Genomic DNA, 115,343 nt, shown 5'->3' on the forward strand with positions numbered 1-115,343 from the left:
AGGAACATCACCGCGAAAAAGAGCAGGAAATCGGCCAGGGGCACACGCCAGGGCTCCGGCAGGCCGGTGAGCGTGGGTGCGACCCACTGGGCACCATACTGCCAGGCCAGATATACCCCGCCCACCCAACCCATGAGCGAAAAGAATTCCCGCAACATACCGCGCAGAATTCCCCAGAGCAGGGACAGGGAAAGGATGACGAGGACGCCCACGTTCACCCAGGTTGGCATGCCGCTGTCCCTCCCGGAGCTTCCCCCGAGAGCAGTTCCTCGGGCAGTTGGGCGAGTACCTGGAAGGAGCCGAAGCACAGCACCAGGTCGCCCGCGCCAAGGCCGGCGCAAGCGGCTTCAAGGCTCGCGGAGCAGTCCCCACCCTCCACCGCGGTCCAGGTTAGCCCACGCGTATCCAGCGCCGCCAGCAGGTCCGGCCAGGGCCGAGTCCGCGCCGATTCGGGCAAGGCCACGGGAAACCAGTGCTGCACCAGTCCCGCCAGCGGGGCGAGGCAGGCATCCAGATCCTTGTCCGCCAGGAGATTGAAGAGGGCGTAGACACGCGCCCCGGGATGGCGCCGGAGCACGCTCGCCAGTTGCCGGACTGCCTGCGGATTGTGTGCCACGTCCAGAAGCAGGGTCGGTCCATCGCTTCCCCAGGGACGTAGACGCTGACAGCGGCCTGGCAATCTTGGTGGACAACGCCAGTCGGCACCGGGCTCCACAGCCGCGGCGGGCAGACGCTCGCGCAGCAGCCGGGTTGCGGCCGTCGCCAGCGCCAGATTGTCCCACTGTTCCCGCCCGCCCCAGAGCGGCTCGGGTAGGTGCCAGCACTCCCCGCCCATGTGCAGGACGCCCGCGACGGGATCCACCACAAGCTCCCGACCCAAAAGATAGATGGGTGCACCCGAAGCCCTGGCCGCCGTCAATACGCTGGTACAGGGATCGTCGGCGTCGCCGTAGAGCAACGGTACGCCACGGCGCAGTATCCCTGCCTTTTCCCGACCGATGGCTTCACGACTGTCGCCCAGCCACTGCTGATGATCCATGTCCACCGTGGTGATGATGCTAAGGTCTGGGTGGACGGCGTTGACGGCATCCAGCCGTCCGCCCATCCCCACTTCCAGGATGAGCAGCTCCGGCGCGGCGGCCCGCACCAACAATAGGGCCGCCAGGGTAGCCAGTTCGAAATAGGTGAGGGGAATGTGGCCAGCGTCTTGGGCCACCTCCTCCAAGGCAGCAAGCCACTGCCCTTCGGTCAATACCGTGCCATCGATGCGCAGGCGCTCGACAAAACGCCATAGGTGCGGGCTGGTGTAGGCGGCAACGCGATAACCCGCCTGCCGGTACAGGCTCTCGAGGTAGGCAACCGTGGAGCCTTTGCCATTGGTGCCAGCCACCGTGATCACCGGCCACGGCTGCCGCGGCGCGATCTCGAGCTCGGCCATGGCTGCCCGCATGCGTGCAAGACCCAGCTCTATATGCCCCGGCGCTCCCGCAAGGGCCATGACCCGGGCATTGACACGATCCGCGGGCACGGCGCCGGGCGCTTGAACCAAGCGCGCCCGAGCCGCTTCAGACTGCACGCTCGCCATGGCCAAGAATGGCGATGATCTCGGCGATACGGTCGCGCAGTTCACGCCGATCGACGATCTGATCGATGGCACCGTGTTCCAGTAAATATTCCGAACGCTGAAAACCCTCGGGCAGCTTCTCGCGAATGGTCTGCTCGATGACCCGAGGACCGGCAAAACCGATGAGCGCCCGTGGTTCCGCGATGAGGATGTCGCCCAGGGTGGCGAGGCTCGCCGAGACCCCACCCATGGTCGGGTCCGTGAGCACCGAGATGTAAGGGATGCCCATCTTTGCCAAGCGCTCGACGGCCGCCGCCGTCTTGGCCATCTGCATCAGCGAGAGCAGACCTTCCTGCATGCGGGCACCGCCGCTGGCGCTGAAACAGATGAAGGGACAACGTTCCACCATGGCCGCCTCGGCGGCTTTCACGAAACGCGCCCCCACCACGGAACCCATGCTGCCCCCCATGAACTCGAACGCAAAGGCCGCCACCACCACGGGCTGGCCCTTGAGGAAGCCGCGCATGGCCACCAGGGCGTCCTTCTCGCCGCTCTTTTCCTGGGCCTCCTGCAAGCGCTCCTTGTATTTCTTTTGATCCCGAAAACGTAAGGGATCCACCGGGGTCAGTTCTGCGCCCAGTTCGAGCTGCGGCTCGGGGTCCAGAAAAAAGCGCAGACGCTGCCGTGCCGTGAGGCGCTGATGGTGGCCGCAGTGCGGACAGACGAACAGATTGGCCTCGAGCTCCGTCCGATACAGCACCGCCTGACAGGTGGGGCACTTGGACCAGAGTCCCTCGGGTACGGCACTGCGCCGCCCCTCTTTGGCCAGGGGCTGCTCTGGGCCCTTCTTGATCTTGGGTGGCAGTACGCGGTCGAACCAGCTCACGCCGACACCCGCGCGTGCTCTGCCAAGGCCGCCGCTATGGGAGCCAGAAAGGCCTGGGCCACCTGCGCGGCAGTGTCCGCCGCATCGGCGAGCCGCTCTACGAGAGCCGAGCCAATCACCACGGCATCGGCACCACCCTGGGCCAACACCCTGGCGGTGGCAGCATCGCGAATACCAAAGCCGATGGCTACGGGCAGGCTCAGGGCAGCGCGCAACTGCTGCACCCGCTCCAGCACCCCGTGCCAATCCCGCTGCGTTGCCCCGGTGATCCCGCGCAGGGAGACGTAATAGACGAAACCACTGCCGAGCTCGCGCACCGCCGCCACACGTTCGGCACCGCTGGTGGGGGCCAGCAGGAAGATGGGATCGATGCCAACCGAGCGCAGCACGGCGCTCTCCCGCCGTCCCTCTTCGGGCGTCAGGTCGACGATGATGGTACCATCCACACCCACCGCGGCTGCCTCCCGGGCAAAATCCTCGATCCCCATGGCCTCGATGGGGTTGAGATAGCCCATGAGCACGATGGGGGTATGCTGGTTCCCCTCACGAAATTCCGCGACCCAGGCCAGGACCTGGCGCAGATGGACACCGCGGGACAGCGCCCGCTCGTTGGCGCGCTGAATAGTGGGGCCATCGGCCATGGGGTCCGAGAAGGGCACGCCGAGCTCGAGGATATCGGCCCCAGCGGCCACCAGAGCGTGGAGGATGGGCACGGTGGCTGCCGGGTCCGGATCGCCCGCCGTGACAAAGGGGATGAGCGCGGTGCGCCCGCGCAGCTTGGAAAAACAGTTCGTCAGCCGACTCATAGCGCGATGCCCTCCCGTGCCGCCACGGTGTGGATGTCCTTGTCGCCTCGGCCCGAGAGATTGACGACGATACTCTGATCCCGACGCATCTGTGGCGCAAGCTTGAAGGCGTAGGCCAGGGCGTGGGCCGTTTCCAGCGCCGGGATGATCCCTTCGCGCCGACTGAGGGTGTGGAAGGCGGCCAGCGCCTCCTCGTCCGTGGCTACCACATATTCGGCGCGGCCGCTGTCTTTGAGATAGGCGTGTTCCGGGCCGACCCCAGGGTAGTCGAGCCCCGCCGAGATGGAGTGGGTAGGCAGTATCTGACCATTGCCGTCCTCCATGAGGTAAGTCCGGTTGCCGTGCAGTACGCCCGGTCGACCGGAATTGAGAGGGGCAGCGTGCTTGCCGCTGGCAAGGCCGAGACCACCCGCCTCCACACCGATGAGGCGCACCTCGGGATCGTCGATGAACGCGGCAAAAAGCCCAATGGCGTTGCTGCCACCACCGACACAGGCGATACAGGCCGACGGCAGACTGCCGGTCTGCTCCAGACACTGGGCGCGGGCTTCATCACCGATGACCCGATGAAAATCCCGCACCATGGCCGGATATGGGTGCGGCCCCGCCACGGTACCGATGACGTAGAAAGTATCCTCCACTCGGGTCACCCACTCGCGCAGGGCCTCGTTGAGGGCATCCTTGAGGGTGCGCGTGCCGCTATCCACCGCCACCACCTGCGCCCCCAGCAAACGCATGCGATAGACGTTGCTGGACTGACGCTGGATATCGTCGGCACCCATGAAGACCGTGCATTCCATACCATAGCGAGTGGCCACCGTCGCCGTCGCCACCCCATGCTGCCCTGCACCGGTTTCGGCAATGAGACGCCCCTTGCCCATGCGCCGCGCCAAGAGCGCCTGCCCGACGGCATTGTTGATCTTGTGGGCGCCGGTGTGGTTGAGATCCTCGCGTTTGAGGTAGATCTGCGCTCCCCCCAACTCACGGGAGATCCTCGCGGCATGGTAAAGGGGATTGGGGCGACCGACGAACTGCCGCAGTTCGCTGTGCAGTTCCCCGCGAAACTCCGGATCCTGCTGCGCGGCAGCGTAGGCCGCCTGCAATTCGTCCAGAGCCGGTACCAGGGTCTCGGCGACAAAGCGACCGCCGTAGGGGCCATAGTGTCCATGCTCGTCCGGCTGGTGATAGTTGGCCATTCAGGTCTCCTGTAGAGCCGCGCGGGCGCAGTGAATGAAATTCCTTATTTTGCCACGATCCTTCTGCCCCGGCGATACTTCCACGCCGCTACTGACGTCCACGGCATAGGGGCGCGCCAGACGCACCGCTTGGGCAACGTTATCCACCCGCAGACCGCCCGCAAGGATCAGGGCCACACCCAGATCCGCGGGCAGCGGCCACCACGCAAAGGCCTCGCCGGAGCCACCATAGACCCGCTCGTTTTCCTTATCCAATAGCAGCGCCTGGGCCCCGGGAAAGCGCCGACGCCAGGGGTGCAGGTCCGTGGGACCCGATAGCCGTAAGGCCTTGATGTAGGGCCTTCCGAATCCGCTGCAGAACTCGTCCGTCTCGTCGCCATGAAACTGAAGCAGGTCCAGCAGACATTGCTCCGTAACCGCACGCACCCAGTGCGCCTCGGGGTTGACGAACAGACCGACACGGGTGACGAAGGGCGGTAGGGCCGCGAGAATGGCCTGCGCCGTCGCGATCTCCACGTAGCGCGGGCTCGGCGGATAAAAAACCAGACCGATGGCATCCGCGCCCGCCTCGGCGGCGGCAAGGGCGTCTTCGACTCGGGTGATCCCACAGATCTTGATACGCAGCATGGCCCTAATCTAACACGATGGCGGGAAGAGGGTATGCAATTGGTGGAAATCCAGGGTAGGCAAGGCAAAGGCAGGCGGATAGAGGGCGGCGACGAAATAGAGCCCTTCGGCCGGAGCGGTTACCCCCGCCAGCGCGCGCTTGCGCGACGCCAGCACCTCCGCCGCCCAGTGGGGCGGTCGGTCACCCCAGCCAATGCCCAGCAGCACGCCGACGAGGTTGCGCACCATGTGGTGGAGAAAGGCATTGGCCTCGGCATCCACGAAAACCCAGTCGCCCTGACGGCTCACCCGCAACTGGCGTAATTCCCTGATGGGGTGTTTGGCCTGACAGGCAGCGGCGCGAAAGGCCGAAAAATCGTGTCTGCCCAAGAGCAGGCTGGCGGCTTCCTGCATGGGCTCCACCGCCAGAGGCCGCGGCACCCAGGCCGCGCGCCCGGCATACAGTGCCGAGCGTTCGCTGCGATTGAGAATGCAATACCGATAACGCCGCCCAACGGCAGCAAAGCGCGCGTGAAAATCCCGGGGGACGGGCCGCGCCCAGAGCACACTGATACTGGAGGGAAGATAGCGGTTGACCCCCCGCGTCCAGGCGAGGGCCGGACGGGTCACCGGAGCATCGAAATGCACCACCTGACCGAGGGCATGGACCCCCGCATCGGTCCGGCCGGCAACGGTGGTGGGAACCGCGCACTGGGCAATCTCGCGGAGCGCACGCTCGAGGCTTTCCTGAACGCTCGCTGGTCCATCCTGACGCTGCCAGCCGCTGAAGTCGCTACCCCGATACTCCAGGCCGAGGGCCCAGCGTGCCCCCGGCGAAGCCTGTCCCGCTAGCGTATCGACACCCTTCTAGAGGCTTTCCAGCAGGCTGTGCGCCTCGCTGCGCTGCTGGGGATTGCCCTCCCGGGAGACCTCCTCCAGCAGCTCTCGTGCCGAATCGGCATCGTCCATTTCCAGATAGGCCTTGGCCAGGTCGAGCTTGGTCCCGACGGCATCCCAGTCGCCTGCGGCCTCCGCGGCGGCATCCTGGGACGGCGCCGACGGATGCGGTTCATCCCTTGCAGCGTCGGGGTGATGAGCAAAGTCGGATTCCAGCGGCGTAGTCCCGGAGCGGGTTGGGGACTCGGTCCTTGACTCCGCCTCCAGGGCGCGGAACTGTTCATCGACCGAGTCCAGGAGCCGCTGCTTCTCCGCCGCCGGAATCTCGTGCTGAGGCATTGCGCTGTCCTTTTCCGCGTCCGCGCTGCCCAGCAAACTGTCCAGATTGAAATCCAACAAATGGTCGGTCTCGTTGGCGCCGACGTGGTGCTCTGCTTGCGGCTCATCCGTGGATGCCGCTGCCGACAGCGCCGACACATCGAAGGCGTGATGCGAGTCCGGCGCCGACTGCGCGGTCGTCGACGGCGTGGCCGCCGACTGGGGCGGGGTCGAAGCGACGGCGCTGGCATCCGCAAACAAGCTGTGCCCCGGGAAAAGCTGAGCGCCCTGGGCCGCAACCTGCTGCCAGGCACCATTCACGGGACCGAAGCGACCACGCATGCGCTCCGCCAGCTCCAGAAAGGCATCGCGACGATCCAGCTGGGCATAGAGATCCAGTAGCTTGACGTAAAGCTCCTTGCGCCGCGGATTCTCTTCCAGAGCCTCCTGCAATACCGTCACTGCCGAGTCGGACTTGCCGTAGGTCAGATAGAGATCCGCCTGCTCCAGGGGATCCACCTGCAGCGGATCGGATGGATCGGCACCAAGGGTGCCCGTCGACTGGCCACCGGCGACCGCAGCCGTCCCGGAAAAATCCGCTGCCTCGCCTGCGGCCGGGGCGCCGTCGGCGGCACTCGGCGAGAAATCCAAGCCGCCGGTCGCGGCAGCGGCCGCCACGGTCGGTTCCGCCGCAGCCTGCGGTTCTGCCACCGCCGCTTTGGGCGTAGGCGCCTGCGGGGCAGACGCCGGTGCCACCGTGCCCGGCGTCAAGAACGGCTCAGGCCGGGGCGGCGGCGCGAAGGCCGCGGGCGATTCTCCCGATGATGGCGGCGGTGGCGGCGGTGGCGGCGGTGTCGGCCTCGCGCCCGCGCCGTTGCCATTGCCGGCCAGCATGGTCAGCTTCTGCGATACTTCGCGCTGGCGTCGCGCCGCTTCCTGCTGCCTCTGATAGACCCAGAGGAACAGCAGGAGCAGCAGCAGGTTGCCCCCAAGGGACAGCCACAGCAAGGGATTGCTGCGCGGGTGTGCCTGCGCCGATGCCTGGGACAAACGGGCGAGTTCCGCAGCCTGCGAAGCCACCTGCGCCTGCGTCTGGGTCAGGCGCGTGTTGAGAGCCTGAAGCATGGTCTGCAGATGGGCATTGTCCGACCGCAGGGCGGCAACGCTACTCTGGGCAGCGGCAGTGCTGACCGTGCTAACCGCAGCCGCCGTACTCGCCGGAGCCGCTGCTGCGCTGCTGGCAGCCGCGGCCACGGAGCTGGGCGCACTGGAGAGTACCAGACGGGTCGCCGGTGCCCCCGCATTGGTGGTCGCGTTTGCCGGGACCGCTTGGTTTGCCGCGACGGGCGTGGACTTGGCGGAAACTCCGAGCCGTTGGCCACGTAACCAGGCCCGCGCCTGGGCCGGTGTCATGGCCTGAACCTGGGCCAGACTGGGCGTCTCAAGGTAGGTACCCGCATAGAGCAGATTGGGATTACCATTTTTGAACGCCCCGGGATTGGCCTTTACCAGGGCAGCCATGACCTGATCCAGGCTCACCCGGTTGCTGCGACTGAGCTTCCGGGCGATATCAAAGAGGGTCTGATGCTCCGGGACGGGGCCATAGCGCGAGGCGCTGGCCCAACCAGCAACCTCGGTACGTGGCGACCGCGCCGGCATGGGCGGGTAAGGCATGGCCTCAGCGGACGGACGCGGGCTGGGGGATGGCGTCGCCAGGCGAGTTGCCGGCACCCCATAGGTCGTGGCCGCCGCGGAGGAGGCCCGATATTCGCGAACGATCTGCCCACCGGACCAGTCCAGCTGTACCAGGAAGGGTAGACTGGCCTGCGTCAGGGGCAGGGGGCTCGAGATCAGGATGGCCGGCTGACCGCCCTCGCGGACGCTGAAGTGCCACTGGCTGAGGGTTGGGTCCACCGGTAAATGGATGAGGCTGAAGGCGGAGGCCGGCGCAAGTCCCGCCTGAGCGCTGGTCAGTTCCCGTGGGTGTTCGCTGCGAATGGGGATCTCGGCGCGGAAGGGTTCACCCGGGCCCGAAAGCACGATCAGTTCACCCAGACCCATAGCCTGTGCCAGGCCGGGAACCCCAACGCCCAGGGCCAGGAACACCTGCACCCACGCTTTTCTGTCCATACCTTCCCCTTTCTGGCGGATCTACCGCGGCCCCAGTCCACCGACGGACCGGGTTGTCTGTATCACACCACAAACCTATAGATAGTCGCGAATGAGCAACTCCGCAATCTGTATACTGTTCAGGGCAGCGCCTTTGCGGATGTTGTCGGCTACCACCCAAAAATTCAATCCACGCTCGTGGGAACAATCCTCGCGGATGCGTCCTACCCAGGTAGCGTCCTGGCCAGCGGCGTCCAGGGCCGTGGGCCAGCCGCCGGCGGTGCGCTCGTCCAGCACCCGGACCCCCGGCGCGCGCTGGAGCAGGCTACGCAGTTCCTCGGCACGCATCTTCTCCCGCGTTACCACGTTGACCGCCTCGGAGTGCCCATAAAACACCGGTACCCGCACGCAGGTGGCCGTCAGGGCAAGCTCCGGGCGTTCGAGTATCTTGCGCGATTCCCAGAGCATCTTCATTTCTTCCTTGGTGTAACCGTTATCCTGGAAGACGTCGATCTGGGGCAGGCAATTGAAGGCGATGCGCTTGGGGAAGACCGCTGGCGCAACTTCTTGCTGGGTAAAAACCGCCCGCGTCGTTTCACCCAGCTCGTGGATGGCGCGGCTGCCGGCACCGCTGACGGCCTGATAGGTGGCCACCACGACCCGCTCGATGCCCACGGCGTCGTCAATGGGTTTGAGGGCAAGCAACATCTGGATGGTGGAGCAGTTGGGGTTGGCGATGATGCCACGCTGCCGATAATCGGCAATGCGCTGGGGATTCACCTCGGGCACCACCAGGGGGATGTCGTCGTCGTAGCGAAAGCGTGAGGTGTTGTCGATGACCACCGCACCCGCCGCCACCGCCCGGGGCGCGAAGATCTCACTGGCGCGGGCACCGGCGGAAAAGAGCCCGATATCCACGCCCGTCCAGTCGAAGTACTCGGCGTCCTGGACGCGCACGGACTTACCCCGAAAGCGGAAGGCCTGCCCAGCGGAGCGTTCACTGGCGAGCAGGACCAGTTCCTCCACCGGAAAATCCCGTTCCTCCAAGATTTCCCGCATGACCTCACCCACGGCACCCGTGGCACCCAGGATGGCGACGCGATAACCTTCTTTTTTCATGATGTCGCCTGCTCCCGCAGAGCTGCGGCGACGGCTTCACCCATGGCCTGGGTCCCCACCACGGGCTCGCCCACGGCGGCGATGTCGGCCGTGCGCAGACCCTGATCCAATACCCGCAACACCGCCGCCTCGATACGCTCCGCTAGCGGCGCCTGATCCAGGGAGTGGCGCAGCATCATGGCGACGGAGAGTATGGTGGCCAGGGGATTGGCGCGGTCCTGCCCGGCAATGTCCGGTGCCGAACCGTGGATGGGTTCGTACATGCCCCGCCCCTGCCCCAGGGAGGCGGAGGCCAGCATGCCGATGGATCCCGTCAACTGGCTGGCCTCGTCCGAGAGGATGTCCCCGAACATGTTGCCCGTCAGGATCACGTCGAATTGCGCCGGCGCCCGCACCAGCTGCATGGCCGCGTTGTCCACATACAGGTGCTGCAGTTCCACGTCGGGATAATCGCGCCCCACCTCCGTCACCACTTCCCGCCATAGGCGAGTGGTTTCCAGCACGTTGGCCTTGTCCACGGAGCAGAGCCGGCGGCGGCGGTCGCGGGCGGCGCGGAAGGCCACCTCGGCAATGCGGCGAATCTCATCCTCGTCGTAGACCATGGTGTTCCAGGCCCGACGCTTGCCCTGCACCACCTCGGCTCCGCGCGGCTCGCCAAAATAGATGTCGCCGGTCAATTCACGCACCACCAGGATGTCTACGCCTTCGATGAGTTCCGGGCGCAGCGGGGAGGCCGCGCGCAACTGCGGAAAGATCTGCGCCGGACGCAGATTGGCAAAAAGCTCCAGTTCCTTGCGCAAACGCAACAAACCCTGCTCCGGACGCTTCGCTGGCGGCAGGCCGTCCCATTTCGGCCCCCCCACCGCTCCCAGCAGGACGGCATCGGCGCGGCGTGCCAGCTCCAGGGACTCCGGCGGCAAGGGATCGTCGTGGGCATCCAGGGCAGCGCCGCCCACCAGACCCTCCACCACCGTCAAAGGCAGCTCGGCCTGTTCCTGCACCGTCTCGAGGACGCGGCGGGCGGCGGCACAGATTTCCGGGCCGATCCCGTCACCCGGAAAAAAGACTACGGTCGTCATTGGCTTAGATCCTTTTTGGTGACTATCTGGATGATGAATGGATGCTCTCGGCCCGGTTCGGGATTCTCGGGTACGGCGTTCAAGGGATAGATACCCGGACCAAGGCCATGGGCATCGTCGCTCACCAGCGCCTGGGCCGCACTGCCCGCCGTGGCCGGGTCGCGCAGACGCAAACGTATGCCCACCACCCCCTCGCGATGGCGAGCTCCTTCCAGATACATGCGCCGCGTGATTTCCGAATGCAGCACCTTGAAGAAGGCCGTCAGGCACTGCTCCTCGACACTCCCGGCAGCGCCCTGCGCACGCGCCAGAAAGCGTCGCGCACTCTGACGCGGCAGGTCACGGAGAAAGTCCGGCGAGCGTGCCCAGGCCAGCAGCGCAGACATCAGTTCCGGATCGTCCGGAAGATCCGCAAAGGCGTGATAATGACGGGCGAAGAGGATCTCCGGCAACGGCAACCGATCCACCCGTTCCTGCGGTGGAACGCCAGCCTCCACCACCACCCCGCGCGGCGGTTCCTGCGGCCCAGCCGTCTTCTGCCAAAACCACTTCAAACCACTGCGCTCCGTGCCCCGGAAATTGCCATGGGCGAGAATGATACGCGACAATGCCCGTATGCCGAAAGAGTCCGTCCCCCTTCCCCTCAGCGCCCTCATCCTCGCCGGCGGCGCGGGTCGGCGCATGGGCGGACTGGACAAGGGCTGGCAGCGGCATCGCGGCCAGCCGCTCATCGCCCACGCCCTGGCCACGGTGCAGGACCGAGCCCAGGAAGTATTCATCAGCGCTAACCGCTCCCTGGACGCCTATGGCCGCCTGGGATATCCGGTGCTGGTGGATGCCGAGCCGGGCTTCGCCGGACCGCTGCAGGGCATCCGCGCGGGTTTTGCCGCCATGCAGACGGATTGGTTGGCCTGTATCCCCGTGGATTGTCCAGACCTACCCAGGGATCTCCTCGACCGCCTCTGGCGCAGTCGCGGTACCGAACCCCTGGTGGTAGCCGGTGACGCCCACGGCATCACCCCCGTAGTCGCACTCATGCACCGCTCCCTGAGCGATAGCCTGGCCACTTACCTCGAAACCGGCGACGCCAGTGTGCGCGGCTGGATGCGGAAAATTCCGCAGCGCCTGTTGCCCCTGGATGCCGCTGCACTGCGCAACATCAACCGACCCGAGGACCTGGAATGAAAGCTTTCGGTATCGTAGGATATAGCGGCAGCGGAAAAACGACCTTGCTCTGCGCCCTGATTCCGTGGTTTCGCGCCAACGGCTTGCGGGTGGCGGCCGTCAAGGCCACCCACCACGACATCGAGTGGGATCGGCCCGGCAAGGACAGTTACCGCCTGCGCGAGGCCGGAGCCGAGGCAGTCCTCTTGCAGGGCCCAAAACGCTCCTTCCTTACTCGACAAAGTTCCAGTGACTGGCGGGTAAGCCTGGATTGGCTCGGGTCGGGGCTGGATCTCGTGCTGGTGGAGGGCAAGAAAGACTGGCCCATCCCCAAGATCGAGGTGTACCGGCCAGAGCTGGGGCATCGGCTCTGGGCAGAGCAAGACCCTGGGGTTGTTGCCATCGCCAGCGACCAGCCGCTGACGGGCCCGCTGGCTCGCCTCGACCTGAACGACCCGCCAGCCATCGGCCGGTATATACTGGCCAGCAGTGGCTGGAAAATCTACGAGGAAACCTGATCATGGCAAGCTGTTGCGACGACAACGAACACGATCCCGCGGCCAAGTCCGTCGCCGAGGCCCTGGAGATCATCCTGGCTGCAGCGACCCCGCCCGACCGCCGTGAAGTCTTGGCCCTTGCCGACGCGGGCGATCGGGTGCTTGCCGAGGACCTCAGAGCCGTGCAACCCATCCCCGCCTGGCCCAATTCCGCCATGGACGGCTACGGCCTGCGCAGCGCCGACGGTGCGCAGCGCCGCCATTGCGTGGGCGCCGCCTTTGCCGGGCACCCCTTCCACGGCACCCTGGGACCCGGGGAGTGCATCCGCATCATGACCGGAGCACCGGTGCCGGAGAGCGTCGACTGCGTCGTCCCCCAGGAACAGTGCGAAACCCAGGGCGACTGGGTGGAGATTCACACAAGCCCCCGACCCGGTGCCAATATCCGAAGAACGGGCGAGGATCTCGCCGCCGGTGCCACCGCCCTGGCCCGGGGGACTCTCCTCCGTCCCGCCGCCCTCGGCCTTGCCGCCAGCCTGGGCAGGACGGAACTGTCCGTCTACCCTGCCCTGCGCGTGGCGTTCTTTTCCACGGGAGATGAACTCCAAGGACTTGGCGCGCCACTGGCGGCAGGACAGATCTACGACAGCAATCGCCACACCCTGCGCGCCCTTTTGCAGCGGCTCGGTTGCATACCCGTGGATCTTGGGCGCATCGCCGATGAACCGGCGGATATTCGCGCGGCCCTGATCGCCGCGGCAGACATGGCCGACGTCGTCCTGACGAGCGGCGGGGTGTCCGTGGGCGAGGCGGACTACATCAGCGCTCTACTGCAGGAGCTAGGCCAGGTCAGCTTCTGGAAAATGAACATGAAACCCGGGCGGCCCCTCGCCTTCGGTCGCATCGGCACCGCCCACTTCTTTGGCCTGCCTGGCAACCCCGTCTCCACCATCGTCACCTTCTACGAATTCGTTCGCCCCTTCCTACTCAAGCGTATGGGTCACAGCGGACCCTGGACCGTGCCCACCCTGCGCCTGCCCTGCGCCACCACCCTCAAAAAGAAACCGGGCCGTATGGACTTTCAGCGCGGACAACTGCAGGCCGGCCCGGATGGCTTGGAGGTGGCGCCGGTGGGTGCCCAATCCTCCCATATCTTGAGCGGCATGGCCCAGGCCCAGTGCCTCATGGTGCTCCCCGCCGAAGCCGGCGATATTCCCGCCGGCAGCCTGGTGGAGGTCCAGATCCTGGAAGGCCTCGTTTAGCTTGTTCAGTCCAGACCGTGGCGGGCCGCATAGGGCTCCGAGTGCGACCAATGGAAACGGAAGTTCTCGGCGTAGAGCCGATTGAGAGCCGGATTGCCGCGCAGGATCAACAGATTCTCGGCATTGGACTGCTCCGCTGCCTTGCTGAAATTGAAACTGCCGGTGATGACGGTGGCATCGTCGATGACCATGACCTTGTTGTGGGCGATGGCGTGCTGATCGTCGATGCGGGTCTCCACCCCCTGATTGGCCAGGAAATCGGCGGAGGAATATTTCTGGGTGCGCTGGCTCTTGTCCAGCAGTACCTGCACGGCCACGCCGCGTTTCTTGGCGTCGATCACGGCTTTGGCAATGGGCGCGCTGGTAAAACTGTAGGCCTGGATCCAGAGCCTGTGCTGCGCCTCACCCATGGCCTTGACGATGGCGTCCGTAGTCCCGGGCGGGGGTGAGAAGGCCACCTCGATGGTCCCCTCCGCCGGAATCGTCACCGGCGACTGGGGCATGCGGGCCGTTGCCTCCGACCACTCGCTGCCCGCCTGCTCCAGGGCCACCGCCAAGAGGCGCTGTCCCGTGGCCGTAGCCAGGAAAAAAATCCCACCCACCAGCAACGCGATGGCCCATGCCCACCGTTTTTTCGTCATACGCTCCACTCCCGCTCGACGGATACCATGCCGCAATCCTCAGGACCGCAGTTCAGTCACGACGCCCCGAACCCGTCGTCCGCCCCACCTGCGCCACGAGGGCATCGTGGAGTTGCTGGGGCAGCAGCAGACGCCGCTCACCCAAAAGCGGGACGATCTGGCGCGGAATAGCGGCCGGCGCCAGCGGCACGAATCCCCAGGCCCGCGCCAAGACCTCACAGATGACGGTCGTGCAGTAGAAACGCTGGCCAGACTCCTGCCAATCGCAATAATCGTCGGCAAAGGCAAGGCCACGCGCCGCCATATCCTCGCAAACCGACCGCAGCCGATTTTCTCCCGGGCGTGAGCAGGGCAGGATCACACGCCCCAGATCACGACTCCGATCACCGAGAAAGTCCGGCCAAAGCTCGCCACAGACGCCGCGCCTGGCATCGCAGTGGAAGACCCAGCCATCGCGAAACACCATACCCACATGGGTCCAACGTCCAGCCTTGGGGCGTTGCCGCAGCAGTCGGGCTTCGACGCCATAACTGGCCCGAAAGAGCACGTCCACCGCCACCACAGGACCACCCTCAGGAGGCCATGGGATTGACCTTCCAGCCTTCCTTGGTGTGGATGGTCACCAGGGTGGAGGGCACATCCACCTGCTTGCCGTCCTTGCCGATGAGGACGAAGGTCACCCGCGCGACTTCCTGATCATCCTGTTTTTCCTTCTGTACATTCAGGATCTTCACCCGCTCCAGCCCGCCGTGGGCCGCGACCTTGGCCGCCAGTCCACGGGAGAAGGCCTCGAGCTTCTGGTCCATGCTCTGGTAATCGGCAGCGCTATACTCCGACTTTGGGCCGAGGTAGAGCACCCGATTGAGGCCCTTGTAATCTTGGGCAATGAGGTCCTGCACATAGGCCTGAACAGAGGCGTCTGGGCTAGCGTTGGGGCTCACGGAACAGCCACCCAGAGCAAGGACGACGGCTGCCGCCGCGACGGTTTTCCCGGCAGATTTCACGTTGTTTCCTCCGTGGTGTGGGTCACCGCATCATAAGGGATGGGCCGTGGGGAACCAAGGGCAGGGCGCCCCCTCCACCCCGCCTGGATGTTCTACACTAAAAGGCACAAACCCGCTGTGGAGCACGACTGTGACGAACCCAGTTTTTCTCTTCGACCTCGACGGCACCCTCATCGACAGCGTGTACCAGCACGTCCTTGCCTGGAAATCGGCCCTGGATGCCGAAGGCATCGAGCTATCGGTGTGGCGGATCCACCGTAAGATCGGCATGAGCGGAGGCCTCTTTACCCACCAGCTCCTGCGCGAGACGGGCCTCGAGATCAGCGAGGAGCGCATCGCCCGCATGAATCGCAACCACGCCGCGGCGTTCACCCGCCTTGCCGAGTCCGTGCGCCCCCTGCCTGGGTCGCGGGAGCTCTTGCAGTGGCTGCGGGAAGCGGGTATCCCCTGGGCCATCGCCACCAGCGGGCGGATGGAAACGGCTTCCCTCAACCTGCGGGCGCTGGGCGTCGATCACGCGCGGGACGTGGTCGTCACCCGCGATCAGGTGCGCTATGCCAAGCCCGATCCCGATCTCTTCGTCACCGCCGCCGCCCGTTTGGGGGCTCCCATCGAGACGGCCATGGTGGTGGGCGACAGTATCTGGGACATGCTGGCGGCGGTGCGTTGCCGTGCCCTCGGAATCGGTGTGCAAAGCGGTGGCTACGGGGCCGACGAACTACGCCAGTCGGGCGCGATCCGCGTCTACGCCGACCCTGCCGACCTTCTGGCCCACATCGACGAAATCGGCGGACGACGCTAGGCTCCGGTCCTGAAACTATCCGTCCTGGGTTACACTGAGCGGAACCCGTCCGCGGAGTCCGTCATGTCCCAGCCCACGACCATCGTCCTTTTCCGCAACGATTTGCGCCTGGCCGATCACCCGGCCCTGTGGTACGCAGCCCAGAGGGGGCCCGTCCTGCCCGTCTACCTGCGCCATGCCGCAGACAGCTACGGCAGCGCCTGGCGCTGGTGGCACGGAGAAAGCCTGCTGAAGCTCCAAGCGGCTCTCGCCCAGCGCGGCCTGCCCCTCCTCCTGCGTAGCGGCACGGCCAAAGCGGTCCTACCCGAAATCGTCCGCGCAAGCGGCGCCGACGCCGTCTACTGGAACCGTCGCTACGACCGCGACGGCATCGCCGAAGACCAAGAACTCAAAAGCCTCTTCAAAGAACTGGGCGTCGAGGCACGTTCTTTCCCCGGCAATCTGCTCGTGGAGCCCTGGGAACACTTGCGCGAGGGCCAGCCCTATCGCGTCTTCACCCCCTTCTGGAAGGCCATGCTCGCCCGCCACCGCTTCCCCCAGCCCTTGGCCGAACCCGAGAGCTACCGCGCGCCGACTGCGATACCGGCCAGTGAGGACCTTGCCCGGTGGGGCTGGCATCCCCACCACCCCGATTGGTCCATCGGCCTCGCCCGGCACTGGGAGGTTGGAGAAGAGGCCGCCTGGCGGCGCCTACGCGACTTCGTGGATGAAGGCCTCGCCCACTACGCCGAAGGCCGCAATCTGCCGGGCAAACCCTTTGTCTCGCGCCTGTCGCCCTACCTGGCCCACGGCGAAATCAGCCCACGTCAGATCTGGTGGCACCTTAGCCGGCTTGCCGAGGAGCAAGGGGCGTGGCGGCGCAACGTCGACGCCTTTCTGCGGGAATTGGGCTGGCGCGAGTTCTCCTGGCACCTCCTCTACCATTTTCCGGATCTACCTCGGGAACCCCTCCGGCCCGAGTTTCAGCGCTTTCCCTGGCGGCAGGATCCGGCCGCCCTACGCGCCTGGACGCGCGCCCGCACCGGCTATCCCATCATCGACGCCGGCATGCGCGAACTCTGGGAGAGCGGCTGGATGCACAACCGTGTGCGCATGATCGTCGCGAGCTTCCTCGTCAAGGATCTGCGCATTCCCTGGCAAGAAGGGGAGGCTTGGTTCTGGGATACCCTGGTGGATGCGGATCTCGCCAACAACAGTGCGTCCTGGCAGTGGGTGGCGGGCTGTGGCGCCGATGCTGCCCCATATTTTCGGGTCTTCAATCCCGTCCTGCAGGCCCAGAAGTTCGATCCCCAAGGCGATTATGTCCGCCGCTGGCTACCGCAACTGCAGCGTCTACCCGCAGACCACATCCATGCGCCCTGGCAGGCGCCTGCGGTTGTCCTGGAACAGGCGGGCATTGCCCTGGGCAAGGAGTACCCCCGACCGCTGGTGGATCACCACGAGGCAAGGGAGGCCGCCCTCGCCGCTTGGGAGGCCATTCGTCGAGAAAACTGAGCGCGACCGCAGCGAAGACAGCGGCTTAGAGGAAGGGTCCGGCTTGGTGTTGCCTCAGCAGGTCCCACCGCTGAGACGCTGACCATCGGCCCCCTGGAGCAGGTGACTTTTGAGGATCGAGAAAAAGCGTCGGTACTTACGCATTTCCTTGTCCACCGCCAACACCCGGTCCAAGAGTTCGTCGGGGTGGGCAGCGTCCATGTGGCGAAGCAGATCCTGAAGCTGACCGTTCACCACTTCGTGCTTCTCTTCCAATGCGTCTAGCACCTCCTCTACCGTATTGCTGGCAATGACGGTATCGGGAGTGTCGCGGCTCGGTATCCATCTTTTTAACTGCATGATAATCACTCCAAGGACTGGATCCTGCCCCCAGCCGTTCGCAAGAGGCAGGATGCGCGGACTCAGTGCCCCGCGTACATCGCCTTTTTGGTGTAGCGACCGCGGAAGACCCAGATCTGATACCAGTTGTACATGATCATGACGGGCACGAAACCGGTCATGAAGAGCGTGAAGACCGCCAGCGAGTCTGCGGGATTGGCCGCTGCCTGAATGGTCCAGGTATTGGGCACGATGTAGGGGAACATGGTCGCCCACATCGCGAACCACATCAGTGCCACTACACCCTCACCCCAGAGCAAGGCCACGAAATCCCGCTGATTGGCATGCGCCATCATGGACTTGTAGGCAAAGCCGAGGATCACCACAAACCAGATCAGCCAGACCCACCAGTCCGGGCCGGTCCATTTGGCTGCCGCCCAGGGGAAGATGGCATAGGACCAGATCAGGGTCACGACGATGCCCGCCAAAGCCAGCAGGGAAAAGGCGTTGGTCCACTTCTTGGCGCGCTCGTGGATGACATCCCCGGGAACGAAGCGAGCGCAGAGGTAGAGCCCGCCCGCAAGGCTTGCGGCAATGACCGCACCGAAGCCCGTCCAGATGCTGAAGGGCGTCAAGAAGGTCAGCGCTGCACCCGAATAGTGCGGGACCAGGTCAAAGGCCAAGGCATGGGCACCCGCAACGTTTTCCGCAGCGATACCATGCTTCATGGGGAAACCTTGCAAGACCGCCCCCAAGGCCACACCGGCACCAAAGGGAGCCAGCAGACTACCTAGGGCAAACATCCAACCCCAGAAACGCTTGGAGCCGATGGCGTGGACATGAAACTCGAAGGCGACGGCGCGGGAAATGACGCCCCAGAGTGCAAACATCAAGGGGATCATGAGGTAGTTGAAGGCCGATCCATACACCAGAGGAAAGGCACCGAAAAGGACCCCGCCGGCTACCACGAGCCAGGTCTCGTTACCGTCCCAAAAGCCGGCCATGGAGGCCATGATGGCGCCCCGCTCTTCCTCATCTTTGGAGAAGAGCGCGAAAATCCCGGCGCCCAGATCGGCTCCATCGAGACCGATGTACAGCAGGAACATGAGGCACAAAATAAGCCACCACCAGGTGGACAAAGAACTCGAAATTCTGGCGATATCAAACATGCGTTTTTCTCCTGTCAGAGGGGGCGGCCTGCGCCGCCCCAATCTGGCACCGTTGCGTTACTGCTTAGAGGCTCTTATCCATCGTGGGCTTGGCAAACGTGGGCTTGGCAAAGCCGCCTCCCGCCCGACCGGTATCGGCCTCTCCCGCATCCGGATGGTGGAACAGGGTATCCGAGGGAGCGATATCGTCCACACCCTTGGCAATGACGCGGCTGAAGAAGTACCAGGCGCCACTCCACACGACGAGCTCAAAGACGATATAGCCCGCGAACCAGAAGATCTCCTGCCCCACGGACATGTGGCTCACGCCCTGATAGGTGCGCATGAGGTTGTAGACGACCCAGGGCTGCCGACCGATTTCACGCGTCCACCAACCGCACCAGATGGCAAGATAGGGCAGGAAGCCAGAGAACACTACGGAACGCAAGAACCAGGGATGCTTGCGCAGGGCCTGGGCGTTGAACTGCCCACGCAGGCGCAGCCAGTTGCCCCACAGGGCCACGAAGAACAGGAAGAAGCCAATGGCCACCATGGCCCGGAAGGCATAGAAGGGTACCCAGACATCGGGGCGATCCTTGGCCGGGAAGCTGTCCATGCCCGTCACCTTGCCGTTCCAGGTGTGGGTCTCCAGCAGGCTCAGGACGTGGGGAATGGTGATGGCGAAGCTGTTGCCATCGTTCTTGGCGTTGGGGAAAGCGATGAGGTGCCAGCCCGTATTGACCTTACCGTTGGGCAGGTAGGTATGGTAGTGCCCCTCCATGGCCGCCAAAGAGGTCGGCTGCGTCATGGCCACATCGCGCCCTAGGGTGTCACCGATGAAGATCTGGATGGGGGCGACAATGAGCAGCGCCAGGAGCGTGGGCTTCAGCAACTTGGTGAAGAGGTCGGCGTTGCGGTTTTTCAGGATGAACCAGGAAGAGACCGCGGCGAAGACGAACAGCGCCAGTTCCACCGTTGCCACCCACATGTGCGGAAAGCCCCAGGTGAAGTTCTCGTTGAGAATGGCGTTCCACCAGTTGGTCACCTGAAACAGGCCATTCTTCAGGACGACACCGTTGGGACTCTGCATCCAGGAGTTGGCCACCAGGATCCACATGGCCGACAGGGTCGAGGACAGGCCCACGTTGAAGGTCGCAAAGGCGTGCATGCCCTTGCTCACCTTGCCCCAGCCGAAGACCATGAGGCCGATGAAGCCCGCTTCGTACATGAAGGCGGTGATGGTCTCAAAGCCCAAGATGTTGCCGAAGAAGGGCCCCACGGCTTGGGAGAAGGGACCGTAGAGGATGCCGAAGGCCATCTCCATGGTCACACCGGTGGCCACACCGGCGCCGAAGTTGATGATGAAGATCTTTTCGAAAAAGCGGTTGAGCTTGTACCAGCGCTCGTCACCGGTCTTGAGCCAGGCTATCTCCAAAGCGAAGAGCAGCCAGGACATACCGATGGTCATCGGCGTCCAGAGGATATGCATGGACGTGATCCAAGCAAAGTCCAGACGACTGAGGAGCACTGGCATGGTGTTTTCCAGTAACATGAGTCACTCCTTGTTTGTCGTTTGCGGAATTACAGTACACATCAAGGTGCACAAGACTATAAGCAACTACTGTTCCACTGCGGAATCGCCCCTAAGCTGCTGATTCTTCCCTGCTCACCGATGAAGACGGGCAGAAATTCGGGTAAATGCACCACCCATGCGGGGAAATAACCCAATATCAGAATATCCTGTAATCTTTTTATCGATCGACAACTGGGTGCTCAGGCGTAGCTGGGCAGACGATGATGGGTCCCGGTATCCGGCGGCGCCGGTGGGCGTGGGAAAAGTCCAGGGATCGTGCAGACCAGGGACCATTGCAGACCACGCCTTTTATTTGTATAGTCGTGCGCTCGTGTCCGGTCCCCATCGTCTAGCGGCCTAGGACACCGCCCTTTCACGGCGGTAACGGGGGTTCGAACCCCCCTGGGGACGCCAAAAAAATCAAGGCTCTAGCTGAATTTCTAGGGCTTCTTTGTTTATTCTTGAAGTTCCGCGACACTGGCGCGACACTGCGCGGGGAGTAGGCCGCTTTTTGGAGTTCGCGCATGGTAACGATTTCCCCTCGCTACGATGACTAGGGCGTCCGCATTGGCTGGCAGGTCCGTATCCGCAAACGCGGCTATCCTCAACAGGTCAGGACGTTTCGCACCAAAGCCGAGGCCGAGGCCTGGGCGCGTGTCGTTGAAGCTGAGATGGTGCGCGGGTCGTGGCGAGATCGCAGCGAAGCCGAAGCTACCACGCTCGGGGACCTGATAGAGCGGTATTTGCGAGAAATCACGACCAGCAAGAAAGGGGCTGCACAAGAGTCATCCCATTGCCGCACCATTCTCCAGCACCCGATTTGCCAACGTAGCATTGCTACGCTTTACTCTAAGGAAGATCTGATCTAGCCGAAGAAGGCATTGCCGTTGATCCAGAATCTCAAAAAAAACGCCATGAGGCCCATTGCTGATCGAAATACCACTATTTTCTGGGAGATTCCCAGAATCTGGACGCACCACTCCCTATGCAGCCAGCAGGTATCTCCTCAGCATGTACAAATTGGCCAAGGCAAAGAGCGTGGTCAGTTGAGCACCGTTCTTGGCCAGACCCCGATATCTGGTTCGCTGATAACCGAATTGGCACTTCAGTACCCGGAAGGCGTGTTCTCCCCGGGCACGGATCCGGGCAATGGCGCGGTTGTAGCGTTTGAGTGCCGCCAATCCGGTTTTCTGCCCAGGATAGCGTCGCCGCGCTACCGCGTTCCGTATGCCTCGGGCCGCCAGCGTGTCATGCGCCTGGGGATAGTCGTAGCCCCGGTCAGCGAGGACCACCGACTCCTCTCCGGTAAGGAGCCCATCCAGCATCCGATGATCCGGTACCTTGGCCGCGGTGAAGTCCACGGCCTGCACGATGCCCTGGAGATCCGTTGCCACATGCGCCTTCATCCCGAAATACCATTGATTTCCTTTCTTGGTGGAGCTCATCTCCGGATCCCGCTTGCGGTCTCGGTTCTTGGTGGAGCTCGGGGCGTGAATCAAGGTGGCATCCACGGTCTTACCTTCCTGCAGCAAGAGCCCTTTCTCCCGCAACACCGCCTGCACCTCGGCAAAGATGGCCTGAGCAAGCGCATGGCGCTCCAGTAAGCGGCGGAACTTCAGGATCGTGGTCTCATCGGGAACGAAGTCCCGGCCCAGGTCGATACCGACGAATCGCCGGAGCAGAGGGACCTCGTACAGGGCCTCTTCCATCCCTGGATCGGAGTAGCCGAACCATTGCTGGAGAAAGTGGATCCGCAGCATCCGCTCCAAGGGCATAGGCTTGCGGCCACTGCCACCCTTGGGATAGTGCGGCTCGATCAAGGCCACAAGCCTGGCCCAGGGAACCACGGCATCCATCTCGGCCAGAAAGCGTTCTCGCTTGGTCTGCTTGCGGCGTCGCGACAGGCTGGGCCCTTCGGCAAAGGTCATCTGTCCGGTCATGGATGACATCTCCTAGCTACTCGGTCAACCCATTGTATCAGAGGGTCCCTAGGAGGTCGCTGAAAAAATATTGAAAAATCTCTTTTGATTGGGATATTCGGTCACAAAACCCCGGGAAACAGGCGCGGGCGCAGCTGTTTTGTTGTTTTTCTGAGCTTTTGGTAGCCCTTGGACGGATTCCGGACGCACGAATCCCATCAAGCCACTGCCAGTCGCGCCATCCGCACGAGGTTGTACGCGGTGGCCGCCAAGGAGAAGTGCAGACCGACCCGTTCCAAACCACGGAATCGGGTTTTCCGCATCCCTCCCACAGTCTTCATCCAGCCGAAGATGGATTCTATCCGCCGCCGGACGTGGATGCTCATGGCATAGCCCCGGTGGCGAGTAGTCCGGGCATCGATGGCCGAGCCTTTCCGCTTGCGGGCTACATGAGGGGTCACATTCCGGTCCCGGAGATCCTGAACAAAGCCGTGACGGTCATAGCCCTTGTCGGCACCGAGGGTGATGCGCTGGTTCCCGCCCAGATCATCCACCAATTGGGTAGCGGCATCCACTTCTGCCGTGCCATCGGCGGTGGTCACCTGTTCCCCGGCAATCAATCCATGCCGATTATCCATTAGCACATGACCCAGGTAGGCCAGACGGGACGCCTCTCCGGGAGCCTTCTTGTACAGCCGGGCATCGGGGTCCGTCACCGATGCGTGGGTCTCATTGCTGCGCTCCTGGCCCCGGAAGTCGGAGCCATCACCGCTACGATCTTCGGGATCCTTGGGCTGAAAGGATTTCTGCGAGGCCCAGGCCTCCAACAGCGTACCATCGACGGAGAAATGCTCTTCGGAGAGCAGATTCTGGCCGCGAGCCTGTTCCAGTACGGATCGGAAGAATTCCCGTACCGTCCCGTGATCCAGCAACCGATCGCGATTCTTAGTAAAGACCGTGGGCACCCAGACCTCGTCGTCCATTCCCAAACCGACAAACCAGCGGAACAGCAGGTTGTAGTTGAGTTGCTCCATCAGCTGCCGTTCCGAGCGGATGCTGTAGAAGACCTGCAGGAGCAGTGCGCGCAGGAGAAACTCCGGGGGAATGGAGGGGCGACCGTAGCTCGAGTACATCGTGCTGAAGTGGCTATCCATCTCCGCTAGGGACCGCTCCACGATAGCCCGGATCGCTCTCAGCGGATGGTCCTGGGGCACCCGTTGCTCCGGGGAAACGTAGCTGAATAACCCTTGAGTCTCTACCTTGGCTCCACGCATCTTTCCACCCCCCGCTGCACCATTTTGCCCAGTATACCACCGACTTTTTCAGCAGCTTCCTAGGCATTACACGCACTGTAAAAGAAAATGACCGTAAGTCGGTCCGGAGGGCCGGCTAGCTGTTTGGATGATTATCGAGATGGTGATCGTACAGGCTAGGCTGGTCGTCTGCCGACTAGGCATACGCCACCTTAGGCCCGTACGATCAAAGAAATGCGATGTGCTCTAGATAAAGATGAGGCCTGGATGCGATTCAAGCGGCTGTCGGGTTAGTCCTCCAGGCCCATGCGATACGCGTCATGCACCAACCTATGCAGCATGCCAGAAATAAATGAAACGAATTTCATGAATCCATATTCGTCATTGGCCTGTAGTATTGCAAGTGTCTATGCTCCATCCAGTCCTTCGTTAAGGGAGTGCTGCATCCATGCGATTGCTGTCCGCCGCCCCCGGTCGGGATCCTCGGGAAATCGTTCGTCACTTCACCCCCAATTGGTTTGCCGCCAACATGGGCACAGGTATCCTTGCGTTGATGCTGGCGGCCTTTCCCTATGGCCACTGGGGCCAGCTGGAGATCGCCCGCGGGCTCTGGATCGTCAACGTCTTTTTCTTCGCCCTGTTCGCTGCTCTGTTCGCGGGGCGGGCGCTGTTTTACCCCCGCAGTTTTGCCAAGCTTTTCGACCATCCGGTGCAGTCGCTCTTCATCGGCGCCATTCCCATGGGATTTGCAACCATCATCAACGGCTTGCTGGATTTTTGGCCGGCCACACCGCAGACCCTCGCCATTGCCCAGGGCCTGTGGTGGGTCGATGTCCTGCTGGCCTTGATCTCCGCCTTGCTCATTCCCTTTTTCATGTTTACGGCCCACGAGCACAGTATCGAGCGGATGACCGCCGCGTGGCTGCTTCCCATCGTTCCGCCGGAGGTGAGTGCGGCCAGCGGCGGCCTTTTGGCCCAGCACCTGTCTCCCGCCCTTGCGCGACCCGTGGTCTATGTGAGTTACGTGCTGTGGAGCATCTCCGTGCTCCTGGCCCTGGCGGTGCTGGCCATCCTCCTGCTTCGCCTGACCCTGCACAAGCTTCCCCACCGCGACATGGCCGTGTCCACCTGGCTACCCCTGGGTCCCCTGGGGACTGGCGCCTTCGCCATGCTTACCCTGGGCAAGGCCGATGTCCTGGCTTTTGCAGGGACTCCGCTGGCCTCCATGGCGAACTTCGGCCAGCTGGCGGGTATTCTGGTCGCCCTCGTGCTCTGGGGCTTTGGCCTGTGGTGGATGGTCATGGCCGTCGCCTTCACCCTGCGTTATCTGCGCGAGGGTCTGCCCTTCAACATGGGCTGGTGGGGCTTCACCTTTCCCTTGGGGGTGTTCGACGCTGCCACCTACGGCCTGGGCGAGGTGACGGATTTTGGCCCGCTGACCGTGCTCGGTGCCGTTTTCACGGTGCTGCTGGCGGGGTTCTGGATCGTCGTCACGCAGCGTAGCTTTGTGGGGATGTGGACCGGCGCGCTGTTCCGAGCCCCCGCCTCTCCGAGGAGACGGGAATGGTCCGTGACTGCTCCGAAGATGTCCACGGCACTACCATGGTGAAGACGATGTTATAACTTCCCAGCCTTACGCTGGTGAGCTTAAACAATACTTCTACAACAGACGTTCGAGGAGGTCGTAATGAAGCATCTATACGGGTTAACGATGGCGACGTTGATGTTGGCGGCGCCCTTGGTCTACGGAGGAACTCCCACTTCAGAGGCGGCTCGGGCCAATAGTATTCAGCAGTTTTTGCTGAATTCTACAGTAACCGGGGATATTCGGAACTACTATTTCAATCAAATATTTTCTGGTTCTTCGGTTCCCAACCGCTGGGCCTACTCGCTTGGCGGCATGCTCAAAGTTCAGACGGCATCCCTTTATGGCTTCAACGCGGGGGTAGCGTTTTATACCGCCAATGGCCTGGGCGCAAACGATCTCAACGGCTTGCATCTCGATGCATTGCTTATGGGCAATCGTAACAGTTTGAATGTACTCGGACAGGCTTATTTGCAGTATCGCAACCCGTGGTTGCGGGTAAAGGCTGGGGATATGCTCCTGCGTACCCCTTGGATGGGAACGGCAGACGCCTTTATGATTCCCAACACCTACCAGGCGGCTCTCGTACAGATCACACCGATTCGCGATCTACGGTTCACTGCTCTGCGAGAGTTCCGCTACAAGAACCGCATACAGGAAAACTATTATCGGCAGACCCTGTTGAATGAGAATCCACTCTATCCCCGTATGCCAGACCATCTCAACGGAACCCTGGCCTTTGGACTGTCTGGTCATTGGCATGGGCTGCACTCCAGTGCTTGGTTCTATCATTTCTATGATCTTGCCAACCTGTTTTATGGAACAGTGCACTATGGGGCTCCCACCCTTTCCTGGGATGTGAAACCCTTTGCCGATTTTCAGTACGCTCGGGAGTGGGCGGACGGTGCTCAATACGCGGGACCAGTGGATGCCACGATCTTTGGCGGGATGCTGGGACTACATAGTCCAATTGGCACCATCTTTGCGGCTTACAATGCGATCCCTGCCCGCTCGCCGTTCTCTGCCGGCGGTGCAGAGTTGTACAACGGTGGATTCGTCTCTCCATTTACCCAGCAGTACAGCGCTGATCCCCTGTATACCAGTATTATGGATTACGGTCTGGTGTCGGCATCCCAACCGGGGCATGCCTGGAAATTTGGCTTCTTGATCCATCCACTGCCGCAACTGCGTGTCAAGTACAGTTACAGCATGTATATCACTGCCCCTTATGCGCCCAATGTCGATGCCAACTACCTCGACGTGACCTACAGTCCGGGAGGATTCTGGAAGGGACTTTCCCTACGTAATCGTCTGGCGGTGGATCATAGTAATCCCTATGCAGACTATCACGGTACCTTCATCGACGATCGTTTGATGCTGCAATATGCTTTCTGACCATGAATCCGTAGCCCAGAAATTGCCTTGCTGATGATTGGATGGAGGGCGTGATTTGCACAGCTGCTGGTTCCTGTGGCCATCCACCACCGGATGACTGCGGTTACAGCAAAAATGGACCATGCGATCCGACGATCCATCCTTTCTCCATGTGTTGCTTCCTTCATCGCTCCCCCACCTGCGGTCGCTACCATCCGGGCCGGCTGCCGGCCTCTACTGCGGCTCGATTCACCCACACCCGCAACGTCCTGGGGGTGCAACCAATCTTCGGCGCAATCGACTGCAGGGCAGCCGCAAGGGAGGGATAGAGCTATGCTCGAATCTGGTGTACGGGAGGTCTACAACTAGCTTGAGGAGGGTGGCGCACTGTTGCTAGAAAAGGGTTTCTGGATCCGATTCGCAACGAATGAGGAGTGCGCCATGCAAGAGAGTACTGGTTTCGACGGAGGAATGGGAGAGTTGGGCCTGAACATCGAGGGCTTATTGCGGCGGTCCGCGCGCCAGCTGATCCAACAGGCCATCGAGGGCGAGGTGCAGGTGCTGCTGGAGGAGTATGCCGCGGTACGCATGGTCGATGGTCGCCGGGCCGTCGTGCGGAATGGATATCTGCCGGAGCGGGAGATCCTGACAGCGGTCGGCCCCGTGCCTGTACAGGTCCCCAAGGTGCGAGACCGCTCCGGTTCGGGCGTGGTCTTCCGTTCTTCCCTGGTACCGCCCTACGTGCGCAAGTCGCGGACCGTGGCCGCAGCGCTCCCCTGGTTGTACCTGCACGGGGTATCGTCGGGACGGATGCACGAGGCGCTGTCTGTTCTCCTGGGCGAGGAGGCCAAGGGGCTTTCTCCGGCCGTGCTGGGACGCTTGAAAGTCGAATGGGCGCAAGAGCATGCCCAATGGCAGCGCCGGTCTCTACAGGGAAAACGCTACGCCTATTGGTGGGCCGACGGGGTCTATACCCAGCTGCGGGCGGAGGACGATCCCCGGATGTGTCTCTTGGTCATTATTGGCGTGACGGCCGAGGGCAAGAAGGAGGTCGTGGCGGTCACCGACGGTTTACGGGAGTCCAAAGCCTCCTGGCTAGAGATCCTGCGGGACTTGCGCGACCGCGGGCTGCAGGAGGCGCCACTACTGGCCATAGGAGATGGGGCGATGGGTTTCTGGGCCGCCCTGGACGAGATTTACCCACAAACCCGTCATCAGCGCTGTTGGGTGCACAAGACGGCCAACATCCTCAACGAGCTACCGAAGCGCCTTCAGGGGAAAGCCAAGGCCGCCCTGCAGGCGATCTGGATGGCCGACACCCGTGAAGCTGCGGAGAAAGCCTGGCAAGCCTTCGTGCGGGACTACCAGGCCAAATATCCCAGAGCGGTCGCAAAGCTCGAGAAGGACCGGGACGTGCTGCTGACCTTCTTCGACTTCCCGGCAGAGCACTGGCGGCATATCCGCAGCAGCAACGCCATCGAATCGACCTTCGCCACCGTACGGCAACGCAGCAGCCGCACTAAAAACTGTGTCTCTCGAGCCACTTTCCTTGGCCTGAGCTACAAGCTCATCCAGCAGGCAGAGAGACACTGGCGCGGGATTCAGCATCCGGAAAGACTGCGCGAGCTCTTTGCCGGGGTGACATTTGTCGATGGGATGCCTGCCAACGAAACCCGGCTGGATCCTCAACAGGACGCCGCCTGAATCGTGTTAGCAAATGCTCATACACCAATCTTGACCATAGCTCGGAGGGATACTCCTCTTGATGCTCCTCCACCAATCGCACTGCGCGAGAACGTACTTCTTGCGAAAACTTTTGACTCGATTGCATGGTATCCATGGCTCCATTTTTTCACACTTCAGAGCCTCCACGAAAACCGGGGGGATTCACGTTCTATCGTTTGCGCCAGTGGCCTGGGATGGTGGGCTTCATCGCTCCGTGGAGCGCCGTGTTTTGCGATACCTGTAATCGCGTGCGGCTGACTGCCTCGGGACGCTTGCACTACTGTCTGGGGCAGGAGCGGGGTTTGGACCTGCGCGCCTTGCTGCGGTCCGGTGCCCAAGACGCGACCATCGCTCATGCGATTGCGGTGGGAATCGCCGCGGACAAACCGCAGCGGCACCACTTCCACGAAGACCTTCGACCCTCGCGCGCCGTGTACATGATGCAGCTTGGTGGCTGAAATCCATGGTGTTGGGCCTATTGAGGACGTGGTATCTCGCGTCCTCTTTTTTTAGCGGGGACGCTGCGTTGACGGCGATACGGAAAGGGTACAGCACATGAGCGTCGATTGGCCCTTGATCCTGGTGGTCATGGGGATCGCCAGCATCATCCTCATCGGTTTTGTGGTCTTCCTGCGGGTGGAGGCGCGCGGCCACCGCGGGCGGGAGAAGGCCCTGCTGATCTGGATCGCGGGGATTAGCGCTGGCCTATTTTGGGGGTTGATCGGGCTGTCCATTTGGGTGCTCGGTCATACCGCCTTGCGGTGATTGGAACGACAGGATAATACGAATGGAACACTTGGATCCCGAACTGCTGCTTACGTGGGCCAAGGTGGCGCGAGCCGGAAACCTCAAAGCCGTCAGTCAGCAACTCTTCATCTCCCAACCCGCGTTGTCGCACCAGATGCGCAAGCTGCAGGACTGGTTTGAGGAGCCCTTATATCAGCGCACGACCCATGGGATCGAGCCGACCGTCATTGGACGAAGACTGCAACGGATCGGTGAACAGATCGAAGCCCTGATCCAGGAGGCGCGCCTGCTGCGTCAGCATACCCACGATCTGATCCTGGGAAATCTCAAGATCCTCGCAAGCCAAACGAACGCCGAGTTCATTCTGCCTCGCCTCATCAGCGCGTTTCATGAGGCCTATCCTGCCGTGAACGTCGAGTTGACGACGGTCAATAGCCGCGAAGCATGGGCGAACCGGACCGAAGCCGATCTGGTGTTCTTAGAAAACTCGCAGAACGTCTTGAAGCCACCGGCCGAGTGGCAACAAGACCATCTGATCGAGACCGAGATCGTCCTGATCGCGCGACCGGATCATCCCCTCGCGCAGCAGGATGTGGTGGCATTGGACGTTCTGCGCGAAGAGACGATTGTTTGGAGAGAGGAGGGGTCGGGTATACGCGAACACGCCCTGAATGCTCTGCACCAGCGAGGGATCTTCCCCGAGGTGCGCTACGCATTCAGCGGCCTGTCCGCAGTTCGCGATGCCGTACGGTACGGTTTGGGGGTCGCCTTTGCGTCGGCATTGGTTTCGCCCCATCAACAGCACGACCTTGCGGTGATTCGCCTTTGTCCAGCTATCCCCCATACGCTGAGTATGGTCTACAGAGTGCAGGGGAGCGTGGCACTACAGGCCTTCGTACGTATAGCCCACGCACTGTTGATCAGCGATAACATTCCGGAGTAGCAGAAAATATTTTATTGTCTTTTTGCTTGCCACGGAAACACAGATATTCGCGCAACGAATCTGGGCTTTCAAAATGAGCATTTGCTGCTCTCATGGTGCCACCTTACACTGTACCCAGTTGGTTAAATACAGTGATCGTTGAGAGGAGGTGTACCATGAAAAGCCTAATCGTTATTGCTAGCCTGCTTGCTCTGAGTTCGATGGCTTACGGAGACGACACGACTAATCCCGTCGAGCCGTTTGATTTTTGCGCCCAGGAGTACGCGGCGGGTTATTCGTCCTGCAGCACTCAAGCGCAGAATGCAGAGAGTACAATCGAGACACGGAATGTCCGTCATGAAGAGCAAAAAACCGATGGTCAACCAGCCGCCACGCAAAGCAAGTAGGCGGTGAATTGCGGGGGTGTTGCTCACGTGCGTATTCCGCGCAAAACGGCCACCCAGTCCAGCTGAAACCTGCCACCCAGTCCACGGGAATCCGGCCACCCGGAGCGCAGCGACGCGGGGGGTGATTGATGTTTACTCCGACTCTTCCTCCTGCGTCAATTTCGGCTTGTGTTTACGTAGCGATTCTCCTTTCAAATGGATCTGATGGGCGTGGTGGACGACCCGATCGAGGATGGCGTCGGCCAGGGTGGGGTCGCCAAGAGAGTCATGCCAGTGCGCTACTGGTAGCTGGCTGGTGATGATCGTTGAGCGTGTCTGGTACCGGTCATCCAGAAGCTCCAGGAGATCTCGTCGGCGATCATCATCCAGTAGTGCCAGTCCCCAATCATCCAGCAGCAGAACATCGACCTTTGTCCACTGACCTGCTGCAATCCCTGCGCGCCCTGCACCTCTATGGCATGGCCCTGGCGGTGGAGGATTGGATGGACCAGCGCCTACCTCAGGATCCCGAGACGTGGTTGGGGCAACTCATCGCCGCCGAGCGCCAGGAGCGTGCCCATCGTAGCCTCCTCTACCAGATGCGTACCGCACGTTTCCCCGCCCAACGCGGCCTGGAAGACTTCGACTTTACCGAGAGTCCTGTGGACCAGAAGGCGCTACAGCAACTTGCTGAGGGCCACTATCTGGGCGCTGCCCACAATCTCATCTTCGTCGGTGGTACGGGGACCGGGAAAACCCATCTCGCACTGGCTCTCGGACACGCTGCCATCTACCAAGGCCATCGGGTGCGCTGGTTCAACGTCGTCGATCTGGTCAATCAATTGGAGCAGGAAAAGACCCGTGGCCAGAGTGGCCGCCTGGTCAAAACCCTACTGAACATGAACCTCGTCGTTCTCGATGAGCTGGGCTACTTACCCTTCTCTGAGTCCGGTGGCGCCTTGCTCTTTCACCTGATCAGCAAGCTCTACGAGCACACCGCGCTGATCGTCACCACGAACCTCTCCTTCGGGGAATGGGTCCAGGTCTTCGGCGACGCCAAGATGACCACCGCCATGCTCGATCGCCTCACACACCACTGCGACATCATCGAGACAGGGAACGACTCCTACCGCTACAAACAGCGCCGTTCTCTCCCCCTCTGAAACTGTTCAAAATTGGACGCTGACACCTGTTCAAATTTCGACGCTGATTGACAGCAGTGGCCAACCAAGACCCGCCGCCTGTGCCCCCCGAAGGTATTCACTGACCGTGGACCGACTGATCCCAATGGCGTGCGCTATCTCTCTCTTGGAGAGACGACCGTTACCGTGTAACCGCTGTTTGACACCATTATGTTCGTTCTGCAGCCCAGCGCGTGGTGATGGCGATGAATTGAGCCAGTATCGGCTCATGGATCTCGTTGCCAGCACGCCATGCCAGATGCAGCTCACTCTCGGCCTGTACATCGGCGAGGGGCCGAAAGGCGATGCCGGGCCGCTCCAGAGCCGTCAGACTGGAAAATACCAATCCCAGGCCAAGGCCCGCTGCTACGGCACTGAATATTCCATTGGAGTCCGCCAGTTCCATGCGGATACAGGTATCCAGATGCCGCACGCGCAGCTGAGACAAGAGGCGATCGTAGGCTCCCGGTGCGAGTTCTCTACGCAATACAATCAAGGTTTCCTGAGCGAGGATATCGGGTGTTATCCGTTGGTTTCGAAGCAGGGCGTGCTGCTCTGGAAGAACAAGGCACCACGTCTCCGTGCTCAGGTGGCACTGTTGCAGCTCGGGAACTGTACCGAGATCCCGGAGCAGTCCCACATCGATCTGTCCGGCAAGCAGCGCCTGACGCTGAGCGTCTGTCGTCATCTCCTGCAACGCAACGCTGACATCCTCGGTCTGTGCGCTAAAGCGGCGTAGCAGTTCTGGCAGTATGCTGATGGTTGTGGATGGAAGGAAAGCAATGCGTAGCACGCCGTTACGACCTTTTTTCAGGTCATCCATCAGGGCTTCGGTGCGGCGGGCCTGCTCCAGAAGCGATAGTGCCTGAGGATAGAGTGCCCGGCCTGCCGCACTTAGCTCGACTTTTTTGGCCTGCCGCCGAAAAAGCTGTATTCCAAGATCGCTTTCAAGGCTCTGAATACTGCGGCTCAGGCTGGATTGGGTGAGGAAACAGCGCTCGGCAGCACGATGAAAGTTTCCGGTTTCGGCTAGGGCAACAAAGTGGCGAAGGTGGCGCAGATCCAACGGGCGACTTCCCATGGTGAGTCTGGGCGTCTTATAGCCAGCGTCCATAAACTTTGCAAGGGGCGGCCCAGAGTCCGGCGTCATGGTGTCGAACCCGTTCCGCCAACAGCAAGACCGCGTTGAGTATACCAGGGTGGTAGGTCCAGGGGCTGCCGCGGACCATGACGGCGGATATCGGCATGCATGGTCAGACCAGGTCGCAGCGGATGGGCTCCCAGATCCCGGGTATCCACAAGTATCCGCACCGGTACCCGCTGGGTGAATTTGATCCAGTTGCCGCTGGCGTTTTCCGGTGGCAGCACGGCAAATTCTGCTCCAGTGGCAGCGCCAATCCCCACCACGCGACCGCGATACCGTACCCCACCACCATACAGGTCAGAGCGCAGTTGTACCTCCGACCCCAGCTCGACACCGGCCAAGCGCGTCTCTTTGACATAGGCGTCCACCCATATCTGGTTCAATGGGATCAGAGTGAAAAGCCGCTGTCCAGGCTGAATGTGCTCGCCCGGCTGTACCGCTTCTTGGGCCAAAATACCGGCCACTGGCGCGCGAATACTGCGCCGCTGCCAATCGATGCGTGCCAGGGTCAACTCAGCTTGTGCCTGGCGCAGTGGCGGGTAAGCTGCCGGTCCGTGTTCGCCCAGCTGTTTTTTCAGGGCGACAAGCTCCGCCTCGGCCTCCCGCCGCTGCGATTGCAGTTCCTGCACCCTTTGCTGTGCAACGATGGCGTCCAGCTCAGCGGAAGCACCGGACCGAGCCGCCAGTCCGAGGCGTTGCGAGCGTGCCCGGGCGGCGACGAGCTGTGCGGACAGGGCCTGAACTCTGGCCTGGGCAGCGTCGATTTGTGCCAGCAGTGCCTCGGCCTCATCGCGTTCCCGCGCCACTTTGGCTTTCGCCGCCTGCAATGTTGCCACCAATCGCCGGGCGCGCAATCGTACCAACACCTGCCCGGCACGTACGGCCTCCGTGTCGTAGGCCAAAACTTGGTCTACCTGGCCGCTGACCTGAGCCGTAATGGGATATTTGTTGCCCTGGACATAGGCATCGTCTACGGAGACCCATTTGCGGCCATACAGGTACCACCAGCCAGCGAGGACGAAAGCCATCGTCACCACCGCGATGGCGAGGATCAAAAGATTGCGACGGCCTCGCCAGGGTGGATTGCCCGCTCTGTGGCTACTATTTCCCAGATCACTGGCCATATCCGCCCCCCAGAGCCGTCTGCCAGGCCGACCAAGCTTTCCAGGCAGAGAGTTCAGCCTGCGTCCTTTGGATACTGCGCTGCAACTGGGCGGACTCCTCCGCGATGTATGGGGAACGACCCTCGAGCCCCAACCCCACGCGCACGGATGTGAGCTTTAGGCTGGTGTGTCCGGAATTCCAGGCGATATTCGCGGACGCGAGGGCCTGCTGGCTTTTGTCAAGATCATTTAGGGCTTCCAATGCCTGCCGCACGGCAGCGAGCAGGGTCTGCTCATACAGAGCAACGGCATCCTTCTGTTGGGCTTCGGCACCGTGCAGATGAGCATGGAGAGCGCCCGATTGAAATAGCGGCAGGTGGACTGCCGGGCCAAATTGCCAGGCAATGCTTCCTGGTGTGAAAAGCGTGGCCAGATGGGCGCTATCCAGGTCAAGGAGCGCGGAAAAGGAAATGTTCGGATAGAAGGCAGCCTGCGCAGCTTTGGTCTGGGCCTCGCTTGCCTTGGCGAGCTCCAGGGCTGCTTGGACGTCAGGACGATGCGCAAAGAGATCCAGATGGATCTGCGCCGGGACGATCACCGGGGTTTCCCGGGACGGCAGGGGAGCGTGTATGGGCAGTTGATCCGGCCCAAGGCCGGCACTTTGTGCCAGTGCCAGTCGGCTGTCCGTGGCCATTTTCTGCCACTGGATACGGCGCTCGATAATTCCTTGCAGCTGTCGCTCCAATCGTTGCGGCGGCAACTGAGAATCGAGACCTAAGGAACGACGCTGCCGAGCCAAGCGAAGCTGCTCTTGCGCAAGCCTTTCCTGCTGGTGCAGGAGGGCGGCGATCTTTTCCGCGCCGCCCCAATCCAGATATTCGTTTACCAAGGTGGCCGCCAGCAGGCGGCGGGTATCCGCTTCCCGAGCCTGACTGGCCGCCGCCTCGCCCAAGGCTGCTTGGACGAGATCGTGGTGGTAACCCCAGAAATCCAGAGCCTGCCGCAACCCAATCCCAGTCGTACCGGAATCGTAGAATCGATGGCCCAGACCCAGGGCTCCGAAGGCACCATGCTTGCTGAATTCCAGAGGAGCCATCTGCCCAGAGAGTCCAAGCTGGGGACCCAATGCCGAGCGGCGCAATTGGACCATGGCCGAAGTCCACTGGCGTTGCGCCTTGGCTGCCAGGAGGACTGGATTATCTGGGCGCAGACCCATGGTCATTACACGATCCAGCGCCGGATCCTTCAGGACACGCCACCAAAGATCATTGGGCCAGGGACTGTTGGGCGTTACCGAACCGGACTCCAGGGCCGTCAGTGTCTTTTCGAACTGGGGCGGCTGGATGTTGTCGGGAGAGGGAGCGTGGATGATCGGCGCGCATCCGCTAAGTAGCCCCACCATCGAAAGGATGATCCTGGAGCCCGCGTTACCTCTGATAATGAACATATTCAAGCATGTACCGATGACGTGTCGGCGTCTGTGACGGAGGACGAGGTCGTCGTGGCAGCCTTGCGGATGGGGATAAGATCGGCGCTTTCCACGATCTCCTGTTCTATGGTGACCCGCCGTTTTTGTCCTGGACGACGACGGAATGGCGCCTTGGTGAACCACAGCAGGGCCAGGACCAACAAGGCCATGAGTCCCCACAGGGCGAGCATGCTCTGCATGGAAAGGGCGAGACTTTGCATGACCAGCAGATGCACATCGACGGCGGCTTTCTCGGTCGAGTTGATCTCAGGTAGATTTTGCGCCAGCTCTGCCAGGGGTGCGGCGGGAGACTGCCACGCGAGATGAGCCCGAAAATAGCTGCCGTGGCGTAGCCAGAGTGCAGAAAAAATACTGGAAAGGTAGGCGCCACCCAAAATCCGAACGAAATTCTGCAGGGTTGCCGCCGCCGGTAGGCGGTTACTGGGCAAACGCGAGAACATGATCAGACTTAAGGGAACAAGATAGAACCCCAGGGCAGCGCCCTCGATGAGATGTGCCAGAAGAAGGCTGTCCAGGCTGCTGGAGCGGTTGATCTGCGTCGAAAAGCCGTACAGAGCAACCAAAAGAAAGCAAACCGAAGCCAGTATGCGCGGTCCTATGGAGTGGGATATGCGAGACATCATGGCGATGAGTGGTACACCCGTCAGTGCCATGGGGAAGAGGACGAGCCCTGCCAGATAGGCCGTATAACCTGCTTGCGTGATAAGGGCCGAGACAAAGAGGCTATTGCCTCCCAGCAGCAGACCCCAGCCGAAGATCAATGCCGGGATGGGTAGAACAAAATTACGTCTGCGCAGAAGGCTGAGATCCAGACAGGGTTGCGGGTGGTGCCGCTCCCAGACAAAGAAAGCGATGCTGAATATGGCGCCAAGGGCGGTGAGTCCCTGAAAGCGCTGGGAATCCCACCAGTTCCAGTCCTCGCCGCGATTCAGCAGTATTTGCACAGAGCCCGCAGCCAGAGCGAGGAGGGCGAGGCCGATCCAATCAAAGGGGGCTTTGTGACGCTCGGAATCGCGCGCCGGTATCAGGGCAGAACACACTCCTAAGGCAAGCATGCCTACTGGAAACGTCAACAAGGGCGCCGCCCGCCAGTCCCAGTTGTAGGCAATCCATCCCGCTAGCGATGGGCCAGCCAACAGCGGCAAAACTAGGTTGACGATGCTTAGATCGGCGGCAAAGCCCTGCCACTTGGGCGGGGCGTACTGGATCAGCAGACGGCGGATCAGAGGGGTTAGGAAACCCGCCGCAAGGCCCTGAAAAAAGCGTCCTACCAAGAACAGTGAGTAGTTGTTGCTGAGTACATCGGGTAGCGTGGCCAGCAGTAGCAGTGCAATGGAAAGCTGAAAACTGCGCAGCTCGCCGATGCGTCGATACAGCCAAGTGGCGGGGACGACACCCAGAGCCCATGCCATCAGGTAAAAAGTCAGGGACCAGACTGCATGATCTAGGCTCGTGCTGTAGGCACCAGCCAGATACGGCAGCATCGGAATGGACCAGGCCAGACTCCAGGAAGCGACGACCATCCCACCGCTTAGACCCAAGCCCAAAAGCAGGGCGGGAAGGTCTGGCAGAGCAGAAGATAATGAAGTCTGAGTAGATGCAGTCATGGCACAGATCTAGCGGTTCCTTAAAGCGAAAGTCTATGCCGGCGCGATAGGCATGGGAATTGAGTTTATTGCATCGATTTGATGTTCTGATGGAATCGATGCCTAGCGACGAAGTAAGACCCCGGTTTCCGACGTGCTGCGTATTCCTTTCTGCCAGGATCTTGAGACCTTGATACAGACCGTCAAGGATCTGAGCCATTACCGCAAGAAAATGAGCAATCGGAATCCCAGTTGCGAACCTGCGTAACCGGTAACTGAGCGTCGTTGAATGCCTCATTTTCCATGGTGTTGGGGAAACTCTGACCTAGCATAAAAAGGTGCGTCTTGTCCCCAATATTGACCCAAGCACGTTGCTATCAGGTCACTTATCCCTCAAATTCCCCCATTTTCTGGAGAATTATTGGATATTGGGCACACCACTCCCTACGCGGCCAGGAGATATCTCCTCAGCATGTACAGATTGGCCAAGGCAAAGAGCGTGGTCAGCTGAGCACCGTTTTTGGCCAGTCCACGATAGCGGGTGCGTCGGTAGCCGAACTAGCACTTCAGCACTCGAAAGACGTGCTCTCCCCGAGCACGGATCCGGGCAATGGCGCGGTTATAGCGCTTGAGGGCCGCCAAGCCGGTTTTCTGCCCAGGATAGCGTCGCCGCGCTACCGCGTTCCGTATGCCTCGGGCCACCAGCGTGTCATGCACCTGGGGATAGTCATAGCCCCGGTCCGCGAGGACCACCGACTCCTCTCCAGTAAGGAGCCCATCCAGCATCCGATGATCCGGTACCTTGGCCGCGGTGAAGTCCACCGCCTGTACGATACCTTGGAGATCCGTTGCCACATGCGCCTTCATCCCGAAATACCACTGATTCCCTTTCTTGGTGGAGCTCATCTCTGGATCCCGCTTTCGATCTCGGTTCTTGGTGGAACTCGGGGCGTGAATCCAGGTGGCGTCCACGGTCTTGCCTTCCTGCAGCAAGAGTCCTTTCTCCTGCAACACCGCCTGCACCTCGGCAAAGACGGCCGGAGCCAGTGCGTGGCGTTCCAACAGGCGGCGGAACTTCAGGATCGTGGTCTCGTCAGGAACGAAGTCCCGGCCCAGGTCGATGCCCACGAATTGGCGCAGCAAAGGAATCTCATAGAGGGCCTCTTCCATCCCTGGATCGGAGTAGCCGAACCATTGCTGGAGAAAGTGGATCCGCAGCATCCGCTCCAAGGGCATGGGCTTACGGCCACTGCCACCCTTGGGATAGTGCGGCTCGATCAAGGCCACGAGCCTGGCCCAGGGAACCACGGCATCCATCTCGGCCAGAAAGCGTTCTCGCTTGGTCTGCTTGCGACGCCGCGACAGGCTGGGCTCTTCGGCAAAGGTCATCTGTCCGGTCATGGATGGCATCTCCTAGCTGCTCGGTCAGCCCATTGTATCAGATGGCTAAATCAGAGACTCCCTCATAAATAGCACGGACTTCCGATGCTGTTGTCATGCGAGTCTCCTTCAAGCTAAAGACAGCGGGGCGGCTTGAAGTCCGCCATGCCTGGCGGCACCCCGCTACTATCTACGGTAGCGCCTTTCTATCGATTGGCAAGTTTCAGGTGTCGTGCAGTTGGCAGACTAGCTGGAACGCCATATTCTAAGAGGCCTGCGGGCGTTTTTGGCGCGACAGTGCGAAAGTGTTGGTTAGGGATATATAGGGGATATATAGGGATAGATAGGGACATGACGTTTTTAATTGACTGTTCTATCTAGTTGTTGTGGAAGCGGGGAATGGCATGGTTTTGCGAAAAATGTCCGTTTTGCCCTTTTACGGCGGTAACGGGGATTCGAACCCCCCTGGGGGCGCCATTTCTGGTTTTTTGACTGCGAACGCCACCACCCCAGTTCGTGCAGGAGAGGCTGCATTCCTAAACCCATGGGTTAGGCTGGCATCCCTCCGACGCTAGCGGTTTTCCCGCGCACCGGGGGAGGCATACATGCATTCTCAGAAAAAGTATCTAGGCGTTTTGCTCGTCGTGTCCCTAGCCATGGCTCTTGGCGCTTGTTCTGCCCTCACGCCGGTGGCTGGCACCTATCCTGCTGTCACGCCACGACAAGCACAATCTGGAGTCGCCGAGGGTGAGGTCCTGCGCTGGGGCGGGACGGTAGTCGAAGGGAGCAGAAGCGCGGGTGAGACCTGTCTCACGGTGCTGAGTCATCCGCTCGATGCCCTCGGCAAGCCGCAAATCGGTGGCGATACCAGCGACAGCGGGCGCTTCCTTGCCTGTACCCAAAGACGCGTCGATCTGGCCCGCTACCACGCGGGGCGAGAGATCACGGTGATCGGCGATTTTCGTGGCATACGCATCCAGGCCATTGGCGGTCACCCCTATCGCTACCCAATCTTGCAGATCTCCACCCTCTATCTGTGGCCCAAACGGGAGCGCGGTGCCATGGACCACACCTTCATCCAGAATGGCTGCAACCCACTGTTCACCAGCATCGGCTGCAGTAGTCCTCAGTAGGGGCGTACGCCAAGGGGTCAATCTGGCGTTATTGGGTAGGGCAGATGGGGTTCACAGGGCTGTCGGCAACCATGCTTGGTTGAGCTGTGGGCCCGCAACCGACTTCACTGCATGCGGTGGCGAAAAAGCCATGCCGCACAGAGCATCGACATAGCGGCTATTATGGCCATGGGCAAGTACTGACTCCAGAGATCGGACAGGGTGTCCCCCTGCAGAAACACCCCGCGCACAACTACCAGAAAATAGCGCATGGGATTGGCGAGGGTGAGATCCTGCACGAACTCGGGCATATTGGCGATGGGTGTCGCAAAACCCGACAATATAATGGCAGGAACTAGGAACAGAAATGCTCCCAGCAAACCTTGCTGTTGGGTTACGGCAAGGGAGGAGATCATCAGGCCGATACCCACGGCCGCTAGAAGGAACAGCAACATACCAAGCGCGAGCGCCAGGATACTGCCGACGAAAGGTACGCCAAACCAGAATACGGCCACCAGCGCGATGAAGCCGCCCTCCGATGCACCGATAAGGATCCCCGGCAAGGCCTTACCCAGAAGGATCTCTGCGGGAGTCATGGGCGTTACCAGCAATTGATCAAAGGTACCCTGCTCGCGTTCTCGAGCTACCGACAAACCCGTCACCAGCAGGGTCACCACCAGCATCAGAAGCGCAACGATACCGGGGACGATAAACCAGCGCGACAGAAGATTGGGGTTGAACCAGGCGCGTACCAGCAATTGCGCCGGCGGGCTGCCCCAATGGTAATCGTCGGCCCAGCGCTGATCAAAACGCAACAGCACAGTATTTACGTAATTTAAGGCCAGGGTCGCGGTATTGGAATTACGACCGTCGATGAGTATCTGCACCGGTGCCGGACGGTGACGGAGCAGATCCTCCGTAAAGCGCGGCCCGATCTGAATGACCAGAAGCACTTTCTCATTGTCGATGAGTGGCGCTATCTGCTCCTCACGCGTAATCGTCGCCACCTGCCGAAAGGCAGGCGATCCCTGGAAGTATCCCAATAACTCTCGCGAGGCAAAGCCGCTGTCCTGGTTATACACGGCATAGGGAATGTGATTGAGATCAAAGGTGGCGGCATACCCAAAAACCAGAAGCTGTATGAGCGGTGGTCCAACGAGCACAAAGCGGCTCTTCTTATCCCGCAATATGGCTAGGAATTCCTTGATAACCAGAGCCCACACCCGCGCCAGCATCAATCCAGCCTTCTATGCGATCGACGCAAGGTAATTCCCAGAAAAAACAGTGCCATGAGCGTCAGTGCCAGGCTATTCCATAAAACGATGGGCCAGACATCTCCCGCCAGAAACACGGTCTGCAAAATACGGACATAATAGCGTGCAGCAATGAGGTGGGTGATGACGCGGATGGCGGCAGGCATCGACTGGATATCGAAGATGAAGCCCGACAATATGAAAGCGGGCAGAAAGGTCACGATGATGGCGATTTGCCCCGCCACAAACTGATTACGGGCAACACTGGAGATGAGCAGCCCCATACCCAGCGCCACCAACAGAAAAAGTGCCGAGGTGAGCAACAGTACCCAAAAGCTCCCGCGCAGAGGTACCGCAAAAAGCCAGACCGCCAGGGCCACGGACAGGAGCATCCCGCCGAGCCCCAGGACGAAGTACGGGATGAGCTTACCGAGGAGGACCTCCACCATCTGCACGGGTGTGGCCATGAGCGCCTCCATGGTGCCGCGCTCCCACTCTCGTGCCACCACCAAGGCCGTGAGCAAGGCTCCGATGAGGGTCATGATGACGGCGATGAGTCCGGGCACTAGATAATCCCGACTACGCAGGGCCGGGTTGAACCAGATCCGATCCTTGGCGTCCACGGGCACGACGAGCGGCGTACCCGCCGCGAGCGCGCGCTGTTGCAGCCAGTTCTGCCATACTCCCTGGAGATAACCCTCGACGATGCGGGCGTTATTGGCATCGACGCCGTTGACGAAAACGCCGATGTCGGGACTCTGTTCGCGTAGAAGGCGCCGGCTGAAATCCCCACGCAGCCAGACGATGCCGTCCACCTGCCGCTGCAGAAGCGCTGCCCGGGCGTCCTGGATGCTTCCATAAGGATGCGGGCGAAAATAAGGGGAATGCTCTAGACCTGCGACAAAAGTGCTGGTCTGGGGCGTCGTCTGGCCGACGACAACCGCCAGTGGTACTCGCCGCGCATCCAAAGAAACGCCGTAGCCAAAAAGAAAGAGCAGAAATACCGGCATGAAAAAAGCAATGGCAATGGCCGAGGGATCACGCCGTATCTGGATGAACTCCTTGCGGATCAGTCCGCGCAGGCGGCGAAGCTTCATGAGGCTCTCCGGATCTGGCGTTCGTGCTCCTCGATGAGCCGGATGAAGGCCTCCTCCATGGTAGGCTCCGGCTGCTCAGCCGTACGCGCCTGCTGACGCAGATCGGCAGGGCTTCCCTTGGCCAGGATTTCCCCCAGGGACATGAGTACCAACTGGTCGCAATATTCCGCCTCGTCCATGAAATGGGTGGTGATCAGAACAGTCACCCCCTGCGCCGCCAGGGCATTGATGCGCTGCCAGAACTCCCGCCTAGCCAAAGGATCGACGCCCGAGGTGGGTTCGTCCAAAAAGAGTATGGGTGGCTCGTGCAGGAGCGCACAGGCCAGCGCCAAGCGTTGCTTGATGCCCAGCGGTAGACCATCGGCGTTGACCTTACCATAGTCCGTCAACTGAAAGGCCTGGCGGGCTTCCTCGATCTTTTGTCGCCGGACCGCGCCGCGCAGTCCATAGGCAGCGGCAAAGAAAACGAGATTCTGGTCGACGCTGAGGTTGCCATACAACGCAAACCTTTGCGCCACATAACCGATACGCGCACGCGCGGCACTCGTGGCACGACGCATGTCCACGCCTGCCACGGTCAGGGTACCGCTGGTGGCCGGCAAGAGACCGCAGAGCATACGGAAAGTGGTGGTCTTGCCAGCGCCATTGGCTCCCAGTAGTCCAAAGATCTCACCCCGGCGCACCGTGAAACTGCATTTTTTTACCGCCTCGAAACTCCCAAAACATTTATGCAGATCGCGCACCTCCACCACCACGTCATCCTTCTCGACCGCGCTAACGGCGGCCGGCTCCGCGGGTACCGCCATCACCCGACCACGAATGCTTGCTTCGCTTGCGGCAGCGCGATCCTCGGCTTCTCCCAGGAGGGCAACAAAGGCATCCTCAAAGCCTGCGTCTACGCTTTGCCACGCCTCCCCGGGCGCCGCCGCAGGCGGCTGCATATTACGACTGAGAACCCGAATCCCAGCCGCCGTAATCCGCGCGTCCGCGACCCCCGTGCGGCGCTGCAGGGCCTCACGCAGGGCACGACGACGGACCGACGGATTGCGTACCAGAAAACAGCGGCCGCGCAACGGCTCGGTAAAGCTCGCCAAAGGACCCTGCCGCAGGAGCTTGCCAGCGTGCAGGAGGAGGATCTCATCGCAGCGTTCCGCCTCATCGAAATAGGATGTGCTCATGAGCACGGTCGTGCCCTGCCGGCGCAACCCGTCGACGATCTGCCAGAGCTCACGACGGGCGATGGGATCGACTCCTACCGTGGGTTCATCCAGAAGCAGCAACTGCGGCGCACGTAGCAATGCGCAGGCTAAGCCAAGTTTCTGCTTCATGCCCCCGGACAGGTCACCGGCGCGGCGTTTGCCGAAGGGACCGAGCGCCGTGAGTTTCAACAATGCTTCCTGCCTTTGGCGAGCAGCTCCGGGGTCTAGCCCCTGTAGATCACTATAGAGATCCAGGTTTTCCTGCACGCTGAGATCTTCATAAAGACCAAAGCGTTGCGGCATATAGCCAATATCTTGCTGAAGCGAGCCAGCGTCTTTGCCGCGCTCCCGACCCAGTACCGTCAGCATGCCCGAGTCCGGTCGCAACAGGCCGGCGGCCAAGCGCAGCAGAGTGGTCTTTCCGGCGCCATCGGGACCCAAAAGCCCAGTGATCTTTCCCGCCTTGATCTCGACATCCACGGCGTCCAGAGCGCGCACGACATCCCTGCCGCGGGCAAAGGTCTTGACTACGGCGTGCAACCGCAAGGGGCTGGAGGCTTCAGTGGTCGTGGTCACAAGGATGCTCGCCCAGGGATTCCGGCGAATTGTTCGTAAGTGGAATCTGCACCGTTACCGGCATCCCCAGGCGTAGGCGATGCTGAGAGTTACAGGCGTAGACGCGCACCCGATATACGAGCTCCGTACGCAATTCCGGTGTCTGCACGGTCTTTGGCGTAAATTCCGCCGTGGGAGATATGAAACCCACCCAACCGCGGAAAGACTGACCCGGAAAAGAGTCACTCTGGATCTCCGCGCGCATGCCAAGACGTACCTTGCCCAGGGCCTTTTCCGGCAAATAGGCCCGCACCCAGACCGGGTTGTCCAGAGCCAGACTGAATACCGGTGTGTTTGGCGAAACCATATCGCCCATTTCGACGATGCGGTCCTGAACAACGGCATCGGCGGGGGCACGGAGCTTGGTATCTTGCAGTTGCCGTTGGGCCAGGGACAGAGCAGCACGATCGGCGGCAAGCTGCGCCCGGGCGGCGGCGATGTCCTCCTTGCGCGGTCCGCGGACGGCCAGGGTCAGCGCCTGGCGGCTGCGCTCATAGTTGGCACGGGCACTCTTCAAGGCGGCCGCCGCGTTGTCGAGGCTTTGTCTCGGTACGTAGTGGTCCGCCGCCAGCGCCTTCTGCCGTTGCCAGACGAGCTCGGCGTTATGCAGGCTTGCTGCGGCAGCGGCCAGTTCAGCGCGTGCCTCAGCAATCTCCTCCGGTCGCGTACCGGCCAGGAGCTTGGCAACGACCTGCTCCTGCGCTGCCACCGCCGCCTCGTCCCGCGCCACGGCGTCGGCAAAGCGCACGGGGTCGATCTCGGCCAAAAGCTGCCCCGCTCTTACCCGATCACCCTCCTGCACCAGCAAGCGCTGCACGCGCCCGTTATCGTCGAAAGCCGTCTGCACCTGGCGAATATCGATGTTGCCGTAAATGGTCAGGCGGTTGCTGGGTGCAGTCGTTCGCTGCGTGAGCCAGAAGATGAGCGCCCCCACGAGCACGGCAGCGAGCAGCAACCCCGCGATGGTTTTTTTCCGACTGGCCATGTATTGATACTCCTTTTCTGCAACTGAACCGAGCCACTATCCCAACCCGCCGAGAACAACGACCTCGATCCACGCGCTCCGGTATCTCCGGATATTGTAGTCCACGGATGCGGACGGGGGCCACCGCAATCGTCGCTCCACTCTTGGCGGCATCGCCGGAATCAAAGCGGCGGGCTTTTCCCGGGGCCAGGATCGGTACTGGGCATGAAGAGCGCGATGAGCAAAACCGCCAGAAAACTGACCAACAAAAACGCAAAAGCGTCGAGAATACCGCGCATGGCCGCATGACGTTCCAGTTCCATGCCCAGGAGGTGCCAGGCTAAAGGCCCTTGAACCAGGCCCACCGCATCGAGGTAGTGGCGAACAGCGGGAGCGAATGCAGAAATATGCCCACCCATCTGGTTCCACGCTACCTGGGCTTGCTCCGTAAGGATGGTAGAGACGATGGCGATGCCTACCGAGCCTCCCAGATTACGCATCAAATTGAAAATACCCGAGCCCGCTGGCGTATTCGCCTTGCTCAAAGTAGTAAAAGCCAGGGTGAACAGCGGGATGGAGATTAGACCCAAGCCCAGACCACGAATGACCCCAGGCCAGACGATCCAGGCGGGGCTGATGTCGAGGTTGTAGTGCAGGCTCAACCAGGTGCCAAGGCTGCCCAGGAATACTCCGGCGATGATCATCAGACGCGGACTGGCACCGCGGTTCAGCAAGCGTCCTGCAGCCCACATGGAGATCCACGACCCAATACCCTGGGGCGCCATGACGAGTCCGGCAGTCTGCGGCTCGTAGCCCATGTAATTCTGCAAATAAATGGGCAACACCACCATGGTACCGTAGAGGGCAAGCCCGAAAAGCCCGATGCCGATGCTGCCCATGGTGAGGGAGCGATCGGCCAGGAGGCGCAGGTCCACGACGGGGCTACGCACGGAGAGGCTGTGCACGACAAAGAGCAGAGAACCGAGGGCCGCAACCACTGCCGTTGCGACGATGAAGCGGGAGCTGAACCAGTCGTCTTGATCGCCCAGGCTCAGGATCAACTGCAAGCTACCCAGTCCCAGGGTCAGCCACAACAGTCCCTGCCAGTCCAAGGGCCGCGGGTGCTCGCTGTGGCCAAAATCCGGAGCATAAAAAAACAGCAGGATCAGGGCGATGGCCCCAATGGGAAGATTGACGTAGAAGCACCAGCGCCAGGACAGGTCTTCTGTGATATAGCCTCCCAGCACCGGCCCGAGAATGGGGCCGAGCATGGTTCCCATGCCCAGAGTGGCCATGGCGATGCCCCTTTGGGAACGCGGATAGCTCTCCACCAAAATGGCCTGCCCCACAGGCACCAGAGACGCGCCAAAAACCCCCTGAAAAAAGCGCCACAGGACGATCTCCGGGAGACTGTGGGACTGCCCGCTCAAGGCCGAACATACGAGAAAACCGGCAACACTCGCCAGGATCAGCCGCCTCTGCCCGAAGCGCTCCACCAACAGCCCCGTCAGCGGCGTGACGATGACCATAGCCAGCATGTAGGTCGTCAACGCCCAGGTTATCTGGTTGCTGTTGGCGCGCAGGGAACCTTCCATGTGCGGCAAGGCCACATTGACGATGGTAATGTCCAGGACATTCATGATGATGGCGGTCATAACCGCCACCGTGATGGCCAGGCGGTGCGGAACGGGTGCGTTCTGGTCCCGATCATCCGGGAGGACACCCGCCTCGGCCGCACTCATGAGCGGGCAACGAGTACGGAACAGTGCGCCTGCTGACAGACCGCCTGGGCGACACTACCGATGAGCAGCTTGCGCATGCCCCGCCAACCATGACTTCCGACAACGATGAGCTGGGCCTGGACGCGTTCAGCTTCGGCGAGGAGGATATCGCTGATGTGCTTGCCACCGACGTCCGTTTCCAGCAGGCGCGTCTGCACGGAGATACCCTTGGACTGGGCGCGCGTTTGCAGATCTTGCAAAAGCTTGTGCCCTTCAGCTTGCAGAAACCGTATGGATTCGGGTGTGGCATAATAGGCACCATAGACATCGACGACGGTGACGATATGCAGTGCTTCGGAGGAATGCTGTGCCAGCTGAAAGGCCTCGTGTACCGCTGCCTCGGAGGCAGCGCTACCGTCCGCGGCCAAAAGGATTCTATGGAACATCGCTGATCCTTCGTTGAGTGGAATGACTTAGAACAGCATAGCAGAGCTTTTTATGCTCGCCGTCCCGGACCGTACGGGCTTCTCTGCCAACGGACCGGTATCCGGCAAGCGGAACACCACTGTCGAGGAGATCACTTGGTCACGCAACAACACAACATTCACGCCGTCAGCAGTCGCGAGGTCTGGGGACACGCGGTCGCCAACATCACTCCCTCGGCCATGGCAGCGGTCACCGTCGCTCTGGTGGCCATTCACGGCGGCGCTTTCACCTGGCTTGCCTACCTGGTCACTGGCCTCTTGATGCTTGGTGTGGCGTGGCAGATGGGCATCCTTGCCCGTCATTTCCCCTCGGGAGCCTCACTTTTCTCCTATCTTGCCCACGGTCTGCATCCCGTGGCCGGGCTCGTGGCCGGTTTCAGCATGATCCTTGGCTACGGCGGCGCGTTGCTGGCGGCCCCCCTTTTGGGCGGTCTCTTTTTTGCCGAGGCCTTGCGGCTGGTCATTCCCGCACCCCTTTTCGCTACGGAGATACTGGTCGCACTGGCCCTTGCCGGGATTTCCTGGCATCTGGCGCGTCGGGGTGCGGAGCTCTCCACCCGCTGGGGATTGTGGATCGAGCTGTTTTCCCTGGCCTGCATCCTGCTCCTGGCCTTCTGGGTATTGTGGCGCTTCGGTCTTCGCGACCCGGCGCAGACGGACTGGGGACAATGGCAGATGAAGCCCTTTCTGCAAGCCCTGGTCCTCTCCCTGCTGGCGTATGGCGGCTTCGAGACCGCCGGCAACCTGGTCGGGGACGCCCGCCGACCGCAGAGTATCCCCCGGATCATGCTCAGCAGCGTGTTCCTGGTGGGCGGTTTCTTTGTCTTCATGGCTTACGTGGAAACGCTGGCCTTCGCCCATCTGGGTCAGACCCTGGCATACAGCAACGCACCCTTATCCCACATCGCCCGCGATCTGGGTCTGCCGGAACTCGCCATCGCCAGCGACCTAGCCATGTTCGCCGCTGCTTTTTCCGCCAGCATCGCCACTTTCAACAGCATTTCCCGGATCTTCGCCGGCATGGCCGAACGCGGCGTCCTGCCCAGGCCACTGGCACGGCGGCATCCCCGCCATGCCACACCCAGCGTCGCCCTGGCCTTCCTCGCCGCAATCGTGCTCGCGGGTATCACCACGGTTGCCCTGACCCACATCCGGGTACTGAGCCTCGTGGATGTCTTTGGTACCTTCACCGGCCTCAGTTTCGTGCTGCTCTACAGCCTCGCCAACCTGGCCGCGACCCGATACCTCTTTCGCAGCGGCAACCCCTGGAGCTGGCTGAGCCTGGGTCTTGCGTTGATCACCATTCCCTTCCTGCTCGCTGTCCTCTGGGGAACCGTCTCGCCCTGGCCCGGTGGCGGCGTTGGCCTGGCGGTGCTGGCCTTTGCCGCCACCGTCGCCGGCAGCCTGACGGTGGGCATCGTCTGGGCGCGCAAGGCACCGCAGCGTTTGCGCCGGGTGCTGGCAATGGAACCTTCCTGAATCGGCACGGGATTCACTGCCCCAGGCAGAAGGGAGACCGTCCCTGTCCTGCGCCGCTCTAGCTTGCTCAGGCTAACGCAGCGCCCGGTGTGCGTTGTGGAAAAGCTCCATCCACGGGGTCTCACGGGGCCACTCGTCCGGACACCAGCTCATGTTGAGGCGACGCTGAGTACGCTCCGGATGCGGCATGAGGATGGTCACTCGTCCATCGGCATTGCAGAGGCCCGTGACGGCACCGTCTGAACCGTTGGGATTGGCAGGATAGTGCTGGGCAGGACGACCATGGGCGTCGACGTAGCGCAGTACGATCTGCTCTTCCGGCCGCGCCCCCGGCGCAAACTCGGCCCGTCCCTCGCCGTGGGAGACGACGATGGGTGCCTGCATGCCCGCAAGACCGGCAAAGAAGGGCGAGGGCGAATCCAGCACCTCCACCATGGCAAGACGGGCCTCGAACTGCTCCGAACGATTACGCCGAAACACGGGCCAATGCTCGGCGCCGGGAATGAGGTCGCGCAGCTGCGCGAGCATCTGGCAGCCGTTGCACACCCCCAGGGCGAGGCGCCCGGAGTCGGCAAAGAAGTCGGCAAACTGGCGACGCAATTCCGGGTGAAAACGGATGGACTTGGCCCAGCCTGCCCCAGCCCCGAGCACGTCTCCGTAGGAGAACCCGCCACAGGCGGCAAAAAGCGGGAAGTCCGTGATGCGCGCCCTTCCGGCGAGGAGATCGCTCATGTGCACGTCGACGGCCTCGAAACCGGCGCGGTGGAAGGCCGCCGCCATCTCCAAATGGCCGTTGACGCCTTCCTCCCGCAGGATGGCCACCCGTGGCCGCGTGCCGATTCGTAGGTCCGGGGCCCGCTGGCCACTGCGCACTCCAGTGGAAAAAAGCGGCGGCTGGATGGTCGCCACTTCCGCAAAGGCCTCAGCAGCACAATCGGGATCGTCACGCAGGGCCTGCATACGATAGCTGGGTTCGGCCCAAAGCTTCAGCAAATCCGCTGCCGATTCGCGAAGCACGGGCGTGTTCGCGGCCAGGATCTGCAACTCCCAGGACTCGCGCAGTACCGCACCGATATGCTGAAGTTGACGCCCGAGGCCAAGTTCCTCGGCAATGGCACGCAGACGCTGTCCATCGCGTTGACGCACCTGCACCACAAAGCCGGGCTCTTCGGCAAAAAGCCAGGCCCAGGCGTCGGCATGCTCCGGAAGATGGGCACGTATACCCAGGCGACTGGCGAAGGACATCTCGCAGAGGGTCGCCCAGAGTCCGCCGTCGCTCCGGTCGTGATAGGCCAGGACCAGTCCCTCGGCACGCCAGCGGCGCAGGCAATCAAAGGCCCCTCGCAGCTTTCGCGGATCGTCCAGGTCGGCGGGCTCACGCCCCACCTCGCCCAGGATCTCGGCGAGAATGCTGGCCCCCAGGCGCCCGCGTCCCAGTTCCATGAGCCAGAGTTCCGTATCCGCCTCGGCCTGCAGTTCCGGGGTCCAGGTCGCCTCGACGTCCCCCACCGGCGCGAAGGCGGTGACCACCAGACTCAGGGGGGCCACCACCTTCTTGTCTTGCCCGCCCTCCGTCCAGCTCGTCTGCATGGACAGGGAGTCCTTGCCCACGGGAATGCTGAGATTCAGCTGCGGGCAGAGTTCCAGAGCCACGGCACGTACGGTGTCAAAGAGCTTGGCATCCTCTCCCGGCTCGTTCACCGCCGCCATCCAGTTGGCCGAGAGCTTCACATCCCCAAGCTCGCGAACATCGGCGGCAAAAAGGTTGGTGAGGGCCTCGGCCACCGCCAGACGGCCGCTGGCCGGACCATCCAGCAGGGCAACGGGCGCCCGCTCCCCCACGGCCATGGCCTCGCCAAACCGGGAGCGAAAATCGGCGACGGAGACCGCGCAGTCGGCCACCGGTACCTGCCATGGCCCCACCATGGGATCACGGACGATAAGCCCACCGACACTGCGATCAGCAATGGTGATGAGAAACTCCTTGCTTGCCACCGTCGGATGCGCCAGCACCGCACGCGCGGCGGCACTCAGGGTCAGGCCGTACAGGCTGAGTTCGCTTCCCTCGCGCGCACATCGTGCGGTCTCGCGGCGCATGCGCGGGGGGCAGGCCAGCAAGGCGCCCAGATCCATGCGGATGGGCGTGTTGGCAAAAAAATGGTCGTCCACCCGCAGTTCCTGGGCCTTGGTGGCCTCACCCAGCACCGCCACCGGGCAGCGCTCGCGCGCGCAGAGGTCGAGAAACGTGGGCAAGTGCTTCGGCGCCACGGCCAGAACGTAGCGTTCCTGGGCCTCATTACACCAGATTTCCATGGGCGACATGGCGGGGTCCTCGTTGGGCACCAGTCGCAACTGCAGGTAACCGCCGCGCCCGCCATCGTGCAGCAGCTCCGGAATGGCATTGGCAAGGCCGCCAGCACCGACATCGTGGATGGACAGAATGGGGGAATCCTTGCCCATGGCAATGCAACGCTCGATGACCTCCTGGGCACGCCGCTGCATTTCCGGGTTTCCCCGCTGTACCGAGGCAAAGTCCAGGGCCTCGGAACTGCTGCCACTGGCCTGACTGGAAGCGGCACCGCCACCCAGACCGATGAGCATGGCCGGTCCACCGATGACCAGGATCTTGGCGCCAATGGGCAAGGATTCCTTGTGGATCAGGCTGGGACGGATCTGTCCAAGACCCCCGGCGAGCATGATGGGTTTGTGATAACCCCAGTGCAGGCCGCCGAAATCCGCCTCGAACACGCGCAGATATCCGGCCGTGGCGGCGCGGCCGAATTCGTTGTTGAAGGCGGCGGCGCCAATGGGGCCTTCCAGCAGGATATCCAGGCTGGAGCGAATCCGCGCCGGTCGCCCGTAGTCTCTTTCCCAGTGGTGTGTGAAACCCGGGATGCGTAGATGCGATACGGAAAAACCCGAGAGCCCCATCTTGGGCTTGCCCCCACGCCCGGTGGCTCCCTCGTCGCGGATCTCGCCGCCGCTGCCCGTGGCGGCACCGGGAAAAGGCGAAATGGCCGTGGGGTGGTTGTGGGTTTCGACCTTCATCAGGATGGCACCGGCCTCGCTCCGTTCCGTGTAGACCCCATCGGTACCGGCGTGAAAGTAGGTGCCAGCGGCGGCCGCTTCCATCACCGCGGCATTGTCCTTGTAGGCCGACAAGGTTCCCTTGGGGTGTAGGCGGTGGGTCTCCCGGATCATGGCGAAGAGACTTTGCTCAGCAGCGACCCCATCGATGACGAATTCGGCATTGAAGATCTTGTGGCGGCAATGCTCGGAATTCGCCTGGGCAAACATCATGATCTCGGCGTCGCTGGGGTCCTCCGCACGCCCGGCAAAGATCTGCGCCAGGTACTCCATCTCCGCCGTATTGAGGGCCAGGCCGAGGCGCGCATTGGCCGCCTGCAACGCCGCCATGCCGTCGCGGTGCAGTGGAATGCGCTGCAAGGGCCTCGGCGCCGGATGCTGGAAGATCTGTTCAGGCTGGTTCCAGTCGGGCAAAACCGATTCGGTCATGGGGTCATGCAGCAGGACCAGCGCTGCATCCAACGCCATTGGCGCGTGGGCATCCCCTTCCATCTGCAGGAACCAGGCGCGGCCACGCTCGATGCGCACGACACTCAACAGGCCACAGGAATGGGCAATTTCCGTCGCCTTCGTGGACCAGGGGGAAATGGTTCCGAGACGGGGTACGACGCAGACCTCGCGGGCAGCGGCATCGGGCAGGGCCGGGAACTCCTCGTCGTAGACCAGCAAGGCCTCGAGTCGTTCCTGCTCCTCCGCAGTCAGGGGGCCCAGGCTCTGCACGAGGTGGACAAACTGAGCCGAGATCCCGGCGACGGGTAGACCTGCCGCGCGCAGGCGCCGCAGGACCGCTGCGCAGCGGAAGGCCGACAGCGCGCGGGGCCCCCGTAAGACCTGGTAGCGGTGCAAGGATTCCGAGGCCATGGGCGGCTAGGCGTCCGTGGCAATACCGAGCCGGCGCGCCACCTCGATGTAGGCCTCGACCACACCGCCGAGACCACGGCGGAAACGATCCTTGTCCATTTTTTCCTGGCTTTGCACGTCCCATAGCCGACAGCCGTCTGGGCTAAATTCATCGCCCAGGAAAATCTCACCAGCGAAGCGACCAAACTCCAGCTTGAAATCCACCAGGATGAGGCCAACCTGGGCGAATCGTTCGCGCAAGAGCGCGTTGACCCGCAATGTCCAATACTCCATGCGCTCCACTTCCTCGGCGTGGGCATAGCCGAAGGTACGTATGTGCGAGCGATTGATCATGGGATCGTGCAGGGCATCGTTCTTGAGGAAAAACTCCAGCACTGGCGGCTCCAGCAACCGCCCCTCCTCGACGCCCAGACGACGGCAGAGGGACCCGGCGGCGCGATTGCGCAGCACCGATTCCACCGGAATCATGTCGAGACGGCGCACCAGGCTGCGTCGCGCGTCCAGTCGCCGCAGGAAATGGGTAGGAACTCCATGCTCCTGCAGATAGGTCTGGATATAGGCGTTGAACGCATTGTTGATCTCGCCCTTGCGCGCCAGCTGCTCGCGTTTTTCGCCGTCGAAGGCCGAGGTGTCGTCCTTGAAAAAAAGCACCAGGGTATCGGCATCCTCGCCCGGATAAACGATCTTGGCCTTACCTTCGTAGAGGGCCGCGGGAACGTCACTCATTGGGGACGCCCTTCGGGAAATACCCGGGCAAAGATGGTATCGACGGACTTGCGGTGGTAGTCGAGGTCGAAAAGCCCGGCCAGTTCCTCGGGATCCAGGTGGCGCCGAAGCTCTGGATCCTGAGCGAGCAGGTCCTGAAACTCCTGGCCCGACTCCCACACCCGCATGGCGTTTTTCTGCACCAAGCGGTAGGCGTCCTCGCGCAGCATGCCCTTTTCCGTCAAGGCCAGCAGCACCCGCTGGGAAAAGATCAGACCGTGGGTGCGCCCCAGGTTTTCCAGCATCCGCTGCGGGTAGACCACCAGGCCCTCCAGCAGGCCGCTGGCACGATGCAGCATGAAGTCCAGGACGATACAGGCATCGGGACCGATGACGCGCTCCACACTGGAGTGGGAGATATCGCGCTCATGCCATAGGGCGATGTCTTCCAGGGCCATGCCGGCGTATCCGCGCATGAGCCGTGCCAGCCCCGTCAGGTTCTCCGAAAGGATGGGATTGCGCTTGTGCGGCATGGCCGAGCTGCCCTTCTGGCCCACGCTGAAGGGTTCCTCAGCCTCCAGCACCTCGGTGCGCTGCAGGTGACGGATCTCCACCGCGATTTTTTCTATGGAGCCGGCAATCACCGCCAGCGTCGAGAAGAATTGCGCGTGTCGGTCGCGTGAGATGACCTGGGTGCTGGCCGCCTCCACCTGCAGACCGAGTTCGGCGCAAACGCTGGCCTCGATGGCCGGGTCGATATGGGCGAAGGTCCCCACGGCGCCGGAGAGCATGCCCACGGAGATCGTGGCTATGGCATCGCGCAGCCGTGCCAGATTGCGCTGTGCCTCCGCCCGCCATACCGCCACCTTCAGGCCAAAGGTGATGGGTTCGGCGTGAATGCCGTGGGAGCGGCCAATCATGATGCTGTCCTTGTATTCCCAGGCGAGGCGCACCAAGGCTTGGTCCAGACGCTGCAGACCTTTCTCCAGCAGTTGTCCGGCGCGGCGCAGCTGTAGAGCGAAACCCGTATCCACCACATCGGAAGAGGTCAGACCCTTGTGGATGAAACGGCTGGCCGGCCCCACATGTTCGGCCACCGAGGTGAGGAAGGCGATGACGTCGTGCTTTACCTCTCCTTCTATCTCGGCAATGCGCTGGGCATCGAAGTCGGCCTTGGCCTCGATCTCGGTGAGCGCATCGGCCGGAATCTCCCCGCGCGCGGCCATGGCCCGGCAGGCCGCCAACTCTACTTCCAGCCAGGCCCGATACTTGGCGTTCTGATCCCAGAGGGCCCCCATTTCGGGGCGGGTGTAGCGCTCGATCATCCCTGGCCCTGATCCTTCGGGCTCAAGGCACTCTGCAGCCGGTCGAGAATATCGACGGCGGCCTTCTGTCCAGCCTTGCCCTCATCGCTGGGCGCCACGGTCTCCAGCACACTGCCCTCGTTATCCTTCATGCGCAACAGCTTGACGGTGACGTCCAGAGGCTTTTCCTTGCGTGGTCCACTGAAAATGTGGGTGATCTTGTACCAGGCCTGGCTGAACATGTTGCCCACCATGCCGCCGGAGTGCTGCGCCTCACCGCCGCCGGCACGCACCTGCACGGACCACACGCCGATAGCCTCGTGGGTGACCGGATGGTCCAGACCGCGCAGCGCCATTTCCACGGCGGGCTCCGCTTTTTCCGGCACCTGGTTCAGCACCAGATAGGGACCGAGATCGTCACGATAACGGGTGACCTTGATCACCGGCATCTCGGCCATGATCACCGAATGTTCCAACTGCTGGCGCACCGCCTCCAGGAGATCCCGGTTACGGCTGGCTTCCGCCGTCTGCTTGCGCCAGTTTATGGTGTCGCCGTCCGGGTTGTTGAGATAGCGCTCCTGCTCGAGATGCAGTTCCTTGGAACCGTCCGCGGCACTGCTCAGGCGAAAGCGATAGCGCATCTTGTGGCTCGGCGCCAGTGCCGTACCAAAGATGCGGCTGATCCCGGATCGGGTGTACTGCCACCCCGTCTCCAAGGTACCCGCTTTGGCGGAAAATTTTTCCACGGGGATCTTGTCCCTGGCGAGCACCTCCCGGACCGCCTTCCAGATCTGGTCGTCACTGGCCGAGGTCACGAGATAGAGGTCTGCACCCTGACCAGCCAGCGATGCCGAGACCCCCGGCAAGGTCTTCTCTTCGATGGGTTTCTCACCCGGCGCCACCCTGGGTACGAAAAGACCATAACCGCCGGAGCTGCGGGCCCCGGAAACCTCCCTGGCGACCTCACTGGCACTCACGGGCCCACCGGGCACGGTCACCCCCGGCGCCGGTGCCTGCGCCAGTAGATCGGGCGGCACCTCCAAGGGCTTCATGAGTTTGGCGTCCTGATAGTTGGGACCGGTGTTGCTCTTGAAGAAAGGCAGATAGGAACAGCCGCTCAACGCGACCGTGGCGAGGGTGGCTACAGCAAGACTTCGGCCCAGCGTACGGCCCATGATCAATGCGCTCCTTGAGGGGCGGATGTGGAAACGAGGCAGTGCGCCTGCCCGAGACTACGGCGCAGACGCTCGCGAAATGCTTCGGCCAGGGGCAGCAGCGGCAGCCGGATCCCGGCCTGGATCCGGCCCATTTCCTGCAAAGCCCACTTCACCGGAATGGGATTGGATTCCAGGAACAAATCCCGATGCAGGGGAACCAGCCGCGCATTGATCGCGCGCGCCGCGGCAAAGTCCCCCGCCAGCGCCGCCGTCATCAGATCCGCCATGGCCTTGGGCGCGACATTGGCCGTCACCGAGATGACGCCGTGGGCACCAAGGGCCATGGCCGCCAGGGCCTCACCATCGTTGCCACTAAAGACCCGTATGGACGCCGAGCGTTCCTCGCAGAGTGCCAGGATCTCTGCCACTCGGTCCACGTGGCCGCTCGCCTCCTTGATACCCACGATGCAGGGGCGCTCCGCGAGTCTGGCCACCGTCTCCGGCAGGATATCCCCAGCGGTCCGACCCGGCACGTTGTAGAGAATCATGGGAAAGTGGCAGGCATCGGCAATGGCCAGATAATGCCGATAGAGGCCCTCTTGCGTGGGCTTATTGTAGTAAGGGCTGACCAACAGCGCGGCATCCGCTTGTACTTCCATAGCCGCCTTGGTGAGTTCAATGGCCTCTGCCGTGGAATTGGCGCCGGTACCGGCGATGACGGGTATCCGCCCCCGACATTGCTCGACCACGGTCCGGATGACCGCCACGTGTTCCCGGACGTCCAGAGTGGCCGACTCCCCCGTGGTGCCCACTGCCACGATGGCATGCGTACCCTCGCTCACATGCCACTCCACGAGATCCCTCAAGGCATTGAAATCTATGGATCCAGACGGATCCATGGGGGTGACGAGCGCCACCATACTGCCGTGAAACATCGAAGCTCCCGCGCATGCCTGCTCTGCAGTTTAAAGGCAGATGGTACTTGCCGCGCCACGATCTTGGCAAGGTCGCAGGGACGCCGGGGAGCCCCGCCGAACCGCGGCCCACCGGCCCCATGGCCGTGAGAGGCCGCTCCGCGAGTGAGCGCAAACGCCATAGCACCGCCCCAGGCTTACCAGCACATCGCGTACCTGACCAAGCGGAGTATGGTTCCGTAGACGACTAAATGCTTGCAATTACCCTATTTAGCGGTGGATATAAATCAAACAACCATCCGGTTACACCGCAATTACATTTTTTACAGTCTATTGTAATTATTTGGAAAAGTTGATCCTATTTTCTGCTTATGTTTTCCTGATAACGGGACGCTTATTGCCACATTGCATCCTATGTCCGGGAATCGACGGCCCATCCTGGTAGCCATGGCTCGGGTAGCTGCGACCCAGACCGTGGGCTATGCGCTTGCCTCCTGAATGCCGACCTACTTTTTTACCGAAGAACCGAGTCGCGGCGGTAACCAGAGCCCACCACCTTGCCCCTTACGGTCAAGGTGGTGGGCTGGAGATTCGTTCGCACGGCATCTACGGCGCAGATGGAACTTTGCCACGACGTCCCACTCTAAGATCGTGCAAGCAGCTGTGATGGTTGCGAGCGCATGTTTCTTCCTCCTTTGGTGGTTTTGGGCGAGGCTCAGGTCTCGCCCTTCTTTTATTTTCCGACCGGTCAGGATGTAGTTGCATGCTGCCTAGACCTTTGCTAATATTGTCTGGCAGCCAAATGCTGGTTGCGAGCGCATGTTTCTTTCCTCCTTTGTGGTTTTAGGGGCGTCCTTGACGCCCCTTTTTTCTGGCCGCAAGCTGATGGCATGCATCCAGCAGAGATTCCCTTCACCCTGCGCCACCCGAGCACAGAATGCGTCCGTGGTCGCTGGCAGGATGGCGGCTCGGGGCCCGTTGGCGTGTTCCTCCCGGGATTCGCCTCGACCATGGCTGGCAGTAAGTCCACCCTCCTCGCCCGCTTTGCCCGACAGCAGGGCTGGCCCTGGTGCCGTTTCGATTATCGTGGCGTGGGCGAGTCCGATGGCAACTTCGCCGAGCTTACCCTCTCCCGCTACCTAGAAGATCTCGCCCTCGTGCTCGACTTCATCGGTGACCGCCCGGTCCTGCTGGTGGGATCCAGTCTGGGCGGCTGGGTGGCGGCACTGGCGGGACAGCGCTGGCCGCAGCGCATCAGCGCTCTCTTGCTCATCGCTCCCGCCTTCAACTTCATCCCTTTGCTTTTTGCTGCACTGCCCGGCAACGAACAAGAAGACTGGCGCAAGACCGGTCTGCGCCGCTGGCGCGATTCCTACGGTCTTGGGGAGTTGGAGATGCGCTTTGACCTCGTGGCCGACAGCGCGCAATACGATCTTTTTCGCGAACCACCCGCCTATCCTTTTCCCGTCCACATCCTGCACGGCAGCGCCGACACGGCAGTGCCCCTGCAGCGCAGCTTCGATTTTGCTGCCGTGGCGCGTGCGCGGCCCTTGTGTGTCGAGCCGCTTTCCGGGATCGACCACCGTCTGCGTGGGGCAGACACGGCACTGTTGCGCTCCACCTTCCATCTCTACTGCAGCGTCAGCCCCCAACGGCCTTGACAGGCCATACACAAGCTTTATCATTAGCACTCGATGGCGGCGGCTGCTAACACGCTGCCAGTGAGGATCTGTCCCAAACAATCCAGTCACACGAGGAAATGTTCTATGAAACTGCGTCCTTTGCACGATCGCGTCGTCATTCGCCGTCTGGAAGAAGAACAGAAAACCGCCGGTGGCATCATCATTCCCGATACCGCCAAGGAAAAGCCTGTCCAGGGTGAGGTGGTGGCCGTAGGCAACGGCAAGATCCTGGAAGATGGCAAGGTGCGCGCTCTGGATCTGAAGCCCGGCGATCGGGTGCTCTTTGCCAAGTACGCCGGTACCGAAATCAAGGTCGAGGGTGAGGAGCTGCTGGTCATGCGCGAAGACGACGTCATGGCCGTGATCGACAAGTAAGCCTCAGCGCCGTTCCCGTAAACTCCTAATGCATTGATGAGGTGAGTATATGCCAGCCAAACAAGTAGCTTTTGCCGAACACGCCCGCGAGAAGATGCTGCGTGGCGTCAACATTCTTGCCGACGCCGTCAAGGTGACTCTGGGCCCCAAGGGCCGCAATGTGGTTCTGGACAAGTCCTTCGGCGCCCCCACCATCACCAAGGATGGCGTCTCAGTTGCCAAGGAGATCGAGCTTGCCGACAAGTTCGAGAACATGGGCGCGCAGATGGTGAAGGAAGTCGCCTCCCAGGCCTCCGATGAGGCCGGTGATGGCACCACCACCGCCACCGTACTGGCCCAGGCCATTATCCGTGAGGGCATCAAGGGCGTCATCGCCGGCATGAATCCCATGGACCTCAAGCGCGGCATCGACAAGGCCGTGCAGGTCGTGGTCGAAGACCTCAAGAAGCAGTCCAAGCCCTGCAAGACCCAGAAGGAAGTGGCGCAGGTGGGTACCATCTCCGCCAACTCCGACGAGTCCATCGGCAAGATCATTGCCGAGGCCATGGAGAAGGTAGGTAACGAGGGCGTCATCACCGTCGAGGAAGGCTCTGGCTTCGAGAACGAACTGGACGTGGTGGAGGGTATGCAGTTCGATCGCGGCTACATCTCGCCCTACTTCGTCAACAACCAGGACAAGATGACCGCCGAGCTGGAGAATCCCTACATCCTCCTGCACGACAAGAAAATCTCCAACATCCGCGACATGCTGCCGGTGCTGGAGCAGGTAGCCAAGGGTGGTCGTCCCCTGCTGATCATCGCCGAGGATGTCGAGGGTGAAGCCCTGGCGACTCTGGTGGTCAACAGCATGCGCGGCATCATCAAGGTCGCGGCGGTCAAGGCTCCGGGCTTTGGCGATCGGCGCAAGGCCATGCTCGAGGATATGGCCATCCTCACCGGCGGTCGGGTCATCTCCGAGGAAGTGGGCATGAAGCTGGAAAGCGCCAGCCTCAATGACCTGGGTCAGGCCAAGAAGGTGACCATCAGCAAGGAGAACACCACCATCATCGATGGTGCTGGTCAGCAGAGCGAGATCAAGGCGCGTGTGGAGCAGATCCGGCGGCAGATGGAGGAAGCTACCTCCGACTACGACAAGGAAAAGCTCCAGGAGCGTGTCGCCAAGCTCGCCGGTGGTGTGGCGGTCATCAAGGTGGGCGCTGGCTCCGAGATCGAAATGAAGGAAAAGAAGGCCCGCGTGGAAGACGCCCTGCACGCGACCCGTGCGGCGGTGGAAGAAGGCATCGTCGCCGGCGGTGGCGTCGCCCTGATCCACTCTCGCCACGTGCTGGAGAAGGTCAAGGTGGCCAACCACGATCAGGAGATGGGTGTTGCCATCGTCCGTCGGGCCATCGAAGAGCCTTTGCGCCAGATCGTTGCCAATGCCGGTGGCGAGGGCAGCGTCGTCCTCAACAAGGTGCTGGAGGGCAAGGCTGGCCATGGCTTCAACGCTGCCACGGGCGAGTACGGTGACATGTTCGAGATGGGCGTCATCGACCCCACCAAGGTCACCCGCACGGCCCTGCAGAAGGCGGCGAGTGTTGCCGGCCTCATGATCACCACCGAGGCCATGATCACCGAACTGCCCAAGAAGGAAGACAAGGGCGGTGCCGGCGGCGACATGGGTGGTATGGGCGGCATGGGCGGCATGGGCGACTTCTAACTCCCGCGCAGCCTCCGCAGACCGCAACGGCCCCTTCGGGGGCCGTTGCTGTTTGCATTCCTGCACAGATTCATCCATGCGCCGCCGGCACGGCTGTGGCAGAATGCGTGGCCTAAAGGAGAATTCGACATGGTCCAGAACCCGAACCGCCTTACTACCCACCGCATTCACATCCAGGGTGTGGTACGCGATCTTCCCCTGTTTCCCGTGGCACCGGAACTCGCCATTGCCGTGCTCAACATTCTCGGCGATGTGGAGCTGTGCGAGGCGGCGGCCGCGGGCCTCACGCAAGCACTGCAGGGCATCGACTACCATTGTCTGATCACCGCCGAAGCCAAAAGCATACCACTGGCCTATGCCATGGCCCGTCAGAGCGGCAAACCCTACGTCGTTTTGCGCAAGCACTACAAAACCTACATGGGCGCCGCTCTGGAAAGCAGCAGCCACTCCATCACCACCGGTCACGCCCAGAAGTTGTATCTGGACGCCAAGGATCGCGCCACGGTGGCCGGACGGCGCGTCGTCCTGGTAGACGACGTCATCAGCACGGGCTCGACCCTGACGGCCATGGAGAACCTCATGCACGAGGCCGGCGCCGTCGTTGCCGCTCGCGCCGCCATCTGCACCGAGGGCGATCCAGATCGCTGGCGGGATGTCGTGGCCCTGGCGCACCTGCCCCTTTTTCCCTGGCCTGCCGCAGAGCACCCCGAGGGCGATCATGGCCACTCCTGATTCCGGCCGCGCTGCACTTCCCACGGCCGATGCCGTGCACGTACTGAGCGAGCGCCAGCGCTGCGACCTGGAGCTCCTGCTCAGTGGCGCCTTTGCACCGGTGACGGAGTTCATGGACGAGCCGACCTGGGAGTCGGTCTGCGCGCACCAGCGCTTGCCCGACGGCAGACTCTGGCCCATGCCCCTGACCCTGGAAGTGGATGAGGCAACGGCGGCGCACCTGGGCGCGGGTGCGGTACTGCGCCTGGAACGTAACGACGGCACGCCGCTGGCGCGCATGACCGTGGCGAGTCTCTACCGTCCCGATCGCCTGTGGGAAGTACAGCACATCTACGGCAGCAGCGACCGCCGCCACCCCGGCGTAGCGGAGACCCTCGAGCGTCTGCCCGTCAACATCGCTGGGAGTGTCGTCCCCTGGGAAGACGGTGCCCTGGAACGCGCTGCCGCCGTGGATTTCCCACCGGAATATCGGGCTCCGGCACAGGTCCGCACTGCCCTCGCCGGCGCCCCAGCCCTCGCCTTTCAGACCCGTAATCCACTGCACAACGCCCACATCGCCATTACCCGGGCGGCCCTGGAGCGTCTTGGATCGCAGGCGCGGCTCCTGTTGCATCCGGCCATCGGCCCAACGCGTCCGGGTGATGTGGAGGCTTCTTGGCGTATGCGAGCCTACCGGGCGGTCCTGGACCACTATCCACGGGACCGGGTACTGCTATCGCCGTTGCCCCTGGCCATGCGCATGGCCGGGCCACGGGAAGCGCTCTGGCACGCGCTGATCCGCCGCAATTTTGGCGCCAGCCACTTCCTGATCGGTCGCGGCCACGCCGATCCGGGGCACTGGGATGGCGGGCTGTTCTATCCGCCCTTCGCCGCCCAGGAGTGGGTTGCCGCACACCGTGAAGAACTCGGCATCGAACCCGTTTTCATGCCGGAATACGCCTATTCCCGCGCTCGGCAAAGCTACGTACCCGCCGCCGAGGCCAATGGCGAGCGGCTCGAAGGGATCTCTGGCTCGGAATTACGCCGGCGCCTTGCCGCCAACGAAGACATTCCCTCGTGGTTTTCCCCGCCGGAGGTCATTCGCATCCTGCGTCAGGCCTACCGCGGCGCCGACCGCCGCGGTCTCGTCCTCTGGTTTACGGGCTTGTCCGCCAGCGGCAAAAGTACCCTGGCCGGCATGCTCGCACGGCAACTGGAAATTCACGATGAACGGGCGGTGACCTTGCTCGACGGCGATGTCGTTCGCCGCTTCCTCTCCAAGGGGCTGGGTTTCGGTCGCGAGGACCGGGACGAGAATATCCGCCGCATAGGTTTCGTCGCCAGCCTCGTGGCGCGCCACGGCGGAATCGCCATCGTGGCGGCCATTTCCCCCTACCGCGACGCCCGTGCCGAGGCACGCAGACTGGTGGAAGAGGCCGGCGGCGCCTTCGTGGAAATTCACGTGGCAACGCCCCTGTCGGTCTGTGCAGCCCGCGATCCCAAGGGCCTCTACGCCCGCGCCCTGGCTGGAGAGATCGCTTCCTTCACCGGAGTCGACGACCCCTACGAGGCACCGGAGCATCCGGATATCGCCATCGATACCAGCCACCTTCCGGGTCAGGCGGCTCTGCGGCTTCTCCTCGACAAGCTGACCGACCTGGGTATTCTCGGTCAGGGCGGTGACCATCGTGAGCCCGGTCCGTGATCCAGTCTTGTCCATGGATGCACTGCAACTATGGACCGCTGCCTCTTGTATCGCGCCCTTGGTGGAGGGAGCCGCACTGCGGGAAGCCAAGCTCGGCGCCGGCTGGCTGCGCCTTTGCTTCGGTACTCGAACCTCTCTGGTCATTGCCCAGCAACGGGCACCTCTGGGGCTCTGGCTTGCCGACCCCTGTCCGCAGTCGCGGGTCGGGCATCCGGTCGCGCTGGGGCAGCTCCTGCGCGGCTTTTTGCTGCAACGGATCGACGTACCCTGGGGCGATCGCATCCTGCGTCTGAGCTGGGAGCGCGTTACCATCACCAAGGAAAGGCAGCATCGCCACCTCATTGCCGAATGTTTCGGCGGTCGGGGTAACCTCGCCGTCACCGACGCGGACGACAGCATTCTCTGGGCGTGGCGCTGGGATCGTCTGGATAGCCGGGAAATGCGCTTTTTGCCTGGGCATCGCTACGCCTCGCCGGCGCGAGGCCGGGCTGCAACACGACCCTTTGCCGATACCCTGAGCGAACCGCTACAGCTACTCGGCCCGCGCGCGCGCAGCGAGGCTGAGGACGGATGTCTCGAGCCCGCCCGCCTCGATCAGGCCTTGGTTGACCGTTGGGCAAAACCGAGCGGCGACTGGTACCAGTGGCGCTCCCAAGACGGCTCCCGGATTCGCTATCCCCTGCGCCTTCGTGGGTCCGCCACCACGATCCCCGCTCTGCAAGCCCTGCGGCTCGAGGCGCCGCCGTGGGAACAGGATGCCGAGAACCGCCCCGATCCAAACGCCCTGCAACGACAGAGGCTGGATCGTCTGAAACAGCGGATGGCCAGGGTCCGGGAAGATCTGATCCGCTGGCAGCGTGTCCCGGATACGGTACAGCGGGATGCAGAGGCACTTTTTCAGATGCCCGACGCCGTCCATCCTGGCGGCGCCTTGGAGGTACCCGACTATCGCAGTTACGGTATTGGACGCAGAACCGTATCCGTACCAGCCGGATACCGTTTGCACGACTACGCCCGCCACCTCATCAAACAACGCCAGCGCGCGCAACGCGGTCGAGAGGCTTGTAGTGAACGGCTTCGCCAGTTGGAGGAGGAGCATGCCCGCCTACTGCAAGCATCTTTGACCGACGTGCCGGCCACACCGGAAAAGCCAGGAAGGCGTCGCCAGCCGCAGGGCTTGGCTCCCGCCATCGAGTCCCGGGAGATCGACGGTTTTCAGATTCTCTGGGGACGCAATGCCAAGGCCAATGACCACCTCACCTTTCGCTTGGCCCAGCCCTGGGATCTCTGGTTCCACGTACAGGATCAGCCAGGCAGCCACGTCCTGCTCCGTCGTCCCCGCGACCGCCCCGTACCCGAAAAGGTACTGGATGCCGCCGCCCAGTTGGCCTTGCAGTTCAGCAGCGTTCAAACCAAAAGTGCCGATGTCGACTGGACCGAGGCACGCCACATCAAGCGACACCCCAATGGCGCACCAGGTCGCGTCCTGTACCGGCACTTTCACACGCGCCGGGTCCGGCGTGTCGGCTCCTGATCTGCCGGCGCCCTTTACTGCCTAGAGTTTGGCATAGGAATGCAGGCCACCCAAGAATAAATCCACACCGATGAAGCAGAAGGTGACCGTGACCAAGCTGATCACCGACCACCAGGCCAGGGTATGCCCCGTTGGTCGCGCCGAACCCTTACGCGAGCGCAGATGCAGGAATGCCGCGTAGTTCAGCCAGACGATAAGGGCCCAGGTCTCCTTGGGATCCCAGGACCAGAAACCACCCCAGGCCTTGGCCGCCCAGACGGCACCAAGGATCGTGCCCACCGTAAAAAACAAAAAGCCAAACATGATCATCGAGCTCATGATGCGTTCGAGGCGTTTGCCGTCGGGCAAGCGCTCTGCCAGGACAGTGCCCAGTCGCCCGGCTCTTTCACGCAGAAGGTAAGCGAGACCCACCATGGCCGCCAGATAGAAGTTGGCGTAGGCTATGAATTCGCAGGGTACGTGAATCTTGATCCAGAAACTTTGCAATGCCGGGATGACCGGTTGAATCTGGTTCTGATGATAGGCCACGCCCACCCACACCAAAAAAATATCGGCTATCAGGATCATCGGCATGGCAAAGGCGCCCAGCCCTCGCTTTTTCTCTTGCGCTTCATAATAGAGATAAAACAACGCCGTGGTCGTACACAGAAGCACCATGGCATCGTACATGTTGGTTACCGGAATGTGTCCCCAGCTGGGATGACCAACATAGGTCTGCTTCCAACGAATGGCCAAGCCTGCATAGCCCAGGACCACGGCCACCCAGGCAAAACGATGGCCCCAGTCACCACTGGCCTGATGCCCAGCGTAAAGATAACGATAATAACCCACCGCACTCAGCGCAATGGCGAGACTCATCCAGTAGAACATGGAGGTACTCTGAAAGATCCAATACAACAAGGCACTGGTCTTTGCCGTGTAGCCCAGATCGTAGAGCGCCACACCAGGTGCCGCCACCGCCAGAACCACCAGAAATAGTCGGCGAAATGCGGGCCAGCGCAAACCGAACCACATCAATCCGGCATACCATATACCAAGAATGATGTATTGCCAGAGCCAGAAGTCCGCACGAAATAAAAACCAAACGAACAAAGAGCCGACGCTAAGGAACGCTATCCATGCACGTCTTTGCCATTTTTCCTGTGCTGCGTAAGTGCCGACGCTTTCTAACCGATGACCTATCTCCGCAGTATCCAAAGCCATAGCTGTCTCCTCTTGCAGTCCCGAGCACCCCGCGCTTGACGCGGCACCCCGGGACCGACGGACGCGCCATCAGGGGCGATAACCCGGCACGTTGATCTTGATGCCATTACTGATGTAACTCATAAAGTAGTCGAGGTTGCGATAATCCGCGCTTTGCAGTTTTTCCGGTTTGGCACCCACCTTCTTGTCGCAGCCAATAAAGCGCTTCTGGAAGGTATTCACCGCACCCCAGGCGGCACGATAGGTAGGATAATGTGCGCTCTGCCCCAAAAGTGGAGAGATGATCTGTGCCCGAAGATATTTGCCCGCGTAGGCCACGTGACAGGTAGCACAGCTGAAATTCAGCTGCCCCCGCCGCATGAAATAGTAGGCTTTTCCCTCCTCGAAGGCCTTGACCGCACCTGGCCCCTGTACCTTCACATCCACCGGCATCCCGTTGGACAGACTGGTGAAGTAGGTTTGCAAGGCGATCATGCTGGAGCTACCGTAACGCAGGGGTTTCAGGTGATTCTCGACCCTGCAGGCATTGATGCTCATGGCCGCCGTCGTCACCTGATGGGTCTTGGCGTTGTAGTACGGATAGCCTGCGGCAACGCCCTTACCGCCGTGCGGAAAGCAGGACGCATAGGTCTTGCCGTCGGGAAACTTGCTATCCCACAGTTTCTTGCCCTCGCTCAAGGTAAGATCGCCAGGATTGAATTGGATTGCCTCTTGATACTGCTGATAGAGTCCCTTATTGAATGCATAACTACCCAGAGCATATTGCTGGAGGCTCATCTTTGGAAACTGCTCCTTGAAGTACTCGTGAAACTCCTTCAAGGTACGCCGCGGGCCGACCTTGGTGTTGCCAAGATCCCACCAGTTGATGTCGTCTGCCTGCACGCCAAGGGCCACAGCCCCAAGCGCCAGCATCGCGATTGCTGCGATTTTTTTCATGATAAATCCTCCTGGATACAACGCCCACAGATCACTTTAGCGACCAAAGATAATCGGTCACCAAGCCAATCTGGTGATCCGTCAAGACCTTATCCTTACCAAATCTCGGCATATTGATATGGGGAATGACTTTTTCCGGGTCGTAAATAAACTGCACCAGCTTCTCCCGATTCTTAAATATCACGTGAATGGGCAGCTCACTGAGATTTGGACCAACATTGCCCGCCTGTACTCCACCTGGCAAGACATGGCACGCCAGGCAATTTCCCTGTGCCTTGTTAAAGGCAATGGCCCTACCCGCGGCGATATTGGCCGCGTTGATGGGTGGAATACTGCCGGCGACGGCAACGCCAGTACCTAGCAATGTCAAGCAACCCAGGGCCAATATCTGACCCTTTCGAACCGCTCCAAACCTAGTCATGACCTTCTCCTTTCTTGCGTCCGATCCTGCTCCCCTCCAGCCAGTTTCTCGAGGATTTCACCAAACTGTTGTGAAAAATCTTCAATATCGCGAGACGTATCGCCACCTGCGATAATTTTGGTTCTCCCAAAGGGCTCTTTACCAACGGCCAGCCAGATCCGTTTCCTGGGTACATAAAACAGCACAAAAATACCACCTACCAGTAAGGCACAGGCAAAATAGACGATGGACATGCCAGGGTACTTGGTCATCTCCAAACCGGCCGCCCAATGCAGCGATAGACCACGCATGAGCACCAGAAAAGGCAGGGGATAGGTATGCAGGGATTGCAGAGCCACCAGACTTGCCCGCAAAAACATCCGATTTTGCTCCCCTGGCAGATACACACCGCGACGTTGCTCCAAACGTGTCAGTGTTCGCTGAAACACCGTAGAACTCGCAACTGCGCCGTGGCGCGCTGCATTTTCCAGAGCTCCAAGATAATGCACAAACAGGCTCACGCCTCCCTTGGCCCCAACGGGTAAGGCAAGAAAATGGAAACCATCGGCATCTTCAGGGCGATAAGCGACCAACTCATAGGCTAAGCCACCGTGGTGCAAAGGGTGCAGAAAGGTTTTCAACACGATCGGTGGCCGCCCGTGCTGCGCTACGGTGTAGCGCGCCATCGGACCCAGGTTCACCATTTCATGACCGGGTCGTGCGGCGAGCCCGACAGACTTGCGCGGCACCACGTTATCCACCTTGAGGGCAACCACCTTGAGATCATAGGCTCCGGCGCCGGTAACGAAGCTCTGACCGACACGTGCCCGTATACGGACACCAGACGCAGCGGGTGCGAGCAACGAGTAACTCATGAGGTGCAAAGTAGACGGTCCCGCATTGTAACTAGACTGATAGATGTTTACGCCATCCACCGTGAGCGGATGATTGACGCGAACATCGTGCGTTACCAGCACCCGGCCATCGGGCTTAAGCACCGTAACTTTGGAAACATAATCTTTGGCGAGACCGTCACGATAGTGGGTAACCCGAAAACTATCGAGGCGGACGACGAAAGGCAGGCGCTGCACCAGAAATCCATCGCCCACCAATTCGAACATCGCATTGACGCTCTGGCCCACGGGGATCGTAATGATACCACGAAAGGAGAGCTGATTTGGCGAAAGCCAGCGATCCTTTGGCACCTTGGACAAAGGCAAGGCGAAATCTTGCTCCGGTTTCACCGCACCCGTCCATTGCGCTATTTTCAAGGGTATATTGGCGTTGTACAGCGCTCCGGCACAAAAAAGAATGATGGCAACGTGCGTAAAAATATAACCAAAACGATAGTAACGACCTTTTTGGGCCGCCAACAACAACGTATCATCCAGCGCTGGCACACGTTTGACCCTGTAGCCTTCGTCCTTCAACAGGACCACGGCCTTCTCATACACGATGGCTGCGGACCCGGCTACAGAGACTTCGTGGTGAACCGGTCTGCTATCGATAGTCCGCGCGTTGAATCCTGTATCCCGCCGAAACATATCGCGCAACATGTGCGGTGTATTGCGCGCTACACAGGAGGTCGTCGACAGCACCAGGAAAGCAACGATACCCATGTACCAACCACATCGGTACACATCGTAAAGATCCAGATTGCCAAAGACCTGGTACCAGAACGGTCCAAATTGCTGCAGGTAATTACCCACAGATTCCTGCTGCGGGAGAATCGTACCGACAATGGACGCGATGGCCACAAAGAGCAATAAATGCACCGCCAGGCGCATGGAAATGAGGACGTTCCACAAAACGCGGCCAAGCGGTCGCCGGTATGGAGCGACATAGACCGCGTTACCCGTGCTAGCCATTCTGGGGAAGCTCCCCAGCCGCCGGCATGGTCCCTTCATCCCTCGACTTGAGGAACCACATCTGAATCAAACTCAAAGCCATTCCCAGCAGGGCAACAGGACAGGACAGAATTCCTCCCACCAGAACCAGCCAGACGAAGTCTGGATTCTGCTTGGTCAGAAACCAGCCTGTGAAGTCCAGGAAAAATGCCAGGAAGGGTAGGCCCACCACCACGATCTTCAGCCATCCCGGTGTGCGCGTACGGACAAATATCCAGCCCGCCAAGAAGAAAATGACGCCGAGTGTGGTTAGATGAATCATCCCGTTCATGAGCATGGCAGAATAGGGCATTCCCATGTCCACGTGTGCCTGGCTTTTGAGCAGCGAGAAGGTTCCGATGTTCGGCATGCCAATGGCGTGACACTTTAGGCAATTACCATTGATCAACGGGCGTACCTGCTGCTGGTAATAGCTTTTGCTTTCGCCACCCTTGACCCAGGTGTTGACCACCGCCTGCATTTTGCTGCGCTCGTTGACCGGAACGTGTGCCATGACCATCATGCTGGGCAACATGGTCTGTAGCTTACTGGCACTGCGATTACCGTAATAATGAATGACGAGGTCCTGCATCTGGACGCCGGGCTTACCATTCAGCCCGGCGATGGTGATGTAGGTATACGCCTCGGCCGAGAGCAATCCCAGACCCACCAAAAAGATGAAACCAGAGAAAAGAATCTTTTCTACCAAAGATAGGTCGGGCAGGCTTTTCATGACGGGCTTCTCACAAGTCGTATTCTTTGGGATAGGCTATCCCCGGATTACCTTTCATATTCTTGGTCAGAACCGGATTATCTCGGTGGTCGACACGTACGGTCTTCTTGTCCTTCAACCACTTGGAGAAAATATCCCAGACCGGCGTACCCTCTACTTTCTGCATGGCTGCCCAGCCCGCAACCTTGTACTTCTTGCTTGGGTGCACCATCTTGCCGCCGACACGCAGGTCTGTGATACGCTTGTTGATAGTCTCCGCAGGATTGAAAGTGTACTGGATGTTTCCGACGCGAATCATATCGCCGCCCTGAATGTAGTAGGGATCGGGATTGAAAAGATTATCCGCCACCTGCTCCATGACATTCTTCAGTTCGGCGCCCGTGTACTCCGTAACCGTAACCTCCGGATACGTGATGGCCGTCTGCCCCATGACGTCTTCCATGGTGATGGTCTCACCCGGGAGCTTGGTATAGCCCCAACGGAAGCCGGGCGAGAACGCCACTTCACAGTCCATCTCTTCACGCAAGGCGTTACAGATGAGCTGATCAAAGGTGCCGTTGAAGTTATCCCGGCGATACAGCAGACTCTCCGTAACGGCAAGAGGCTCGGCCAATTTCTCCGCATAAGGAGCGCGTACCTTCTCGATATACGCAGACATTTCCGGATCGGCCGGGATCATATTGGAGAGGATGGGCAGGTAGTAGAAGCGGAATCCCTTCAGGCGTCCTTTACCGACATCCAGATCGAAGCGTGCCAGAAATTTACCATTGGTACTGGTATTGATGATGAGTGTCTTGTTGATCAGTACCGGCTTCGGCCCCATGATTTCGTGGGTGTGTCCACCGAGGATGATATCGATGCCATGCACCTGTGACGCCATCTTCTTATCCACATCCGCGCCATTGTGGGACAAGACGACTACGACATCGGCGTGGTGTTTTTCGCGGCACTCGTCCACCATTTTCTGCATGTGCTGCGGATGGATGCCAAACGACCATTTGGGAATGAAGTAGGCCGGGTTGGCAATGGGCGTGAACGGGAAAGACTGGCCGATGATGGCCACCTTGCGGCCGTTGATCTCACGAATGTCGTAGGGATCGAAGACCGGCTCATCCCAGGGGATAGTAAAGACATTCTGGGACAAAAACTTCGCGTTGAGCTTGTGCTTGAGCAGATACTCAACCCGGTCGGCACCGTAGGTGAATTCCCAATGACCGACAAAATAATCCTCCTTGAGCAAATTCTGCGCCCCGACCATGTCCTCGGCCTTGGTCCACAGACTCGTGGCGGAACCCTGCCACGCATCGCCGCCATCCAGCAGGATCGCACGGTTACCCAACTGTTCACGATAGCGTTTGACCAGGGTCGCGATATGCGCATATCCGCCGATCTTGCCGTACTTGTGCGCCATGGCGTCGAAGTCCAGGCAAGACAGCGCATAACCCTCTGGGGTATCTGCTTTGATGCCGTAGTAATCCAGCTTCCATTTGCCCACCAAGTGGGGCGTCACGCCCCACTCGTGCTGCTGCCGGGTACCGATGTTGGTACCGGGCTCGCGCCACCAGACCGGCAGCAACTGCGCGTGGGTATCGGTGATGTGCAATAGGGTTACGTTACCGTAGGGTTTTATCTCGTAGGGATCCTTACCCGATCCCCAGGATGCGGCCACAGCGCCGGGTGCCAGAAACCCGCTGGCACCAGCTACGCCCAGGATGGCCATAAAATCTCTTCGTGATAAGTTCATGCGGCTACACTCCTGTTCTAAAACGCGCGATTCAGGCGACGGTGATCTTTGCCTCCGCCGTCCACGAGCCACCCTGATTGTCCTTCCAAGTCATCGCCAAGGTACCACTGCGCTCAGCGCGCATCTTGAAGGCAAGGTACGGATTGGCGCTGATAGCGGTGCTCCAGTCCAGATGGCACAGGGGTTTGCCTGCAAAGGTCACCGTCACCGTCTGAATGAAGTGGGCAGGAATGAGCTTGCCTTGCTTGTTCTTTTGTAAACCCGTGGTCATCGGGTTCATGATCAACGAACGGACCTCTACCACCTCCCCCTTCTTGGCGTGGGCGGGCATACGAATCATCGGGTTACCTAAATCAGCCATGAATCAATCTCCAAAGAAACAGAATGCGGGAATTCGGTGCGTAGAAAGGTCAGCCTCCGCAACCACCAATGGTCACTTTCACCTCCTGCGGCTTCGAGGACATCAACTCACCCTTGTTCGTCCGCGCAACAGCCCGCACCATGTCGGTCTTGGCCATCTTGATTCGCTCCTGGAAATATGCGCGACCGTTTTCCGGACTAAAGAAAAATGCGCTCGCCAGAGGCGTCGGATTGTGATCCACGTAAAGAAACACGGCGTCGATGTAGTTGTCTGCGGTCATTGGGTGATCGACATCCACGGTAACCGGAACCGCAGCTCCATTTTCAGCAATGGTGGGCGCTGTCAGATGCACGGCCGGCGATACCGGGACGGAGGTCTTGCCAATGCTGTCCTGCATCGCCTGATCCAGAACCTTGGCATCGAACTCCTTGGCTGGCCATCCGGGAACATTTGCGGCGCGAGCCAGACTCGGTAGCAAGGCGCCACCGGCGGATACCATGGCCGATACCACAAGAGACTGCTTCAAGAACTTCCTTCTTTCCATGATTTTTCCTTCCATATCCGTAGGGAACCACTCACTCCTGCAACTCACACTACTTTTTGGCAATATTGGGTACGCCCTTCTCCACCCGCGACATGGGTATCCCCTGCAACACCTTGATTACCGACGTATCGAGACTTTCCGCAATTTGGCGACTTTTTGGAGTAAGCGCGTAGTCGGCACGTAAGCCATACACGACATAACTGGTCTGCCCTTTTGAAAAGATGTCCAGCGTCAGGGGACATCCTGCAGCCACCGGCCAAGAGCTGTTGATGAGCTTGCTGAAATCGAAAGGATTACAGAAAACGATGGCCCGTATGTCGCTGAAGTGCCGCGTATTGAAGTCGGGAATCTTCAGAGTTTTCTGTTGGGCACCGATAAGTTTCAGTATGTTGAGCTTCAACACGATCTTGTAACCACCATCGTGTAGCACACTTTCTACTTCGTGAGCTGCGGCAGCCATGGGCATATCGATCTTCTCGATGTACACCGGGCTTGCCTGTGCGCAGGCCAAGCCCGGCAGCAAACACAATCCAGCTGCGAGCAGGACAGATTTTACGGTCATTGTGATCTCCTTGGTCGTGCTATAGAGTGTAAAGCAAACTGTATGCCACAGGTTTAGCCTGCGACGCGCATGGTCTAATGAGACAACACAAGACTGTAATATTTGGTTTTTTCCCCTCTACCCTCGAGATGTTGCGTGGCTGACACCATCTCATGACCGTGCCGATGCGCCGGTCTGGACGGTTGAGCTGTACCAGATGGCACAGTTCCTCCAGTTCGTCATCCATCGCATCGCTTTGGGGCGAGGCCCCGCTGCGTGCACTCACAAAAAAAAAAGGCAAGGAGGGGAACACCCCCCTTGCCCCTCCCGGACTCTGAGATACGCTGGGCGACAGAGCCCAAGTGCTGCTCAGTGCATCCCCGGCATACCGGGAATCGAGGGCATGGTGCGTAGGTACAGCTGGGAGAACATCCACCAGGTGAGCCCTATGGTGATGACAAACAAAGGAACGAATGCTACCAAGGCCACGGTGTTCCAGATGTTATGCTCGGAAATATCGATGTGTAGCAGGAAGTACACCTGGGCAATGACCGCAAAACCCGCACAGGCCATAATGGCCAGAAGCAGGGCGAAGGGCGGCAGCGCGTGACTGGACACCAAGAAGGTGGCCAAAGCCATCAATACGGACGCGAGAATGAATCCGGTAAGATAGCCACGACGACTGGCCATCTGGACCTCAGGATGCTCTATGGGATTGGCGTGACCATGCGTCATGACATATACCCCCACAAATAAACAAAGACATAGATGAATACCCACATCACAGCCTGAAATTGCCAGAACATACGCAGGCTGATGAGACGTCCCACGACATCCTCAGTGACTCCCTTGCGCGCCACCTGCCAGAGCATGACCACAATCCAGATGAGACCGGCAAAAATGTGGGCCGCGTGGACCTGGGTGAGACAGTAGAAGGCCGAGAGCCCACCACTGACCTCCGGCGTTATTCCGGCGGCGATGAGGCGCATCACATCGTGTATGTCCAGGGCCAGAAAAAGCACACCGAGAACCAAGGCGCCAAGCAATCCGTTGATTACGCCCGATTTGTTGCCCTCTTTCAGGCTCGTCATGGCCCAGCCGTAGATCAGAACGCTTAGAAAAAGCGCCATGGTCTGCGTGAAGGTGTACCACGGGGTAACAAACTGCGCTGGCGTCGGGCCCGTGTAATAGCTGTGCGGATAACTCAGCACGCCATAGGCCGCGAACAGCGTCGCAAAGAGCATGGCATCGCTCAGCACGTACATCCAAAATCCAAAGGTGCGCGTGGAAATCACATCGTGGCCGTCGTAATCCTCGGACCACAATCGGACCTTATCGGGATCCACTACCGTTTCAGCATGACTCATGAACGTTTCTCCTCAATCTGGGGGCGGTGACGACCCGCACTAGGCGCGACCGTCACCTGACCTTCGGACTTACCAGGAACCCGGCCCGGGATTTCTGCGGTCGTTCTCCGACAGCTCACGGGAATAGGCGGTGACGTGCCCACCGGCAAAACCGCCCACGGGCACCGTACCGCCGCCGTCGACGGGCATCTTCTGCTGCGCCGCCCGATCCAGTCGCTCAACCTCCTCAGCGGAGATGACATAGCCAGGATCGCCCTTGGCCGAGCGCCAGATCATGAGGGCGACCGTTGCCACCAGGGCAACACCACTCAACCACCAGATCCTCCAGGTCAGACCGAAACCCAAGAAGAAGAGTGCGGCGCCAATATAGAGGGCAATAGCCGTATTGTTGGGCATGTGAATCGGCTTGAAGTGCTTCGGACGCACACCCAACAAACCGTGGTCACGACGCCAGGCCACCTCGTCGCGAGCATTGATCTCCGGAACCATGGCAAAGTTATAAAAAGGCGCCGGCGAATCCGTAAGCCATTCCAGAGAGCGAGAAGTACCCCAGGCATCGCCACCAACGCGTTCTTTGGCGCGATCGCGAATGCTGACATACAGTAGTACCACGAAAGAGACCACCGACATCACGTAAACGGCTATGCCCACTTCCTGAATGTCGAACATCCCTGCCCAGTGCGGATCAAATGGCCAATCCAGACGTCGCGTCTCTCCCATGAAACCCAACATGAACATGGGAATGAATACCAACGCCGTACCGGCACTGAAGAGCCAAAACATGATCTTGCCCCAGGCCTCACTCAGCCGGAAGCCAAAGACCTTGGGCCACCAGTAAATCACCGCGCCGAAGACGGCATAGACAATACACAACAGCATCATATGAAAATGCGCGACCACAAACACGCTGTTATGCACCATGTAATTGATAGCCGGCACGGATAGCATCATTCCCGTCAGACCACCGATGAGCAAAAGGAACAGCGCACCAAGGGCCCAATGCATGGCCGCGGTATAGGTAATACGGCCTCGGTACATGGTAAAGGCCCAGTTGAACACCTTGACACCCGTTGGAATGCCTACGAGCATCGTGGCAACACTGAACTCCGTGCTGACGTAGGGCCCCATCCCCATGGTGAAGAAATGGTGCAACCAAACGATCCACGACACACCGGCGATGGCAAAGGTGGCTAGTACCATGGCCACATAGCCAAACAAGGGTTTTTCGGAAAAGGTAGGGATGATTTCTCCCAACATACCGAAAGCGGGGAGAATGACGAAATACACCTCAGGATGTCCCCAGAGCCAAAACAGATTGGTATACAGCATCAAATTCCCACCGAAGCCAGCGGTAAAGAAGTGCGTGCCGAGATACCGGTCCGCACCCACCAGCGCCAGGGCAACCTGAAGACAAGGGAACGAGGTCAGGGCGATTATGTTTGCAGACACGGCCGACCAGGTGAACACGGGAAGCCGCCCCCAGGTCATGCCAGGCGCACGCATCTTCACCACCGTCGCCAGGAAATTGATACTGCCAAGCGTGGTTCCCAGGGCAATCAGCTCCAGAGTCCAGATCCAATAATCGACACCAACACCTGGGCTGTAGGACAATTCGAAAATCGGTGCATAGCCAAACCAGCCATTGTGAGAAAAATCCCCCACAAAAAGGGAGATCATGATCAGCGCTGCACCAGCCGCCGTAATCCAGAAACCCAGAGCGTTCAGATACGGAAAAGCCATATCTCTGGCGCCTATCTGCAGGGGAACGATAATGTTCATCAACCCGACCAGAAGCGGAGTTGCCGCCAGCAAGATCATGATCAAGCCGTGCGCGCTATAGATTTGGCCAAAGTGGAAGGGCGTAAGGTAACCGTGGATGGCCCCCATCGCCTTGATCCCATTGTCACCCGGCCCCACAGCGAGCATCTGTTGGGTGCGAATCATGAGCCCGTCGATGAAGCCGCGGAACAGCATCACGAGACCCAGGAAAACATACATGATCCCGAGCTTCTTGTGGTCGACCGTAGTAAACCATTCCTTCCAGAGGTAGCCCCACAAACCGCGCTTGGTAATCCAGGCGACAAGGGCAAGGCCAATGAGGACGATCACCACAAACAGAGGAGCAAGAATGAGATTCTTGTAAGGAATCTCAGAGAGGGCAAGTCGCCCGAGCAACGGACTCCAGGGTCCGGGTACATGAACCAGCATGATTTATCTCCTTCCGGCAAGAATCAGGCGCGATGCTCTTTCGCCTGCTTTTGCAAATAGGCGTACATGTTTTCCGTCATGAACATGGGTATTGGCCATTTCTTGCCATTCATCACTTCCAGTATCACGTGATTGAAAAGACCGGGCTCCACATGTCCGTATATGGGTGTTTTGTAGTGCACATTGATGTAGGGTCGGGCAAATTCATTGAACTGATGGTAGTTCATGGTGCTTGGTTGCTGCTCGGCCATGTCAACCCACTGGTGAAATTGCCGCATACTCACTACCCGGGTTTTGAACAGCATCCAGGACGTACCGGCGCCGCAATAATCTGCGGCTATGCCCTGATAGACCCCTGTTTGGGGTACCTCCATGGCATCCTTGGTACGCATACCCGGCATGACATCAATCATCCCAACCAGCTGTGGGACAAAAAAGTCGGTAGTGACTGCCGTCGACGTCAACTTGAAAAAGACCGGAGTATGAGCTGGCACCACCAACTCGTTGGCTACGGCGATGTGGTGAAATTGCGGATAGATAAACAGCCATTGCCAATCCGTCGCAATCACGTCGACATCGATGGGGTCACCTTTGGGCTTCATGGTGTGGGTAATGACCGTGGGGTTATACGGATTGAGCGCAAAGCTACCGTTGACGGCGACCGCCCAGGAGAGAAAGGCGACGGCGACAATGGGAATGCCCCAGGTGAAGAACTCAATGGTCATGGAGTGGCTCCACTTGCCATCGTATTTGCCTCCACCTCCACCCTTGCGATAACGGATCATGAACCAGACAATCATGATGGCAGTGAGACCAACGATGCTTAACATCACAGCAACGTCGATCATCATGTAATCGTAACTGGCGTGCGCACCTACCCCCTTCGGATCAAAAATCCACCAGGGTGAATGGCGCGCGCAGCCACCCAGTAGCAGTGTTGTCAGCAGTATTGCGGCATAACGTCCCATCCGGGACCATGTTTTTTTGGTCATTCCAAGAAACTCCAATTTGTAGCCAGCCTCCCAAGAATCAGGACAACCGATTCCGCTTGGATAAGGAGTGCCGAGTCCACCAGAATCAAGGGCTATCGGTCTTGCCCCAGACTTCCGGACGTTGCGTAGATGCTGGGCCCCGCTTTGACCGAGGGTTCACGCATGGCATCGCACTCCTTAACTTTCGACGTCTGAGCCATTTGAAGCATCGCGCTGTGCCGGCCCACGGTTTGACCCGGTAGTTCAGATCACTACGATCCAATGTATAGCTTACTAGAATGAGTAATCACAGATGAATTTTCTTATTGAGACGATTGCTCCAATAAAATACACAATTACAAACAACTTGAAATATTATTATGTTATTATGTTATAGATATCAGGCGGAACTATTCCCAGACGGATAGCCGCCCGCGAGATCAACGGCTCAGCCACAGTGGAGGCGAGGAGCACTCGAGTACGCTTTGCGCCCCCCCCCCGATGAACGAGTTCCTCGCTTTGCCTCTGTGGCAGCAGAGTCTCACCCTAGGCCGCTCCTCTCAGCGTGGGCGCCCTCCTCGGTCAGCCCGTAAGGCTTTGCCTAGGAGTAGGATTTTCTGATATCCTAACGGCACTAGGTTAGGGTGCTGGGTGTCCGTCATTGGGTAATGACGCACACACCCAGGGCTTTTGGTCAGAAGTTCGGGGGGGTTTAGCAGTAAGACTCACCCGTCCTGGCATTGTCAGGGAGCGTTATGCCCATCGTCGCACCGCAGTATGGAATCACCCCGGAACGCAAAAGGAATCGCGACCACCAGGAGGGAGTGCCGCAGCAAGAGCACTCGACGGCTCCATCGTCTACTTCTCCCGCAGGCAAACCGCAGTTTTGGTACCCCAAGGACCTCGACATACCCGAGGACAGTCCGACCAGTGCGGTGTCCCAGCGTCCTGCAGCTGCGGAGAGCAGGAAAGTCACCGTAGAAGTACGGAAAAGGCGCAGTATACCGCGCTAAAAGGTCACAGCGAGCGTCCTGATCCCGCCGCTGGGCTGGGCACGACGCCGCGGCTTCCCTCCAGTAACCGGCAGACAGCGGCAGAACCCAAACTGGTGTGGGTTACGTCATTGTCCCCTCAGCGCAGCGACCCGCTGAGTGCTCATCCTAGGCGATGCACGCAGATACCGCAGGTTATCGGGTGGGACACAAAGCTATCTGGCGTGGTATTACCGCCATGCCCATCGGACGCCTGTGTATGGCGGAGGCGGTGAGATTCGAACTCACGAGGGGCGTGAACCCCTGCCGGTTTTCCGTACCCACTATGGCTTTCGCCACCAACCCTTTGGGTCTTTGGAGTCTGGATCATGCCTTCACCCTAGCCCGCTGGGGCCTTAGGTGGGAACCGTCTGATCTCTACACCTTCTGGATTGCTCCAGCTTGGCTCGGCATTACCTCGGGACTATAGCCCAGGGGCTTCGCCGAATTTGATTCCTGTCACCACCATGGTTTCCCGTGGTGGGCTCGATGCCTCAAGACCGGTGCATTCAACCACTCTGCCACACCTCCGTGGCTTGACTAGTCTAATGCAAAGCCCTAAAAATCCAAAGTCCAGGTAACGGAAAACGTCTTCCCGGTCACTGCAGTCGATGGCATGTACGGCGCAACCGTCGGCCAACCCGACACTGCGCGCGACATTTTATGGTATCTGGTTATATTATGATGTTATATCTCTTTGAAATTTATTCCCGGATCAAAAGCCCTTGCTAGGAGATCGGCCCGTGGACCAATATACTGAGGTGGGCTTTATGAGAAAGCCCGCAATTCTGCGGGATAGAGAAAGGAGAGCATCGATGATCAAAAGAACCGTGTGCCTGGCACTATTGGGATTGGGAATGGCAGCGTCCACCGCCGCTTGCGCCAGTGACGCCCCAGAATTCATGTCTCCGGGCTGGGCCAAGGATCTGTGCACGGCATGGAACGGAAACGCGACCCTCACGGAAAAGCTAGCCGGCGCCTGGATCAAGAACGACGGAAAGCAGGGCTACAAAGTCATGGAGATTTCAGACTCCAGCTTGAAAGGCGTAGAACCTGTCCAGTTGGAGATCGCTCCTAAGGATGGCAAAGCCATGTGTATTTACGGCGGCGCCGTCAAAGTCAAGAAACTGAACTACAATTACGACTACAAAATGTGGGCCACCACCCACGATTGGTATCACATGGGCTCACCCATGATGGCCATGATGTTTGGTCGGCTCAATTTCAAGGGACCGAAGATGGAAGCCATGGAAAACATGGGGCCCTTCGCGGAATTCCTCAAGCTCGTCGCCGAGACACCGGCGACTGTACCGCCCGCATCCTAAGGATAGACGCCGCCCCGCCCCAGAGCAATCCTCGCTCTGGAGCGGGTGGCGGAGGCTCGCCTACGATTCAGGACGGGTTGTCCAGCCGTTCTCGTAACAGGCGATTGAGCTGCTCCGGATTTGCCTTGCCCTGGGACGCTTTCATGACCTGTCCCACAAAGAAGCCAAACAGCTTTTCCTTACCCGACCGATAATCGGCCACCTGCCCCGGATTCTTGGCCAAGACCGCATCGATGAGCTTGGTGATTGCCTCGACGTCGGTAATCTGGCGCAGCCCCTTGCGCTCGATGATGGTGTCGACATCCTCACCCTTCTCGAAGAGTACTTCGAAAACATCCTTGGCAATCTTCCCGGAGATGGTCTGATCCTCGATGCGCTGCAATAACCTGCGCATCTGCTCTGCCGGCACCGGACAGGATTCGATTTCTCCATTACTGCGGTTCAAGGCGCCCAACAGGTCACCCATGATCCAGTTGGCCGCGAGCTTTGCATCCACACCCTCGGCGACGACCTCGTAGTAATCGGCCAGGGCGCGACTGCTGGTGAGCACGCCAGCGTCGTAGGCAGGCAGCGCATACTGCTCCATGAAGCGCCGTTTCCGCGCGTCCGGTAGCTCCGGCAAGGAGGCACGCACGGCCTCGATTTGCGCCGGCTCGAGCACCAATGGGAGGAGATCCGGATCGGGGAAATAGCGGTAGTCGTTGGCCTCTTCCTTGCTGCGCATGGAGCGCGTCTCACCCTTATTGGCGTCGAACAGGCGCGTTTCCTGAACCACCTCGGCGCCGGATTCGAGCAGATCCTGCTGGCGTTCCATCTCGTACTCGATGGCTTTTTCAAGGAAGCGAAAGGAATTGAGGTTCTTGATTTCGGCGCGGGTACCAAAGGGCTCGCCCGGGCGGCGCAGGGAGACGTTGGCGTCGCAGCGAAAGGAGCCCTCCTGCATATTGCCATCGGAGATATCCAGATAGCGGACCAGGGCGTGCAGTTTCTTGAGGTAGGCCACCGCTTCCGCCGGCGAGCGCATATCCGGTTCGGACACGATTTCCAGAAGCGGCGTGCCGGCACGATTGAGGTCGATACCGGTTTCCGCCGAGAACGCCTCGTGCAGGGACTTGCCGGCGTCTTCTTCCAGATGTGCGCGGGTGATACCGACGATCTTTTCCGTGCCATCGGCCAAGGTCAGGGCCAACTGGCCGCGACCGACAATGGGAATCTCATACTGACTGATCTGATAGCCCTTGGGTAGATCGGGATAGAAATAATTCTTACGGGCAAAGACGCTGCGCTGATGTATTTCTGCGCCCACAGCCAGGCCAAAGGCGATGGCCTTGTCCACGGCTGCGGCATTGAGGACCGGTAGTGCCCCAGGTAGTGCCAGGCAGACGGGACAAGTGTGCCGATTGGGTTCTGCACCATAGCGGGTGGGACAGTTGCAGAATATCTTGCTCTGCGTGTTGAGCTGTACGTGTACCTCGAGACCAATGACGACCTCCCAACTCACCTCTGCACCTCCGCCAGATTCGGACGCTGACGATGCCACGACGTGGACTGCTGATAAGCGTGGCCCACGGCCAGAAGCAATTCGTCGGCAAAGTAATTTCCCATGAGCTGCATGCCCACGGGCAAGCCTTCACGGGTGAAGCCGCAAGGTAGATTGAGTGCGGGAATGCCCGCCAGGTTTACCGCAATGGTGTAGATATCCGCCAGATACATGGAGACGGGGTCTTCCCGCTTGGCACCCAGGGCAAAAGCCGCCGTGGGTGTGGTGGGCCCGGCGATGAGGTCCACCTCGGCGAAGGCCCGACGAAAGTCCTCGCGTATGAGGCTACGTACTTTCTGGGCCTTGAGATAGTAGGCATCGTAATAACCGGCCGACAGCACATAGGTACCGATGAGGATGCGACGACGTACCTCTGCGCCGAAACCCTCGAAGCGCGATTGCAGGTACAACTCCTGGAGATTGTCCACGTCCCGGCTGCGGTGGCCGTAACGCACACCATCGAAGCGGGCGAGATTACTGGAGGCCTCCGCCGGCGCCAGCACGTAGTAGGCGCTTACGGCCACCGCGTTGTGCGGGAGGTGGATGGGGACGATTCGCGCCCCCATGTCCTCAAGCTGAGCGATGGCCGCGCGGACCAGATCGGCCACCTGGGTGTCGAGACCGTCGATAAAAAACTCCTCCGCCACACCGATGCGCAGGCCCTGCACCGGGCGCTGGAGGCCTGCGGAAAACTCTCCCGCTGCACGGGGGTGGCTGGTGGAATCCCGGGGATCGTGTCCCGCCATGGCATCCATGAGCAGCGCACAATCCTCGGCACTACGGGCCATGGGACCGGCCTGATCGAGGCTGGAGGCAAAGGCGATCATGCCATAGCGGGACACCCGGCCGTAGGTAGGCTTCAGGCCCGTGATACCGCAAAAGGCCGCCGGCTGGCGGATGGAACCGCCGGTGTCGGTACCCGTTGCCGCCGGCGCCAGACCCGCTGCCACCGCCGCCGCCGAGCCACCCGAGGAGCCGCCAGGAACCAGCCGGGTATCCCACGGATTGCGCACGGCACCGTAATGGCTAGTCTCGTTGGAGGAGCCCATGGCGAACTCGTCCATGTTGAGCTTGCCCAGCACCACGGTACCCGCCTGCTCCAGACGTTCCACCACGGTGGCGTCAAAGGGAGGGACGTAGTTCTCGAGCATGCGTGAACCGCACGTGGTGCGCAGTCCACGGGTGGAGAAAATATCCTTGTGGGCAATGGGTAGACCCAGCAAGGGAGCGACGGAGCCCGCCGCCCGCTGCTCGTCGGCACGGCGTGCGCTGGCAAGAGCGCCTTCCTCGTTCAGGGTAATGAAACTCTGCAGCTGGGAGTCGAGGGATTGGATGCGCTGCAAAAAAACCGTGGTCAGCTCAACGGCGGAAATTTCCTTTCGTTGCAGCAGGCGGCGCAGGTCGGCAAGACCATGATCGTGGAGTTCCACACAGACTCCTATTCCGTTATTCAATGACTTTGGGAACCAGAAACAGGCCGTCGGCACTCTGCGGCGCATTCTTCAGGTTGGCATCTCGACCTGCAAGGTCGCGTTCGTGGGCACGGTCCTCACGCAGTGGCTGCTGCATCTCCAGGGGATGCGCCATGATCTCCACGCCCTCGGTGGACACTGCGCTCAGTTTTTCGATGAGGACGAGAATACCCTCCAGCTGCTCCGCGACCTGCTCGAGCTCGGTCTCAGGCAAGGCCAGACGCGCAAGACTGGCGGTGCGCTTTACCGTATCGATCGTGAAAGCCATTTCCTGCTCCTGCCTGTGCAGATTCTAGGGTCGATCGGCCGTCGACCGTGACGGCGCCGCGGGTTCGGATGGAGGCGGCAGATCCAATCCCTGCAAGAGTTGGGAGGAAGTCACCTTGCCGCCATCGATGAGGTACTGCTCGTGCTGCTCCCAGGCATTACGCATGAAGACATAGGGATTGACGGCTTCCTGGACCATACGGATCTTCGGCTCATTGACATAACCGGTATTGATGATCCCCATGCCGGTCAGGGCATACTGGGCATTACTGCTGGAAACGTAATAGGTTGGTCCCGTAAAGATGGCCAGAGCGAGACCCGGCAAACTGCGCAGGGAACTTGGACCATAGAAGGGCAGAACGAGGTACGGCCCCTGAGGCACACCCCAGACCCCCAGGGTCACGCCCAGGCTGTTCTCGTGCTTGGGCAGATCGAGCTTGTTTGCCACATCGAACAGACCACCGAGACCAAAAATCGTGTTGACGAGAAACCTGCTCAGGTCTTCCATTCCCATCTGCACACGACCTTGGAGGAAATCGTTGACAAAAATGTAAGGCGTATCGGCGTTGGCGAAGACATTGCTCACCCCCTGCCGAAAAAAGCCGGGAGTCACTGCCCTGTAGCCCCGAGCCACCGGCTTCAGAACGTAATCGTACAGGCCCATGTTGAAGTGGAAGATGGGCCGGTTCACCGCTTGCAGGGGATCATCCGGACCCTGCTGGGCAACGGTCTTCGGTCCCCCTGTGGTCGCACACCCGCTCAGCGCCGCAGCGACGACGACGGACCCCAGGCATGCGCGCCAACCTTTCATTGCTTATCTCCATCGCGATAGGCCTGGATTTGTTTCTTGAGATGCTGAATGAGGGCGTCGAAACCCTTTTTACGCAGGGTCTCGGTGTACTCCGCCCTTTTCAGGGCAAGATCACTGACACCATCGGCAACCACATTGACGATACGCCAATCGTCCCCCTCTTTCTGCAACAGGTAATCGAAACGGTGCACCTTGCCATCGTGCTCCGTCAGGGTCGCATAAACGCCCTCAGTACCAGGCTGGAACGTCTGCGTCTGGACGATGGCAAAGTGCTCGCCCGCATAACTGTCGAAGCGTCCCGCGTAGGTGGCTATGGTGTATTCCCTCAGAACCTCGACGAAGGTTTTCTGCTGCGCGGCGCTGAGCTTCTGCCAATCCGGACCCAGGGTCAGTTCGGCAATGCGCTCGAAATTGAAGACCCGCGAAACCACGGGCGCGACCACCCGATAGCGCCGGGAGTAGCCGGCGGACTTTCCGAGCTCCATGGATTTGAGCAGTGCCGCATCGAGACTCTCGATGGCCCCATCGGGCGAGCCCAAGGCCGGCTTTTCCGATGCCGTCTCGGCCGTCGCCTTGGCCGGGACGGCACCTGCGGCCACCCCCATGGGAGCGTAAACTCCCAGGACTACCGCGGTGACCCCAAACAACAAAGGCAAACGCTTCCGCTGCATTACTTTACTCCTGCACGCACTCACGTGAATGCCAAAGAAAATCCCCCGTCTAGCGTTCCACGCGCAGGGGAAACACGGGATGACTGGCCGATGCACTGGGAGGGCTGCTGGGCATGTCCGGCGCCATGGGCCCACTGGTACGCGGACCGAACAAGGCTACCTTGAGCGCCTTCAGAGGATGGGCGAAGGTATCGTTCACCGCCGTGGGCTCGAAACCCGAATGCACCTGACACTGGTCGCATTTGCTGTTACGTCCCAACCCATACCTGTCCCAGGGGGTCGTCTCCATGAGTTCCTGAAAACTTTGGGCATACCCTTCGGACACCAGCAGATAGCAGGGCTTCTGCCAACCGAAGATATTACGGGTAGGGTTGCCCCAGGGTGTGCATTGATAGTTTTGATTGCCCGCCAGAAAATCCAGAAACAGGCTGGACTGGTTGAACTTCCAACCCGCCTTGCGCTCCTTGCCGATGCGGAAAAGATCACGGAAGAGTTGCCGCGACGCCTGCCGCTTCATGAACACTTCCTGCTGCGGCGCCCGCTCGTAATTGAAGCCGGGGGAAATGGTCACGCCCTCGACCCCCAAGGCCTTGCAATCGTCGAGAAAGGCCGCGATCTCTTCGGCTTGCTCACCTTGGAACAGGGTGCAATTGACCGTAACACGGAAACCTCGAGCCACCGCCTCGCGGATCGCATCCGTGGCCCGCTGGTAGGTTCCCGGCTGACAGACGGACGTGTCGTGGCGATGCTCGTTACCGTCCAGGTGTACCGAGAAGGTGAGATAGGGCGAGGGCTTATAGTCGTCCATCCGCTTTTTCAGCAGCAAGGCGTTGGTGCACAGATAGACGAAACGCTTGCGCTGGATGAGGCCCTGGACTATGGCGGGCATCTCCTTGTGAATGAGCGGTTCTCCCCCGGCGATGGAGACGATGGGCGCACCGCATTCTTCAGCGGCACCGATGCACTCGTCCACGGACAAGCGCTTGTCCAGGGTCTCATCGGGATAATCGATCTTGCCGCAGCCAGCGCAGGCCAGGTTGCAACGGAACAGGGGCTCGAGCATGAGCACCAAGGGATAGCGACGGCGCCGGCGCAGCTTCTGCGCGAGAATGTACCGACCGACCCGATAGCTTTGCACCAAGGGAACACCCATTCTTGCCTCTCCTATCCGAAGCACTGCGGCTCAACGGCCAAAACTATAACATACCGAATCGTATGTCGACCATGCGGTCAGTCCCTCAGGCTGCCTTGCGCCGCGCCAGAAAGAAGAAAAGAAAATTCGCTATCCGGGGCGCCAGCTTTGGCCGCAGCAGGCGCTTGTCGTAGTAACTGAAACGCCGCTCGTTTTCCTGGCGGCATAAGGCCAGAAGCTCCGCGAGACTCATGTCCTGACTGACCTCCTCATGGCCCGTGAGGGTGAAGTTCTCGGCGGATTCTCGGCCGCCCAGTCCGCGCGCCGTCTGAATGCGCGCCCAGGCCTGCAGAGCGATTACCTGAATGCGCTGGAACTCCAGTAGAACACGACGATACCAAGGCAACTGGCGACGATACCAGGCAAGCCAGTTGACGAAAAAGAGGATGTGGCGCGCCTCTTCCTGCATGATGGGATCGAAGATCTTCACGAGTTCCTCAGGGAAAAAACCCGATTTCTTGGCGGCAGCAAAGAGGCCAAAGGCGAAATACGAGTCCAGACACTCCCCGTAACCCGTGTAGAGGAACTCCCAGTAGGGGTCGCGGATGGCAGGGGGTGTCGGGAGGGGCGGGATGGTGATGCCGTAGTGTTCCATCAAGGCGCTGAGCAACTCGGCATGGCGCCGCTCCTCAAAGCCATCCAGGGCCACGGCCGCCTTGACCACGGGATCCTTCTCGCAGTCGGCCATGTGCTGCACCATGCGGGCGGTGACGCTCTCCGTGGCGACGGCCTCTCCCCAGAAGGGCAAGGATTTCAGACGCTGCTCCGCTTCGGGATCCAGCTTTGGCCACGCAATCTGCCGCGGGTCAAACTCGATGTGTGTGTCGTGAAAGAATCGGCAAAAAAGATCCTTGTGACTCTTAGGAGTCATCTCGGCCGACGCTGCCGTCATATCGCACCCTCCCTCGAAGCTTCCTGTCTACGCCATCTTTGCTGCCATCGCTGGTCTTCGTAAATATACCAAGAACCCAGCAATGGCACACCCAGGAGCAGCTCGCGCAGACGTCTGGCAAGGGAAAAGGCCAAGGCCAGATCGGGGCCGATACCCACCGCCGCGCCCAGCAGGAGGAAACCGCCCTCCTGTACCCCAAGACCCCCCGGCACGAAAAATGCGGCGCTGCGCAGGGCCTGTCCGAGGCTTTCCAGTAGCACCGCAGACCACAGGGGGATGGGGTGCCCCAGCAGCCAGAAGGTCAGCCAAACCTCCACGGCACCGGCGAAAAGCCCCGCCAATTGCCAAAAATTGGCCCACAACAGCGCCCAATTCCTACCGTAGATACGCTGAATCTCGTGATCCAGATGTGCGAGATCGACCACGCGCGCGAGCCACTCCCCGGCTCCAAGAAAGCGATGGGACAGACTCTGCAGACGGGCAAAGAGCCGCCCACGGCTTTGCAGCCAGAAAAAAACCGCCACCGCCGGAAAGGCCGCGAGCAGGAAAACCAAGGTGTACTCGACGATCTGGCGATCGGCGATGGTCGCGAGGAGAATGATCAGACCAGCCAAGGTAAAAACCAGTTGGCTGGCCAGTGTCAGACTTACCTCCACCAGCACGCTAGCCGCCGCGGTATACAAAGGGACGCCGGCTTTACCGAGCAGACGCACGCCCACCACCTCTCCGCCAATGCGGGCGACGGGCAACAGCGCGTTGACGGCCTCCCGCAGCAGTGCGAGCCAGGTCAAGAAAAGTAGGGATACCCGCCGCGGGCGATCCAGGAGCCAGCGCCAACTGATGGCATCGAGAAAGATGGGCACGATGTGCGCCAGGGGTAGCAAGAGCAAGGGCCAGCCAGCTCCGCGCAGCAAGGCAAGGATCTCGTGCCAGCCCTCGGCCCGCACCAGATAAACGGTCAATCCGAGCCCCGCCAGGAAGCTCAGCAGCGTCAGGATTTTCCCGCGGGGCACGGGCTCAACTCCCCTCGTCCGCCGCCATACCCTCTTCCTGTGGCGAATGGGTAAAGATCAGCAGCAGGGCCGGCAGGATCAGCAAAATGGACAGTAAAACCATGGCCAAAGCCAGACTCAGGGCTTTGCCGAGACTGGCCATGCCAGGATCACTGGAGACGGCAAGACTACCAAAGGCACTCAAGGTGGTCAGACCGCTGAAGAATACCGCCATGGGCGTCGAGGTCTGCAGCAGATGGGCAACGTCCACTCCACTGCGCCAGCGCAGCACGAGATAGATGGCAAAGGCAACGCCGAGGCCGATGAGCAGGGGTAGGACGATGATATTCCCGAGGTTGAAGCTCAGCCCCAGCAGGGACATGGTCGCAACCGTGAAAAGTGCCGCCAGCATCAGCGGAAGCATGACGAGGAGCACATCGCGATAGCGCCGCAGGGACACCAGCAGCAACAGGGCAATGCCGATGAGTGCCGTGAAGGTAGCCTGACGAAAGGCCGAGAGCACCGCCTCACCGCCCTCTATGAGCATCACCGGTGTGCCCACGGCATCCGGCACCACCCGCTGCACCGAACGCACGAAATCCAGCATCTTGCGGTTACTGACGAGATTTTCCTTGGGGAAGACCTCGACCCGCGCCTGTCCACGGGCGTCGAGGTAACGCTCCCGCAGGTCCTCGGGCAGCGTGTTCAAGGTCACCGGCGACGCCATGAGTGCCTCTCCCAACTTTTTCAGCTCGCTGGGTAGAGTCCCCAACGCACTCTCCTGCAGACTTTGGAGGCGGGCGGGATCCTTGCGGGCAACGGGCAGAAAACGCGCGAGGCTTGCAGACAAGCGCTGTGCGGCAAGCAGTTCAGCGGAGGGCGGCGCCGACCCCGCCGATACTGCCGTCCGCCTCGCGATGAGTTCCTGTAGTTTCCCTTGCAGCTTCTGTAGATCCGCAAGACTTTTCGAGTCGTCCGGTGGTGTCAATGTGGCGGGCATCAGCAGCGAAAAGGGCGGCACGAGAATCTGCAGGTTCTGCAGGATCGCAAGCTTGGCCTGCTGATCCTTGGGGATGTAGCTGTCGATGGTGACCGTACGCGCGACGGTGGGTAGCTTGTCCAGCTGCCTGGCGGTTTCCACGGCACTGGCGATATTCGGGCGCAGCACCTCGATCCGATAGGGAGCAGTATCGGGATCGGCCAGCAGGGACTCGAATACTCGCACCCCTTCCGCCTTTTGGTCGATCATATGCAATGGGTTGAAATCAAAAGATACCCGCAGGGCTGCGGGGATGGCGGCGAGGGCCAACAAGGCGACGCCTGTCAGGACCCAGTAGGCGTAACGGTGTATGGGATGACGGGCGAGGGTCGGTACCTTCTGAAAGTGGGGGTAGGTGACACGCCGCAGAGACTGGGACGATATGGGCCAGACCGTGAGAATGGCCGGAACCATGGTCAGGGTGAGGATCAGGGCAATGAGCATGCTGGCCCCGGAAACGAGACCGAGATCGACGATGCCGGCGTAGGTCGTGGGCACAAAGGCAAAGAAGCTCAGGGCCGCGGCCACCGCCGCCAGCGTCAGAGCACCGCCGATACCGCGGGTTACGCGCTCCATGGCTTCACGATGGGGCGCGCCATTGAAGAGCTCTTCGCGGTAGCGCATGCACAGCTGAATACCGAAGTCCACCCCCAAGCCGACGAACAGTATGGCAAAGGCGACGGATATCAGATTGAAGGGACCGATGAAAAAGAGTGCCCAAGCCGTCGTGAACGCGATCCCGCTGATCAGACTCACGAATACCGCAGTCACCAGGCGTGCCGAGCGTAGGGCGATGCTGACCAGGAGGATCTCGAGGATCAGGGTCAGGATCAGCGAGTAGGCAGCGCCGTGGCTGACGGTCTGCAACTGTTCGGCGTCGAGCACGGCGGAGCCCGTGATCCCAACCTGTACGCCGTGCTCCGGATCCAAATGCAGGGATTTGAGGCCCGCCTGCAAGCGCTGGATGGCGGCTGCAGCCGGCTCCAGAGCGTGGAAGTTCATCCGTGGCTCAACGACGACGAAGCGTTTGCGCGGTCCAAGATCGTTCAGACTGCCCCCCATGAGCTCGGCCCAGGACACGGTGTAGGGCTTGTTCTGCAGGTTGGCGACGATGGCATCGTTCAAGGCGTCGTAGACTTTGGTCAGACCACTCAGGGAACTGCCACCGGAAAGCTCATGATCTATCGCCTCGGTGAGGAGCTTGCTGAGACCACCGATACCGGGATCCGCCGACAGGCGCGCGATGAGCGGCTGGGCGTCGGTGATACGCTTGGCGAATTCCTCTACCTTTGCCGTCGGCAGATAGAGCAGACCATTGCGTTGGAAAAAGGATCCACCCCCCGGCACGTACACCTGCGGGAAGGTCTCGGGATGGGAGCGCAGCCAGGCTTGGAGGCGGTCCACCGCCCCATCCGTGGTGCTTCGATTCTGCCCTTGCAAGACCACCACGATACTGTCGCGATCTTGCGGAAAGGCTTTTTTGTAGGCCGCTTCGCGCTGCTGAAACGGCAGATCGCGGGACAGTGCATCGCTGGTATCGGTGTTGATGGCAAAATGACCGACCACGTAGTACACCGACGCCACCAAGGCCACCAGAAAAAACAGCAGGACGACGCGGGAAAAACGCACGCATCCGTCCACAACCGCCATCAGCAGACGGACGTAGGTCCTGCCCAGACCCGCGAGCACTCTATCGGCTGCCGGAAAAATCACGGAAGCTCCCGCACACGAAACAGGCCTCGCGTACATAGCTCGCAAGGTCCGGATTCAACAGGGATTGCCACTCGGCCACTGGGCGATATTGGGGCATCAACTGTCGCAGTAGCGGCGTCTGGCGACTGGCGGGATGGAAATAGACTTCCGCCAGGACGCCATGGGGTAAACAGTGCAGGGCCCGGGACAAGGCCATGCTGTCCATACGCCCGGTGGCCTGCAGTCCCACCAGAATGTCGTTACACGCCATGCCGGCAGCGCGAATCCGGCGTTTCATACGGCCCACCCAGGGACTGAGCAGCAACGCGCCCACGCTGTCCTGCCAGGACAGCTTTTCCATACAACGTTTCAGCTGGAGCGGCTCCCAGGGCAGCCGCACCCAGCCCAGCCCGTAGTCCTTGCCAATATCCAACAGCAGGCGCAGTACGGTGGGGTGAACGTGCAGGTGCTTGTGGGCGTTGGCGTGATCCAGGGACAGCCCCGTTGCCGCAAAGGCCTCGAACTGCGCCCGGATCTCCGCCGCAAGTTGCCGACGCACGCGTGCCAGGAAGAAATAACGAAAACCGCGGCGCCAGAGATCGGCGGCAAAACGGCCCTGGTCGTCTACCAGGTCCGGAATCTGGTCCGCGGGAAGGGTTGGGGTACCGTCCACTAGGGTCAGGTGCAATCCAACCCCAAGGCCCGGAAGCGCCCGCGCCCGGGCCACGGCATCGGCGGCCGCAGGCGCCGACACCATCAGACTGGCGCTGGTGAGCAGGCCATTCCGGAATGCCGACTCCACCGCTTCATTGACGGCAACGTCCAGACCAAAGTCGTCGGCATTGAATACGATACGCCGCGGGGCGAGGTCTGCGGCACTCAACCGTGGCGCTGGCGCAGAAAACGCACGAACTCGACGCCCTCTCGCAGACGCCGTTTCATCATCTGTGAGCTGCGCAGCATTTCACCGGTGATTTCGGCTATCTTGCCGGCACGGAAGTAGAAGCGCTTGTACATCACCTCCACCGAATCGAAGATTTCCGTGTGATTCAGATGCGGGTAGCTCATGGGGCTGATCTGCACCCCACGATCGTTGACGAGGTGCGCCTCATCCTCATCCGTGAGCCAGCCCTCCCGCTTGGCCTGGTTGTAGAGGTAGGTTCCGGGATAGGGGGCTGCCAGCGACACCTGGATGGTGTGGGGATTGATTTCTTTGGCGAAATTGATGGTTTTCTGGATCGTTTCCCGGGTTTCGCCCGGCAGGCCGAGGATGAAGGTACCGTGGATGGTAATGCCGAGCTCGTGGCAATCCTTGGTGAACTTGCGTGCCGCCTCCACCTTCAGCCCTTTCTTGATGTTGTTGAGGATCTGCTGATCTCCGGACTCGTAGCCCACCAAGAGCAGGCGCAAGCCGTTGTCGCGCAGGACCTTGAGGGTCTCATAGGGTACATTGGCCTTGGCATTGCAGGACCAGGTCACCCCGAGCTTGCCCAGGCCACGGGCTATTTCCTCTGCGCGCGGCCGGTCGTCGGTAAAGGTATCGTCGTCGAAGAAGATCTCCTGCACCTGCGGGAACTGCTTCTGGATATAGCGCACTTCTTCCAGGACGTTGGCGGCACTGCGGGTACGATAGCGGTGCCCGCCCACGGTCTGCGGCCAGAGGCAGAAGGTGCACTGGGAGCGGCAACCCCGTCCCGTGTAGAAGGAGACATAGGGGTGCTTGAGATAGCCGATGAAGTAGTCCTCGATGCGCAGATCGCGCTTGTAGACCTCGGACACAAAGGGCAGAGCGTCCATGTCTTCGATCATGGCGCGGTCAGGATTGCCATGTATGCGGCCGTCGGCGTCGCGGTAGTGAATGCCGTCCACCTCCGCCAGGGGACGCCCTTCGGCAATTTCCTTCAGGGTGTAGTCGAACTCTTCACGGGCGACGAAATCGATGGCGGGCGAGGCCTGCAGGGAGGTTTCCGGCTCCACCGCCACCTTCGCACCCACCAGACCGATCTGCATCTGGGGGTAATGCGCCTTCAGGGTCTCGGCCATGCGCAGATCCGAGGGGAAGGAAGGGGTACTGGTGTGGATGATGCAGAGTTCGTAATCCTTGGCTACCCGGAGGGTTTCTTCCACCGTGACGTCGGCAGGCGGAGCGTCCAGCAGACGGCTTCCGGGAATCATCGCCGCCGGCTGCGCCAACCAGGTGGGGAACCAGAACGAGCGGATCTCCCGCTTGGCTTGGTAGCGCGAGCCCGCGCCACCATCGAAGCCTTCAAAGGATGGCGCCTGCAAAAACAAGGTCTTCATGGTCATCGTTGCACTCCGTCTCCGCCACGCATGCGACCGTGGCTGTCGTAGGCATAGTCACTCCCCTGCCAGTATACCCGACGTGAAACCCAGGCCACAGCCCAGATCCACAGGGCGAGCAGGTCGCCGAGCAGTACCGCCGCAGGCGGCAAGGGATTTTTGAGCAGCTTCGCAATCGCCCTATGGTACACGAGCCTCAGCGTGAGAACCACAGGGATGAGGATCCAGCCGCCCCAGCCGAGCCAGGGCGCGAGGATCATGGTCAAAGGCAAGGGGTAGCTCAGGAAAGAAAAAGCGTGCCCCAAAGGCTGTACCGAACGGGTGGTGCGCGCCCAGCGCAGGGCGTGGCGATGGAACGCGCGAAAACCGGCTTCCATCACCTGGGTATCCACCACATAATTCGACAGCGCGATCTCCTTGCCGTGGGCTCGAACGCGGGCTCCCAGGGCATAGTCGTCGGCAAGACTGTCGGCAATGGCCCGCCAGCCTCCGCAGAGCTCCAGCATGTCGCGGCGCAGGGCCATGGTGGCGCCGGCACAATAGATGGTCGGCCCGAGACGATTGGCCACGAGCACCGAGGGAAGGAAAAGCTCCTGGACCTGCGCTGCCAGCACCGAAGACCAGAAATGCCGGTCCGGCCGCGGGCGATAGAGGCAGGTCACGAGCCCCACCCGCGGACCCTCCAGGGCGGCCACGACCCGGCGCAGATAGTCGGGCCCTACGGCGATGTCGGCGTCCTGGATCACCACGACCGGTGCAAGCCCGAGGTCGCTCATTCCGGCGAGGTTGTTGACCTTGGGATTGCTGCCCAGGCGGCAATCGTGCAGGCGCCAGCGCAGGGGCAACTGGGGGTGCTGACGCTGCAGCGCCTCCAGGACCTGCAGGGCGGGATCCGTGGCCTGCTGTACGCCACAGATGAGGGTGTAGTCGGGATAGTTCTGCCGCGCAGCCGCCAGCACGAGGTCGGCCAGTGTGGGATCGGCACCGTGGAGGGGCTTGAGCAGACTCACGGTGGGCCAGGCTGGCACGGACGGTGCGTTGCCGTCGTCCATCTCCAACAGATGCGGCTGCCAGCGTCGCAGGGAGTGCCAGGCCAGGCCCCAGTAACCAAAACTCGCCACCAGCAGAAGCCCGCAGAGCAGCTGCCAGATTTCCCAGGCCGACATGCTCAGCTGGCCGGTGTCTGCAAGAACCAGCGCACGGCGTCGCGCAGAGCCTCTTCCGCCGGCCGGTGGCGGTACCCGAGTTCGGCTTCGGCCTTGGCGGAGCTGAAGTACATGCGATGGGCGGCCATGCGCAGCTCGTCCACCGTCACCAGGGGTGTGCCACGGCCACGGGCGCGCACCCAGGCCTCCGCCGCCCAGGCGACGGGGTACAGGGCGCTGCGCGGCAGACGCACACGGGGTGAGGGGCGACCCGTGAGCCCGGCGATGCGGGTGAGGATGGCGGCCAGGGACAGGTTGTCTCCCCCCAGGATGTAGCGTTCACCCGGTCGTCCGTGCTGGAAGGCCAGCCAGTGTCCCTCTGCCACATCGTCCACGTGAACGATATTGAGACCGGTGTCGACGTAGGCAGGCATACGTCCCAGCGCTGCATCCCGCACCATGCGTCCGGTGGGGGTTGGTTTGACATCGCCGGGGCCAACGGGCGTCGAGGGATTGACGATGACGATGGGGGCCTGGTGCCGCTGCTGGATCTGGCGCACGGCCTCCTCGGCAAGAAACTTGGAGCGCTTGTAGCTGCCGATCATGTCGTCCAACGAAGACGGGGCGGCCTCGTCGCTGGGGCGACCATCGCCATAGAAACCCAGTACCGCAACACTGCTGGTATAGACGATACGCTCGACACCGGCGGCCAGAGCTGCTTCCATGAGGGCAACGGTACCGTCGACGTTGGCGCGCATCATGGCCGCCGGGTCCGGTACCCAGAGTCGATAGTCGGCGGCCACGTGAAAAACTGCCTGACAACCCTGCACGGCCGCCTCGAGGCTCGCCGGTTCGAGCAGATCGCCGTAGCACAACTCCACATCGTCCCTTTCAAGGACGCTGGAGGGTTTACGCAACAGCAGACGGATCTCCAGATTTTCCGCCTGCAGGCGCCGCAGAACGGCACTACCGACGAAGCCGGACGCCCCCGTCACCAGGACTTTCATGCGTCCAGCCCCGCATGCAGACACTCGGCCGCCCGCCGCAGACTGGTACTCGCCGCCTCCAGATCCCGGCCAAGAACCATCAGCACCGGCAGATCCTGCGGCCGCCGGGACAGCAGTCCTAGAAAGACGCGCGGTTGCAGGCGACCAAAGGCATCCACGCCACCCAAAGCAGCCTTGGGAAGACGGCGCTGCAGTGGGTCGAGGATGGCGCGCACGGCGAGCCACGGGCGTTGCGCCTCAGTGGCCACGGCCGCCACGGCACCACTCTCCATGTCCAGGGCCGCCGCTCCATGGCTTCGCCCCAGCGCCTCCTTGCCCTGCGGTTCGACGCAGGCCTCGCCGACCGTGAGGAGTGGACGACCGCAGACCTGCCAACGCCGCTGCGTCGGCAGTTTGGCCAGGAGCCGGCTGCGCAGGGATTCGTCGGCGGCCCAGCGCTGTTCTTGCCAGAGCACCTCATGGGGCAGACACAGGGTACCCGGGCGCAATTCGGGCTGCAGGGCAGCGGCGGTACCGAAGGACACCAAGGCCTGGGCACCGTCGTCCAACAACTGTCGCGCCGCCAGCGCCGCCCGCTCTGGACCCATGCCCGACAGGCGGACTAGGAGATGCTCACCCAGGGCGTGCGTTTGCCCCGGCCGTGGTTTTTTCAGTCCCAGACTGCGAGCCTCCGCAAATAGCGCCGTAACGATGCCTAGGCGCAATGCCGCTCCGTGATGTTGCGATAGCGCGCCAGGGCCCAGAGCGGGAAATAGATCTTGTAGCCGTGGTAGGTGAGGTAAAAGACTCGGGGGAAACCCGGCGCATTGAAATACGGATCCTGCCAGTCGCCGGGCTGCTCCTGATGACGCTGGAGCCATTGGATACCGCGCCGCAGCGATTCGCTGTCGCTATCCCCCGCCGCCATCAGGGCGAGGCAGGCCCAGGCGGTCTGGGCCGCGGTGCTCTCCTGCCCGAGACCCGCGAGGCCCGGGTCGGCATAGCTGTCGTTACTCTCGCCCCAGCCGCCGTCGTCCTGCTGCACCGAGCGCAGCCAGTGTGCCGCCCTGGCCATGGCATCGCGGACCTCTGCGCCCGGATCTCGGAGTTCGGCCATTCCCATGAGTACCGACCAGGTCCCGTAAATGTAGTTGGTGCCCCAGCGGCCAAACCAGGCACCCGAGGGTTCCTGCTCGCGCAGAAGGTACTGGATGAGCCGTGCGCGCACCGGAGCGTCCTGCTCCCGATCAAGAATGGCGAGGAAGGCGAGGACCCGTCCCGATACGTCGGCGGTGGGCGGATCCAGCAAGGCCTTGTGATCCGCGAAGGGAATTTCGTTGAGGTAGTAATAGGTGTTGTCCACGTCGTAGGCGCCGAAACCGCCATTGCGGGACTGCATACCGGCAAGCCAGTTTGCGGCACGCTCCACGGCGGGACGATCCTCCGGGCGGCGCGCGCGCGCCAGGGCCCAGGCCACCGCGGCGGTGTCGTCCAGATCCGGGTAGTAGGGATTGGCGTACTGAAAGGCCCAGCCGCCCCCGGCCAGGTGCGGCCGGCGCTCACGCCAGTCACCGGGGGCGTCGGTGATCTGCCGATCCAGTAACCACTGCATGCTGCGCCTTGCCGCTTCGCTGACATCGCCATCCGCCTCGAGGAGTGCGTGCAGGGCAAGGCAGGTATCCCAGACCGGCGATACGCAGGGCTGACAGTAGGCCTCTCCGGCACGCTCCACCACGAGCTTGGTCAAGGCGGCACGGGTCTGCTGCCGATAGGGATGCTCGGCAGCGTAGCCCAGGAGTGCCAGGGCCTCGTGGGCATTGACCATGGCTGGAAAAATGCCATTGAGCCCATCTTCGCCGTTGAGGCGCTCGATGAACCAGGCCTCGGCCCGGGCGATTGCCCGGCGTCGCAGAGCCTGGGGAATCCAGGACTCCAAGGCGCGCCCGAGGCGGTCGAACCAGAGAAAGATCCGCGATACCCAACCTTGCAGGGCGTGGGCAAAGTAATCGTCGATATCCTCGGGGGGCCGCGTGAAGAGTTCGCGGATATGCACGCCCAAGGGATTCTTGGCCTGGGGTTTGAGGCTGCAGAGGATGAACAGGGGCACCATCACGGTCCGCGACCACGATGCCACCTTATAGATGTGCATGGGAAACCAGCGCGGAAAGAGCAGGATTTCCACGGGGATGAAGGGCACGGCACGCCACGGTACCTGCCCGAAAAGCGCCAGAGTGATGCGGGTGAAGACATTGGCGCGCTCGGCGCCGCCGTGGGCGAGAATGGCGCTACGTGCGCGACGCATGTGCGCCGCCTCGGGATCATCGCCGGCGAGCTTCAGGGCAAAGTAGGCCTTCACCGACGCGCTCATGTCGAAGTGTCCGCCGTGGTAGAGGGACCAGCCGCCGTGATTCTCCTGCTTGCGGCGCAGATAGGCGGCCATTTTCGCCTCCAGGGCGGCATCCCGCTCATCCATGTAGTGCATCATCAGGATGTATTCGGCGGGGATGGTGCAGTCCGCTTCGAACTCGAAACACCAATGCCCATCTGCGGCCTGGTGCTGGAGCAAGGCTGCCTGGGCCGCGGCAATGCTGCGCTGCAGAGCGCTCGGCCTGGGCTCGGCGCTGCGGTGGGGGCGCGTCAGGTTATGCACGACGGGATTCATGCCGGCACCCCGCCATTTATCTGCGGCAAGGGTCGGACCCCGACCCGGAAGGCCAGGCGTAGGAGTTCGTCGGAGCGATGCAGCAATTGCGACATCCAGACCACCCGACGCACACTATCGCGACTGATCTTGACCTGCTCGGCTCGTTGGAAAGCCGGCTGCGCGGCAATCCGGCGCAGGGTCAGTACGGCCATGGCGATGGCCCAGAGACAGAAATCCCGCATTCCGGTCTGCTCCCGAGGAATCATCAAGGTATAGCGCAGGGCAGCATCCAGATGCCGACCGGCAATGGCGACCAGCTCCAGGAGGGCGTGCTGGAAGGCCGGATTGTCCTGACCGGGCGCCAGGGCAGCGACGTCGACGCCGTGCCGCGCGAGCAGGTCGCGCGGCAACCAGTTCACGCCGCGCTCCCAGTCCGTCCAGAAGTCCTTGAGAATATTGGTCATCTGCAAGCCTTGCCCGAAGCGCACGGCAAGGCGCTGCATGTCGGCCTCCCGCACCACGAGACGCGGCTCGTAATCGATGAAGAGCGTGGTCAGCATCTCGCCCACGACACCGGCGACGACATAGCAGTAGGAATCGAGGGCGGCAAGGTCCGCAAGGCCTGCTCGCGACGCCTGTTCCTGAAATTTGGCCATGCCCGATCCCATGATGGCCACACACCGAGCCAGGGCCTCCTGCTGGGTCGCATTGAAGCTTCGGGTCACCTGGATGACCAGGGGCGTATTGCGAATGAGCTCACGCTCACCCGCCGGCATCTGCGGCGAGAGGACGGCAGCAAAGTCGCGGGCGAAGGCGTCTGGCTCTGCCCTGCCCTGCACCACGGCGACGAAGGCCTCCTGCCAACGCGCCTTTTCGCTCCAGGACAGCTCCGGGTCGTCCTCGATGGTATCGGCGATGCGGCACAGCAGATAACCATTACCCACAGGCTCGCGCAATCCCTGGGGGAGACGGGGTATGGTCAGGGCAAAGGTGCGCGATACGGCCTGAAGACTGCGCTCTTGAAAAGCCAGCGCCGGGGCGAGATCCGCGTTCAGCATGAGCGTAGCAATGGTGGCAAGACGGCTCCTCAGTATTGTGGTGATGCCGGATTCGCATGAAAACCACACTTTAAGTGCGGAAATGTAACCATCTGCCCGTCCGGATGCAAGTCCAGACGACGTCTTTGGCGGTTCTGTCTGCGCTGTTGATGGGCGCGCAGCACGGGCTTCTGGGCGGCGCTCCGAAGCTGGCAGCGCGGCTCGAAATCCATTAGTGTACGGCTATGCTCTGGCGGACTTCCCGTGGCTGACGCAGCCCATCTTCTGTCCATGGAGGGCGTGTGCAAGCGCGTCCCGGACGCAGCGGACCGATGGCTCTTTGAGGCCGTGGCCCTTGGGCTCCATCGCGGTGAGTTCGTCGCTGTCCTCGGCGAGAGTGGGGTTGGCAAGAGTACCCTCCTACACATCGTCGCCGGTCTGGATCGCAAGGACGGTGGTACCCTCTGCTTTGCCGGACAGGATCTGGACGCGCTCGACGACGACGCCCGCACCCTGCTGCGGCGCCGCCAGATGGGATTCATCTTTCAGGCCTTTCACCTCATCCCGCAGCTCACGGTGGCGGAGAACATCGCCCTGCCCTGGCGCCTCAATGCCCTACCGCGCAAGGGCCTGCCGGAACGGGTGCGGAAACTGGCCCGCTTCCTGGGCATCGATCACCGTCTGGAGGCCTGGCCGCGGGAGCTCTCGGGGGGCGAAATGCAACGGGTGGCGGTGGCCCGCGCCACTCTGCACGATCCGGCCTTGATCCTGGCCGATGAGCCCACGGGCAGTCTGGACCCGGACTCGGCCGGACAGGTTCTGGAACTTTTGCGCGATGCCGGGCAGCGAGCGGGTTCGGCCATCCTCATGGTCACGCACTCCGACGTTGCTGCGGCCTGTGCCCAGCGTCGCTTTCGACTGGAAAGGCGGGGCCTGCGGCAGCTATGAGTCTGCACATCCCCTGGCGGGCTGCGGTGTGGCGGCCCCTGCGCCAGCGCCCCGGCGCCACTGCCCTGGCGATTCTGGGAGTAGCCTTGGGCGTGGCGCTGGGGCTTGCGGTGGCGCTGATCAATCTGCAGGCAGTGCAGGATTTTGCCGGCGGCCTGCGACGGCTTGCCGGTGAGGCAGATCTGGTACTCCAGGCACCAGGCAAAGGCTTCTCCGAGGACTGGTACCGGCGCCTGGCCACGGCACAGGGGGTCCAGGTGGCCGCGCCGCAACTGCGGGTCTATGGCGAAATCCGTGTGGACGGTGCCTGGCAGAGCTTTCCCGTCTGGGGCATCGCGCCCTTCGCCAGCATCCGCCTCGGACAGCCTCTGGTACCCACGCAGCTTGCCCATCCAGAGGCACTCTTCGACCCCCACAGCATCGTCCTGAGCCCCGCCGCAGCCAAGCAGTTTCACCTGCGGGTGGGGGAAACCATGACGCTGCGGGCAGCGGGGGTGACGCGCTCCTTTCGGGTCATTGGCCTGCTTCCCGTCGACCCTCCCCAAGGTGCCGTGGGGGTCGCGGACATTGCCTCGGCGCAGTGGCTGTGGGGGCGCATCGGCTGGCTCAATCGGGTCGATCTGCGCCTAGCCCCGGGCGTCGATCCCACAGGCTTCCAGTGCCAGTGGCAAGACCGGTTGCCGCCGGGGTCGAGCCTCGAGACCCCGCAGCAGCAGGGGGCGGTGGCCGCCCGCGCCTCCCGGGCCTATCGGGCCAACCTCCTGGTACTGTCCTTGGTGGCCCTCTTCACCGGAGCCTTCCTGATCTATGCCACCCTGGCCTTGGGCGTCGTACGCCAGCGCCGAAGCCTGGCCGTTCTCCGCGTTCTTGGCCTGCGCCGCCGGGAGATCCTGGCGAGCGTGCTGGCGCAGGGGCTTGCCCTGGGGCTGCCGGGCATTGCCCTCGGCATCCCCCTGGGGAATCTTGCCGCCGCCACCGCCCTGGCCCGTCTGGGTGGGGATCTGGGTGCCGGGTACTTCAGTGCCAGTCACCTGGCGCTTCGTGGGCACCCGCTGCTCTGGCTTGCCTTTGCCGGTGCCGGCATTGCAGCGGCGCTCCTGGGTGCCGGCCTGCCGGCGTGGCAGGCCAGTCGGACTACCGTGGTACGGGCCCTGGGCCAGGGCAGTGAGGAGGACGAGGCGGGACAGAAACTCCTTCCCGGGCTGATCCTGCTCGTCCTCGCAGCCCTGAGCGCCGCCATCCCACCCCTGGGGGGGATCCCCTACGGCGCTTACCTAGCCATCGCCATCCTGCTTTTTGCCACCCTCTTCCTCATCGGGCCCCTGGCACGCCTGCTGGGCAGGATTTTACCGGTGCCAGAGGGCGCCCTGGGACGCCTGGCCTTCCTGCAGATGCGTGGGACACCGGGACGGGTGGCACACAGTCTGTCGGCCATCGTCGTCGCCTTCAGTCTGGTGGTGGCCATGGCCATCATGGTGGGATCCTTCCGCGATTCCGTTGCCGACTGGTTGGTGGACATCCTGCGGGCGGACCTGTATCTGCAGGCGGGATCGGGGCCGGGTGCGCGCATTTCCGGGGAGCGCGTCGCCGCCATCTGCAGCGACAGCGTGGTTCGGCAGTGCTCACCCATGCGCCGCCTGCAGGTCAATCTGCTGCCCGGACATCCGCCGGTGGAATTGCTGGCACGCGGCCTGGACACCGCAGATCCGGGTCGCGAGCTCCAGATCCTGAGGGCCATCCCCGCAGCGCAAGTGGGGCCACCGCCCGCGTGGATCTCGGAGATACTGGCGGGTATCAGCCACTGGCGACTCGGAGAGATCGTCCACATCCCCGTAGACGGTCGCGCCCACGCCGTGCGCATCGTCGGTATCTACCGCGACTATGCCTACCAACAGGGTGCCATCTCCATACCCATCGAGGTCTACCGGCGCTGGACCGGCGACGATAGCGCCAATGGTCTTGCCCTGTGGTTGCGTCCGGGGATTTCCGTGGTGAACGCGCAGGCGCAGCTGATCCAGCGTTTTCCCGAACTGCGCCAGTGGCAGCTGGAAACGCCGCGGGCCATCCGTGCCGAGAGCCTGCGCATCTTTGACCGCAGCTTTGCCGCCACCTACGCCCTGGAGGCGGTGGCCATCGTCATCGGTTTACTGGGCGTGGCCAACGGTTTTGGCGCCCAGATATTGCTGCGTCAGCGCGAATTTGCCCTGTTCCGGACCATCGGCCTGCGCCGTCGCGACGTCGTTGGCCTCCTACTGCGGGAGTCACTCCTGCTATCCTCCTTTGGGGTCGCCCTGGGAGGCGCACTGGGCTTTGCCATCAGCCTGCTGCTCATCGATCTCGTCAACCCCCAATCCTTTCACTGGCACATGGGTTTTCATCCGCCCTGGAGCAATCTGCTGCTGGTGGCGGCAGCGCTGATGCTTGCCAGCGTCGTCACCATGCTGCTCAGCGCTCGCAAAGCCCTGTCCAGCGCCCTGACCGTGGTACGCGATGAGTAGGCATCTGCGCACGCTCTTCGGCGGTCTGCTGCTCTCGGCCGGGTTCCTGCTGGCGCCGAGCAGCATGGCCTCGCCTCTGCCGCCGCCACACTTGCCGGTGGAGAAAACCCCGAAGGTTGCGGTCACTACCGCCCAGCCCATGCGCTTTCCCAATGCCTATGGGAGTCATCCGGACTTTCCCCTGGAGTGGTGGTACGTCACGGGACACCTGCACGATGCATCCGGGCAGACCTATGGCTTTCAGGTGACTTTCTTTCGGGTGCGGCCAGCGAAGGTCTGGGACAACCCCAGCGCCTTCAACCCACGGCAGCTGATTTTTGCTCAGGCCGCCATTGCCGATCCGCACATCGGGCACCTGCTGACGGCCCAGCGTAGTGCGACGACGGCCATGGATCTTGCTGGAGCCGCCCAGGACCGCACCCGGGTCTGGCTGGACTCCTGGCGTCTGCAGCAGGATGGCAAGGATTACGAGACCAACATCCACAGCCGCCATTTCCACCTGAATCTGCGCCTCGAGGCCACCCAGGCGGCCCTATTGGAAGGGCCCGACGGCGTCAGCCAGAAGGGACCCGATCCCGCCAATGCCAGCTATTACTACAGCCTGCCGCAGTTGCGCGTGCGCGGTCGGCTGCAGATCAATGGCCGGGACCATCGGGTGCGTGGTCGTGCCTGGCTGGACCACGAGTGGTCCGCCGCCTACCTGCCCAAAGGGGCCGTGGGCTGGGACTGGCTCGGTCTCAATCTCGACGATGGTGGCGCGGTGATGCTCTTTCGCATGCGTGCGGGGGACGGTAAAGCCCTGTGGCTCGCCGGCACCTGGCGCCATGCCGATGGGCGCGTCGACTATCTGCCCGCCAGCGCCATCCATATGCGGCCCACGCAATTCTGGACCTCCCCCAGCAGCGGTGCGCCCTACCCCATTGCCTGGGCCATCCGCGCCGGCCCCCTGGAATTCCATCTGCAGCCCTTGATGGCCGATCAGCAATTCCGGGCACTCGCGAGCACCGGGACCACCTACTGGGAGGGCGCGGTGACTGCCTGGCAAAAGGGCCGCCGATTGGGCTCCGGTTATCTGGAACTCACGGGCTACGCGAAGGCTCTGCAACTGCCGGAGACACCGGCCACCGGCAAGACCACTTCGCCGCGGGCACAGGCCCCACGCTGAAGCCACCGGCTCTTGGCAGCCTGGGCGCGACGGCGCTAACATGGGGCATGCCTCATTCCGCATCGCCCCTCACCCTGCAGGATCGGTTCTTCGAGCGCTTTCGCGGGCGCACCATCATTCTGCATCGTGGCTTTCCCCCCGGTTACCTTGCCGAACTCCTGAAGCAGCCCGGTGGCGGTGGCCATTTCCGGGTGGATCTGCGGCAGCTGGGGTCGGAAGTCGACTCCCCCATGGACTGGCTCCTGCAGCGCCACGTGCTACCCCTCGATCTGCCCACGCCGCTGCTCCTCAAGGTGGAGGACGAAAGCATCTACCTCCGCCACCTGCTGCAGGGAAGCAGCCCCGGTCACCCCAGCGAGATTCTGTGGATGCTCGACGCCATCCACGAGCGCCATCACGCGCTCCTGCGGCGGCTACCGGCCGGTCTGCAGCCACGGCGTGGCATGGCCGTGGACGACAATGCCATCGACTACGACCTCTACAACGATGCATGACCTTGACAGCGATGGCGATCTACTGCGCTATGCCCGTCAACTGGTTCTGCCCCAGTGGTCCGTGTCTGCCCAGGAAGCCTTGCTGGAGCACCGGGTGCTCATCGTCGGCCTCGGTGGCCTGGGCTGTCCGGCGGCGCAGTATCTCTTGGCTGCGGGGCTCATGCACCTCACCCTCTGCGATGGCGATCGGGTGGACCTCAGCAACCTTCCGCGGCAGATCCTCTACGGCGATGGAGACGTTGGCGAGCTGAAGGTGGAGGCGGCACGACGTGCGCTCCTGCGCCTCGACCCCGCGGCACAGATCACGACGGTGGCGACGGCTGTCGATGCAAAGCTCCTGGACAGCCTCGTCCCGCAACACGACATCGTGCTCGACTGCACCGATAACTTTACTGCGCGGCACGACATCAATCGTGCGGCGCAGCGTGCTCGTCGGCCGCTGGTGTCGGCGGCAGCCCTGCGCTGGGAGGGTCAGCTGGCCATCTTTGACTTTCGCCGCGAGGACGCCGCCTGCTACGCCTGCCTCTACCCCGAACTGGGCGAGGATGCGGGGGACAGCTGCGCCACGTCTGGGGTGCTTGGACCCGTGCCGGGCATCCTGGGGTCCATGCAGGCACTGGAGACCTTGCGACTTTTGCTTGGCCTGGAATCGCCGCTGGGCGGACGGCTCCTGCTCCTGGACCTCCTCAACTGGGAATGGCGTACCCTGCGTCTACGCCGTGACCCCCACTGTCCGGTCTGCGCATGCCCCGCTTGACGCTCTCCCGGCACGTGGCCAACGCCCTGATGGAACGATTGCAAAAGGGTGAAGGCAGCGGCTGGTTGGGCGCGCGCGATGACCAGTTGCGCAGTATCTACCCCGGCACCGCAGAACGCTGGCCCGCGGTCGCTGCACAGATGGAGGCCTGCGGCGAGCGGCTCTTTGCCACGTTCGGCACCGTCCACACGCCATCGGGGGCGGGCGTCCTGCACTTTGATCTCGCCGAGACGGAACGCGGCGTCCTTAGCCTGAGCCTGCACGATCCCAACAACGGTGAGCCCTGGGAAATCGTCCTTGCCCAGTCCGACTGAAGGCCATTGCCAGGAATTTACGGTCCTCAGCCACAATATCCAGGTGGGCATCGGCTCCCGACGCAGCCGTCACCTCGTCTTGCACGGCTGGAAATACCTCCTTCCCCATCGCCACAGCCTCGGCAATCTGGAGCGCATCGGCATGGCCCTCAGGGAAGCCGACATCGTCGGCCTGAACGAGGCGGACGCCGGCTCCTATCGCAGTCAGTACGTCAATCAGGCCGCCTATCTCGCGAACAAGGCCGGGTTTCCGTTCTGGGCCCAGAGCCGGACGCGGGATTGGGGCGAGCTGGCGCAACACAGTAATGGCCTGCTCAGTCGCTGGCCCATCGTCGCCGTTCACCGGCGGGTGCTGCCGGGATGGATGCACGGGCGGGGCCTGCTGGAAGCCACCATCGATCTGGCCGGCCACCCCCTCAGCGTCGTGGTGACGCACCTGGCCCTGAGTCGACACGGCCGCTTTCGGCAGGTGGAAGCACTGGCAGAATACCTCGTCGGACGGCAGGCCACGGTGGTCATGGGTGACCTCAACTGTGGCGCACGATCACCGGAACTGCGCCTACTCCTGCGCCTGACTGGACTGCGGCAGGCGGAACCTCCCTTGGCGACCTTTCCGAGTTGGGCGCCCCGCTTTTCCTTTGACCATATCCTCTGCAGCCCAGACCTGGAATTTTTGGACTGGCAGCGCAGTACGGAACCGCTCTCGGACCATCTGGCCGTCCTTGCGCGCCTGCGCTGGTGTCCCGCCGCGACCCGCCCGTCTGGGAAGGGCGGCACCGACGTGCCACAATAAGACGGCGTTGGCGGCCAGGAGAAGCCAGAAAGCGATGACGTCCCAGCATCCCGCCCCGGCAAGCACGCAGCCGCAGGAAGAGCCGCACTGGGAACTCGAGGGCGAGTTCCTCACGCTGCGTGGGCGCTGGACCCTGCGCCGCCTGACAGGCGCCATGGACCGGGTCCGCGAGCAGCTGGCCCAGGCTGGCCGTGGTCGCCCCTGGGATCTGCGCGCCATCGAGCGCCTGGACAGCGTCGGCGCCCTGGTCATCTGGCGCGCCTGGGGTGGCGTTTTGCCCGCGGATGCACGTCTGAGCGCGGAGCAGGAGGCGGTTTTCCGACGCTTTGCGCAAATGCAGACGCCCACTGCACCGCGGCGTCCGTGGGGGCTCTGGGCGCGGCTCGATGCCTTGGGCGCACACATCCTCGGCGTGCTTGTGGATCTCTGGGGCTTGTTTCTCCTTCTCGGCGCCTTGCTCACCGAGCTCTGGCGCGCGCTGCGTCATCCGCGCCACTTTCCTTGGCGCGAGATTTCCGCCACCGTCGTGCGCACCGGACCGGATTCCCTGCCCATTCTTTCGCTCATCGGTTTTCTCATCGGCATCGTCATCAGCTTTCAGTCGGCACCCACCCTGGCAAGCTATGGCGCGAACATCTATATCATCAGCATTGCCGGACTCAGTATCCTGCGGGAATTCGGCCCCCTGATCACGGCGGTGATCCTGGCCGGGCGCACGGGCTCCGCCTTCACGGCCCAGATCGGCGCCATGCGCGTCACGGAAGAACTGGATGCGCTGCGTACCTTCGGGATCTCACCCGTACAGCGCCTGATCCTGCCCAAGGTCATTGCCCTAGCCATCACCCTGCCCTTGCTCGTGGTCTGGACCGATGCCGTCGCCATCCTGGGGGCAATCATCGTCGCCAAACTCGATCTTGGCATCAGCGCCAGCTTTTTCCTGCGCGAGATGCCCATCATGGTGCCCGACTTCAACTTTTGGCTGGGCATCGGCAAAGGCATACTCTTTGGCATCCTCATTGCTTGGGTAAGCGGCTATCACGGCCTCAAGGTGCAACCCAATACGGACAGTCTCAGCCGTGAAACCACCGATTCCGTGGTCCTCACCCTGACCTTGGTCATCGTCATCGATGCCGTCCTCGCCATGGTCTTTGCCAATACCGGGATCTCCGTAGGATGAGCGCAGAGCACGCCATCGTCTGCCGCGATGTCGCCACCCGTTTCGGTCCCCACTGGGTACACCGGCATCTGGATCTGGAGGTGCGCGCCGGTGAGATCCTGAGTATCGTAGGCGGAAGCGGCAGCGGCAAGACGACACTGCTGCGCGCCATGGTCGGACTCGTCCCCCACGTCGAGGGCGAGATCCGCATCCTCGGATCGTCCCTGGCGCAACTGCGTGGACGGGCAGCCGTGGCGCTGCGCCGGCGCTGGGGGATGCTCTTTCAGCAAGGGGCGCTGTTCAGTGCCCTGACGGTATTCGAGAACATCGCCTTTCCCATGCGCGAGTGGGGAGGACTCAGCGAAAGGGACATTCGTGAACTCGTCAGTCTCAAACTGCAGATGGTAGGCCTGCGCCCGGCGGATGCCTACAAGCTTCCGGCAGAACTTTCCGGGGGTATGGTCAAGCGGGCAGCGCTGGCGCGTGCTCTGGCCCTGGAAGCGGAGATCCTCTTCCTCGACGAACCCACCTCTGGCCTGGACCCCATCACCGCCGCCGATTTCGACGATCTGCTGCGCGACGTCCACCGGGATGTGGGTCTGACGGTGGTCATGGTGAGCCACGACCTGGATAGTATCGCCGCCACCTCCGACCGCATCGCCGTGCTCTCCCAGGGCAAGGTTCTGACCATTGGCTCCCTGCAGGAGGTAGCGGAGGTAGACGATCCCTACGTACGGGAATTCTTCCACGGGGAGCGAGGCGAACGCGTGCTCAAGGCCCTGCGCTGCTGATGACTTACTTTGGGTACGGCGCCGCCGATCCGGGGGTGTGGCGGGGCAGCCGCCGTGCTCTGGGCTAATCGCCCATGGCGGCGCTCTTCTGGTCGGCAGCCGCCCGGCTATCGGTGTGCTCGTGGGTCCCGGCACCGCCGCCCAGCAGACCGTTCACGGCACTGAGATCCGCCAGATCCAGCTGGCCGGCGGCCGCCTTCAACTGGACACGCGCGAGCACCTGATTGTAGAGGGCGACGTTGTAGTCCTGCTCAGCGCGGATGTAGTCCGTAGCCGTCTGCAAGAGGTCGATGATGGAGCGCGTGCCCACCTCATAACCCTTACGGGTACCCTCCAGGGAAATCTTTGCCGACTCCACAGCCGCCTTGGCCGAGGCCAACTGGGCCACGCTGTCCTTGAGGTTGAGGAAAGCCGTCTGCGTATCCAGCCGTACCCGATCGCGCACGCTGCCGACGTGATCCACCTGCGCCACGCTGAGGGCTTGGGCCTTCTGCACCCCACTGGAGATGCTTCCACCTTGATAAATGGGCATGGACAGATTGAGGCTCACCCCCGCCTGATTCTCATTGAATCCCGGAAAGGGATTGCCATGCACATGCTGCGCGATGCCCTGCAGGTCTACCTTGGGCCAGCGCGCCCGCTGCTGGTACTGCACCGCTTCCTGGGCCGTACGCAGCTGCGCCTCGGCCTCGTGCATCAGCGGCTGATCCCGGATGGCCGCCTGAACCCAAGCGTCCATGTCGTCCGGCTTCGGACCTTCGGCGGTAAAGGGCCGGAGATCCTCCAGATGACCAACGGGTGCGTGGGTGAGGCGCTCCAGGCCGCGCTCGGCGACGGACACCGCATTGCGGGCACGGATCCGGTCCGACCGCGCTGCATCGAGGCGCGCTCGGGCCTCACGCACGGCAACGATATCGCCGGTGCCCACCTTCAGGGCCGCCTCCGTCTGCCGGTAGATGCTCTCCAGCAGGCGTCGCTGACGCTCGGCAATACGCTCCTGGGACTGCGCCTCCAGTACCTTGAAATAGGCCGTGGCCACGCGCAGGGCCAGCTGCTGCTGCGTGTACAGCAGTGCCGCCGTCTGCGCCTGGATGCGGCTGTCGGCTTGACGCAGGGCCACATAGCTCTGACCATCGAAAACCGACTGGGTGAGGGTGACACTGTAACTGTCCGACAGATAGGCCTTGCTCAGGTCGAGCCCGGCAAAGCCGGAAAAGGTGCCCGTGTTGTAGCCCACGCTCGCCCCCAGCCCGAGGTGCGGCAACAGCGCCGCCCGCGCTGCCGGTTTGTCCTGAAGCGTGGCCTGCAACTGCGCGCGCGCCTCAGCGAGGGCCGGATCGGTGCGGTAGGCCTGCTCATAGGCCGAAAGCAGATCCTCAGCGTAGACGCTGGAGCTTCCCAGACACAGCGCCGCTGCGCAGAGCAGCGACAAGCGCAAATTGGACATGGCACACCCGCTCGGTCGCACAATGGTGACGATAGGTTACCGACCGAACGGTCAGTATTCAAGAGATATTGTACTCCCCTGTATTCGGCTTGGGCAAACGCGGGAATCTGGCTATGCTCTAAAGCCCCTCCGCCAAGGATCGAAGCGCCATGGCCCAACTCTGGTACAGCCTACCCTATCCCAGCGCGCACCAGCCACTGCCAAGTGCGCGGATGGCATCGGAACCCTGGACCTTGTTCCTGGACAGCTGTGCATCGGGTGGGCAGCGCGGCCGTTTCGACATCCTGCTGCGCCGCCCACGCTGGCGCGTCTGGCAGCAAGGAGGCCAGACCTTCCTTGCCGAGGGCGGTAATGCCCCGAAGACTTCCAACGATACGCTGATCTCCGTCCTGCGCGCCATCGCCCGCGAGGAGCAGGAGCGCATCAGGGGTCTCGACGCTTTTCCCATGCACTACCCCTTTGCCGGGGGTTTTGCGGGTTTTTTCAGTTACGACTGGGGTCGGCAAATGCTGGGCATTCCAGGCCCGGACGACCCGACCCTGCCGACGGCAGCTCTGGCCTGGTACGACAGCGCCTACCTGGTCGACCACCTGCGCCGTGAGGCCGGATTCTGGGGGCATGCCGACGATCTGCTGGCGTTGCGCGCGGAGATGGCAGAACCCTCGGATCGAGAAGAAACGATCCTGGGCGACAGCGATGTCCAGCCCATGTGGTCGGCTGAGCTGTATCGCAGTGCCTTTGCCAAAGTTCAGGCATACCTGCGCGCGGGCGATGTCTATCAGCTGAATCTGGCCCAGGCCTTCCAGGCCAACTGGTCGGGGACCCCATGGCAACTCTACCGTGCCCTGCGCCAGCGCAATCCCGCGCCCTTTGCCGCCTTTTTCGCGCTGCCCGAGGCGACCCTCTTGAGCCTGTCTCCCGAACGGCTGGTGAGTCTGTGCGATGGACAGCTGCAGGCCCGGCCCATCAAGGGAACCCGACGTCGGGACCCGGATCCCCTGCGCGACCGCGCCCGGGCCGCCGAGCTTTGTGCCAGTCCCAAGGATCGGGCCGAAAATGTCATGATCGTCGATCTGCTGCGCAATGACCTGGGACGGGTGGCCGAACTCGGCTCCGTGCGCGTGTCCCAGTTGTGCGCCCTGGAGAGCTTTCCCGCCGTCCATCACCTGGTCAGCAGCGTCGAAGCACGCCTGCACCCGGACTGCGACCCCTGGGACGTGCTACTGTCCTGCCTGCCCGGTGGATCCGTCACCGGGGCGCCCAAACGCCACGCCGTGGAACTCCTGCAGTCGCTGGAGGCAAAACCCCGAGGGTTTTATTGCGGAAGCCTGGGTTATGTGGACGCGCGCGGACGCATGGACTGGAACATCCTCATCCGCAGCCTGAGCTACCGCGCCGGACAGGTCCAGTATTGGGGAGGCGGCGGCATCGTCATGGATTCCGAGGCCGACGCCGAATATCGGGAGAGCCTGGACAAGGTGGCCTTCATTACGGCCACCCTGAGCGCCAGACGGGATACTGTGCCGTCGGCTACTGCGTGCGCAGAACGAAGAGCAGCAGAGACCGGGCAGTGACCAGGTAAGGGGCGGAAAGGGCAAAGCTTTGGGCATCTGCGTCCGGGATATTGGTGTCCACCAGACGTTCCCAGGATTTTCCCTCACTGACCTTGGGCAGACAAAACTCCACCGCCTGCGCCGCCGCGTTGAGGATGAGCAGAAGCGTGTCGTCTTCACCGCGTCGGACAATGCCCGTTGCCTGGGCCCGGCCATCGAGAAGGACGCCCAGACAGCGAGCATTCTCGTCCTGCCACTCCCCTTCGGTCATCTCCTCGCCATTGGCATTGATCCAGCTGACATCCTTCACCTTCAGGGTCTCGTGATAGCGCCCCAGCAGAAAACGGCCGTGGCGGAGCATGGGGTAGCGCTGGCGTAGCTGGATCACCTTCTGCACAAATCGAATCTGGGCCTGCGCCGCGGCATCGTGATCCCAGTGCAGCCAGCCCAGATCGTTATCCTGACAGTACACGTTGTTGTTGCCCTGGCGCGTTGCCCCAAACTCATCACCGCTGCACAGCAGGGGCACTCCCTGGGAAAAGAACAGGCTTGCCAGAAAATTGCGCATCTGCCGCTGGCGCAATTCGACGATGTCCTCTTGATCCGTGGGACCCTCCACGCCACAGTTCCAAGACCGGTTGTCGTCGCTTCCGTCGCGATTGTCGTCACCGTTTGCTTCGTTGTGCTTATCGTTGTATGCGGTCAGATCGTACAGACTGAAGCCATCGTGCACCGCGACAAAATTCACCGAGGCAAAGGGACTGCGTCCCTGATGGTCGTAAATATCCCCGGAAGCCGTCAGTCGTCGGGCCAAATCCGGAAGCTGCCCGGGGTCACCACGCCAGAAGGCGCGCAGGGTATCGCGGTATCTGCCATTCCACTCGGCCCAACCCGGTGGAAAATTCCCCAGTTGATAACCACCAGGACCACTATCCCAGGGCTCTGCAACCAGCTTCACCCGCGCCAGGGTCGGGTCCTGAGCGACGGCCACGAAAAACCCGTTGCGCTGACTGAAGCCATCGGGTTCACGACCCAGGATGGTGGCGAGATCAAAGCGAAAGCCATCCACGTGCATGACCTCCACCCAGTAGCGCAGAGAATCCGTTACCATCTGCACTACGCGAGGATGGCCGGTATCCAGGGTATTTCCGGTGCCGGTATCGTTGATGTAATACCGCCCTTGATCGGGCAGCAGCTTGTAGTAGACGGCATTATCGATGCCGCGAAACGACAGGGTCGGACCAAGCTCGCTGCCTTCCGCCGTGTGGTTATAAACCACGTCGAGGACGACCTCGAGATCGCGCTCGTGCGCCGCTGCGACGAAACGCTTGAACTCCTCGATACCCCCATCGCTGAGGTACTGCGGATGGGGCGCGAAAAAGGCGATGCTGTTGTAGCCCCAATAATTGCGCAACCCCTTGTCCAACAGATATTGATCGTGCACGAAGGCATGGATCGGCATGAGCTCTATGGCCGAAACCCCCAAGGCACGGACGTAATCCAGGAGATCGGGGGTGGCGAGACCGGCAAAGGTGCCGCGCAGATCGTCCCGCACCTTGGGGTGGCGCATGGTCATGCCGCGTACGTGCATCTCGTAAAAGGAGGTCTCGTTCCAGGCTTTTTGCGGATGCCGGTCACTACCCCAGTCGTAGCCTTCATCCACCACGCGACATTTGGGAATGAAGGGCGCACTGTCGCGCTCGTCAAAACTGAGATCCTTGTCCTTGTGGCCAATCTCGTAGCCAAACAGTGCCGGATCCCAGCGCAGCTCTCCCCACAGTTGCCGGGCGTAGGGGTCGATCAACAGTTTGTTGGCATTGAAACGATGGCCCGCCTCAGGAGCATATTCACCATGCACGCGATACCCGTAGAGCTGACCTGGGGCGAGCCCTTCGATATAACCGTGCCAGACCTCGTTGCTATACTCCGGCAAGGCGATTCGGGCCAGTTCGCGCTGGCCATCGTCGGCAAAGAGACAAAGCTCTACCTTGCTGGCATTGCGGGAAAACAGCGCGAAATTGACGCCCTTGCCATCCCAATGGGCTCCCATGGGAAAGGGTAAACCTTCTCGTACACGATAATCCATAATCACTCCTGCGTCGCTTCGTGGGCAGTGAGAGTATAGTCCGACCCCGCCGCCACCGGATTTGCCGAGATCCCCGCGACGGGTTAGAGTCTGCACCTCGCAGAGACAGGGGCAATCGTTTTCGGTGACTACCGTCGCAGAAAATCCGCGTCCGCCGCACAAGCGACCGAAGCGCGGGCATTGGCAACTGATGGCGCAAGTCGCCTTCACGGCGGTGGTGCTTGCCTGGCTGTTCCAGAAAACCGACTGGCCGCACCTGCTGCAGCGGTTTGAGGAGATGGACCCGTGGTGGTTCGCAGCGGCCGCGGCAAGCTACGCGGCCAATATCAGTATCTCCTCGGGCCGCTGGTGGATCATCCTGCGCGCGCTCTCCCGTCCCGCGCCCATCGCCTGGCTGTGGCGGCTGAACTGGGTGGGGGCCTATTTCAATCAGGTGCTGCCGGGCTCGGTGTCTGGCGACTTCCTGCGGGCCTGGTACACGCGCCACCAGGCCCGGGGCATGCCCTTCGCTCTGGCGGCCGTCTTCAGCGACCGCTTCATCGGCATGGGTGCCCTGGTGGGTATCGCTTTGACGGCCTTTCTTCTGGGCGGACGCCATGTCGCCCTGCTGCCGGGTATGGATAAGACCATGGCGGTGGTGGTGGCCGGATACGTGCTCATCGTGGCGCTGATCTTGACCCCGTGGCTGAACTTCCTGAACACCCATCTGGGAAAGGTCGGGAACAAGCTGCACGATATCCGCCTGGGCATGGCCGCCCTCCTCCGTCACCCCAAGGCCCTCGCCGCAACCATCGGCCTATCCCTAATCGTCCAAGGCTTTTCCATCCTCACCTTCTGGTCTCTGGCGCAAGCGCTGCGGGTTCACCTGGATCCCGCTGCCGTCTGGCTCGTCTGGCCGCTGGTGAGCCTCTTTCTCGCCCTACCGGTCTCCTTTGCCGGCTGGGGCCTGCGCGAGGGGCTCGTCGTGCTGTACTTGGGAGCCCTGCATATCGGCCACGATGCCGCCCTGGCCCTCTCGCTGCTCACGGGCGCAACCGTACTGCTGACAAGCCTTCCAGGAGCGCTACTGTGGTTCGGCATCGGCCACCACCGATTGTCCCAGCACCCGGCGATTGAAGCCAGCGAAAACCCTCGCTAAACTCGCCGAGGACGATGCCGGCATAGCTCAGCAGGTAGAGCAACCGATTTGTAATCGGTAGGTCACGGGTTCGATTCCTGTTGCCGGCACCAACTAAAGGAATTAATTGGATTTTTCAACCCCCGATAGCCCGCATCGTCGTAAACGGTGCAGGAAGTCGATCCAGAAGGCCCTCGTCTCGGCTAGACCTACCGCTATGCCCCGTACCTCGGGCCGGATTTCGGTATGCTCGGCGCCGTGCGCGTAATGCGCCGCCCCGCATTGGGACTCGGCTTCCACCCCCATCGAGCTGCAACGCCAACTGCCCCAACCCGCGCGACAAATCACGTCGGCCTCCTTTTCCACAAATTGCATCAGCGTCGTGCTGTCCATGGTCAGCGCCGTGGTCTCCATCGTTGGTTGCATTCAAGCCACCTCCAGTGTTCGGAGATCCGCGGTGGCCACCCAGTCCCGCCAACGATGTACACCCCGCCCTGGAATACTACCCGCACACACGATGGTACTCGGTTACAAAATGCATAATTTGGGCTTTCTCGGGACGCAGCGCGTCTATGAAAGGTCGGGCTGAGCGATTAAGATGCTCGCGGAATCGTTTGGAGTGGATCTTGCCCGTCATGCCGATTCGCCGTGCCCTGTCATCCCAGTTTTTGGCTTTTTCCCGGGGGCGGTACCCTAGGGCCTTGACTGCATGCGTGTTGCGCATCGTCCTCTGCTTCGCCGCAAGCGGCGCGGCGCCCCTGGCGCTGGCGGCCGAGTCCGCTGCAACGTGGCAGGGCGGCAGTGTCTGGAAGGGGCAAATCGCCAAGCAGCCGGTGCACGTCTGTTTTCAACGCGAAGATTGGGCGTTGTACTATTACGACAAACACCAGACCCTGATCGCGCTCACGCCCGAAAATGACCGGCGCGTGTGGCGTGAGCTGGTAGACCTGGACGGCAGGCCAAAATATAACGGTGCGGTATGGCGTATCGGCACGGTGACCGAGGATTCCATGTCCGTCGACTGGGAGCGGCAGGGCAAGACGCTGCACGTCACCCTCACCCGGGTACCGCTGACGGCGGAAGATTCGAAGAACAACGCCTGCGCGACTCAGGCCTTCAACGCGCCGCGCTACGCCGTCAAACCCAGGATCGTGCAGCGCGACGACCCACGCCGGCCCTTCATCGATCTGTCCGTCGACTACGGCCCGGCGTTCAAGAAAAACTACTCCGCCCAAGGCGTTTTGCTCCGCGGCAGCGACCCGCGGGCACGGCGTTTCAACGCCTGGGCGCGGCGGCACATGCAAGAAATTGCGGACGACTTCTACGATTGCCAAGAGGGAGCGCTTTTCGGGCAGGGGTCGGATGGTTCCCAAGAGCTGTCGTTGTTGTGGCCGCCAGAGATCATCGTTGGGCGTTTTCTGCAGTGGGCTGAGTCGCACAAGAATCAGTGCGCCATGCGGCCGGGTTAAAGGATCCCGACAACGTCGGTGAATCTTCAGAGTGCCGTGACGTGCTCGGCCACGCGAGCTACCAGGTTGCCATCGGCCGGGACGGTCTGTATTTCACCCCCGCCTTTCTTCCACTCGAAGGGCCGGACTGCACGACAACTCTGCGCCTGTCTTTTTCCCAGCTCAAGCCGCTGCTCTCGCCGCTCGGTCGGCAGCAGATGGGGGCACTCTTCGCCGATAAAAAGGGCGGGTCAGGCAAGAAATGATGGGACTGCCGCACACCCTGGACGAAGGTGCGCCAACTGCTTGACAACTCGGGATCAGCCAGAAAAAAGCCACGGTGGCATCCAGAGAGAACTTCACGCTCGCTCTTCGTCCCTGAGCGCACGTATTTTGACCCCCGCCTCGGAGGGGCGCGACGCCGTGAAAGACAAGTCCCCGCCACCATCCCGGCCGCGTGGACCTGCCCGATACCCTGCCCCGCCTTGAGCTCCGCCACGACCCCGACGGCTGCACCTACGGCTAGTGCGGCGGCCCTCTGGAGACGATTGGTCATCCGCCACATCTGCCCGAAGCTGGCCTGCCGCCCTTGCAGTACCCTCGAAAGCCCGGCCATGCCGGCGCAGGTAATCGATAAGGGTTTGCCTACGGCGCACAGGGCGGCTCAGGTCCTGACGGCCAAGCACGTGGATCGCCTGCCCCGGTAGCGGAACGTCTTCGCGCATACCCCGGACCGCAACGGCAGCCGAGCTTCCTGACCATCTCCCCGATCCGTGACGCGATTACGGGTTGGCGCGCCGCGGCGCGGGCTGGTAGGCACTCGGTCTCTCTCTGATGGTGTCTATTCCGAGCTCAAGTCGCCGGATGGATAGCTCAGTAGTGGTAGCGGCATTGGGCAACCAAAATAGT

Annotated in this window: 102 protein-coding genes, 2 tRNA genes and 4 pseudogenes (2 of these 108 only partly in view); 38 read left to right on the top strand and 70 right to left on the bottom strand. The window is 61.5% G+C overall.

All coding sequences use genetic code 11. From position 1 onward, the window contains the following. The 11 genes from ACAty_RS09990 to ACAty_RS10040 all read right to left on the bottom strand — a co-directional run. Positions 1–230, bottom strand: partial view of a CvpA family protein gene (locus ACAty_RS09990; RefSeq protein ID WP_004873156.1) — the 5' portion only. Its footprint begins 289 nt before the window's first position; the window shows 230 of its 519 coding nt (coding positions 1–230); the start codon lies at positions 228–230; its stop codon lies beyond the left edge, outside the window. Beyond that, on the bottom strand, positions 215–1,576 hold the full coding sequence (locus ACAty_RS09995; protein WP_193787409.1) for a bifunctional folylpolyglutamate synthase/dihydrofolate synthase: 1,362 nt from the start codon (positions 1,574–1,576) through the stop codon (positions 215–217). The genes ACAty_RS09990 and ACAty_RS09995 overlap by 16 nt, the downstream gene beginning before the upstream one ends. Then, a complete protein-coding gene (gene accD, locus ACAty_RS10000; protein ID WP_004873158.1) occupies positions 1,566–2,450 on the bottom strand; it encodes an acetyl-CoA carboxylase, carboxyltransferase subunit beta in 885 nt (294 codons plus the stop codon). The genes ACAty_RS09995 and accD overlap by 11 nt, the downstream gene beginning before the upstream one ends. Next, on the bottom strand, positions 2,447–3,256 hold the full coding sequence (trpA, locus tag ACAty_RS10005; RefSeq protein WP_004873159.1) for a tryptophan synthase subunit alpha: 810 nt from the start codon (positions 3,254–3,256) through the stop codon (positions 2,447–2,449). The genes accD and trpA overlap by 4 nt, the downstream gene beginning before the upstream one ends. Further along, entirely contained in the window at positions 3,253–4,452 is a 1,200-nt protein-coding gene (trpB, locus tag ACAty_RS10010; RefSeq protein WP_004873160.1) for a tryptophan synthase subunit beta, read from the bottom strand. Before trpB ends, trpA begins: the two co-directional genes overlap by 4 nt. Continuing rightward, the gene (locus tag ACAty_RS10015; RefSeq protein WP_004873161.1) at positions 4,453–5,079 is read right to left on the bottom strand and encodes a phosphoribosylanthranilate isomerase; all 627 of its coding nucleotides are present in this window, start codon (positions 5,077–5,079) and stop codon (positions 4,453–4,455) included. It lies immediately after the preceding gene. 9 nt (positions 5,080–5,088) lie between these two features. Next, positions 5,089–5,868 (bottom strand): tRNA pseudouridine(38-40) synthase TruA, encoded by a 780-nt coding sequence (gene truA, locus ACAty_RS10020; protein WP_038472193.1) that lies wholly within the window; start codon positions 5,866–5,868, stop codon positions 5,089–5,091. Between the two features lie 57 nt (positions 5,869–5,925). After that, the gene (locus ACAty_RS10025) at positions 5,926–8,403 is read right to left on the bottom strand and encodes a FimV/HubP family polar landmark protein (protein ID WP_226824417.1); all 2,478 of its coding nucleotides are present in this window, start codon (positions 8,401–8,403) and stop codon (positions 5,926–5,928) included. Between the two features lie 75 nt (positions 8,404–8,478). Next, positions 8,479–9,501, bottom strand: a complete 1,023-nt coding sequence (locus tag ACAty_RS10030; protein ID WP_004873164.1) for an aspartate-semialdehyde dehydrogenase — start codon at positions 9,499–9,501, stop codon at positions 8,479–8,481. Beyond that, positions 9,498–10,580, bottom strand: coding sequence for a 3-isopropylmalate dehydrogenase (leuB, locus tag ACAty_RS10035; RefSeq protein WP_004873165.1), 1,083 nt, complete (start codon positions 10,578–10,580; stop codon positions 9,498–9,500). The genes ACAty_RS10030 and leuB overlap by 4 nt, the downstream gene beginning before the upstream one ends. Then, the gene (locus tag ACAty_RS10040; protein ID WP_014003298.1) at positions 10,577–11,188 is read right to left on the bottom strand and encodes a hypothetical protein; all 612 of its coding nucleotides are present in this window, start codon (positions 11,186–11,188) and stop codon (positions 10,577–10,579) included. Before ACAty_RS10040 ends, leuB begins: the two co-directional genes overlap by 4 nt. Positions 11,189–11,195: 7 nt before the next feature. Between ACAty_RS10040 and mobA the strand changes: the two genes are divergently transcribed. From mobA to moeA, 3 genes are read left to right on the top strand one after another with little or no spacing between them, the layout of a single operon-like run. Then, positions 11,196–11,765 carry a molybdenum cofactor guanylyltransferase MobA gene (mobA, locus tag ACAty_RS10045; RefSeq protein WP_014003299.1) on the top strand — a complete coding sequence of 190 codons (570 nt, stop codon included), beginning with the start codon at positions 11,196–11,198 and terminating at the stop codon, positions 11,763–11,765. Beyond that, positions 11,762–12,262, top strand: coding sequence for a molybdopterin-guanine dinucleotide biosynthesis protein B (gene mobB / locus ACAty_RS10050; protein ID WP_004873168.1), 501 nt, complete (start codon positions 11,762–11,764; stop codon positions 12,260–12,262). Before mobA ends, mobB begins: the two co-directional genes overlap by 4 nt. Before the next feature lie 2 nt (positions 12,263–12,264). Beyond that, the gene (gene moeA / locus ACAty_RS10055; RefSeq protein ID WP_004873169.1) at positions 12,265–13,503 is read left to right on the top strand and encodes a molybdopterin molybdotransferase MoeA; all 1,239 of its coding nucleotides are present in this window, start codon (positions 12,265–12,267) and stop codon (positions 13,501–13,503) included. Positions 13,504–13,508: 5 nt separating this feature from the next. Here the strand turns inward: moeA and ACAty_RS10060 are convergent, their stop codons facing one another. The 3 genes from ACAty_RS10060 to ACAty_RS10070 are packed head-to-tail and all read right to left on the bottom strand — an operon-like array spanning position 13,509 to position 15,148. Then, positions 13,509–14,144: a phospholipase D family nuclease gene (locus tag ACAty_RS10060; RefSeq protein ID WP_004873170.1), complete on the bottom strand. Its 636-nt coding sequence runs from the start codon at positions 14,142–14,144 to the stop codon at positions 13,509–13,511. A 52-nt stretch (positions 14,145–14,196) separates the two neighbouring features. Beyond that, complete coding sequence (locus ACAty_RS10065; protein WP_004873171.1) at positions 14,197–14,706, bottom strand: hypothetical protein; 510 nt, start codon at positions 14,704–14,706, stop codon at positions 14,197–14,199. Between the two features lie 10 nt (positions 14,707–14,716). Then, positions 14,717–15,148 carry a hypothetical protein gene (locus ACAty_RS10070; protein WP_004873172.1) on the bottom strand — a complete coding sequence of 144 codons (432 nt, stop codon included), beginning with the start codon at positions 15,146–15,148 and terminating at the stop codon, positions 14,717–14,719. 130 nt (positions 15,149–15,278) lie between these two features. Here ACAty_RS10070 and ACAty_RS10075 point away from each other — a divergent pair, with 130 nt between their 5' ends. Both ACAty_RS10075 and ACAty_RS10080 read left to right on the top strand, forming a co-directional pair. Further along, positions 15,279–15,950 (top strand): HAD family hydrolase, encoded by a 672-nt coding sequence (locus tag ACAty_RS10075; RefSeq protein ID WP_004873173.1) that lies wholly within the window; start codon positions 15,279–15,281, stop codon positions 15,948–15,950. A gap of 63 nt (positions 15,951–16,013) precedes the next feature. Next, a complete protein-coding gene (locus ACAty_RS10080; RefSeq protein ID WP_004873174.1) occupies positions 16,014–17,444 on the top strand; it encodes a cryptochrome/photolyase family protein in 1,431 nt (476 codons plus the stop codon). Positions 17,445–17,498: 54 nt separating this feature from the next. Here the strand turns inward: ACAty_RS10080 and ACAty_RS10085 are convergent, their stop codons facing one another. From ACAty_RS10085 to ACAty_RS10095, 3 genes are all read right to left on the bottom strand, one after another. Continuing rightward, entirely contained in the window at positions 17,499–17,783 is a 285-nt protein-coding gene (locus ACAty_RS10085) for a hypothetical protein (RefSeq protein ID WP_004873175.1), read from the bottom strand. Positions 17,784–17,845: 62 nt separating this feature from the next. Beyond that, complete coding sequence (locus tag ACAty_RS10090) at positions 17,846–18,931, bottom strand: cytochrome d ubiquinol oxidase subunit II (RefSeq protein ID WP_014003303.1); 1,086 nt, start codon at positions 18,929–18,931, stop codon at positions 17,846–17,848. Between the two features lie 64 nt (positions 18,932–18,995). Next, on the bottom strand, positions 18,996–20,462 hold the full coding sequence (locus ACAty_RS10095) for a cytochrome ubiquinol oxidase subunit I (protein ID WP_004873177.1): 1,467 nt from the start codon (positions 20,460–20,462) through the stop codon (positions 18,996–18,998). A 359-nt stretch (positions 20,463–20,821) separates the two neighbouring features. Between ACAty_RS10095 and ACAty_RS10100 the strand changes: the two genes are divergently transcribed. Further along, positions 20,822–20,897, top strand: a tRNA-Glu gene (locus ACAty_RS10100). Positions 20,898–21,466: 569 nt separating this feature from the next. Here ACAty_RS10100 and ACAty_RS10105 read toward each other — a convergent pair. Both ACAty_RS10105 and ACAty_RS10110 read right to left on the bottom strand, forming a co-directional pair. Then, on the bottom strand, positions 21,467–22,411 hold the full coding sequence (locus ACAty_RS10105; RefSeq protein ID WP_169737328.1) for an IS5 family transposase: 945 nt from the start codon (positions 22,409–22,411) through the stop codon (positions 21,467–21,469). Positions 22,412–22,620: 209 nt separating this feature from the next. Next, positions 22,621–23,676 (bottom strand): IS5 family transposase, encoded by a 1,056-nt coding sequence (locus tag ACAty_RS10110; RefSeq protein ID WP_014002136.1) that lies wholly within the window; start codon positions 23,674–23,676, stop codon positions 22,621–22,623. A 427-nt stretch (positions 23,677–24,103) separates the two neighbouring features. Here ACAty_RS10110 and ACAty_RS10115 point away from each other — a divergent pair, with 427 nt between their 5' ends. From ACAty_RS10115 to ACAty_RS10145, 7 genes are all read left to right on the top strand, one after another. After that, a complete protein-coding gene (locus tag ACAty_RS10115; protein WP_038472198.1) occupies positions 24,104–25,264 on the top strand; it encodes a TDT family transporter in 1,161 nt (386 codons plus the stop codon). 78 nt (positions 25,265–25,342) lie between these two features. Next, the gene (locus ACAty_RS10120; protein ID WP_004872102.1) at positions 25,343–26,635 is read left to right on the top strand and encodes an OprD family outer membrane porin; all 1,293 of its coding nucleotides are present in this window, start codon (positions 25,343–25,345) and stop codon (positions 26,633–26,635) included. Between the two features lie 420 nt (positions 26,636–27,055). After that, complete coding sequence (locus ACAty_RS10125; RefSeq protein ID WP_004868469.1) at positions 27,056–28,318, top strand: IS256 family transposase; 1,263 nt, start codon at positions 27,056–27,058, stop codon at positions 28,316–28,318. A 197-nt stretch (positions 28,319–28,515) separates the two neighbouring features. After that, on the top strand, positions 28,516–28,797 hold the full coding sequence (locus tag ACAty_RS10130) for a GTP 3',8-cyclase MoaA family protein (protein ID WP_238323796.1): 282 nt from the start codon (positions 28,516–28,518) through the stop codon (positions 28,795–28,797). Between the two features lie 97 nt (positions 28,798–28,894). After that, positions 28,895–29,104, top strand: coding sequence for a hypothetical protein (locus ACAty_RS10135; RefSeq protein WP_038472202.1), 210 nt, complete (start codon positions 28,895–28,897; stop codon positions 29,102–29,104). Between the two features lie 22 nt (positions 29,105–29,126). Beyond that, entirely contained in the window at positions 29,127–30,029 is a 903-nt protein-coding gene (locus ACAty_RS10140) for a LysR family transcriptional regulator (protein WP_004868283.1), read from the top strand. Between the two features lie 155 nt (positions 30,030–30,184). Beyond that, on the top strand, positions 30,185–30,415 hold the full coding sequence (locus tag ACAty_RS10145; RefSeq protein ID WP_038472204.1) for a hypothetical protein: 231 nt from the start codon (positions 30,185–30,187) through the stop codon (positions 30,413–30,415). A gap of 132 nt (positions 30,416–30,547) precedes the next feature. Here the strand turns inward: ACAty_RS10145 and ACAty_RS15520 are convergent. Then, positions 30,548–30,865, bottom strand: a pseudogene (locus ACAty_RS15520) (ATP-binding protein); the annotation flags it as partial. Positions 30,866–30,873: 8 nt separating this feature from the next. Between ACAty_RS15520 and istB the strand changes: the two are divergent. Then, the gene (gene istB / locus ACAty_RS10150; protein WP_051620867.1) at positions 30,874–31,557 is read left to right on the top strand and encodes an IS21-like element helper ATPase IstB; all 684 of its coding nucleotides are present in this window, start codon (positions 30,874–30,876) and stop codon (positions 31,555–31,557) included. Between the two features lie 54 nt (positions 31,558–31,611). Here istB and ACAty_RS16645 read toward each other — a convergent pair. From ACAty_RS16645 to ACAty_RS10175, 6 genes and pseudogenes are all read right to left on the bottom strand, one after another. After that, positions 31,612–31,860 (bottom strand): annotated as a pseudogene (locus ACAty_RS16645) (winged helix-turn-helix transcriptional regulator); the annotation flags it as partial. Continuing rightward, positions 31,745–32,689 (bottom strand): LysR family transcriptional regulator, encoded by a 945-nt coding sequence (locus tag ACAty_RS10155; RefSeq protein ID WP_169737322.1) that lies wholly within the window; start codon positions 32,687–32,689, stop codon positions 31,745–31,747. The gene ACAty_RS10155 and the pseudogene ACAty_RS16645, both read right to left, overlap by 116 nt. Positions 32,690–32,721: 32 nt before the next feature. Continuing rightward, positions 32,722–33,843 (bottom strand): HlyD family secretion protein, encoded by a 1,122-nt coding sequence (locus tag ACAty_RS10160; RefSeq protein WP_051620803.1) that lies wholly within the window; start codon positions 33,841–33,843, stop codon positions 32,722–32,724. Further along, positions 33,833–35,224: an efflux transporter outer membrane subunit gene (locus ACAty_RS10165; RefSeq protein ID WP_051620805.1), complete on the bottom strand. Its 1,392-nt coding sequence runs from the start codon at positions 35,222–35,224 to the stop codon at positions 33,833–33,835. Before ACAty_RS10165 ends, ACAty_RS10160 begins: the two co-directional genes overlap by 11 nt. A 47-nt stretch (positions 35,225–35,271) precedes the next feature. Next, positions 35,272–36,918 (bottom strand): MFS transporter, encoded by a 1,647-nt coding sequence (locus tag ACAty_RS10170; RefSeq protein WP_153801834.1) that lies wholly within the window; start codon positions 36,916–36,918, stop codon positions 35,272–35,274. Between the two features lie 423 nt (positions 36,919–37,341). After that, a pseudogene (locus tag ACAty_RS10175) lies at positions 37,342–38,286 on the bottom strand (IS5 family transposase). A gap of 596 nt (positions 38,287–38,882) precedes the next feature. On the opposite strand from ACAty_RS10175, the gene ACAty_RS10180 reads away from it, so the two are divergent. Then, entirely contained in the window at positions 38,883–39,410 is a 528-nt protein-coding gene (locus tag ACAty_RS10180) for a Slp family lipoprotein (protein ID WP_051620809.1), read from the top strand. Between the two features lie 104 nt (positions 39,411–39,514). On the opposite strand, the gene ACAty_RS10185 is transcribed toward ACAty_RS10180, so the two are convergent. From ACAty_RS10185 to ACAty_RS10210, 6 genes are all read right to left on the bottom strand, one after another. Next, positions 39,515–40,624 carry an ABC transporter permease gene (locus tag ACAty_RS10185; protein ID WP_004873180.1) on the bottom strand — a complete coding sequence of 370 codons (1,110 nt, stop codon included), beginning with the start codon at positions 40,622–40,624 and terminating at the stop codon, positions 39,515–39,517. Next, positions 40,624–41,739, bottom strand: a complete 1,116-nt coding sequence (locus ACAty_RS10190) for an ABC transporter permease (RefSeq protein WP_004873181.1) — start codon at positions 41,737–41,739, stop codon at positions 40,624–40,626. Before ACAty_RS10190 ends, ACAty_RS10185 begins: the two co-directional genes overlap by 1 nt. After that, positions 41,736–43,514 carry an ATP-binding cassette domain-containing protein gene (locus tag ACAty_RS10195; protein WP_014003306.1) on the bottom strand — a complete coding sequence of 593 codons (1,779 nt, stop codon included), beginning with the start codon at positions 43,512–43,514 and terminating at the stop codon, positions 41,736–41,738. Before ACAty_RS10195 ends, ACAty_RS10190 begins: the two co-directional genes overlap by 4 nt. Beyond that, entirely contained in the window at positions 43,498–44,538 is a 1,041-nt protein-coding gene (locus ACAty_RS10200; protein ID WP_004873183.1) for an efflux RND transporter periplasmic adaptor subunit, read from the bottom strand. The genes ACAty_RS10195 and ACAty_RS10200 overlap by 17 nt, the downstream gene beginning before the upstream one ends. A 161-nt stretch (positions 44,539–44,699) precedes the next feature. Continuing rightward, positions 44,700–46,259, bottom strand: a complete 1,560-nt coding sequence (locus tag ACAty_RS10205) for a DHA2 family efflux MFS transporter permease subunit (protein WP_038472206.1) — start codon at positions 46,257–46,259, stop codon at positions 44,700–44,702. Further along, positions 46,256–46,684 (bottom strand): universal stress protein, encoded by a 429-nt coding sequence (locus ACAty_RS10210; RefSeq protein WP_004873185.1) that lies wholly within the window; start codon positions 46,682–46,684, stop codon positions 46,256–46,258. Before ACAty_RS10210 ends, ACAty_RS10205 begins: the two co-directional genes overlap by 4 nt. Positions 46,685–46,819: 135 nt before the next feature. Between ACAty_RS10210 and ACAty_RS10215 the strand changes: the two genes are divergently transcribed. Next, positions 46,820–48,202 (top strand): APC family permease, encoded by a 1,383-nt coding sequence (locus tag ACAty_RS10215; RefSeq protein WP_004873186.1) that lies wholly within the window; start codon positions 46,820–46,822, stop codon positions 48,200–48,202. 72 nt (positions 48,203–48,274) lie between these two features. Here ACAty_RS10215 and purL read toward each other — a convergent pair whose 3' ends face one another. The 5 genes from purL to dapA are packed head-to-tail and all read right to left on the bottom strand — an operon-like array spanning position 48,275 to position 56,251. Continuing rightward, positions 48,275–52,150 carry a phosphoribosylformylglycinamidine synthase gene (gene purL, locus ACAty_RS10220; protein WP_004873187.1) on the bottom strand — a complete coding sequence of 1,292 codons (3,876 nt, stop codon included), beginning with the start codon at positions 52,148–52,150 and terminating at the stop codon, positions 48,275–48,277. 6 nt (positions 52,151–52,156) lie between these two features. Further along, positions 52,157–52,876, bottom strand: a complete 720-nt coding sequence (gene purC, locus ACAty_RS10225; protein ID WP_004873188.1) for a phosphoribosylaminoimidazolesuccinocarboxamide synthase — start codon at positions 52,874–52,876, stop codon at positions 52,157–52,159. Continuing rightward, positions 52,873–54,180, bottom strand: a complete 1,308-nt coding sequence (purB, locus tag ACAty_RS10230) for an adenylosuccinate lyase (protein WP_004873189.1) — start codon at positions 54,178–54,180, stop codon at positions 52,873–52,875. Before purB ends, purC begins: the two co-directional genes overlap by 4 nt. Continuing rightward, entirely contained in the window at positions 54,177–55,334 is a 1,158-nt protein-coding gene (gene bamC / locus ACAty_RS10235) for an outer membrane protein assembly factor BamC (protein ID WP_004873190.1), read from the bottom strand. Before bamC ends, purB begins: the two co-directional genes overlap by 4 nt. 2 nt (positions 55,335–55,336) lie before the next feature. Next, entirely contained in the window at positions 55,337–56,251 is a 915-nt protein-coding gene (gene dapA / locus ACAty_RS10240) for a 4-hydroxy-tetrahydrodipicolinate synthase (RefSeq protein ID WP_004873191.1), read from the bottom strand. An 869-nt stretch (positions 56,252–57,120) separates the two neighbouring features. Between dapA and ACAty_RS10245 the strand changes: the two genes are divergently transcribed. The 6 genes from ACAty_RS10245 to ACAty_RS10270 all read left to right on the top strand — a co-directional run bounded on the left by ACAty_RS10245 (position 57,121) and on the right by ACAty_RS10270 (position 63,936). After that, positions 57,121–57,891 carry an alpha/beta hydrolase gene (locus ACAty_RS10245; protein ID WP_014003311.1) on the top strand — a complete coding sequence of 257 codons (771 nt, stop codon included), beginning with the start codon at positions 57,121–57,123 and terminating at the stop codon, positions 57,889–57,891. Positions 57,892–57,996: 105 nt separating this feature from the next. After that, positions 57,997–58,287 carry a co-chaperone GroES gene (gene groES / locus ACAty_RS10250; RefSeq protein WP_004868309.1) on the top strand — a complete coding sequence of 97 codons (291 nt, stop codon included), beginning with the start codon at positions 57,997–57,999 and terminating at the stop codon, positions 58,285–58,287. A gap of 49 nt (positions 58,288–58,336) precedes the next feature. Then, entirely contained in the window at positions 58,337–59,986 is a 1,650-nt protein-coding gene (groL, locus tag ACAty_RS10255; protein ID WP_004868311.1) for a chaperonin GroEL, read from the top strand. Positions 59,987–60,115: 129 nt separating this feature from the next. Beyond that, entirely contained in the window at positions 60,116–60,718 is a 603-nt protein-coding gene (locus ACAty_RS10260; protein ID WP_004868314.1) for a phosphoribosyltransferase family protein, read from the top strand. Continuing rightward, positions 60,705–62,402 (top strand): adenylyl-sulfate kinase, encoded by a 1,698-nt coding sequence (gene cysC / locus ACAty_RS10265; RefSeq protein ID WP_004868315.1) that lies wholly within the window; start codon positions 60,705–60,707, stop codon positions 62,400–62,402. Before ACAty_RS10260 ends, cysC begins: the two co-directional genes overlap by 14 nt. Beyond that, positions 62,386–63,936, top strand: a complete 1,551-nt coding sequence (locus tag ACAty_RS10270) for an NFACT RNA binding domain-containing protein (protein WP_004868317.1) — start codon at positions 62,386–62,388, stop codon at positions 63,934–63,936. Before cysC ends, ACAty_RS10270 begins: the two co-directional genes overlap by 17 nt. 21 nt (positions 63,937–63,957) lie before the next feature. Here the strand turns inward: ACAty_RS10270 and ccsB are convergent, their stop codons facing one another. The 13 genes from ccsB to ACAty_RS10335 all read right to left on the bottom strand — a co-directional run bounded on the left by ccsB (position 63,958) and on the right by ACAty_RS10335 (position 76,851). Next, entirely contained in the window at positions 63,958–64,950 is a 993-nt protein-coding gene (gene ccsB / locus ACAty_RS10275; protein ID WP_004868319.1) for a c-type cytochrome biogenesis protein CcsB, read from the bottom strand. Positions 64,951–65,208: 258 nt separating this feature from the next. Then, positions 65,209–66,075, bottom strand: coding sequence for a sulfur oxidation c-type cytochrome SoxA (gene soxA, locus ACAty_RS10280; protein ID WP_004868320.1), 867 nt, complete (start codon positions 66,073–66,075; stop codon positions 65,209–65,211). Between the two features lie 31 nt (positions 66,076–66,106). After that, on the bottom strand, positions 66,107–66,496 hold the full coding sequence (gene soxX, locus ACAty_RS16230; RefSeq protein WP_038472208.1) for a sulfur oxidation c-type cytochrome SoxX: 390 nt from the start codon (positions 66,494–66,496) through the stop codon (positions 66,107–66,109). Then, positions 66,493–68,343, bottom strand: a complete 1,851-nt coding sequence (locus tag ACAty_RS10290; protein ID WP_038472210.1) for a cytochrome c biogenesis protein ResB — start codon at positions 68,341–68,343, stop codon at positions 66,493–66,495. Before ACAty_RS10290 ends, soxX begins: the two co-directional genes overlap by 4 nt. Beyond that, entirely contained in the window at positions 68,336–69,094 is a 759-nt protein-coding gene (locus ACAty_RS10295) for a hypothetical protein (RefSeq protein WP_004868328.1), read from the bottom strand. The genes ACAty_RS10290 and ACAty_RS10295 overlap by 8 nt, the downstream gene beginning before the upstream one ends. 10 nt (positions 69,095–69,104) lie before the next feature. Continuing rightward, positions 69,105–70,838 (bottom strand): thiosulfohydrolase SoxB, encoded by a 1,734-nt coding sequence (gene soxB, locus ACAty_RS10300; protein ID WP_193787410.1) that lies wholly within the window; start codon positions 70,836–70,838, stop codon positions 69,105–69,107. Between the two features lie 31 nt (positions 70,839–70,869). Further along, positions 70,870–71,199, bottom strand: coding sequence for a thiosulfate oxidation carrier complex protein SoxZ (soxZ, locus tag ACAty_RS10305; protein ID WP_038472212.1), 330 nt, complete (start codon positions 71,197–71,199; stop codon positions 70,870–70,872). A gap of 49 nt (positions 71,200–71,248) precedes the next feature. After that, positions 71,249–71,758, bottom strand: a complete 510-nt coding sequence (gene soxY, locus ACAty_RS10310; protein ID WP_049784696.1) for a thiosulfate oxidation carrier protein SoxY — start codon at positions 71,756–71,758, stop codon at positions 71,249–71,251. A 34-nt stretch (positions 71,759–71,792) separates the two neighbouring features. Continuing rightward, on the bottom strand, positions 71,793–72,305 hold the full coding sequence (locus ACAty_RS10315) for a hypothetical protein (RefSeq protein WP_014003319.1): 513 nt from the start codon (positions 72,303–72,305) through the stop codon (positions 71,793–71,795). Between the two features lie 348 nt (positions 72,306–72,653). Beyond that, positions 72,654–73,019 (bottom strand): cytochrome o ubiquinol oxidase subunit IV, encoded by a 366-nt coding sequence (locus tag ACAty_RS10320; RefSeq protein ID WP_004868337.1) that lies wholly within the window; start codon positions 73,017–73,019, stop codon positions 72,654–72,656. Then, the gene (locus tag ACAty_RS10325; protein ID WP_004868339.1) at positions 73,016–73,651 is read right to left on the bottom strand and encodes a cytochrome c oxidase subunit 3; all 636 of its coding nucleotides are present in this window, start codon (positions 73,649–73,651) and stop codon (positions 73,016–73,018) included. The genes ACAty_RS10320 and ACAty_RS10325 overlap by 4 nt, the downstream gene beginning before the upstream one ends. A gap of 69 nt (positions 73,652–73,720) precedes the next feature. After that, complete coding sequence (locus ACAty_RS10330; RefSeq protein ID WP_038472214.1) at positions 73,721–75,859, bottom strand: cbb3-type cytochrome c oxidase subunit I; 2,139 nt, start codon at positions 75,857–75,859, stop codon at positions 73,721–73,723. 23 nt (positions 75,860–75,882) lie between these two features. Next, complete coding sequence (locus ACAty_RS10335) at positions 75,883–76,851, bottom strand: ubiquinol oxidase subunit II (RefSeq protein WP_014003322.1); 969 nt, start codon at positions 76,849–76,851, stop codon at positions 75,883–75,885. Between the two features lie 1,825 nt (positions 76,852–78,676). On the opposite strand from ACAty_RS10335, the gene ACAty_RS10340 reads away from it, so the two are divergent. Then, positions 78,677–79,186: an SCP2 sterol-binding domain-containing protein gene (locus ACAty_RS10340; protein WP_014003323.1), complete on the top strand. Its 510-nt coding sequence runs from the start codon at positions 78,677–78,679 to the stop codon at positions 79,184–79,186. Positions 79,187–79,253: 67 nt separating this feature from the next. On the opposite strand, the gene gatB is transcribed toward ACAty_RS10340, so the two are convergent. The 16 genes from gatB to ACAty_RS10420 all read right to left on the bottom strand — a co-directional run bounded on the left by gatB (position 79,254) and on the right by ACAty_RS10420 (position 97,888). Beyond that, complete coding sequence (gene gatB, locus ACAty_RS10345) at positions 79,254–80,687, bottom strand: Asp-tRNA(Asn)/Glu-tRNA(Gln) amidotransferase subunit GatB (protein ID WP_004873193.1); 1,434 nt, start codon at positions 80,685–80,687, stop codon at positions 79,254–79,256. Further along, positions 80,684–82,156, bottom strand: coding sequence for an Asp-tRNA(Asn)/Glu-tRNA(Gln) amidotransferase subunit GatA (gene gatA, locus ACAty_RS10350; protein ID WP_004873194.1), 1,473 nt, complete (start codon positions 82,154–82,156; stop codon positions 80,684–80,686). The genes gatB and gatA overlap by 4 nt, the downstream gene beginning before the upstream one ends. Before the next feature lie 16 nt (positions 82,157–82,172). Next, complete coding sequence (gatC, locus tag ACAty_RS10355) at positions 82,173–82,466, bottom strand: Asp-tRNA(Asn)/Glu-tRNA(Gln) amidotransferase subunit GatC (protein ID WP_004873195.1); 294 nt, start codon at positions 82,464–82,466, stop codon at positions 82,173–82,175. 24 nt (positions 82,467–82,490) lie between these two features. After that, entirely contained in the window at positions 82,491–83,276 is a 786-nt protein-coding gene (locus ACAty_RS10360; protein ID WP_014003325.1) for an MlaA family lipoprotein, read from the bottom strand. Next, on the bottom strand, positions 83,273–83,947 hold the full coding sequence (locus ACAty_RS10365) for an HpnM family protein (protein ID WP_004873197.1): 675 nt from the start codon (positions 83,945–83,947) through the stop codon (positions 83,273–83,275). Before ACAty_RS10365 ends, ACAty_RS10360 begins: the two co-directional genes overlap by 4 nt. 49 nt (positions 83,948–83,996) lie before the next feature. Beyond that, on the bottom strand, positions 83,997–85,100 hold the full coding sequence (gene hpnH / locus ACAty_RS10370) for an adenosyl-hopene transferase HpnH (protein ID WP_004873198.1): 1,104 nt from the start codon (positions 85,098–85,100) through the stop codon (positions 83,997–83,999). Positions 85,101–85,185: 85 nt separating this feature from the next. Further along, positions 85,186–86,031, bottom strand: a complete 846-nt coding sequence (locus ACAty_RS10375) for a ferritin-like domain-containing protein (protein WP_004873199.1) — start codon at positions 86,029–86,031, stop codon at positions 85,186–85,188. Continuing rightward, the gene (locus tag ACAty_RS10380) at positions 86,028–87,044 is read right to left on the bottom strand and encodes a flippase-like domain-containing protein (RefSeq protein WP_004873200.1); all 1,017 of its coding nucleotides are present in this window, start codon (positions 87,042–87,044) and stop codon (positions 86,028–86,030) included. The genes ACAty_RS10375 and ACAty_RS10380 overlap by 4 nt, the downstream gene beginning before the upstream one ends. Before the next feature lie 4 nt (positions 87,045–87,048). After that, the gene (locus tag ACAty_RS10385; protein WP_038472218.1) at positions 87,049–89,775 is read right to left on the bottom strand and encodes an MMPL family transporter; all 2,727 of its coding nucleotides are present in this window, start codon (positions 89,773–89,775) and stop codon (positions 87,049–87,051) included. After that, positions 89,753–90,637, bottom strand: a complete 885-nt coding sequence (hpnK, locus tag ACAty_RS10390; RefSeq protein ID WP_004873202.1) for a hopanoid biosynthesis-associated protein HpnK — start codon at positions 90,635–90,637, stop codon at positions 89,753–89,755. The genes ACAty_RS10385 and hpnK overlap by 23 nt, the downstream gene beginning before the upstream one ends. Continuing rightward, positions 90,634–92,061 carry a hopanoid biosynthesis associated radical SAM protein HpnJ gene (gene hpnJ, locus ACAty_RS10395; protein WP_004873203.1) on the bottom strand — a complete coding sequence of 476 codons (1,428 nt, stop codon included), beginning with the start codon at positions 92,059–92,061 and terminating at the stop codon, positions 90,634–90,636. Before hpnJ ends, hpnK begins: the two co-directional genes overlap by 4 nt. After that, positions 92,058–93,221 carry a bacteriohopanetetrol glucosamine biosynthesis glycosyltransferase HpnI gene (gene hpnI, locus ACAty_RS10400; protein WP_004873204.1) on the bottom strand — a complete coding sequence of 388 codons (1,164 nt, stop codon included), beginning with the start codon at positions 93,219–93,221 and terminating at the stop codon, positions 92,058–92,060. Before hpnI ends, hpnJ begins: the two co-directional genes overlap by 4 nt. A 2-nt stretch (positions 93,222–93,223) precedes the next feature. Then, entirely contained in the window at positions 93,224–94,207 is a 984-nt protein-coding gene (hpnA, locus tag ACAty_RS10405; RefSeq protein WP_004873205.1) for a hopanoid-associated sugar epimerase, read from the bottom strand. Continuing rightward, positions 94,204–94,911 carry a phosphorylase family protein gene (locus ACAty_RS10410; protein ID WP_004873206.1) on the bottom strand — a complete coding sequence of 236 codons (708 nt, stop codon included), beginning with the start codon at positions 94,909–94,911 and terminating at the stop codon, positions 94,204–94,206. The genes hpnA and ACAty_RS10410 overlap by 4 nt, the downstream gene beginning before the upstream one ends. Beyond that, complete coding sequence (gene shc / locus ACAty_RS10415) at positions 94,902–96,848, bottom strand: squalene--hopene cyclase (protein ID WP_004873207.1); 1,947 nt, start codon at positions 96,846–96,848, stop codon at positions 94,902–94,904. The genes ACAty_RS10410 and shc overlap by 10 nt, the downstream gene beginning before the upstream one ends. Next, positions 96,845–97,888 carry a phytoene/squalene synthase family protein gene (locus ACAty_RS10420; RefSeq protein ID WP_004873208.1) on the bottom strand — a complete coding sequence of 348 codons (1,044 nt, stop codon included), beginning with the start codon at positions 97,886–97,888 and terminating at the stop codon, positions 96,845–96,847. Before ACAty_RS10420 ends, shc begins: the two co-directional genes overlap by 4 nt. A gap of 243 nt (positions 97,889–98,131) precedes the next feature. Between ACAty_RS10420 and ACAty_RS10425 the strand changes: the two genes are divergently transcribed. Genes ACAty_RS10425 through ACAty_RS10465 form a run of 9 tightly spaced genes read left to right on the top strand, consistent with a single transcriptional unit; the run spans position 98,132 to position 106,783 of the window. After that, positions 98,132–98,815, top strand: coding sequence for an ABC transporter ATP-binding protein (locus ACAty_RS10425; RefSeq protein ID WP_238323797.1), 684 nt, complete (start codon positions 98,132–98,134; stop codon positions 98,813–98,815). Further along, complete coding sequence (locus ACAty_RS10430; RefSeq protein WP_038472220.1) at positions 98,812–101,313, top strand: FtsX-like permease family protein; 2,502 nt, start codon at positions 98,812–98,814, stop codon at positions 101,311–101,313. The genes ACAty_RS10425 and ACAty_RS10430 overlap by 4 nt, the downstream gene beginning before the upstream one ends. Then, the gene (locus ACAty_RS10435) at positions 101,306–102,478 is read left to right on the top strand and encodes a lipocalin-like domain-containing protein (protein WP_004868348.1); all 1,173 of its coding nucleotides are present in this window, start codon (positions 101,306–101,308) and stop codon (positions 102,476–102,478) included. The genes ACAty_RS10430 and ACAty_RS10435 overlap by 8 nt, the downstream gene beginning before the upstream one ends. Positions 102,479–102,525: 47 nt before the next feature. Next, positions 102,526–102,972, top strand: coding sequence for a hypothetical protein (locus ACAty_RS10440; protein WP_004868350.1), 447 nt, complete (start codon positions 102,526–102,528; stop codon positions 102,970–102,972). Beyond that, positions 102,965–103,729 (top strand): HesA/MoeB/ThiF family protein, encoded by a 765-nt coding sequence (locus ACAty_RS10445; protein WP_004868353.1) that lies wholly within the window; start codon positions 102,965–102,967, stop codon positions 103,727–103,729. Before ACAty_RS10440 ends, ACAty_RS10445 begins: the two co-directional genes overlap by 8 nt. Next, entirely contained in the window at positions 103,717–104,043 is a 327-nt protein-coding gene (locus ACAty_RS10450; RefSeq protein WP_014003334.1) for a hypothetical protein, read from the top strand. Before ACAty_RS10445 ends, ACAty_RS10450 begins: the two co-directional genes overlap by 13 nt. Then, positions 104,027–104,836 carry an endonuclease/exonuclease/phosphatase family protein gene (locus ACAty_RS10455; RefSeq protein WP_004868356.1) on the top strand — a complete coding sequence of 270 codons (810 nt, stop codon included), beginning with the start codon at positions 104,027–104,029 and terminating at the stop codon, positions 104,834–104,836. The genes ACAty_RS10450 and ACAty_RS10455 overlap by 17 nt, the downstream gene beginning before the upstream one ends. Positions 104,837–104,870: 34 nt before the next feature. After that, positions 104,871–106,013, top strand: coding sequence for an MlaE family ABC transporter permease (locus ACAty_RS10460; RefSeq protein WP_004868358.1), 1,143 nt, complete (start codon positions 104,871–104,873; stop codon positions 106,011–106,013). Next, entirely contained in the window at positions 106,010–106,783 is a 774-nt protein-coding gene (locus ACAty_RS10465) for an ABC transporter ATP-binding protein (RefSeq protein ID WP_004868360.1), read from the top strand. The genes ACAty_RS10460 and ACAty_RS10465 overlap by 4 nt, the downstream gene beginning before the upstream one ends. Before the next feature lie 64 nt (positions 106,784–106,847). Here ACAty_RS10465 and ACAty_RS10470 read toward each other — a convergent pair whose 3' ends face one another. Beyond that, positions 106,848–108,230, bottom strand: a complete 1,383-nt coding sequence (locus ACAty_RS10470) for a TolC family outer membrane protein (protein ID WP_004868361.1) — start codon at positions 108,228–108,230, stop codon at positions 106,848–106,850. A 149-nt stretch (positions 108,231–108,379) separates the two neighbouring features. Between ACAty_RS10470 and pabB the strand changes: the two genes are divergently transcribed. Beyond that, positions 108,380–109,804 carry an aminodeoxychorismate synthase component I gene (pabB, locus tag ACAty_RS10475; RefSeq protein WP_004868362.1) on the top strand — a complete coding sequence of 475 codons (1,425 nt, stop codon included), beginning with the start codon at positions 108,380–108,382 and terminating at the stop codon, positions 109,802–109,804. On the opposite strand, the gene glgX is transcribed toward pabB, so the two are convergent. Then, positions 109,761–111,869, bottom strand: coding sequence for a glycogen debranching protein GlgX (gene glgX, locus ACAty_RS10480; protein ID WP_004868364.1), 2,109 nt, complete (start codon positions 111,867–111,869; stop codon positions 109,761–109,763). The genes pabB and glgX overlap by 44 nt on opposite strands. A gap of 124 nt (positions 111,870–111,993) precedes the next feature. On the opposite strand from glgX, the gene ACAty_RS10485 reads away from it, so the two are divergent. Both ACAty_RS10485 and ACAty_RS10490 read left to right on the top strand, forming a co-directional pair. Beyond that, complete coding sequence (locus tag ACAty_RS10485; RefSeq protein ID WP_226047736.1) at positions 111,994–113,007, top strand: lysylphosphatidylglycerol synthase transmembrane domain-containing protein; 1,014 nt, start codon at positions 111,994–111,996, stop codon at positions 113,005–113,007. A gap of 16 nt (positions 113,008–113,023) precedes the next feature. Further along, a tRNA-Thr gene (locus tag ACAty_RS10490) sits at positions 113,024–113,099 on the top strand. 10 nt (positions 113,100–113,109) lie between these two features. On the opposite strand, the gene ACAty_RS10495 is transcribed toward ACAty_RS10490, so the two are convergent. After that, a complete protein-coding gene (locus ACAty_RS10495) occupies positions 113,110–113,412 on the bottom strand; it encodes a hypothetical protein (protein ID WP_014003338.1) in 303 nt (100 codons plus the stop codon). Positions 113,413–113,699: 287 nt separating this feature from the next. Between ACAty_RS10495 and ACAty_RS10500 the strand changes: the two genes are divergently transcribed. The 3 genes and pseudogenes from ACAty_RS10500 to ACAty_RS15535 form a co-directional block, all read left to right on the top strand. Beyond that, a complete protein-coding gene (locus ACAty_RS10500; protein ID WP_038472223.1) occupies positions 113,700–114,455 on the top strand; it encodes a hypothetical protein in 756 nt (251 codons plus the stop codon). Beyond that, positions 114,434–114,700, top strand: a complete 267-nt coding sequence (locus ACAty_RS10505; protein ID WP_226047735.1) for a hypothetical protein — start codon at positions 114,434–114,436, stop codon at positions 114,698–114,700. The genes ACAty_RS10500 and ACAty_RS10505 overlap by 22 nt, the downstream gene beginning before the upstream one ends. Before the next feature lie 173 nt (positions 114,701–114,873). Continuing rightward, positions 114,874–115,135: pseudogene (locus ACAty_RS15535) on the top strand (IS66 family transposase); the annotation flags it as partial. Between the two features lie 172 nt (positions 115,136–115,307). Here the strand turns inward: ACAty_RS15535 and ACAty_RS10515 are convergent. Further along, a protein-coding gene (locus ACAty_RS10515; protein ID WP_038472225.1) for a Txe/YoeB family addiction module toxin crosses the window boundary here: on the bottom strand, positions 115,308–115,343 show its final stretch. 219 nt of this gene lie beyond the right edge of the window; the window shows 36 of its 255 coding nt (coding positions 220–255); its start codon lies beyond the right edge, outside the window; its stop codon occupies positions 115,308–115,310.

The organism is Acidithiobacillus caldus ATCC 51756, from assembly GCF_000175575.2.
GTDB lineage: Bacteria > Pseudomonadota > Gammaproteobacteria > Acidithiobacillales > Acidithiobacillaceae > Acidithiobacillus_A > Acidithiobacillus_A caldus.

Bases quoted from the DNA above. Each gene is read 5' to 3' on its own strand.
- cysC (WP_004868315.1), top strand. From the start codon at position 60,705: ATGGCCACTCCTGATTCCGGCCGCGCTGCACTTCCCACGGCCGATGCC.
- trpA (WP_004873159.1), bottom strand. From the start codon at position 3,256: ATGAGTCGGCTGACGAACTGTTTTTCCAAGCTGCGCGGGCGCACCGCG.
- ACAty_RS10460 (WP_004868358.1), top strand. From the start codon at position 104,871: ATGACGTCCCAGCATCCCGCCCCGGCAAGCACGCAGCCGCAGGAAGAG.
- ACAty_RS10085 (WP_004873175.1), bottom strand. From the start codon at position 17,783: ATGCAGTTAAAAAGATGGATACCGAGCCGCGACACTCCCGATACCGTC.
- ACAty_RS10375 (WP_004873199.1), bottom strand. From the start codon at position 86,031: ATGACGGCAGCGTCGGCCGAGATGACTCCTAAGAGTCACAAGGATCTT.
- ACAty_RS10260 (WP_004868314.1), top strand. From the start codon at position 60,116: ATGGTCCAGAACCCGAACCGCCTTACTACCCACCGCATTCACATCCAG.
- trpB (WP_004873160.1), bottom strand. From the start codon at position 4,452: ATGGCCAACTATCACCAGCCGGACGAGCATGGACACTATGGCCCCTAC.
- ACAty_RS10135 (WP_038472202.1), top strand. From the start codon at position 28,895: ATGAGCGTCGATTGGCCCTTGATCCTGGTGGTCATGGGGATCGCCAGC.
- ACAty_RS10360 (WP_014003325.1), bottom strand. From the start codon at position 83,276: ATGAAAGGTTGGCGCGCATGCCTGGGGTCCGTCGTCGTCGCTGCGGCG.
- ACAty_RS10165 (WP_051620805.1), bottom strand. From the start codon at position 35,224: ATGGTGGGGCTACTTAGCGGATGCGCGCCGATCATCCACGCTCCCTCT.
- groES (WP_004868309.1), top strand. From the start codon at position 57,997: ATGAAACTGCGTCCTTTGCACGATCGCGTCGTCATTCGCCGTCTGGAA.
- groL (WP_004868311.1), top strand. From the start codon at position 58,337: ATGCCAGCCAAACAAGTAGCTTTTGCCGAACACGCCCGCGAGAAGATG.
- ACAty_RS10125 (WP_004868469.1), top strand. From the start codon at position 27,056: ATGCAAGAGAGTACTGGTTTCGACGGAGGAATGGGAGAGTTGGGCCTG.
- ACAty_RS10245 (WP_014003311.1), top strand. From the start codon at position 57,121: ATGCATCCAGCAGAGATTCCCTTCACCCTGCGCCACCCGAGCACAGAA.
- ACAty_RS10090 (WP_014003303.1), bottom strand. From the start codon at position 18,931: ATGTTTGATATCGCCAGAATTTCGAGTTCTTTGTCCACCTGGTGGTGG.
- ACAty_RS10465 (WP_004868360.1), top strand. From the start codon at position 106,010: ATGAGCGCAGAGCACGCCATCGTCTGCCGCGATGTCGCCACCCGTTTC.
- ccsB (WP_004868319.1), bottom strand. From the start codon at position 64,950: ATGTGGTTCGGTTTGCGCTGGCCCGCATTTCGCCGACTATTTCTGGTG.
- ACAty_RS10110 (WP_014002136.1), bottom strand. From the start codon at position 23,676: ATGCGTGGAGCCAAGGTAGAGACTCAAGGGTTATTCAGCTACGTTTCC.
- soxZ (WP_038472212.1), bottom strand. From the start codon at position 71,199: ATGGCTGATTTAGGTAACCCGATGATTCGTATGCCCGCCCACGCCAAG.
- mobB (WP_004873168.1), top strand. From the start codon at position 11,762: ATGAAAGCTTTCGGTATCGTAGGATATAGCGGCAGCGGAAAAACGACC.
- ACAty_RS10140 (WP_004868283.1), top strand. From the start codon at position 29,127: ATGGAACACTTGGATCCCGAACTGCTGCTTACGTGGGCCAAGGTGGCG.
- ACAty_RS10185 (WP_004873180.1), bottom strand. From the start codon at position 40,624: ATGCTGGCGCGGGTGTGGGCTCTGGTTATCAAGGAATTCCTAGCCATA.
- dapA (WP_004873191.1), bottom strand. From the start codon at position 56,251: ATGTTTCACGGCAGTATGGTGGCGCTCGTCACCCCCATGGATCCGTCT.
- ACAty_RS10210 (WP_004873185.1), bottom strand. From the start codon at position 46,684: ATGTTCCATAGAATCCTTTTGGCCGCGGACGGTAGCGCTGCCTCCGAG.
- istB (WP_051620867.1), top strand. From the start codon at position 30,874: ATGGCCCTGGCGGTGGAGGATTGGATGGACCAGCGCCTACCTCAGGAT.
- ACAty_RS10080 (WP_004873174.1), top strand. From the start codon at position 16,014: ATGTCCCAGCCCACGACCATCGTCCTTTTCCGCAACGATTTGCGCCTG.
- ACAty_RS10160 (WP_051620803.1), bottom strand. From the start codon at position 33,843: ATGGCCAGTGATCTGGGAAATAGTAGCCACAGAGCGGGCAATCCACCC.
- ACAty_RS10180 (WP_051620809.1), top strand. From the start codon at position 38,883: ATGCATTCTCAGAAAAAGTATCTAGGCGTTTTGCTCGTCGTGTCCCTA.
- ACAty_RS10295 (WP_004868328.1), bottom strand. From the start codon at position 69,094: ATGAAAAGCCTGCCCGACCTATCTTTGGTAGAAAAGATTCTTTTCTCT.
- ACAty_RS10325 (WP_004868339.1), bottom strand. From the start codon at position 73,651: ATGAGTCATGCTGAAACGGTAGTGGATCCCGATAAGGTCCGATTGTGG.
- ACAty_RS10120 (WP_004872102.1), top strand. From the start codon at position 25,343: ATGAAGCATCTATACGGGTTAACGATGGCGACGTTGATGTTGGCGGCG.
- ACAty_RS10445 (WP_004868353.1), top strand. From the start codon at position 102,965: ATGCATGACCTTGACAGCGATGGCGATCTACTGCGCTATGCCCGTCAA.
- gatC (WP_004873195.1), bottom strand. From the start codon at position 82,466: ATGGCTTTCACGATCGATACGGTAAAGCGCACCGCCAGTCTTGCGCGT.
- shc (WP_004873207.1), bottom strand. From the start codon at position 96,848: ATGAATCCCGTCGTGCATAACCTGACGCGCCCCCACCGCAGCGCCGAG.
- leuB (WP_004873165.1), bottom strand. From the start codon at position 10,580: ATGACGACCGTAGTCTTTTTTCCGGGTGACGGGATCGGCCCGGAAATC.
- purB (WP_004873189.1), bottom strand. From the start codon at position 54,180: ATGATCGAGCGCTACACCCGCCCCGAAATGGGGGCCCTCTGGGATCAG.
- soxY (WP_049784696.1), bottom strand. From the start codon at position 71,758: ATGGAAGGAAAAATCATGGAAAGAAGGAAGTTCTTGAAGCAGTCTCTT.
- purC (WP_004873188.1), bottom strand. From the start codon at position 52,876: ATGAGTGACGTTCCCGCGGCCCTCTACGAAGGTAAGGCCAAGATCGTT.
- ACAty_RS10145 (WP_038472204.1), top strand. From the start codon at position 30,185: ATGAAAAGCCTAATCGTTATTGCTAGCCTGCTTGCTCTGAGTTCGATG.
- ACAty_RS10290 (WP_038472210.1), bottom strand. From the start codon at position 68,343: ATGGCTAGCACGGGTAACGCGGTCTATGTCGCTCCATACCGGCGACCG.
- hpnA (WP_004873205.1), bottom strand. From the start codon at position 94,207: ATGAAAGTCCTGGTGACGGGGGCGTCCGGCTTCGTCGGTAGTGCCGTT.
- ACAty_RS10105 (WP_169737328.1), bottom strand. From the start codon at position 22,411: ATGACCTTTGCCGAAGGGCCCAGCCTGTCGCGACGCCGCAAGCAGACC.
- ACAty_RS10420 (WP_004873208.1), bottom strand. From the start codon at position 97,888: ATGCTGAACGCGGATCTCGCCCCGGCGCTGGCTTTTCAAGAGCGCAGT.
- ACAty_RS10190 (WP_004873181.1), bottom strand. From the start codon at position 41,739: ATGAAGCTTCGCCGCCTGCGCGGACTGATCCGCAAGGAGTTCATCCAG.
- moeA (WP_004873169.1), top strand. From the start codon at position 12,265: ATGGCAAGCTGTTGCGACGACAACGAACACGATCCCGCGGCCAAGTCC.
- soxX (WP_038472208.1), bottom strand. From the start codon at position 66,496: ATGACTAGGTTTGGAGCGGTTCGAAAGGGTCAGATATTGGCCCTGGGT.
- ACAty_RS10435 (WP_004868348.1), top strand. From the start codon at position 101,306: ATGAGTAGGCATCTGCGCACGCTCTTCGGCGGTCTGCTGCTCTCGGCC.
- hpnI (WP_004873204.1), bottom strand. From the start codon at position 93,221: ATGTCGGCCTGGGAAATCTGGCAGCTGCTCTGCGGGCTTCTGCTGGTG.
- ACAty_RS10030 (WP_004873164.1), bottom strand. From the start codon at position 9,501: ATGAAAAAAGAAGGTTATCGCGTCGCCATCCTGGGTGCCACGGGTGCC.
- pabB (WP_004868362.1), top strand. From the start codon at position 108,380: ATGGCCCAACTCTGGTACAGCCTACCCTATCCCAGCGCGCACCAGCCA.
- ACAty_RS10430 (WP_038472220.1), top strand. From the start codon at position 98,812: ATGAGTCTGCACATCCCCTGGCGGGCTGCGGTGTGGCGGCCCCTGCGC.
- ACAty_RS10115 (WP_038472198.1), top strand. From the start codon at position 24,104: ATGCGATTGCTGTCCGCCGCCCCCGGTCGGGATCCTCGGGAAATCGTT.
- glgX (WP_004868364.1), bottom strand. From the start codon at position 111,869: ATGGATTATCGTGTACGAGAAGGTTTACCCTTTCCCATGGGAGCCCAT.
- ACAty_RS10365 (WP_004873197.1), bottom strand. From the start codon at position 83,947: ATGCAGCGGAAGCGTTTGCCTTTGTTGTTTGGGGTCACCGCGGTAGTC.
- ACAty_RS10095 (WP_004873177.1), bottom strand. From the start codon at position 20,462: ATGTTACTGGAAAACACCATGCCAGTGCTCCTCAGTCGTCTGGACTTT.
- ACAty_RS10470 (WP_004868361.1), bottom strand. From the start codon at position 108,230: ATGTCCAATTTGCGCTTGTCGCTGCTCTGCGCAGCGGCGCTGTGTCTG.
- mobA (WP_014003299.1), top strand. From the start codon at position 11,196: ATGCCGAAAGAGTCCGTCCCCCTTCCCCTCAGCGCCCTCATCCTCGCC.
- ACAty_RS10205 (WP_038472206.1), bottom strand. From the start codon at position 46,259: ATGAGTGCGGCCGAGGCGGGTGTCCTCCCGGATGATCGGGACCAGAAC.
- ACAty_RS10335 (WP_014003322.1), bottom strand. From the start codon at position 76,851: ATGACCAAAAAAACATGGTCCCGGATGGGACGTTATGCCGCAATACTG.
- ACAty_RS10495 (WP_014003338.1), bottom strand. From the start codon at position 113,412: ATGCAACCAACGATGGAGACCACGGCGCTGACCATGGACAGCACGACG.
- ACAty_RS10440 (WP_004868350.1), top strand. From the start codon at position 102,526: ATGCCTCATTCCGCATCGCCCCTCACCCTGCAGGATCGGTTCTTCGAG.
- ACAty_RS10200 (WP_004873183.1), bottom strand. From the start codon at position 44,538: ATGGCCAGTCGGAAAAAAACCATCGCGGGGTTGCTGCTCGCTGCCGTG.
- ACAty_RS10450 (WP_014003334.1), top strand. From the start codon at position 103,717: ATGCCCCGCTTGACGCTCTCCCGGCACGTGGCCAACGCCCTGATGGAA.
- purL (WP_004873187.1), bottom strand. From the start codon at position 52,150: ATGGCCTCGGAATCCTTGCACCGCTACCAGGTCTTACGGGGGCCCCGC.
- soxB (WP_193787410.1), bottom strand. From the start codon at position 70,838: ATGAACTTATCACGAAGAGATTTTATGGCCATCCTGGGCGTAGCTGGT.
- ACAty_RS10025 (WP_226824417.1), bottom strand. From the start codon at position 8,403: ATGGACAGAAAAGCGTGGGTGCAGGTGTTCCTGGCCCTGGGCGTTGGG.
- hpnJ (WP_004873203.1), bottom strand. From the start codon at position 92,061: ATGACCATGAAGACCTTGTTTTTGCAGGCGCCATCCTTTGAAGGCTTC.
- ACAty_RS10170 (WP_153801834.1), bottom strand. From the start codon at position 36,918: ATGACTGCATCTACTCAGACTTCATTATCTTCTGCTCTGCCAGACCTT.
- soxA (WP_004868320.1), bottom strand. From the start codon at position 66,075: ATGAAAAAAATCGCAGCAATCGCGATGCTGGCGCTTGGGGCTGTGGCC.
- ACAty_RS10320 (WP_004868337.1), bottom strand. From the start codon at position 73,019: ATGACGCATGGTCACGCCAATCCCATAGAGCATCCTGAGGTCCAGATG.
- hpnH (WP_004873198.1), bottom strand. From the start codon at position 85,100: ATGGGTGTTCCCTTGGTGCAAAGCTATCGGGTCGGTCGGTACATTCTC.
- ACAty_RS10060 (WP_004873170.1), bottom strand. From the start codon at position 14,144: ATGACGAAAAAACGGTGGGCATGGGCCATCGCGTTGCTGGTGGGTGGG.
- ACAty_RS10155 (WP_169737322.1), bottom strand. From the start codon at position 32,689: ATGGACGCTGGCTATAAGACGCCCAGACTCACCATGGGAAGTCGCCCG.
- ACAty_RS10340 (WP_014003323.1), top strand. From the start codon at position 78,677: ATGATCAAAAGAACCGTGTGCCTGGCACTATTGGGATTGGGAATGGCA.
- ACAty_RS10015 (WP_004873161.1), bottom strand. From the start codon at position 5,079: ATGCTGCGTATCAAGATCTGTGGGATCACCCGAGTCGAAGACGCCCTT.
- bamC (WP_004873190.1), bottom strand. From the start codon at position 55,334: ATGGGCCGTACGCTGGGCCGAAGTCTTGCTGTAGCCACCCTCGCCACG.
- ACAty_RS10315 (WP_014003319.1), bottom strand. From the start codon at position 72,305: ATGACCGTAAAATCTGTCCTGCTCGCAGCTGGATTGTGTTTGCTGCCG.
- ACAty_RS10330 (WP_038472214.1), bottom strand. From the start codon at position 75,859: ATGCTGGTTCATGTACCCGGACCCTGGAGTCCGTTGCTCGGGCGACTT.